Raw genomic sequence first — 115,343 nt, 5'->3', positions numbered from 1 at the left:
GCTTCTTCATAACGCCCACGGCGTGCCATCAGTCCCCTTTGGCGCGCGACAGAGCGGGTAAGACGCGACGCCGCGTCCATACTTTCACATCGAAAAAACCTCAGGCAGAGCCCCGTTGTGGGGGTACAAAACCACCAGCGGTTAACACATGAAGCGGGCCACCCCCGGAGGGATGGCCCGCTTCACTTGGTGCGAAGTATTACGCGTGCGTGTGTGCGCGGTTGCGGCGGACCTGGAGCGCCATGACGAGCGCCGTGCCAACCAGGAGTGCGCCGATGGCCCCCCAGATCACGAGTGCGGAGAGCTCCGATCCCGTGTTCACGAGCCCACCGGGGCCGGTCGTTCCGCCGGAGTCTGCCGGCGTTACCGTGATCGCGGCGCTGCCGATGTTGCCTGACACCTCACCCACGGCCGTGACCGTGTAGGTGCCCTGCGCGTTCGACGGAAGCACGAACTGCACTGCGACCGCACCGGCTGCGTCAGCCGTGCCGGTGGTCTCGAGCGTGCCCATCTGGCTGCCCAGGGCAGCGAGCGACGGTGTCGGTTCGCCGGTGATGGTGAACGTGACCGGCTCACCCGGGAAGAAGGATCCGTCGGTGAATGTAACCGTCACAACACCACCCGGTACGAACGACCCGGTGACGATGATGTTGGATTCAGGTACGTAGTCCGCATTCGCGGCTGCAGGCATTGCGAAGACTGCTGCGGTTACAAGCGCGGCAATTGCCAGAGCTTTCTTAAACATTGTTAAAACCCCCAGAACGGTTTTTTTGATTCGTCGCACCGTCGAGACGACTTAAGTACTGCTTACCCACCAACCACTATAGGCGAATTCTCAGCAAGTTAGCGAGTGTTGCTCTGTTACAGGTAGGTAAATACCGGGTGTAGGAACGATCACTATTTTGTCCCCCGCGGACGGCTTGAGCAGCATGGTGTATCGAACCGTGCGTGACTCTTGGGGCGCCAACTCGACGGACAACTGACTCACGATGTACTTGCTGTCCTTCGCCTGGTGGGCGCCAATCTCTGTGAATGAGCCATCCGCACCCCTCTCCTGGGTGCCCTGATTAATCGAGCCAGGGGGTGCGTACAACGCGAGCACTGTCTTGATATTGCCGGGTGTTGTTCCGAAGGAGCCTCCACCGGTGATGTGGGTAGGAAGCGAGCCATCCGCTGGGCTTGTATTGGTCAGGGTGACGTCTACTTGCACGGCACGTCGCCCATCGTTTCGGCAGACGGCGTCTCCCACCGAGATCGTGCGCTCGAGATACCAGTCCATCTTCGAACCGGTGCCGTCGTTGAAGTACAAGCCGAGTCTTGTCGTTTCGTCGTCGCTGTGGGGAAGCCCTCCCGCTAGCGTGGTTCCCTCGAGCGTTCTCTCCTGTGTAGCGTCGGGGAACCACATCAAGATCCGACGCTCGGCTCCGCCCCGGGCGAAGGCTTCGATCATCTGCGTCGGGTCTGCTCCACCCCCGACCACCGCTTCGAAAACGGCTGAGGTTGCCGATGCAAAAAAGGCATCTTGGTCGACGGGATCTGGATATTTCCAGTAGACGTCATTCAAGAGAGTTTGAGCCGCGTTATCCGAGTTGAGGCTTAGGCCGCCCGCAATCTCGATCGGGCCGGTGGCCTCCAGCAAATAGGACAAAGCGATGGGATCCACGGCAATTACACCGTCCACCTCAGTGCCGTACTCGTCGGCCCACATCTCGCGCGCGAGCGAGCCCGACAAAGGGAAGTGCGGCGTTAGAGTCACGTCGAGAATGTACTCACCGACGATTGCTCCGTACAAACTTCTAGTGTCCTCGGGCACTTCAATAGGGGTCGCGCCCGACTTGAAGAAGTTCGCGCCTGGCGTTTGTTGCACTAGTTCGAGGCGCCCATTGCTCGCCGATATCAGAGCTAGCGCACCAACTACGCCTCCGCCTGATCGGAGTTCTGCCGGGTTCTGAAAGAGCACTAGGTAATTCCGAGGCCCCTCCGCGCCGAGCATCGTCGGTAGGAGCTCGAGCGAGTTATCCAAGGTCGCTGCAGCTGCAGCAACCTCGTCAATAGACTTTTGGAGTAGATCGGCGGCATCGCGAAGGCTGCCGATCACGTCGTCTCGCCGGATGCCATGAGCTTTAACCTGCGCGCGCTCAATTGCATTCGCGGCTACCCGCACGGTGGGTGCGGCGTCGATCAGGGGCTGGAGAGCGATCGTGTGATCTACCGGCCTAAAGTCGCCGGGGTTGAGCTTTCCGGCGAGTTCCGTGAGAGGCCCGACCCCATCCTGTGCGAGATCATCGACCACCTCAGTGAGCTCGCGCACCACGCGAAGATTCGAGCCCGCCCAGGGAACAAATTCCGTTGCTCTCCAGACGAAGTCGCTCGTCAATGATCGGGCGGAGGCAGAATGCTGCTGGAAGGTCGCCAGCGTTGCAGCCGCTCCTTCGGTGTCGCCGTCGATGACCTGTTGCTGGATGCGACTGGCGAGAGGAACGGCGGCTTCTAGCTCGCCCTTGGCCAGGTATCCGCGTATGCCAACCCACCCACCGATTGCGACGACTACCGCCAGGACACCGACGATGATCCAGGGCCACGTCCGCTTCTTGCGCCGACCGCCGGTCGTCCTCCGCACGGTGTGGCGCGCAAGCCCGGGTTGATGAGCTGGCCCCCTGTCAGTCATCCAGTCATTCAATCAGAGTCAAGCGCAGTGAGACCTACACCACCAGCAAGAGAAGTAGCCCGGCATTGAAAGTGACGTGAGCGATGATCGGTGCACCGATTCGTCCCGTGGCAAGTGCGAGACCGCCTGCCCCGAGCCCCAACACCGTGGCACTCGTGAAAGCGACCAAGCCGTCGCGCACGTTGTTGACGCCGATCGCGTGGGGCAGCGCGAACATCAGGGCTGCAAGAAACACCGCTGCGACGGATGCTTCGGTACCTTTGCCCGGCCGTTTCAGCGCCATGAGGAGTGTTCCTCGAAAGAAGAGCTCTTCAACGATGGGCGCGATCAGGAGTGGCGCGATCACTGCGATCACGACCCAAGACACCACGATGGCAACGCTTGCTCCGGTGGGGGCGATGAAGCTCGGCGCGACGATGGTGCCGCGGATCGCGAACTCGATGAGCGCCGCCAGAGTGCGCAGCAGAAATCCCATTCCGAGGCCCAGAAGAACGTCAAGAAGGCTCACCCGCCACGCGATGGGATGACTACCGCCCCATCGTCGAACGCGAACGACGAGAACGGCCGAGAGGAGCGGGATCCAGAAGAGCAGATAGCTGACAAGTGCCGCGAATGTCGGGTCGACGTTTCCGCGCCCCGTCTCGACCCAGAGCAGAGAAAGAGCTACTGCGGCAACGATCGCTCCCACCGAAACAGGGAGGTCGACCCTGGGCCATTGAGGCTCGCGTGCATCATCACCACCGCCCGCCATGGTCAAACACTAGAGGGGTGTGAGTCCGCGGGCCACCGCCGAACTAGCTCGGCCCAGAGGTCAACGCAAGTACGACGAGCGCGACCGTGGCCAGACCTACGAGCACTACGGCAACAATTCCCACCGTGCGCATGGTTCGTTGTCGCTGCAGATATTTGTCGGCATCGCCGTGGTGTGATCGTGCCATTTTTCCCTCTTGACTGGCCGAACAAGCTACGCCGGCTGGGTGTGTGCGTGGGGTGGAGAGGTGTGCTCACTGGAAACACGGAAACGACAATTCGGGAAGTCGCCCCGTTGGGGCACTCAAACAGCCTGTCAGAACGACTTGTCTGCTTCAGGCGCCGAGAGCACCCCAGTTCGGGGGCATGGCGATGCTTGCGCATGCTTCGGTCGCTGGCTAGCGTGGCCGTATTGGCCGGGGGGACACCGTGCTTCGGGGTTGGGTGTGCCAGTCGGCTCTTCGACGGCGCCGCAGCTATCAGGGAGCACCACCATGAATTCGCCTCGTTTGGTATGCCACGAATGGACAGCGTGGCCATGCCGGTCGATATGATCGACACCAGCCGCAGCGTTGGGGCCACAGGGACGCCGGGCGAGGGGCTCGATCGCCCTGCGACTCATGAAGGCGATGCGACCGTGACGTTTGAGCCAGGCAGTACTACAGCGCGTGAATGGACGCGTCAGTACGCCGTGCAGCTCGCGCTCACCGATCTCATCGTCGTAATTGCCGTTGTACTCGGGACCCAGTTTGTCTGGTTCGGGATCGATCACCCGAGCCAGGCCTGGATGATCCAATCGTGGGTCATCTCTGGTGTGCTCGTGCTCGGCTGGGTCGCAGTGCTCGCAATGTACGGCACTCGTGACAGTCGCGTCATCGGCGCTGGTTCCAACGAATACAAGCGCATTGTCGATGCCTCGCTACTCCTCCTGGCGATCGTCGGAGTAATCACGTTCTTTGCCCAGCTGGAGCTCTCCCGCGGCTACTTCATCTTCGCGCTGCCCGTGGGCCTCCTGGCGCTCCTGCTATCGCGCCTCGCTTGGCGTAAGTGGCTTGCCGCCCAGCGGCGACGCGGACGCTACACCTCGCGGGTGTTGCTAGTCGGGTCAAGAGCGAGCGTTGTCGCGATCGCCGACGACTTAAGACGCCAGCCGCAGGCTGGCTACCTCGTTGTTGGCGCGTGCACGCCGGGCTCGGAAATTGCCGGCTACCTCCCCGATAGTGACGTCCCTGTATCGACCAACCTCGAGCAACTCCACAAGGCGCTGGCGGCGACGGGTGCGGACACAGTAGTGGTGACGAGCAGTGACGAGTTGCCACCACAGCGCATCCGCGAGCTCAGCTGGTCGCTGGAGCCCGGTCGCCAGCACCTCGTCGTGGCCCCGAGCCTCACCGATATCGGTGGCCCGCGCATCCACATGCGACCAGTTGCCGGACTCCCGCTCATTCACGTCGAGACGCCGCGATACGAAGGGCTTACTCGTTTCGGAAAGCGCGCATTCGACGTGATCTCCTCGAGCGCGCTCATCATCCTGCTATCGCCCGTGCTCATCGCGATCACGCTCATCGTGCGCCTCAGCACTCCGGGACCGGTGTTGTTCCGACAGGAGCGCGTTGGGTTGAACGGAAAGCACTTTGAGATGCTGAAGTTCCGCTCCATGGTCATCGACGCCGAAGCTCGCCTGGCGGAACTCCAAGAACAGCAGCGGACAGAAGGCAACTCCGTGCTCTTCAAAATGAAGGATGACCCGCGCGTAACCCCGATCGGGCGCGTTCTCCGTCGCTACAGCCTCGACGAACTACCTCAACTCTTCAATGTCTTCGGTGGCAGCATGTCGCTAGTGGGTCCGCGCCCGCCGCTCGAGCGCGAGGTTGCGATCTACGAGAACCACGTGCATCGCCGCTTCCTGGTGAAGCCCGGTATCACCGGACTGTGGCAGGTGAGCGGGCGGTCGAACCTCTCGTGGGAGGACAGCGTGCGCCTCGACCTGTACTACGTCGAAAACTGGTCGATTACTGGTGACTTGCTAATTCTGTGGCGCACCGCGAGAGCAGTCGTCGCAAGAGACGGCGCCTACTAGCTTTTCGGATCCGCACCTAAGCCTTCGTCCAAGGAGACTGGCCGAGGTGCGGAGAAGCGCGACTTAAGGCGAAGGATGGGGCGCTCGAAGTACCTGAACGACAGCCAAGCCACGAGGATCGCAGCGCCCAGTGCGGCGCCGCGTTGCCACCCTCGCAGCGGCTCCCCGTCGATCCTCAGGTTCAGAAACACGATGTGCCATAGGTACAGGCCGTAGGAGATCTGGCCGAACCATCTCAAAATCCTCGATTCAAGAAAACTCGTGCCCGGGGCAGCCGTCAAGAGAACGATTGCAAGACAAACCGTGATCAGAGTAATCCAGTTGCGTGCTACCCAAGAGTTTGACGTCAGAAAGCCGACGAGCACTGGTATTCCGGCAAGCGCCGCGGTGGAAGCGAGCGCAAGGATGGTGGACCCGCGACCTTGAAGCCTCCCGTACAACACCGTTGCGAGTGAGCAACCTGCCAGGAGGGCGAAGGCGTTCGTATCAGGAGCGAAATACACACGCTCCGGACCGTAGAGAAACATCGAGACGACTCGCCACGCCAATGCTAAACCGGCAACTATGGTGACGCTCGCAATCAGGGGGACCCGTCGGGCGCTAAGCGCGATCAGCGCTATAAGTGCCACCGGCCAAACTAGGTAGAACTGTTCTTCAACCGCCAGAGACCAGGTGTGATCAAACAGGAATCCGCTGGACCCCATCGCCATCATAAAATCTCGAAGGTACAGAAGAGTCGGAACGGCGTCGAGCCAGTAGTTCTCGATTTCCGCTTGGCCTGTGGCCGCGTAAAGGACCCAAGCTCCCGTGACCGCCAAGAGCAGAGCAGGATAAAGGCGGAGCGCCCGTCGGGCGTAGAAAGGCAGCAGTCGGATCTGGCCGGTTTGCGCATCTTCCATGAGAAGCAGACTCGTAATGAGATACCCGGAGAGGACGAAGAAGACCGTGACCCCTGTCGGACCGGCAAACTCCAACCTCGACGCCGAAGCGTGTGCTCCGAGGACGAAGAGAATCGCCATTCCTCGTACCCCGTCGAGCGCAGGGACGTGCTTCATCCTTTGCCCCACAGCACGACGCGCTTGCGTTCGAATTTTCCACACCGAGGGTTCGCGATGCAGCAGCTCCTGGCGCATCTACGCGGCGATCGACCAAGACACTCGGTCATCCAGAAGTGCCCCCGCGATCGATCAAGCAACTGAATGTCGCAGCCATGGCTCAAGTGCGCCGCCCCCCGTTTAGAACGGAATTGCGTCCAGGTCCGCGAGTGGACGCCAACTCCGCAGATAACTGAACTTCCCCCGGACATTCTGCAGCTTATATGAGCGGGAGGAATCAAGACCCTCATATACAGACGCGCGCCGCGAGCCGCGGACAGAGCGCGAAATCTGCGTGAATTGTTCAGTCTGGATAATGGAAAGCACACGAGATCGGAGCATGCCGCGTGTACTGTCACCAATGGGGCCGCTCCTCGTGACTGTGGGGAGCGCAACTCTGAAGGTGGGGGCTATGAGAATACTGGAGAGGCAGGCCGTTTGGTCTGAGTCCGCGGGCGATTTAGAAGACGGTGCCTTGTCCTTCACGACCGAAGACGGCACCGGCATCAGTGAGCGCTCCAATGTCTCGTGGAAAGACACTGATCGGCTCGATCTTAATAACGCAAAGAACTGGGCAAGCATGGGCGATTTGCTTATCCGCCGTCGAACCGCGGGAGCGGCGCTAGCCAGCGAGAAGGCGTATTAATTCGAATGCGGCCCCTCCCAGAAGTACGTGGTTCCACCGTCGCGGCGGAGGGCAAAGGCGACCCCGCCATCCGAAGGGTACTGCCTCGTGGGCCTCAAGAAACCCGAGGTAATTCGCGGGATCGGCGCTCCCAGATTCTCACCAATGTAAGCCTTCTCTATGTCCATTTATGGGTCCTTGAAGGCGCATTCCGCAAGTGGGTTCCTGGCCTCGACGATGTTTTTTACGTCGCTCGTGATGGCCTATTAGTTGTCTGTTTGTTGCTCGTCGCGATGCAATACCCCGCGAAAGAGGGGCGGGCCAAGGGGACTATTTTCTGGACCGCAGTCTGGGCTTTCGGCATGTTCGTTGGAGTTCAGGTGATGGTCGAGATACTCGACCCCATCGTTGCTATCGCAGGCCTACGCAACTACATCGCGCCGCTACTCTTGATTTACGTCGTTTGGAGGAACCAACTCGCGGACTTCTGGAGTCGCGCCACCTGGATTCTGATCATCTACGCGCCAATCCAAGCCGCGATCGTGGTGGTGCAGGTCTTAACTCCCACCTCCAGCTATATCAACGCTCAAGTGGGCGGTACCGAGGCCACCTTCACTACGTCCGGCGGAATCGTGCGAGCCGCAGGCACGTTCAGCTCGGCTCTCGGGCTGACTACATTTGTCACTTTAGCCCTCGCCATATCCCTCGGCGTCGTCATGTCAGGGGAACGAGGTAAGCGGCTGGCGGGTGCCGTGGTCGCCCTTTTCTCCTGTTTTCTGGCAATCGCATTGGGTGGTTCGCGCGGGGCAATCCTCAACGCTGCGATCGTCATCATAGCGATCCTCCTTCAGCAGGTGTTCGCTGGTCGACGTGCTTCTTTCAGTCGCACACTAGGAGTCGGAGCTCTACTCCTCGCTGGGTGGACGTTCGTGAACATCACTCTTACTCAAGTGCTTGTGGCCTTTGGTACTCGTTTCGAGAACGCCTCGCGATCTGAAGATCCCCTGCAGCGCATTCTGGTGCAGACTTTTGGGGCACTCGCCGAGCAGCCGCGTTTGCTCGGCGAGGGTGCTGGCGCCCACAGCGCGTTTGGCATAAACCTGGGGTCGGCTGTGCCGTGGGTTGAGGACGACTACGTGCGTTGGGTGGTAGAGCTTGGGCTGCTCGGCTACATTCTCGTTTTCGCAAGGCTCATACTCGCGATTGCAATACTTGCGACGATGATTGCTCGAGTCGGCCAGTTGCACCCCGTGCAGGTCGGCACGATGACCGTACTCCTTATGACGCTGGCTTTCGGCTCTATAACGTCCTTGCCGACTACTCAGGGACTGTTCGGGATATGCTGCGCCATTCTCATATCGATGTCGACCGACAGGAGCTCAGTCTCAACTTGGGGCGTCGACCCCGAGCCAAAGGAGCTGTCAATGGACGTCCGCCGGCACTAGCAAGGATGAGTCCAAAAACTTGTGTCGATTGGGCGCAGCGGGATTACCGGCCAGGCAGCAGATGCTGTTAGACCCGCACCTGCAATTCAACTCAACCTAGTGTCATAGCCCTCCCGCGATGCTAAGCGCGCAGTTTCCGATAGCCCGCCAAGGCGCAAGCGACCTGAGTGGTGAGGGTAGCAATCCCCTGAGTCGCCATGAAGAGAGCTGCCCCCGTAGATGTATCCAGGTCGAAGACGAAGACTCCGAGGGCTACCCATCCCACCATCAGAGGCAGAAGCAACCACGAAAGCTGCACCCACCCGCGCGAGTAGTTGAATGTGCGAAGGGCCACAGCGAGGTTTATTAGCGCCGAGCCCGCGGCGATAATCACTAGTTGCGTTTCGAGACCTGAATACTGAGGCCCGAGGAGCCAGATCAATTGGGGCGAGAGTATCCAAGCTGCGAGGACGAAGAGCGCTGCGAGCACGAGGTATGACCCCACGATTGCGGCTAGCACCCTCAGTAGCCGGTGCCGAGTTGGGGCCGCGCGGGCGGCTATGCCGGACCCGATATCGGTAACGGCTGCGTTCAACAGAACGAACACAAGAGCAAACCTGGACAGAGCTGCCACTTCGGCCAATGTGTCAGGAGTTCCGAGGATGGATAAAAGCAGGAACAGTACTTGACCCTGGGCCACCACCAGCAGTGTCGAAGGCATCGTGTGCTTCAGGTTTGCACCGATCATCGACGCCAAGTGTGGACTGTAGACGCCAGATGCGGGGACTTGCGATCGGAAGTATCGTCGCACCAACAACATCTCAATGACTGCGGCGACCACACTGACCAGTAGGTACGGCAGCAGGGTGTCGAAACCAAGAGAGCTGAGTGCAAGGACCAACACCACTCGTGCGACTGCGGCGACGAGCGAGTAGATCTGGATCCTCACCGCCGCACCTGCGAGTCGCAAGTAGTTCTGCGAGATCCCCTTTGCGACTGTGGGCCAGAATGACGCAACGGCTATCGCCGCATACACTAACGAGTCCCCGACAGTGGCTCCGTTCCTAATCAAGATGAAGATCAGGAGTGGTGCCGAGAGGAGCGAAACTCCAGCGCCAATCCAGGCGCGATACCTTCCCGCCGTCGTGAAAAGAGCGGCGATTCGATCCTTCGATCGGAAAACCCGCGAGCCTACTGAAAGTAGGGTCGACGAAACACCCCCATCGGATACCAGAATCATCGACGCGATGATTGCTGCAATAGCCGCGTACTGTGCGTAGGAGGGCTTGTCCAGGGTGCGAACCACGAGCAGGCCCGTGATGAAGCCGAGAACCTGCACGAGGATCTGGACCGAGACGAAGCGACTTAGTAGCTTCAGCCAAGCGCTCGAGCGAGGCTGCGTCATGTTCGAGCTGGACTAGAGGGGGGCATGCTCATGCGCGTACTGCCTTGGAGATCTCCTCGAAGTAGCTATCGGCCATCGTCGCGGCCGTGTGCTTCAAGAGGTGGCCGGGCGCTAGGCCACGTAGCCGACTCATTTCCTCGTCGTCGTGGACAAGCCGACGAATTGCATCCGATAAGTCGGCTTCGTCTCCGTTCCGCACAGTTACTCCCGCATCTCCGACTGCACCTCCTAGTCCGCCCCCTTCCGAAACTATGGGCACACAGCCACAGGCCATGCCCTCGAGTGCGACGATTCCGAACGGCTCATCCCACACCGAGGGAACCACCATAATGTCGTGGCGATTCAGGATTTCTACCAACTCAGGCGCTGTGCGAGGGCCGGAGAACTCGACGATACTCTCGATTCCCAAGTCCTTGGCAAGAGTGCGAAGGCTCTGCTCCTCGGGTCCTGAGCCGACGATGGTCACGGGGATGCGTAGGCCCTCAATTGCCAACCTTCCGATGGCGCGGAGGAGGACTGAGGCGCCTTTACTCGGCACAAGCCTGCCCACAAACACCAAGCTTCCTCGAGTTCGCTCGACACCTTGAGTGATCCGAAACACACCGTCGCGATAGGCGTTCGGGATCACCACGGATTGCGTGCGTAGGTGGTCTGCAATAGCTGGGCTGATTGAGATTACTCGGGCGGTCTTCAGGAGCAGGTGCTTGACGCGGTCACGAACGGAAAGGGATCCGTCGTTCCGGCGGATCCACGTTCGCACCGCGATCACCCAGGGGCGCCTATACAGCGCCAAAGGCCAAGCGAACTGGAGACAGATGTTGTTGTGAAAGACAACATCGCTATTCCGGACTGCGCGCATCAAGGCCGAGGCTGAGGGTCTTCTCAGAACTTCGTAGGTTCGCTCGCTGTCGGGCGAGGGATCGGACTCCCCAATTACCGAATGCGTGACAAGAGTTACGGAGTTTCCTCTCGCGGCAAAATCCTTCGCAAGCAACGCAGACATCGTCTCGATGCCGCCCAGATCCGGGTGGAATTTGTGGCTGAAGACTGTGATATTCAAGTCATTGTCCAATCTGGGGATCGGTATAGATCGAATCGAGCGCGGACGATGCCCGTTCCCAAGACATGGCGTTTACTGCCGCAAGTCCGTCGCGTCGCCGAGTCTCGTCATCGATGGAAGAGTCATTCGCCAGAACGGCCTCGCACCAAGCTTGCACGTCCCGCCCGACTAACACAGTCCTAAGGTGCGCTGGAATGTACTCTGTCGCGCCCATAGTGTCGCTCGCTATCAACCGAAGCCCGTGTCCGATGCCTTCCCAGGCAGCGAGACCGAAGGACTCCACTGAGGGGGATAAAAGGGCGCTGGCCGTTGAATAGAGCTCACGTAGCGCCTCTCGGCCGAGAATTCCCCGATATGCCACATTCGGAAACTGTCGCAACCACCGTTGTACTTCCGCAGAAGCGGGCCCGGCGACGACCAGTCGATAGGGCTGCCCAAGAGAGGTGATAGCTGCGACTGCGACGTCGATGCCCTTGAAAATGTTGCCCCTGCCGACGTACAGGAACAAATGGGGATCACGTCTACGCGCGGTCTGCGGTAACTGACTGCCAAGCCCGATCGGTGCGACCGAGACTTTCAATGGATCAAATCCTCGGCTTAGGAACGACTCGCGCGCCACCTCCGAGTAGACCAAGATTCGGTCTGCTCGGCTGTACTCCTCCTCGAGAATCGCCCCAATGGGATCGGGTACTGCGTTCTCTGGGAAGTCGAGATTAGGTTCGAGGGGACTCTCGTAGACAGCGTGATGGAAATTCCTCCGCTCACATATGCTGAGCGCGAAATCGGTCTGTCGTAGCGATCTGTACCCGAGGCCCTCGATAAAATGAAACACGTCGGCGCGAGGTGATATGCGCGCTACACGCCGCGCATACTGACTCGTCACGAATCGGATATCCCGCGGCCCATGACTCCAAGGCGTTCGGGCAATTGCGGGAAGTAAAAACTGTGAAAGACCGAACGAGTGCCGCCGTCCCGAAAGGCCTATCCTGTCATCCACCATTCGGCGTTTCACGAGATCCACGAAGCGCCGAGGTATTCCGAGCCGCCGCAGGGAAGACACTTGGTTGGGAGTGACCTCGAAACGTGTCACCAGGGACACCGGGTCGAAGTGCCGCGATGCCGCGGCTATCACGTGGCCATAGTGCGCGACGTTGCTTGCATGGAGGAACGATAATTGCCGGTCCGGCCTAGGTGACGTGCTTTCCTTCGCGCTCATCAACTTGTCGCTGACGCATCGAACTGCGACATCACCGATTCGATCCCATCCGAGAGTCGAGCTGATGTCGTCTGTGGGAGATAATCCCTCTTGATAGCGTCCTGCCCTGAGGACAGCCGACTCGCGTCATCGCCACTCGTGAGTACGCGTGTTAGTAGTGCGACTATCGAATCGATCTGATCGCTGTCCACCAGGTGCCCGGTTGCTTCGTTGACCAGTTCCGGAATTCCACCCACCGGGGTGACTATAACCGGAACTCTTAGCCACATAGCTTCCAAGATCGCTACTGGAAGCCCGTCTCCTTTCCACTTGCCGGTTCTCTCGTCGATCACGGTTTTTGGAAGGAGGAGAAATGCATCGGCCTTTTGAAGGGTGTCCAACGTCGATGAATGTGGGAGGGCGCCAAGGAGATGGACATCGAGATTCGGGGTGGCTTTAGCCCAAGCTGCGATATCGGGCAAGAGCGGACCACCGCCCACTATGGTCCATCGGACGCCTTGCATCTGTTCCGACACCAGGCTCATCACGCTCATCATTTCTGCGAAGCCTTTCGTGTCAATGAGGCGCGCGACCGTAACGACGTTCCGGCCAAGAGGAGGTGTGGGGGAAGACCCAGGGGCGGGGAGGTCAACTACGCACGGAACCCACAAAGTTGGTAGGTCTGGATGGTGTTCTAGTAGCGCTGCTTCGATGGCTCTGCTAGCGCAACGGAATAAAGCGAAGTGGCTCAAGAATTCGGCCGTTCGCTCGCCTTCGCTTACCTGCGCGTCTGCCGCGTGCACGGTGACCATCGCACGCCCTCGGTGGAGCGTGGCGATCCTCGCCACTTCAGCCGGACGCGCCAAAAAGTGCGCGTGAACTAGGACATCCTGTGATCCCAGCTTCTGGATCAGCCAACGGAGCCGAAGCCCGTGGGCCAGCCCAAAGAGCGTGCGGGCTGGACTAGACAACGAAACCCGGGACTTCCTGCTGAACGGATAGACGACGGCGGCGACAATCACCCAGGGTGCCAACCCCCACGTTCGAACCGGCCGACCTATGTGCGGCGCAGCGGGTTCTAGATCTACGGGGGGCACCCGAAGGGAATAGGAGTAGACGTTGTAACCGAGTCGTCGCATCTCCTTTATTTCCGAAGTAACGAATGTCTCGGAGTACGACGGATGCGAAGTGCTCACGTAAACGAGAGTCGTCATACTGCCGTCCTTTCGTAGTCTTGGCGTTGTCAAGTGTTCCGTTGGCTTCAGCGAGGAGATTGGAGGGCGTCCATCCAGCGTGAAGCCACTGCTTCCCAGCTGAAGAGCCGAATAGCGTCGTTGCGGACAGCCTGCCGGCGACCGCCATAGTCATTCGCGACTAGTTCGATCGAGTTCGCGAGGGCTGTCGCTGAAAGTGAGGAAACAAGTTCGCGACTCTCCACACTTAGCATCGATGCCGCAGCTACAGCTGCTGACGACACGACGGGAACTCCGTGGGCCGCAGCCTCCGCCACCCCGATCCCAAAGTTCTCGTCTTCGCTTGGCAGCAGAAAGACGTCCGCCTTTGTGAACGCCATTTCTTTCTCTTCGCCCGTAACGAGACCCAGAAATCGCACGTGTTCCGTGATACCCAGCTCGATGACCTGATCATGCAGCGCATCGACTACGTGAGAGTCGCCGTCGCCGGCGATGTCGAGTTGAACCCGAACGCCTCGCGATAGTAGAACGCCAGCAGCTGCGATGCAGAGATCAACTCGTTTCTTCGGAGCAAGTCGTGACATCGTCAGTAGTGAGATCGGGTCCCCAATCGGAGACAACGAAGGCGTGCTGGGTATCCGCGTCCCCACCCCCGTCACTCTCGCGCTTACGCGTGGAAATCTCTCGCGAAGCTCATGGGCTTCGATCTCTGACCCGGTAGCGAAAACCCAGACCGAGCGACGCATCCACCAACCTGCCAGCAATTCAAACGCCGCTTTCTTCCGACGCGAGAACTTCTGCTGATGGGATGTCAGAGAACCGTGTGGCATCAGCGCGACGCGGACACGAAACAAGCGCGCGATGCCCACGAAGATGGGTACCCACCACAGGAAGTACCCGTGGACAATTAGCGAATCCGCATTGCGAAGGCGACTGACCAGATGCCAGAAACTCACCGAGTCGTGGCTGGCGCCAGAAGAACCCATTCCTAGTGGTCTCGGATCCTGGATAGCGAGATTGGAGCGAATGTGGTCATGGACCAATCCCAGCTCCCCATTCATCGAGACCAGCTGGACGCTGATACCGGGTATGGCGTTGAGTGCCTGATTCAGTTCGAAGGCATTCCGGGCCGGTCCTCCGTCAGCTGCGCCAAGGCTATTCGCGAGTTGCAGGATCTTGCTGTCTCTATTCAACGCTGCGCCGCTTCTCACGAACCTTCACGCCGATCTGCCAGTAGTACATGGAAAGTGCCACCGTGTAATCAAAGCCGGCGCGACCGTCCAAAAACCCGAGTCTCCCAAAGTACGAATAGAGGAAGAAAACCAAAGGTTTGAAGGGCACCCGATCAAAGAATGCTCCCTTCGCCGTGCGCTTCGATGCGATGTCTCGTCGCGCTTCCTCGTTGAGACGGAGGTGGGCTTCCCAATCGGAATAGCGGTTGTGGCGTTCGAACCAGCTGCTCACAGGATCTTGGTCGTCGTGAAGCAGACGACCGCGAAGTGACCCAAGGGGCCCCTCAGCTACCGGCTGATAGTGGCCCTCGACCTCACGTATTCCGCTAGCGCCGAGGTCATCGACTACCGGGAAAGCGCTGCGGCCTGGATTCAAGAGTGACCTCTTGGTTACCCGATGGCCGAACTTGAGGAATTTGCCGGCGAATCGATAGCTCAGATGGATGTCGAAAGCGGCGTTTCTTGAAGCAGAAAGGTTGGGTGACAGAGTTCGAAGCTCGTCGACGAGTTCCGCGGAGGGATACTCATCCGCGTCGAGCAAGAGAATCCAATTGTGCCGAGGTTTACAGTTCTCGATAGCCCATTGCTTCTTCTTTGGGTATTCACCGTTCCAGGTGAAATTCACCACCTCTACTCCGGCCTCGTTCGCTAGCTCGACGGTGCGATCATCGCTGTTCGAATCAACGACGACAACCTGTTCAAACTCTCGAAGGTTCCCGAGGGTTTTCGCAATGCCCGCCTCTTCGTTCTTGGTCAGAACGACGACCGTGAGTGGAATTTTCTGCACGCTACATCCTTTGATTCGTGAGCTAGTCGTGGAGCTTCTCAGCGGACACTTGCTGGAGGTGCCAGTACCTTCGCGCCGGCGGGAACTGACTTGACAACCAGTGCTGTAGCTCCAACGACGGCGCCGGCTCCAATCGTGACACCGCGCAAGATGGTCGCGCGCGCAGCTATCCACGCGCCGTCTTCGACCACGATCGGAGCATTGTCAAACTCGAACGTGACAGACATGCTGTCGTGGCTGCCGGTGCAAAGAAATGCATCCTGCGAGATGCACACGTTTGAGCCGATCGAGATGGGCTCCAGGTTTAGCAACCATGCGTCCACCCCGATCCAGACGTTGTCCGAGATCTTCAGTTTCCAAGGCCAGTGCACTCTAACGTGCTGGCGAATCAAGACTCCTCGTCCTACGGTGGCGCCGAATGCTCGCAAGAGAGCGACTCGAATCACAGACGGACACCAGCTCCGTTCGAACGCCAGCGAGGAGGTAGCGACCCAAAGGGCTTGCCACAGAAATCCTCGCCCCTTGTCGTAACCGGCGCCACTGAAGCCCGCAAGATTGCGTGTCACGCTAGACCCCCCAGCCTCTTCGCAAAAGCAACATATCGCGCCTTGGCTTGCGTCGGTGCGTAACGAGACTCGTGCATGGCCCGAGCGCTTGCCGCAAATATAGCCGCACGGGGCGCGTCAGTCGAAAGAGCGAGTGCCGCCTCGGTAAGCGCGAAGGGATCGCCGGGCGCGATAACTATCGCAGCGCGATCTGAGGTAACGACTGAGTGCGTGATGCCTCCGGGTTCGGTAGCGGCGATTATGGGCCGAGTCGCGCTCGTGTAAGAAGTGAGTTTGCTTGGCAACGACATCTCCCTCACCCCAGGCCTCTCGTTGAGTAGAAGGGCGTCCGCTGCGGCGAGTGCTAGCGGGTACTCCTTCGCGCCGAGCGGATCCACGAAACGAAGGGTCGACAGATCCCCCGCCCGCGCTTCTAAGTCGGCACGCTGATTGCCATCGCCGACGAGGACGAAGGTGACACCTAGATTGTTCTTGGCAGAGATTCCAGCTGCTTCGATGACGGAGTCGAGCCCCTGTTTCATGCCCATGTTCCCCGTGTGAACAACGAGGAATTGGTCTTCAGGCCAACCGAGCTCCCGCCGAGCGCTACTTTTCGTCGAAGCGGAAGGGGTGATGTGGGTAAAGTTCGGAATCTCGACGACTCGCTCGGGTTCAATTCCGTTTGCAGCGAGGACTGAGCCGAACTGAGGGGTAATCACCCCAACTAGATCAGCGCTCCGCACCAGTGAGTACTCGTAGCCTGCAATCCATCGGGAGGCGCCCCTCCCCGTTGTGCCTGACTCGCCGGCGGCGTTTCCCGTGAGGTCCTGGACCAAGACACCGAGCGGTCTGCCTTTCTTGCCGTAAACCCCGGCCCCGAGCGCCGACATCGAGGGCGTCACTGCAATGACGACGTCCGACCTGTCGCGGCGGATAGTAGTCATGGCCCGAGCCAGGAAGCTCGCTTCCATTCGAGCGCGTCCGGCGAGATTCGATCTCGGTGGCACGTGGTGCCTGAGTCGGGTCACCTTGACGCCCTCGATCACCTCATCCCAGCGAGACCCCTTGAGGTAATGCTCGTCCTTCACCCGCCATTCCGGATAGTGGGGGATGCCAGTCACGACGTGAACGTCGGCACCCGCATCACGAAGTGCCTCGGCCATGGCGGTGTTGTACGGCGCAATTCCTGTGGAATCGGGCGCGTAATTGATGCCTGCGAGGCAGATTGACAGCCCATCCAACATTCCTGAGTTGCCCATCTGGTCTATCCCTTCGGAGCTTTCGGAAGAATTCTTGCGAGACCCTTGTCCGCGACCCATGCCAGGAGGATTGTGAGTATCGTCGCCCCGACAATGCCAAGCCCAGTTGGGCGAGTTTGAACCATCAAGGGGTAATGCATCACGTAAATTCCGTACGAAATCGAAGCGACCGCGGCTCCAGGGCCTGCTATTCGCATGCACATTCGGGATAGCCCGGACCTTATGGTCGGGACGAGTAGTACCGCTGTCAAGACGAGGGCGATGACAAAATGTCGCACCATCAGGAAAGGGAAGAAACCTAAACCGTTGTATCCGTAGAGGGCCACGCCGGCCAGCGCGGCCGCGACGAGGACCCCCTGTCCCAATAGTTCGGGCGCCAGCGACTTCATCGACAGGGTGTCGTTGAGGTACGCGTTGGCGAGCATCGCGCCGAGCCACCAGACCAAGAAATACGCGCCCACCAGAGAGAAGTGGTTTGGCGCCAGCAGGTAGGTGACATAAGCCAGCACTGCCAGCCCTGGAACCGCCATCCGCGTGGCTCTCTCGGATCGGCGCCAAGCAATCATCACAGCCGGGAATATCGCGTAGAAGAAGACTTCATAAGACAGCGACCAGAGGGGATCATTTCCTAGGAACGGATCAACGATCACGCCTGGTTTTAGGAAGCTGATGTCTTGCAATGAGGCCAGCGTGCCGACAGCCGACTCCCAAGTTGGCTCCGAGGCGATGTAGCCCAGTGCCCACAGGGCCAGCGAAACCAGCATGGCGAGAACGATTGGCGGATAGATGCGTCGAAGTCGACGCAGAAAATAGCCGGCGGGACTCGAGACCCTGCTCTTCTCGTTCGCGAATATGACGAAGCCGCTCAGCAAGAAGAATACCAGTACGGCCTCCTGACCAAACGAGAACACCACACCGATCGGGCCAGGCACATTGACGACGTGATGCGCGACCACGTAAAGAGCTGCGCTCGCCCGAGCCACATCGAGGCCGGCTCGCGCTGCGGGCGAAAGGGACCTGGGCTGCGCGGTCGCGCGGAACACATCAGACATTCATGCCGCAACTGGGCATGGCCGAACTGCTCCCCAAATCGATCCCCATGCGGGTCATTCTGCACTAAGAAGGTTTCGTTTTTGTGAACGCGGCCGACCCGCAACATGGGGGTGGTGGACAGCCGCTATGCTCTGGAAGCAGTCCATCGGTGTGCGTCCCCGATGGACGCGCTCCAAAAATCAGCTCTGGGGGGCTAGTTGACTAAGCGCGCGTTCATCACAGGCATTACTGGCCAAGATGGCTCTTACTTGGCCGAGTTGCTCTTGCTCAAGGGTTACGAAGTTCATGGGCTCGTGCGACGGGCCTCAACTTTCAACACGCACAGGCTTGACCACATCTACGTAGACGCACACGAGCCTTCTGCCAGGCTGTTTCTGCACTACGGCGACCTGAGTGATGGCGCGAGGCTTGTAACCCTGATCGACCAGATTAAGCCCGACGAGATCTATAACCTCGCGGCCCAGTCCCACGTTCGAGTCTCTTTCGACGAGCCCGAGCACACGGCGGATACGACCGGGACTGGCACAGTGCGAATTCTGGAAGCGGTTCGCGAGGCTGGCATTCACCCGAAGTTCTACCAAGCGTCCTCGTCAGAGTTGTACGGTGCGACGCCTCCTCCGCAGAGCGAGACCACCCCGTTCTATCCACGGTCCCCCTACGCGGCCGCCAAGCTCTACAGCTTCTGGATCACCAAGAACTACCGCGAGGCCTACGGCATCTTCGCCACCAATGGAATCCTCTTCAACCACGAGTCCCCGCGCCGCGGTGAGACGTTCGTCACGCGAAAGATCACGCGCGCGGTCGCGCGAATCAAAGCAGGCGTTCAGAACGATCTCTATCTAGGTAACTTGGATTCAGTGCGCGACTGGGGATACGCGCCGGAGTACGTCGAGGGCATGTGGCGCATGCTTCAGGCAGAAGAACCCGACGATTTCGTGCTCGCAACGGGCGTCGGCTACACCATCCGAGAATTCCTTGAGGCCTCCTTCGGGCACGTTGATCTCGACTGGCAGGAGTTCGTGAAGTTCGACGAGCGATACCTTCGCCCGACGGAGGTGGATGCGCTCATCGGTGATTCGACGAAGGCCCAGAGCACGCTGGGCTGGGTCCCCACGGTCGACGGCGCAGCACTTGCGAAGATCATGGTGGATGCAGACGTCAAAGAACTTGAGCACCAAGGCGCCGCATGGATCGACGCCCCTGCGCTAGAAAGCTGGAAGGCGTGAGCGTCGCGAACCTCGCCGATTACAAGACCGGTGCCCTAGATAGGGACGCCGCCGTTTACATCGCTGGCCACAGAGGACTCGTGGGCGGAGCGATCTGGCGAAAGTTTCAGGACGAGGGCTTCACCAATCTCGTCGGCCGGTCTCATGCCGAGCTCGACCTCACTGATCGACCTTCAGTCTTCGACTACATCGACGAGGTAAGGCCCAGATACCTTGTACTTGCCGCTGCGAAGGTCGGTGGAATCCTGGCCAACAACACCTACCCAGTGGACTTCATTTCGGAGAATCTTCAGGTGCAGGTTAACGTGCTCGACGCAGCGCTGAAAGCGGGCGTCGAGCGAGTGCTCTTTCTCGGTTCGTCGTGCATCTATCCCGGTGAATCGGCGCAGCCGATTAAGGAGGAGTACCTCCTTACTGGGTATCTCGAGCCGACAAACGATGCGTACGCGATCGCCAAGATTGCGGGCATTCTGCAGATCCAGGCGGTACGCCGACAGTACGGTTTGCCGTGGATATCAGCGATGCCCACGAATCTTTACGGCCCCGGAGATAACTTCTCACCGAAGGGATCGCACGTCTTGCCCGCACTGATCCGTCGTTATGACGAGGCCGTGAGTTCCGGCGCGGGAGCTGTCACGAACTGGGGTACGGGCTCGCCTCGCCGCGAGTTTCTTCACGTGGACGATATGGCCGCAGCGTGCCTTCACCTTCTAGAGAACTATGATGGGGCACCCCAGATTAATGTGGGCACGGGCAGCGACGTAACCATCAAAGACGTCGCGGACACGATTGCGCGCGTGGTTGGGTTCGAGGGCGAAACAACGTGGGATGCCACGAAGCCAGACGGCACGCACCAGAAGCGCCTTGATGTCTCGAAGCTCACCGCGGCAGGCTGGACAGCATCTATCGGGCTCGACGAGGGCATTCGGTCCACGGTCGACTGGTATCGCGAGAACATTGCGACCTTGCGCGAGTAAGTCGCGTGTGACACAAGATCGACTCTGGGGGAGTAATTGAAGTTATCCGTAATTGGGTGTGGGTACCTCGGTGCGGTCCATGCCGCGAGCATGGCGGAACTGGGTCACGAGGTCGTTGGTGTGGATGTCGACTGGCAGAAGATCGGACTCCTAGCGGAAGGCCGCGCGCCATTCTTTGAGCCGGGATTGCCAGAAGTTCTGACTTCCGCCATTGCGACCGGGAGGCTGACGTTCACCACTGATATGGCCGAGGCTCAAGGTGCCTCGGTTCACTTTATTGCGGTAGGCACGCCGCAGCGCAAGGGCGAAGCCGCTGCGGACCTGAGCTACGTCGATTCTGCGGTTAATGCACTACTGCCGTACCTCTCATCGGGGGATCTTGTAGTTGGCAAATCGACCGTCCCCGTCGGCACAGCATCGCGACTCGTCGAGAAGCTCAACGGAAGCGGGGCGGATTTGGCCTGGAACCCTGAGTTTCTTCGCGAGGGATTTGCAGTGGAAGACACGATCCGGCCGGATCGGCTCGTGTACGGCGTGCCGGAGGGCGAAGGGGGGGACCGCGCTACCGCCCTGTTGAACGAGGTTTATGCGACGGCGATTGCCAACGAGACTCCGCTTGTGGTCACCGACTACGCAACTGCCGAACTCGTCAAAGTTTCGGCGAATGCGTTCCTCGCCACCAAGATCTCATTCATCAATGCAATGGCAGAGATCGCCGAGGTCACCGGCGCGGACGTGACGAAACTTGCGGATGCAATCGGGTTCGATGCGAGGATCGGGCGTCGATTCCTAAACGCCGGCGTGGGCTTTGGCGGCGGGTGCCTGCCTAAGGACATCAGGGCTTTCGCTGCGAGAGCGGAAGAGCTGGGCCGTGGACAGTCCGTCGCATTCCTCAAGGAGGTCGATGCGATTAATCTCAGGCGGAGGGATCGGGTGGTCGAGCTCGCGCTGGATGCCTTGCATCAGGAGCCTCTGGGGAAGAAGGTCACTGTCCTTGGACTTTCGTTCAAGCCTGATTCTGATGACGTGCGAGACTCGCCAGCTCTGGACGTTGCCGTCCGGTTGAAGGGTCTCGGTGCCGACGTGATCGCGACGGATCCACAAGCGATCGAGAACTCCAGGCGGCTGCATCCACAGTTAGCTTTCGAAGAGACGACGGCTGCTGCGCTCACGGGAGCTAGCGTTGTGGTGCTCGTAACAGAGTGGAGTGAATATCGTGACCTGGACCCCTCGGAAGTTGCCCAGTTGGCTCCCGCGGCAACGGTAATCGACGGGCGGAACTGTCTGGACCCGCAGGCTTGGCGTTCGGCGGGGTTTACGTACGTGGGCCTCGGGCGCCCGTAGGGTTATGTCAACTCGGATCACAGGATTGTGCCGACAAGCGACGGTTAGTCCGCGGGACATACAGGAAGGCGACCCTTGGAACTTCGGGACTACATTCGCATAGTACGGAAAGGCTGGATCCTCATCGTCCTCCTGTCGCTCCTTGGAGTCGCGGGCGGAGCCGCATTCTCGATCATCACGACGCCTCGGTACCAAGCTACGACCGCGCTGTTCGTCTCAGTACGCACTTCGGGCGAGTCGACCACAGGAGAACTGGTTCAGGGGAGCACGTTCGCACAGCAGAAGGTCAAGTCGTACGCGATCGTGGCTCGGAGCCCCCGGGTGCTCGATCCGGTGATCGAGGAACTCGGACTAAACATAAGTGCGGCAGAGCTGGCTGGACAAATTTCCACTGCTTCGCCTTTGGACACCACCGTGATCGAAATCACGGTCAACGACGTTGATCCTGTAATGTCCGCCAACATCTCCAACGCAGTCGCAGAGAGTTTCATAGACGTTATCGTCAATCAGCTTGAGGCCCCATCGGGTGGTCAACCCAGCTTGGTGACGATCGAACCTATCCGGCCTGCAGTCGTCCCGGTGGAGCCGTACGTCCCGAACACGCGGCAGAACCTCGCATTGGGACTCCTCGTTGGACTTGTTGCTGGACTCGGAGCGGCGATTCTCCGCCACGTACTCGACACGCGGGTTCATGGCCCCCAGGACGTGCAGGCGATCACTCCAGCCCCCATCCTCGGTGGCATTGGGTTCGACCCCGACGCGAAGAAGCGGCCACTCATTGTGCACGCTGATCCGCGCAGCTCGCGGGCCGAGTCGTTCCGCGCGCTGAGGACGAACCTTCAGTTCGTGCACCTCGACAGTGGGCCTCGAGTGTTCGTCGTGACATCCTCTGTTCCTGGCGAGGGCAAGACGACGACCACCGCCAACCTCGCGATCGCGCTCGCCGAAACCGGTGCGCGTGTCGCGGTGATCGACGGCGACCTTCGGCGGCCGGCCATCGCGGACTACATGGGGCTCGAGGGTGCCGTCGGTCTGACCGACGTGCTCATCGGTCGCGCCGAGCTGGGGGACGTGCTTCAGAAGTGGGGCCGTAACGAGCTGTACGTGCTTCCGGCAGGGCGCATCCCCCCGAACCCGAGTGAGTTGCTCGGCTCGAGCGCGATGGCGAACCTGCTGACGGAACTCGGCAAGACCTTCAACTTCGTGCTCGTGGATGCTCCACCGCTGCTGCCCGTCACCGATGCAGCAGTGCTGTCCAAGTTCACGACCGGCGCGATCGTCATCGTCGCCGCCGGACGCACCAAGCGCAACGAGCTCGCCGCCGCACTTCGGTCGTTCGAGCACATCGAGAGCAAGGTGCTTGGCGCCGTGCTCACCATGCTTCCCACCAAGGGTCCCGATTCCTACGGCTACGGCAACTACTACGGCGGGTACTCCGACGTGGACCCGTTGCAGCTTCGCCTCAAGGAGTAGAGGGGCCTCCCCACCCGAAGGAGAACGACTCGCATGGCCAGGTTCCGCATCCTGACCGTCTGCACTGGGAACGTCTGCCGGTCACCCGTGGCCGAACAGGTGCTCCGCGCCAAGATGGCAGACCTGCGCGGCATCATCGATCTCGAGAGTGCCGGGTTTCGGGCACTCGTCGGCGACGGGATGCCCGACCAAGCCGCCAACCTCTCCACAAGTCTCGGCGGCAATCCGTCGGGGCACACCGCGCGGCAACTCACCGAACAGCAGATCCTCGACGCCGATCTCGTGCTCGCGATGTCGCGCGAGCACCGGCGCGAAATCGTCTCCCTTGTGCCGAAAGCAAGTCGATACACTGTCACCATCCGTGAGTTCGCACGGCTATCGGCAGACCTCGACTCCTGGGATTTCCTTGACATCACAGCCCTGCCCCAGCGCCCCGCGTCAGCACGGCTGGACGCGCTCGTGGCGTTGATCGCCTCGCGTCGAGGGCAGGTGGAGCCGGCGGCATCCCCCGAAGACGACGACGTCGTCGACCCATACATGCAGGGTGACGAGCGCTACGCACTCACCGGCAGCCAACTCGCGCCCGCGATCGACGAGGTGCACCGGGTGATCCGGCTCGCGCTGGCACCGCGAGGAGAAGTGGCGTGAGCATTCACAACGCTCGCACCGGGCAGAACCGCTGGTGGATCATCCCGATCATCGCGGTCGTGGCCGCCGCGACCGTTGTGCTGGTTGCCCTCGCGCTCACGCCCAACGATCCGCCCGAGTCGGCGCTCATCCCCTGGACGCCCACGCCCCGTGTCACCACGGCGCCGACCGAGACCCCCGAAGACGAGGTACTGCTCGCGGTGCCGCAGAAGCGGTTCATCGCTGCGGTCGACGGTGAGCTCGCCTGGCGAACGGATGCCGGCACCTGCCCCACCTCGATGATCTGGCCCGAACTGACCACAACCGGCGGCGACGCCTGGGCACGCTTCGACGCGAGCACCGGCACGAACGCCAGTGGAGTGCTCGCCTTCGGCGCGGTCGCCGAGGGCGTGGTGGGCATGGTTACGCTCAGCACGGCCGACTGCGGCTCGTACCAGTTCACGTCCCTGGTCGACGAGAGTTGGCAGGCCGTCTCCAACGAGGCGATCGCCGACGAGTGGTACTTCGTGCCCGGCCAGGGGCCCATCGTCTACCTGCTCGGAACCGCCCACACCTCACCGTGTGACCCTGCGGGCATCGCGTCGCGCGGAGCGCTCGAGGTCGCCGTGCTGTGCTCCGATGGGAGTGTGGTGCGCTCGGTGGATGGCGCGGTCACCTGGGATGACGGATTCGCGATCGCCGGGGCATCCGTGATCACGGCCACACCCGACGGCTACCTCACCGGCGGTCTCGGCCGCACTGAGTGCCAGGGTGTCGAGCTGCGCGGGCTGACTCCAGAGCCGAGCAACGCCGACGGGCTCGTCGCCGGATGCTTCGTGAGCGTTGCGACGCCGGGCAACGTGGCCATGTCGTCCGTGCCGGGTGCGCTGTGGGTGTGGGCGGGCACCTCGCTCGGCATCTCGCCCGACGGCGGGGCCACGTGGTAGTTCGGCGGGTCGCCGCTGCGCTGCTGACGCTCCTCCTGCTCACCGGGTGCACGACGGGGCCCGGCGCGACAGTGTCGTTCTACGGCGACTCGTACACGCGAGGCAAGGCGGCATCCGACCCATCCCTGCGGTGGTCGTCGATCATCAGCGAGATGCGCGGGTGGACGGAGCTCAACCACGGCATCGATGGGCTCGGGTTCATCCGTCGGCGCGACGAGTTTCCGGATGTCCCGGGCGACATCATCGCGGACGACCCCGACATCGTGATCGTCGCCCTCGGCATCAACGACAACTTCGTCTTCGAGACCCGCGGCCCCGAGATCCAGCCGCAGATCGAGGCCGACTTCTCACGGTTGGCGAAAGAGCTGCCGGATGCCCGCATCATCGTCGTCGAACCGTTCTGGTACACCAAGGTTCGCTCCGACTCGGTGGAGGCCATCATCGGGTGGGTGCGGGACGCCGCTCTCGCGGAAGGCTTCGAGTACATCGGGGGAGCGTCGCACTGGCTCGACGGGCACCAGGAGTGGATGGCGGAGGACGCGTTGCATCCGAACGATGCGGGGTACGCGGAGATCGCGCGGCGGATGGATGAGGAGCTTCGCGAGCTGGGGCTGTAGCGGGAGGAGATTGCGGCGGTGTGCTGTGGAGCGTGCGGGGCCCTGTGCTGTGGAGCCTGCGGCGCTGTGCTGTGGAGCGTGCGGCGCTGTGTCCGTCCTTGCTGGTTGAGTAGCCGCGGGCGAAGCCCCGGCGTCATCGAAACCTCACGTCCGCAACCGAATGGCCCACGAACCCCGATCACTAGTCGCCCCCCCCGCCACATCGGAACACTCGGCACAAAGTCAGGCCATTTTCCGGGCTTTTCCTGTGGATAACTCGAACATAGATTCGATCCTCAGGTAAAGTTGGGGTATGTCAATCACCCGCCGCGCAAGCATCACGAGCGCCGCTGAGCGCGCCCGCGCGGCACTCGGTGAGCTTCTCGAGCTCGTGGCTGACAGCGCCCCGGCCGAGGTGATTGAGGCTCTCGGGGCGGTCGAGTCGGTGGGGCGTCTGGCCGACGCCGTGCGGGTGCGCGTGGCGACGCCGTTGGCTGAGAACGCCACGCTTGCCGAGCAGTTCGGGTTCAGGTCGGCGGCGGATGCCGTGGCCGACGTTGCGCAGATCTCCCGCCGTGCGGCCCGAACCCGTGTGGCCGTCGCCGCGGCGGTGGGCACGTCTCGTTCGCTCACCGGGGTGGAGCTCCCACCGCAGCGTCCCGCCCTTGCCGAAGCACTCGACGCGGGCGAGGTCGGGCTCGAGGCCGCCTCCCTGATCGTGCGGGAGCTCGACGCTGTGGCATCCCACACGGAGTCCGACGTCCAAGCCGCCGCCGAACAACTTATGGTCACCCTCGCCTCCGGCATCGACCCGACAACCGGTGCGGCCGCGTCGCCCGTGTCGGTGGACTACCTCACTGCCGAGGTGCGGCAGATCGCGTCCGCAGTCGACCCAGACGGGGCTCGCCCACGCGAGGAGCGTGCCCTGCGCAGCCGCGGCCTGCGTGTGGGTGCTGCCGATGTCGACGGACTGCGGTCAGTCAACGGGCGCCTCCTGGCAGACACAGCCGCGCTGCTCGAAGGGCTCCTCGAAGCCCAGCGCCGCACCCCGAAGTTCGTTGACGTCGCCTCGGCTCCCGCAGGTGGTGACATCGACGAACTCACGGATGTCACCGGCCTCCCGATCGACCCTGCCACCAGTGACGACCGCACTCCCGACCAGCGCCGCCATGACGCGTTCGCTGAGATCCTGATCGCCGCAACCCAAGCAGAAGGTGCACCTCAGCTCAATGGTGCTCCGGTCACGGTGCTCGTGACCGTCAACGCTGACGACCTTGGTGACGACGGCTACGGTGGCACCGACGGCGAGCAGGGCGACGGTCTCGGCGGCGACCCCATCGGCACCATGGCCGGCACCGACGTGCCCGTGTCGCGTGCCGAGGTGCTGCGGTACATGGATGCCGCGGGGTACCGCACCGTCACCCTCCAGAAGGGGCGCATCGCCAGCATCAGCTCGCAACAGCGCTGCTTCACCTCGGCGCAGCGCCTCGCCATCGCCGCCCGCGACGGGCTGCGGTGTGCGACCCCGGGATGCACGGCCCCGCACTACGTGCTGCAGGTGCATCACGTCATCCCGGATCGGGACGGCGGGCCGACCCACACCAATAACGGGATACTGCTCTGCTACTGGCACCACCGACTCGTCGACAAGGGTCCGTGGCGGTACCGCATGGTGAACGGGGTGCCCCAAGCCTGGAAGCCAGGGCTGCCCGACTGGGTACCCGTCAGCGCAGCGCAGCGCCTCGCGGCGTAGAGTCCGCGGCGCTGCGGTCGCGCCTGCGGGTGGAGCCGCGGCGAAGCCCGGCCCCACCTGCTGGTCGAGTACCCGAGGCGAAGCCGGGTGTCACCTGTTGGTTGAGTAGCCGCCGCAACGCCAGGCCCCACCTGCTGGTTGAGTAGTCGCGGCGAACCCCGGCCCCGGCTGCTGGTTGAGTAGCCGCGGCGAACCCCGGCCCCACCTGTTGGTTGAGTAGCCGCGGCGAAGCCCGGCGTATCGAAACCTCACCAACGTACCCGAGGGGTCGCGGGGGGTGAGGTTTCGATACGGCCGCTTCGCGGCCTACTCAACCAACAGAGGGGACACTGCTTCGCGACCTACTCAACCAGCAGAGGGTGCACCGCTTCGCGACTTACTCAACCAGCGGGTGGGGTGCCGCTCCACGCGGCGGGGGAGCGCACAGCAACAGCGCCTAAACTGTTCGGGTGGATAAACCCGTCGACGTCGCCCTGATTGGCGGCGGAATCATGAGCGCAACCCTGGGTTCACTTCTTCAGCGGCTTCAGCCCGACTGGGACATCCGGGTGTACGAGCGCCTCGGAGACCTCGCACTCGAGAGCTCCAACCCCTGGAACAACGCCGGCACCGGCCATTCCGCCCTCTGCGAGCTCAACTACACGCCGCAGAAGGCCGACGGTTCCATCGACATCACGAGCGCGGTGAAGGTCAACGAGCAGTTCCAGGTGACCCGCCAGTTCTGGGCTCACCTCGTCGACACCGGCGCCCTGCCCAACCCCTCCGACTTCATCACGGCAACGCCGCACATGAGCTTCGTCTGGGGCGAGGAGAACGTCGAGTACCTCCGCAAGCGCTACGAGGCACTCAAAAACCACCCGCTCTTCGCCGGCATCGAGTTCTCCACGGATGCACGAACCATCCGCTCCTGGGCCCCCCTCATGATCCCCGGCCGACTGAAGTCCCAGCCGATCGCCGCGACCCACATCGCCGCCGGCACCGACGTTGACTTCGGCGCCCTCACACACCTCCTCACCCAGAACCTCGTCGCCGAGGGCGCCACCCTCACCACCGAGGTGCTCGTCACCAACATCAAGCGCCAGCGCGACGGACTCTGGCGCCTCACGATGCGCAACGACATCGGCGGCACCCCCATGGCGCCGGTGCGCGCACGCTTCGTGTTTGTCGGCGCCGGCGGGTACGCACTCGGCCTGCTGCAGAAGTCCGGCATCAAAGAGATCCGCGGGTTTGGCGGCTTCCCCGTGAGCGGCGAGTTCCTCCGCACCGACAACCCCGAGGTTGTCGCCAAGCACGCCGCCAAGGTCTACGGCAAGGCCGCCGTCGGCTCCCCGCCCATGTCGGTGCCGCACCTCGACCTGCGCGTTGTCGACGGCGCCCCGAGCCTCATGTTCGGCCCGTACGCCGGCTTCAGCCCCAAGTTCCTCAAGACCGGCTCGATCCTCGACCTGTTCGCGAGCATCCGCTGGCACAACCTGATCCCCATGGTCGCGGCAGGTCTCGGCAACCTCGGACTCGTCAAGTACCTCGTCGGCCAGCTCGCCGCGAGCGAGAAGACCAAGTTCGACGAGCTCAAGCAGTTCTACCCCGACGCCGACCCCAAGGACTGGTACCGCATCACCGCCGGCCAGCGGGTGCAGGTGATCAAGAAAGACAAGAAGAAGCTCGGCGTTCTGCAGTTCGGCACCGAGGTCGTGGCCTCAGCGGATGGCACGATCGCAGGCCTGCTCGGGGCTTCCCCCGGCGCATCCACCGCGGTCCCCATCATGCTCACCGTTCTCGAGAAGTGCTTCCCTCAGCAGCTCGAAGGCTGGCGCCCGAAACTCACCGCCATGATCCCCAGTTACGGAACGCAGCTGTCCGACGACCCGAAGAAGGCCGCGGCAACACTGAAGAGCACAGCAGCCTCGTTGGGCATTCGGGCGTAACATCCGACGCGCGGGGTACACAAGCCGTCCCCCAACGGACAGTTTGGGCTTATCCTCAGGTACGGGAATTCGCCGCCGCCGGCTCTCCCGCGATCGGAGGGTGGGGACCCGTGCAGAACAAGGTGGGGGAACGAGTACGTCTAGCCGTACTCGATGACCACGAGGTACTACTCGACACGCTGGCGTCGTGGATCAATGCCAACGCTCCGGACTTCGACCTCGTGCTCACCGCGAGCACCTGGCTCGAGCTCGTGCACAGCGACGAGTTCCCGACGGACCTGGTGATCATCGACTTCCAGCTCAAGGAGCCCGTCTCGATCGAGGCGCGCGTGCGCACGTGCCGTGCCGCGGGCGCCAAGGTGATCGTGCTCACGAGCCTCGACGCACCCGAGGTGCGCCAGCGCGCCATCGACTCCGGGGTCTCCGCGTTCCTCACCAAGGCCGTACCCATGACCGAGGTGATGGATGTGGCCCGCAAGGTGATGGGCGTGGTGCCCCGCAACCAGCCGGGCGGCTGGCGCCCGACATCCGGAGCCCTCTCGCAGTCCAAGCCGCGACTGAGCGCAGGGGAGACCCAGGCGCTCACCCTCTACGTCTCCGGGCTCAGCACCCAGGAGGTCGCCGAGCAGATGGATGTGCAGTATGAGACCGCGAAGACGTATCTTCGACGGGTGAGAGAAAAGTACGCGAAAGCCGGACGCCCGGCCAGTCGCAAAGCAGAACTGATTCGCCGCGCAGCGGAGGACGGATACCTCAAGTGAGCAAGCTCTACTTCCGCTACGGCGCCATGAACAGCGGAAAGAGCACGGCTCTTCTCCAGGCCGCCTACAACTACGAGGAGCGCGGGCAGACGGTGCTGCTCGCCAAGCCCCAAATCGACACCAAGGGCGAGTCCACCATCGTCTCCCGGCTCGGGATGACACGGGTCGTCGACTTCACGGTCGCTCCCGACGAAGACATCCTGGCCGCCTTCGTGAAGCACCGCGAGCGGGTGCGCGCGACCGGCACCGACGTGAGCTGTCTGCTCGTGGATGAGGCGCAGTTCCTCACCGAGTCGCAGGTGGACGACCTGCTGCGGATCGCGATCATTGAGGGTGTGCCCGTGCTTGCGTACGGGATTCGCACCGACTTCCAGACGGTGGCGTTCCCCGGCAGTCGCCGACTGCTCGAGGTCGCGCACTCGCTTGAGGAGCTCAAGACCATCTGCCGCTGCGGCCGCAAAGCCGTGTTCAACGCGCGCAAGGTGGGGGAGCAGTTCATCTTCGACGGCGACCAGGTCGCCATCGACGGGGTGGATGTCACGTATGAGTCGCTCTGCGGACAGTGCTACCTCGACGAGAGCGGCGGCGTGCTCAACAACGGGCGTCGCTCCGCCTCCGACTTCAGCTACGTGGCGGGCCCCGACGCGGACTTCGCGTAGGGCCCTTCCACTGTGGGTCGAGTAGCCGCGGCACCCTTTCCTGTGGGTTGAGTAGCCGCGGCGTAGCCCGGCACCCTTTCCTGTGGGTTGAGTAGCCGCGGCGTAGCCCGGCGTATCGAAACCTCACCTACGTGGTTGAGGTTGTTCGTTGGTGAGGTTTCGATGAAGGCCGCTGCGCGGGCCTACTCAACCAGCGGTGGGGTGCCGCTGCGCGGGCCTACTCAACCAGCGGGGACGTTTCTGCTGTGGGTTGAGTAGCCGCGGCGTAGCCCGGCGTATCGAAACCTCACGTCCGTGGTTGGTGTTGTTCGTTGGTGAGGTTTCGATGACGGCCGCTTCGCGGGCCTACTCAACCAGCGGCGGGGTGCCGCTGCGCGGGCCTACTCAACCAGCGGGGATGTATCTGCTGTGGGTTGAGTAGCCGCGGCGTAGCCCGGCGTATCGAAACCTCACGTCCGTGGTTGCTGTTGTGCGTGGGTGAGGTTTCGATGACGGCCGCTGCGCGGGCCTACTCAACCAGCGGCGGGATGCTGCCTCGCCTCACCACGTGGAGTCGCCTCGGATGACCGCGTCCGAGCCGCCGTCGATGAACACGACCTGGCCACAGAGGTGGCCGTTCTCCTCGCTCGTGAGCCAGGCGAGCAGGTACGCGACATCCCTCGGCCCGAAGATTCCCCCGAGCGGCATGGGCACCTGCTGCAGGATCGCCTCGCGCGCCTCCGCACTACCCGTGAACTGCGCGGTCATGGGCGTCTCGATGACCCCCGGCGCGATCGCGTTGAGCGGGATGCCCGCGCCCGCCCAGTCCGAGGCGGCCGCGTTCCGCCGAATCCACTTGGCGAGAGCCTGCTTGGTGGTGCCGTAGATCGCGCCGGCCGCCTGCTCACCGGCCGCAACCAGCTCGCCAGCGCGGTGCAGAGCCGCGGGCTCGTCGTGCGCTTCGAGCGCGGCGAGCAGCTCGGGGTCCGCCGGGAACAGCGACGCCATCGACGCGGTCGCCACGGCCCGCGGTGCATCCGACCCGGCCAGCAACGGCCGCAGACCCTCGAGCGTCGCGAGGGCACCGAAGTAGTTCACGGCGACCGTCGCGGGCGTGGATGACGCGAGCCCGGCATTCGCGATGATCGCGTCGATCGTTCCGCCACTGACCTCCGCGACCTTACCGATCAGCTCGACGCGCCCCTCCTCGGTGGACAGGTCGACGACCACCTCGGCATCGTGGATGTCGACGCCGATCACGCGGTTGCCGCGCTCCTCGAGCAGCTCCTTGGTGGCCTTTCCAATACCGCTGGCGGCGCCGGTGACGACATAGGTACGAGACATGGGGTTGTCCTTCCGTGTGTGTGGGCGGGTGCCCGGTACTCCATCGTCCCGCCGCCGCCGCGCGAGTGCTGGGGCCGAAGGTCCCGCGCGTAACACGCGCCGACGGTGCGCGAGGATGGGAGCATGAGTTCCACCGCGCAGCTTCCCGCGACCGGTGCGCCGTGGCAGGAGTGGCACCTCGTCGGCCAGGGCCTCACGGTTCCGGCTGGCGTGCACCATCCGTCGCCCTTCTCCGCGGAGCTGGCCGCCACTGTCACGAACACCCCGGGCGCGGTCGACGGACGCGTCGTGATCGACGCGGGCGCCGGAGCCGGGCTCATCACGATCGCAGCGCTCGCCGCGGGAGCCGAGCACGTGATCGCCACCGACCTCGACCTCACCGCGCTCGCCGCAACGCGTGACAACGTGCGCGCCGTCCTGGGCGACGACGCGGTCGGCCGTATCTCCCTGCTCGTGAGTGACTTCCGGATGCTGCACCTGCTCAACGCGGACGTGCTGCTCACCAACCCGCCGCAGCGCCCCACCGCCCTCCTCGAGGGAACGGATGCCGCCGACCGCCCGGTCCACGACGGTGCCGGCCCCACGGGCCTCGGGCTGATCGAGCTACTCCTCGATCACTCGTGCACCGCCGAGGTGATCACCACGACCGCCGGACTCCTCGACATCGCGAGCCTCCGCGTCCACCCGCGCTGGAACGACCCCGAGCTGCTCGCGAGCGCGCACGTTCCCATGGACCCGGTCTGGCGCATCCTCGGCGACGACGACCGCGTCAACGTATGGAAGTACACGCGCAGTGTGGAAGTACACGCGCACAGGGGCATGAACGACGAAAGCCCCCGACCCTGAGGCCGGAGGCTTTCGTACTGATGTCGGGGTAGCGGGATTTGAACCCACGACCTCTTCGTCCCGAACGAAGCGCGCTACCAAGCTGCGCCACACCCCGATCTGCCCACAATCACTGATCGTGGGCCTGTAACAGGATAGCCGATGCCAGCGCGAGTGTGAACATGGGCGACCCCCAGCCGCCTCTGGTTGAATTGGCGGGTGACCGATGACGCACTCACCCCGGCCTCGGCCACCCCGGAACCCGAACCGGCTACGGCGAAACCGCGCCGCCGCGTCGTCCGCTGGGTCGTGCTCGGCGTCGTCGGCGTCGTCGCGCTCCTCGTGCTGGCTGCCGCCTGGGTTGGCGTGCGCGGCCTCATGGCGAAGTCGGAGCTGGAGGCGGCGATTCCGCTGGTCTCCGGGTTGCAGGATGACGTGGCATCCGGTGATCTCGCGGCTGCCCAGGCGACCGTGGCCGAGGTATCCGCCCGCACGTCCAACGCTCACGCGCTCACGAGCGACCCCATCTGGATGCTCGCCGAGGGGCTGCCCGTGGCCGGGCCCAACCTCACGGGCTTCCGGGAGCTGGCGAGCATCACCGACGACCTCGTGCAGGGGGTCATGGTGCCGATCGCGAACCTCGGCGACACCCTCGACCCCGCCGCGCTCAAGCCCGTGGACGGCCGGATCGACCTTGCTCCGTTCGCGGAGGCGAGTGCTGTCGTGGACTCCGCGAAAGGGGAACTCGCGGCATCCCTCGAGCGTGTGACGGCGCTCGACACATCGGATGCCGTGAGCCAGATCCGCCAGGCGAGGGCCCAGCTCGAGGACATGCTCGGCCCCCTGCTGCCGCTGCTCGACCAGGCCAGCGACCTCGTGGGCATCGCGCCGAAGCTGCTGGGCGCAGACGGCCCGCGTGACTACCTCATCGTGTTCCAGGGCAATGCCGAGGCTCGTGCGCTGGGCGGCCAGACCGGCTCGTGGGTGCAGGTGACCGCCGACAACGGAAAGATCGAGCTCGTTCGCCAGGAGTCGATCGCGGTGCTGCGCAACCCGACCCCCGTGATCGGGCTCAGCCAGGAGCAGCTCACCCTGTGGCCGGGTGCCGGCTACGACCCGTCCAACGCGACCATGGTGCCGCGTCTCGACCTCTCCGCGCAGACCGCCGCCGCCTTCTGGAACAACCGCTTCGGTGTCGACCCGGATGCCGTGTTCTTCATCGACCCCGTCGCCATCGGTTACCTGCTCGAGGGCACCGGCCCGATCGACCTGTCGAGCGGCGACACCATCGACGCGACCACGGCAGCCGACTTCCTGCTCAACGGCATCTACCTCAAGTACAACGTGGGCACCGAGCCGGAGGTGAACGCCAGCCAGGAGGTCGTGTTCGAGTCGTTCGCGACCGAGTTCTTCGCCAAACTGATGAGCGGCGACTTCGACCCCGCGGCCGCGGCATCCGGCGCGGTGAAGAGCGGCAACGAGCACCGGCTGCTGGCGTGGTTCTTCGACGAGCCGGAGAGGCAGCTGCTGGGCATCCTGCCGTTCGGTCTCGAGACGCCCGTGCTGGATGACACGACCGCCGGTTTCGGCGTCTACATCACCGACAACCTCGGCTCGAAGATGACCTACTACCTCGATGCGAAGGTGGAGCTCGGCCAGCGCGTGTGCGGGGCCGACGGCGGGTACGAGGTGCGGGTGACCCTCACGAACACGGTCAAGCCGGGGGAGGGCGCGAGCATCCCGGACTACATCGGTCGATCGCAGGGCGGCAACTTCCGCATCCTCACGACGCTGTACGCGCCGCCCGGGTCGACGTTCGTCGGTGCGAGCGGGTGGGATGCCACGTTCACCCCCGTCACCGCCACGGACGGGCAGTACCCCGCGATGGTGCAGCGCCTCGTGCTCACGCCGGGCCAGACGCTCACGGCCACGTTCGTGCTCTCATCGCCCGACGTGCGCCTCGACCGCACCCTGGAGGCCTACGTGACCCCGCTGGCCCGCCCCACCCCGGTCACCACGTTCGACTACGCCTGCTGAGGCGTCGTACGCGGGTGAGGTTTCGATACGGCGGGCTTCGCCGCGCCTACTCAACCAGCGGGTGGAGCGCCGGTTCGCCGCGCCTACTCAACCCACAGGTGGAGCGCCGCGCAGTTCTGCCGTAACTGTGGGTTGAGTAGGCGCGGCGCAGCCCGCCGTCATCGAAACCCCACCACCGCGCAACCCCGACCCGTTCTCCACAACGCACGCGCCCACACCCGAGCTCGTGGCATCCACCCGCCATGCTCATGCCATGCCCCACATGTACATCCTCCGCTGCGGCGACGGCACGTACTACGTCGGCAGCGCGCGCGACCTCGACCATCGCATGCACCAGCATTTTCTCGGCAAGGGCTCGACGTACACGTCGAAGCGGATGCCGGTGGAACTCGTCTACGCGGAGGAGTACGAGAGCATCGGCGAGGCATTCGCCCGCGAGAAGCAGGTGCAGGGGTGGAGCCGGGCGAAGCGCGAGGCGCTGATCGCGCAGCAGTGGTCGCAGCTTCCGGGGCTGAGCCGGAAGAGGGCGCGGGAGTGACTCGGGGGTGAGGTTTCGATACGGCGGGCTTCGCCGCGCCTACTCAACCCACAGCATGGGACCGCAGCGCGCCTACTCAACCCACAGCTGAACGATGCCTCCTGCTGGTTGAGTAGGCGCGGCGCAGCCCGCCGTATCGAAACCCCGCCGACGCCCTACAGGAGGTCGTCGCCCGCCACCAGGGTGACCACCACGGCCTCCGGGGGGCACGCGAAGCGGAACGGCGCGTAGATCGACGTGCCGATGCCCGCACTCACGTTGAGGTACGCGGTCTTGCGGGCGTGACGCCACAGCGTGAGGCCCTGGGCCTGCTCCGGCGGGATGTCGCAGTTGGTGACGAGCGCCGGGCGACCCGGGATGCGCACCTGCCCACCGTGGGTGTGCCCAGCGAAAATCACCTCGGCACCGTGCGTGACGAACGAGTCGAGCACACGGCGATAGGGAGCGTGGGTCACACCGATGCGGATCGGCTCGGGCCCAGGCTCATCCTGCCAGCCGACGTTCTCGTGCATCTCCTCGATGGCGCCAGGCAGGAGGTCCAGTCGGTCCCACGAACGGTGCGCGTCGTTGACGCCGAAGAACTCGAGCCGCGAGCCGCGGAGTTCGATGGCGCGCGCCGTGTTGTTGAGGTCGAGCCAGCCGAGGCCGTCTTCGAAGTAGCGCTCCATGGCATCCACGTCGAGTGACACGGCCTTATCCGGCCGACCACTCGGCGAGATGAAGTAGTTCAACGGGTTCTTCAGCTGGGGGCCGTAGTAGTCGTTCGAGCCGTTCACGAACACCCCGGGCACGCCGGCGAACACGTCGAGCGCGCGCTTCACGCCCACGAGGCCCTCGGGGTGCCCCATGTTGTCGCCCGTGTTGACGATGAGGTCGGGCTCAACGATGGATGCGAGGGATGCCACCCACTCCTGCCGGTGCGCCTGCCACGGTGCCATGTGCAGGTCGGACAGGTGCAACACCGTGATCGGCCGCGACCCCGGCGGCAGCACCGGGAGCGTCTCGTGGCGCACCGTGAAACGGTTGCGCTCCACGAACACACCCCAGGCGAAGGCTGCCGCCCCCGCCGCGGCAGCGACCCCGAGGGATGTGCCAACGACGCGGGCGGCGGTTCCTGCCATTAGCAGGAGGTCTTCTGGACGGTCAGCGTGATGTTGTCGTTCGGCTTCATCACGGTGCCAGCCGACGGGTTCTGCGAACCGACCTTGCCGATACGCGGGTCGTCCGGCTGGGTGTTGTTCGGCAGCTTCTGGCAGCGCTCGTTGATGCTCGTGAAGCCGAGGCCCGCGAGCACACCCTGTGCTTCACCGAAGCTGTACGACTTGCCGTCAGCAACCACATCCGGCATCGTCTTGAGCTTGCCGTTGCTGGTGTAGACCGTGATGACGATCGACGGTGCGGACGACGATCCCGGGGGCGGGTCGGTCGCCGAGACCTTGCCAGCCTCGATCTCACTGTCGATGGCTCCACCGTCGGCGTAGCCGAAGCCGAGACCCTCGAGCAGGGCCTTCGCCGCTTCCGGCGTCTGGCCGCGCACGTCGGGCACCGCGAGGCTCGACCCCTTGGCCAGCGGGCCGGGCGGCGGGAACTCGCCGCCGCCGTACTTGGCGTCGATCACGGCGAGCGTCGACGCCATCACGGGGTGACGCAACTGGTTGCCGACGTAGCCAGCCCACTCGTAGTTGTAGAGGGGGTCCTGACCGATCGAGTTGCCGACCCACACGGCGGTGGCGACGCGGGTCGTCGAGGTGACGATCCACGTGTGCTCTGCCGTGTTGGTGGTACCCGTCTTACCGATCACGGGAACCCCGTCACCGGGGTTGGACGCCGAACCGGTACCGCCGGTCATCACGGCGCGCAGTGCGTAGGCGGCTGCCGAGGCAACGTCAGGCGAGATCGCCTGGCGGCACTCCTGGGTCTGCCCGGGAAGGTCCTTGCCATCGGGGCCGATCGCCCGGTCCACCACGATCGGCTTGCAGTACTTTCCGCCAGCGGCGACTGTCGCGTAAGCGCCTGCCATGCCGAGCGGCGTGATCTCGTTCGTTCCGAGAATGGCCGAGGGCTGCGTGGTCAACGGCTCACCGTCGGCTCGCTCGACTCCGAGATTCGCCGCCATCTGGGCGATCTTGCACTGGTCGAGCTGGATGGCCATCGAGATGAAGGCACCGTTGATGGAGCCGGCTGTCGCGCTCACGACGTCGACCGCACCGGGCGACTGCCCACCATCGTTCTTGAACTCGTAGTTTCCGCCGTAGGGGCCGTTGCAGGAGTCCTGGAACTTCGCCATGTTCTCGGTGCGCGCGTTACCACTTACCCGGTCGTACAGTCCCTTGCCGGCATCCAGCCAGGCGAGCAGCGTGAACAGCTTGTACGTCGAACCGCCGGGGAAGCCGGTGGATGACCCGTACTCCTCATTCACGTTGTAGTTGACCGCCGACGTGCCGGGGCCGCCACCCTCGAGTGTGTTGTCGTAGACCTTGTTCTCGGCCATCGACAGGACGCGACCCGTGCCCACCTCCACAGAGGTGCTCGCACCACCGAGGTTCATGGCGGTCTCGTTGTAGTTGACGTAGTCCCACAGGCGATCCTGCGCGTTGACAGCGATGTCGAGGTCGAGCGTCGTGTACAGCTGGTAGCCGCCGCGATCCCAGTTCTCCTGGCGCTCGTTCTCGTCAGCGCCGAGGAACTCGAAGTTCTTGACGTTCTTGACGACGTAGTCGCAGAACCACTTCGCGTAACGGTCGGCAGCGATGCATCCGTTGCTCGCCTCGGAGGGCTTCACGAAGTTGTCGTCGACGAGGGTGTCGAACGCGGCCTGGTACTCATCGGCCGTGATCATGCCGAGGCGCTGCATGGAGCCGAGGATCACGTCGCGACGTGCCTCGTTGTCCGCGTAGTTGTCGGGGGTGTCGAGGGCGCGCGAACCGGGGAACTGCACGATCGCGATGAGGCTCGCGGCCTGGGGGAGCGTAAGGTCCTTCGCGTCGACGCTGAAGTAGCGCTGCGCCGCGGCCTGGATGCCGTACGTGTTGTCGCCGAAGAAGGCGATGTTGAGGTACGCCGTGAGGATTTCCTTCTTGGTGTACTTCTTCTCGAGACCGATCGCGAGCTTCATCTCCTTGAGCTTGCGGTCGAACTCGGGAGCGGTGGCCTCGTCGTACGCGGCCTGACGCTCCTCCTCGGTGGGCTTCTCGAGAGCCTCCTGCACGTAGATCTGCTTCACGAGCTGCATCGACAGGGTGGACGAACCACCCTCGATGCCGCCCGCGGTGATGTTGTCGAGGGCGGTACGGATGACGGACTGCACATCCACTCCGCCGTGCGTGAAGAAGCGCTCGTCCTCACCCGCGACCGCGGCATCCAGCGCGTACTGGGAGATCTGGTCGTAGGGGACTTCCTGGCGGTTCTGCTTGTAGATCCGGGCGATTTCCTTGTAGCCGCCGACGTTGCCCTCGCCCGTGTACTGGGCGTAGAGGGTGTTGCGCTCGGGCTGCTGCCCGATCTCGATGTACTCGGGGAGGCTGTCGAAGATTCCGATGGTGCTGGATGCCGTGATGCCGGTGAGAGCTACTGCGGGAGTCACCATGACGGTCACCAGAAGGCCCGCGATGACGCTGAGGCTGAGCAGACCGAGTGCTCCTGAGGCCGCGCTAGATCGCGGAGGTTTTTGGGCAGACATACAATCAATGGTACGGGACACCCCCTGCCATCTACCTGAACGGATGCCCCCAATGCCCTCCTGGGAGTACATCACCACCCCGCTTCTCATCCACAACACGACCGCGATCCTCAACAACTGGGGCTCCCAGGGTTGGGAGCTCGTGCAGATCGTGACCGGCCCTGAAGGTGGCCTCGTGGCCTACATGAAGAGAGAGACGCCAGCCGAATGACCTCACAACTGGATGCCCGGCTCGCCGAGCTCGGACTCGTTGTACCCGCCACCTCCAAGCCCGTTGCGGCGTACATCCCCGCGACCGCCGCAGGCAACCTCGTCTACACGTCCGGCCAGCTGCCGCTGCTCGACGGCGCACTGCCCGCGACTGGCAAGGTCGGCGCATCTGTCACCGCTGAGGATGCCGCGGTCTATGCGCGACAGTGTGTGCTCAACGGCCTCGCCGCGGCCCGCAGCGCCATCGGGTCGCTGGACCGCATCACGCGCGTCGTGAAGGTTGTCGGGTTTGTGGCATCCGACCCGTCGTTCACCGGGCAGCCCGCCGTCATCAATGGCGCCTCGGAGCTGCTGCACGACATCTTCGGCGAGGCAGGGCAGCACGCCCGCAGCGCCGTCGGCGTCGCGGTGCTGCCGCTCGACTCCCCGGTGGAGATCGAGTTCATCTTCGAGTACGCGTAGGTCGCGGTCGCACCGTCGCACTAGCTGGCACCCTCCCCTTCCCTTCCCTTTCACTCTTTTCCGGAGGGTTCGGGGCTGGGAGCGCTCCATCGCGAAACTGCTGTGATTTCGGGGCACAAGCTCCGGAGAAGTGCAGGATTCGCCGAGTGCGCGCCCGCGCTGAACGGCGCGGCTCAGCGGATTCTACGTCGGTGATCCCCGCGGGACAGGTGCTCGAGCAGCGGCCGCTGCCACTCGTGTGGCTCGAACATCACCATGCGATAGCGAGCGCGCAGGGTGATGAACCCCCGCGCAGCCGACCGGGCGTTGCGGCGCGCATCCCTTTCTGCGTCGCGAGGAGCGTCGTGGAACTGGCCACCGTCGGTCTCCAGAATCAGCGAGGTCCCCAGGAGAAAGTCGACCTCGCCAACTCCAGGGATGACGGCGTGGAATATGAAGGGGATGCCGCGATCCATGAGCCATATCCGAACGATCGACTCCAGCCCCGAGTCGGAGCGGCCATCGATGTAGCGCTCCCACTCGGCGATCCTCCTCGGCATTGACCTGAGAAGAGCACGAACTTCCTTGTCGGTCAGAACGCCGTGCCGAACGGCGGAGTCGGCACACGCGACCGCCATCTCCTTGCTCTCGGTGCGGAGGATCTGTGCGAGCGCCTCGAGTGCAGTGACCATCAGCACGGACGTCTCAGGAGGCTCGCAACTCGGCACGTGCCAGTGATGCACGAGATCGGGCCGAGTTCCGAACATCACCCTGCCGGGCCTCGCAACGTTGCCGTGGTTGCGCCAGCTGATGTGAATGCGCTGATCGATACCAGTCCACAGGCCGTAGGCGCGGGCTGCGCTGACGGAGCCGAGAACTCCGCCGTGCTGGATGGCGATCTTCAGACCAGGATCCAGGTCGTTGAGGGCGTAGCGCGAGCGTCGGAGGCGCTGAATGTGGCCTTCCCTCACCGCGCGGGTCAGGCCGTAGGGGCTGAAGCCTTCCGCTATGAGTTGTGGCCGTGTCGCCACGCCTCCGAACGAGGCGAGTACCTCGGTGATGTCACGGGTGCGCACCGGGCAAGGATGCTCGGCCTCGCGCCGGTGCGATGCGGATGTCGCGGCATCCGTGAATCCTCGTACCGCGCGCATCCCGGTGCAGGAGTGGACGAGCGGCGCCCGACCCGCGCTGTCTTTTTGCTTTTTTCCGGAGCATCCGAACTCAGATCACACCAGTTACGCGAAAGAGCGCTCCCGGACGCGAAACCTCCGGAAAAGAGTGAAATAGATGGGGGAGGTCGGTAGCGCGCCTCGCCCCGCGGCTAGCTGGAACGGGCTAGCCGGTGACGTTTGTCGTGATGATCTGCATCACCGAGGTGTCGGCGAGGGTTGTTGTGTCTCCGATGGCGCGACCCTCCGCGACATCCTGGAGCAGACGGCGCATGATCTTGCCGGAGCGCGTCTTCGGCAGCTCTGCCACCACGAAGACCTGCCTCGGCCGCGCGATGGCACCGATGGCCGTGGCCACGTGCGCTCGCAGGGCAGCGGATGCCTCATCCGGCGTCATATCGCCCGCGAACTCCGCACGCAGGATCACGAACGCGACCACCGCCTGCCCGGTCTGCTCGTCGGCGGCACCCACGACGGCGGCCTCCGCCACCATCGGGTGCGACACGAGCGCCGACTCGATTTCGGTCGTCGAGAGCCGGTGCCCCGAGATGTTCATCACGTCGTCGACGCGTCCGAGCAGCCAGATGTCGCCGTCCTCATCGACGTGCGCGCCATCGCCCGCGAAGTAGCGTGCCTTCTCCGGGGTCGAGAACCTCGACCAGTAGGTCTCCTTAAAGCGCTCGGGGTCACCCCAGATGCCCCGCAGCATCGACGGCCACGGCTCGCTCACCACGAGCAGGCCGCCGTGGGGCGGGTCCACGCGCGTGCCGTCCTCCCCGAGGATGTCGATCGTCACACCCGGGATCGGCACCTGCGCCGAACCCGGCTTGAGAGTCGTCTGGCCGGGGAGCGCTGCGATCATGATGGCGCCGGTCTCCGTCTGCCACCAGGTGTCGACGATGGGGGCGGTGCCCGCGCCGATCACGTCGTGGTACCAGATCCAGGCCTCGGGGTTGATCGGTTCGCCGACCGACCCCAGCACGCGGATGCTCGACAGGTCGAAGCCATCCGGAATCTCCCGACCCAGCTTCATGAAGCTGCGGATCGCGGTCGGCGCGGTGTAGAAGATGGAGACCCTGTACTTCTCGATCAGCTCCCACCAGCGACCCGGATGCGGCGAATCCGGCGTTCCCTCGTAGAGCACCTGCGTCGCGCCATTGGCCAACGGGCCGTAGACCACGTAGCTGTGCCCGGTGATCCAGCCGACGTCGGCGGTGCACCAGTAGACGTCGGACTCCGGATGCAGGTCGAAGACGTTGCGGTGGGTGAAGGCAGCCTGCGTGAGGTACCCGCCCGAGGTGTGCAGGATGCCCTTCGGCTTACCGGTCGTTCCGGAGGTGTAGAGGATGAACAGCGGGTTCTCCGCCTCAAAACCCTCCGCCTCGTGCTCGGGGCTCGCGGAACCCACGGTGTCGTGCCACCAGAGGTCACGGGCATCCGCCCAGGCGACCGGGTTCTCGCCACGGCGCACGACGAGTACGTGCTCGACGCTCTCCGCGCCAGATTCGAGCGCGGCATCCACCACCGGCTTGAGCGGGAACACCTTTCCCTTGCGCCAGCCGCCGTCGGCGGTGATCACGAGCTTCGCCTGGGCATCCTCGATGCGGCTGCGCAGGCTCTCGGCGCTAAAGCCCCCGAAGACAACGGAGTGCACGGCACCGAGGCGCGCCACCGCGAGCATCGCGACGACCGCCTCCGGAACCACCGGCATGTAGATCGCGACGCGGTCGCCCTGGCCGATGCCGAGGGAGGCGAGGGCGTTCGCCGCGCGCTTCACCTCGGTCGTGAGCTCGGCATAGGTGATGGTGCGGGAGTCGCCTGGTTCACCCTCCCAGTGGAAGGCGACACGATCGCCGCGGCCCGCGAGCACGTGACGGTCGAGGCAGTTGTAGGCGACGTTGAGGGTGCCATCCGCGAACCATCTCGCGAAGGGGGCGTTCGACCAGTCGAGCACCTCGGTGAAGGGCGAGTGCCAGTCGAGGCACTCGCGGGCCTGCGTAGCCCAGAACTCGAGACGGTCCGCGCGGGCCTCGGAAGAGAGGTTCGGACTTGCCACCGACTGCGCCGCGAACTGCTCGCTCGGAGGGAAGCGACGGTGCTCCTGGAGCAGACTGTCAATGGAATTCTCAGCCATCAGATCCTCGTCGATCCCTCATAAAACCGGTGAACTACCCGATCATAAACCGCACAGCAAAAACCCATTGACTTCGCGGGCCAAACCGATACGCTGAGGGACGTTGCACGTTGAGTGCGATTAGCGGTGCCACCGATTCCCCCCAATCAGGCACTGCTGCGGCGGCGCCTGTTCCCCCCAATAGGCGCCGCCCCTCTCTGTTTAAAGCGTCGATGTCCCCGCCATCGACGCGTCGTGGGTGGTCGCGAAAGACTGCGGGTTGAGTAGCCGCGGCGAAGCCCGGCGTCATCGAAACCTCACGTCCGAAGTTGCTCGGTGGTGAGGTTTCGATGACGGCCGCTACGCGGGCCTACTCAACCCGCGGGGTTGACGGCCGCTTCGCGGGCCTACTCAAACCGCGGGTTGGGGGTTGTTGTTGGTTGAGTAGCCGCGGCGAAGCCCGGCGTATCGAAACCTCACATCCGAAGTACATCGGTGGTGAGGTTTCGATAACGGCCGCTTCGCGGGCCTACTCAACCCACGGGGTTCACGGCCGCTTCGCGGGCCTACTCAACCCACGGGGTTCACGGCCGCTTCGCGGGCCTACTCAACCCACGGGGTTCACGGCCGCTTCGCGGGCCTCTTCAGCCCACCGGGGCCGCGGCGGCGACGGGGTCCGTGCGGAAGAGGCGGTCGAAGACGTTCGCCCGGTCGAACTGCAGCGCGTACTCGCGTGCACCGCGGGCGCGGCGTGCGAGTTCCGTTGCGTCGAGGGCCAGCGCGTCCTCCATGGCTTTGGCGATGGCATCCGGATCCTCCACGGGCACGATCGTCGCGTGATCGCCGACGGCCTCGCCGATGCCGCCCGCGAGGGTCGTGACGACGGGGCCACCGCCCGCCAGCATCTTCTCCGCGAGGGCGATACCGAACGTCTCCACGAAGTCACGGCTCGGCTTGCTCGGCAGCACGTAGACGGCGCACGCCTCCATGAGGTGCGGCTTCTCGGCATCCCCCACGTCATCGAGAAAACGGATGCGGTCCGCGAGCGGGGATGCCGCGGCGATGCCGTGCAGGCGCTCTGCATCCGGTCCGCGCCCAGCGATGACCAACTCAACATCCGCGGGGAGCGCAGCACGCTCGAAGCCGGCGATGAGGTCATCGACCCCCTTCGCGGCCTGCAAGCGGGACAGGAACAGCACGTAGCGGTTGCGGGCGAGCCCGCGCTCCTCGAGCACCCGCGCGGTCTCCGCAGGGTCAAGGTCGAGGTAGGCCGAGGTGTCGATCGCGGGGTAGGAGATCTCGATGCGCTCGCGGCAGGCGTTCGCGTAGCGGGTGCCGTGGCGGGCATCCAGCTCCTCGGCCGCCGCGATGATCATGTCGCGCGTGTACTCCGAGACCGCGACCGCGCGGTCCTGGCTCAGGTAGGCGCTGAAGATCTGGGCGGCCGCGCCGAAGGCGTCCCGTTCGAGGCTCGAGCGCACGACGTTGGTGATGTCGCTTCCGACGGCCTCGGCGATGGTCGTGACATCCACCGGCAGGCCGGTCGACCGCGCAGTCGTCACCGCGTCCGCGACGGCGAGCGTGTGCGGGCTCAGGTACAGGGAGAGCACGGTGGTGGGCACGCCATCGGTGAGGAGCTCGACCAGGCGTCCCGTGATGCCCGCCGTGTAACGACCGTCCGGAACCTTGTAGTCGCCCACGGGCTCGGGGCGCTCCACCGTGATCCCCGGGCTGTAGGGGAGCACCGACTCGAGGGGCTTGAGCGGCAGGCCGCTGGACTGCAGCCGCTCGAGAGGCCACGTGACGATACGCACATCGTCGAAGCCGCGGGTGAGCGCGACCTCAGCCAGGTTGCGGCCCTCGACGGAGTGGCCACAGATCACCGGGTCGGCGCGGTTGACGATGATGAGGCGACGGGTGGGGAGTTGAGTGTCCATACACGGTTCCTTAGGACGGGCTCGGGGCGGAGCTGATCTGACAGAGGGGGACGGCGTCAGAGGACGCGGGTGGAGGGCGGGCGTTCTCGACGCCCCCACTCGCTCGGCTCGGGTCCGAGTCGCACCAGGAGGGTTCCTCCGCGGTGCAGTTCGTCCGCGCGGATCCAGCTGCGTTCGAGAGCGACCCCGTTGAGGTCGACCGACTGCACGTACTGGACGGGACCCCCGGGCACGGGATCCACAAAACCCTCGGTCTCGATCGCGAAGGTGCCGCCGGGGGCGGCGAGCTTCGCGGAGCGGAACGAGGGTGCGTTGACGAAGAACAGGTTCTGGCCGGCCGCGGGCATCAGCCCGAGCGAGGCCCAGACGTACCAGGAGCTGAGGCCGCCGGAGTCGTCGTTGCCCGGCAGGCCGCCACGGCCGGTGCCGAACTGCTGCATGACGACGTCGTGGACCACCTCGGTGGTGCGGTCGGGGCGACCCGCGTAGTGGTAGGCCCACGGGGCATCCATGTCGGGCTCGTTGTTGAGACCCTCGAAACGTCCGAGGGCGTAGCCGGCCGTGAGTTCGGCCTCACCGGGGGCGAGCCCCGGCTGCGTCACGGCGGGCGCTCCGTAGCCGAAGAAGGTATCGAGCATCCCGACGAAGGCCTCGTCGCCGCCCGCGAGTGCGATGCGGCCGGCCATGTCGTGCTGCACACGGAACGAGTAGTTGTAGCGGCTGCCTTCGTAGAACGTGGAGTCCTTGAGGAGGCCGGTTGCGGGGTCGTAGGCGTTGACCCAGCGGTCGGCGTAGGGGGCGAGCTCCTCGACGAGCGCGCGGTCACCGACGGCAGCGGCGACCTTGGCGGTGCACCAGTAGCCGAAGGCGAGGTCGAGGGTGTGGGTGATCGGATGCGCCTCCCCCCGCAGCAGGAACTCCTCGCCGTAGAGCCTCCGCAGGTCGTTGTGCATGTGCACGAGCGCCCACTCCCAGTCGATGCCGGGCATGCCGAGCTGGCAGAGGTCGGCGAGGAAGGTGTGCGCAAGGGCGCTGCCCTGGCGGGAGAAACGGTCGCTGCCGACGGCCATGCGGTAGCCGATCGGGAAGTTGCCCTCCTCCTCGGCGATGGTCAGGAGTGCGTTGGCGAGCTCGACCGCGCGTTCCGGCTGGATGGCCGTCACGAGGGGGAGCTGGGTGCGGTAGATGTCCCACATCGTGGAGATGTCGAACGCGAACGGGCCGTCGCCCGGCCAGAACGGGCTCTCGCCGGGGGCGAGCGACGGCTTGATGAGCGAGTGGTACATCGCCGTCGAGAACACGGTCGAACGCTCGGGCGATGGTGACTCGATGGCGATGTTCTGCAGCTGCTTGCGCCACGCCTTCTGGGTGCGCTCCCGGCGTCGCGTGAACTGGCCCGGCTGCGTGCCGACATCCTCGTGGAGGTTTCGTTTGGCCTGCTCGACGCCGCGCAGCGAGAAGCCCATGCGCAGCTCGACCTGCTGGCCCTCCGTGCTCGGCCCCGCCCACATGAGGCCGAACGAGCGCAGCGTCGTCGGGCGGATGTGGTCGAAATCGAGCCGCGTGCCGCCGGGCATGAGCCGCCGGTCGTACCAGAGCATCTGCCGCCAGTTGTCGGCGTCGCACTCGAGGTACACCGACAGCGGCGTGCCCTCGACGACGATCGTGCCCTGGGCGATGCCGGGAGCCACCGACTCGAGGTGGGCGCGCAGCGGGATCGTGGAGGAGTGCGGGATCGCGAGGCCGCCGAGCGAGAAGTCGATCACAACTCGGGCGTTCTTGTTCGTGGGGAACGTGTAGCGGTGCACGGCGCTCTTGGGCCCGACGGTCAGTTCGGCGCGCACCCCAGAGTCGAGCGTTGCGGCGTACCATCCGGGCTCCGCCACCTCGTCGGTGATCTCCCACTCCCTGCCGAGCACATCGAGCGGCTCGAGCATCGGCGAGACGCGGAAGTAGTTGTAGTACTTGCGGATCGCGCCCGTGCCCGACTGCTGGAAGTGCGTGAACCCGGATGCCACGGACTTCTCGAAGATCGTCGGCGGGATGCCCTCCGTGTTGAGGTCGTAGTGCCCGTAGCCGGTCGGATAAGCACCGGAGTACGCGCACGCGGACACCATGCCGAACGGATAGGTGGCCCCGGGGTGCGTGTTGCCCACCTGCGGCTTGGGCCACCACCAGGTGGCTGCGAGACCCGTGGGCGCGGGAAGCGCCGTGGCTTCCGTGCCGATGAAGGGATCGACGTGCTCGATCATGATCCGAGGCTAGGCGCTGAATGTCTCCAGCACATTACGTGGGTGTGAACTGTCGAAAGGCGCCGAGTGTTCCGAAAGTGCCGTTCTGGGGGTGCGCATTACGGCACTTTCGGAACACTCGCAAGGGTGGGGTTGCTTCGCGGCACCCCGCGTAGCGTGGCATCCGTGACCGCGTCGCCGTGGTTGTCTGAGCCGAGGGAGATGGGATGCCCATGAGTGACTGGAACGACGTTGTGCCCTATTTCAGCGGGGACGCCATCGTGCATCTCGCGACCATCAACGAGGACGGCAGCCCGCACGCCGTTCCCGTGTGGGTGGGGCCGTACGGCGATGGCCAGCTGACTTTCTTCATGGTGGCCGGATCCCGCAAGGACGACAACCTCCAGCGCGACCCGCGCGCCGCGCTCTCGACCACCGAGAACGGCAACCCGTTCAGCATGGCGACCGTGCGTGGTGAGGTCGTCGCGCGTCTCAGCGGCGAGGCGGCCGTCGAGATCGCGGATCGGCTTGCGCGCACGTACACGGGCAGTGACTATGACATCCGTTCCGGGCTTGTGGCCTACGTTCTGAAGCCGACGGTGGCCTGGGCGCGGGACTACTCGGGGGAGTAACCCCGGAGGTGTCGTCCACCGGCGACAGCGTCGCCGAACATTTTCGTTGTGACAGCAGTTTTGCGGCGAGAACCACAAAAGTTTCGCAGAATTTGAGCGCTCACATTTGCTGGTGGTCGCGCTCCCACGGGGCTCGATGTCCTCGCAGGCAGGGCATGGTTTGTTGACGTGAGCGAGAAATGATCCTGTTGTGAGGCTGGGAATGTTAGCGATAACATCTGGCCCGGCGGTGTGCCCGAGCATCCCGTTGTTGCCCCCTGTACTCACAAAGGAGTGTGTCCATGCTTTCTCGCATCCTCGCTATCGGTGCCGCGCTCGCGGTCGCTGCTGGCGTGCTCATCGCGCCCGTCCCTGCGACGGCGGCTGACGATGGCCTCGTCGCCTGGTACCCGCTGACCGAGACCAGTGGCACCGTTGCCGCCGACGCCTCGGGCAACGGGCGCGACGCCACCGTCGAAGGCTCCGCGACCTGGAACGGTGGCTCCGGCTTCACCCTGAGTGGCGGTGCGTCGAGCAGCGGCAACGCCGTGAAACTGCCGAACAACATCATTGCGGGGCTCTCGTCGATCACGGTCGCACTGGATGTCTGGGTCGACCCCGCGCTGACCGGCAACCACTTCGTGTACAACCTCGGCAACCTCGCGGTCGGGTCTCCCGCCTCCGGTTCCGGCTACCTGTTCACGACGACGACGCCGTATCGGGCGACGATCTCGAACCAGTGGTGGAACAACGAGCAGAACACGAGCAAGGGCTCCAACCTGCAGAAGGGCGTCTGGCGTCACCTCACGTACACGTTGACCGGCGGCACGGGCATCCTCTACGAGGACGGCGTCGAGGTCGCGCGCAACACAGCCGTCACCCGCACGCCCGCCGAGATCGGTAGCGGAACCACCACGCGCAACTACATCGGCCGCTCGGCGTATGCCGCCGACAACTCGTTCCGCGGCATCGTGCGCGACTTCCGCATTTACGACCACGCGCTCGCGGCGAACGAGGTCGGAGCGCTCGCGACTGCCGTGCACCAGCCCACCGTGGACTCGGATGCCACGTGGGTCGAGACCGCACTCGGCGACACCAGCGCGGTCATCACCAACCTCACGCTCCCGGCGACCGGACCCGCGAAGTCGACGATCACGTGGGCCTCGAGCAAGACCGCCGTCATCGCGAACAACGGAACCGTGACCCGCCCGGCAACCTCGACCACGGTGAACCTGACGGCGACGATCACCGCGGGCACAACGAGCACCACGAGGGTCATCGCGGTCACCGTGCCGTCCGTGGCTGACCCCGACCAGGACGCCGTGGATGTCGCGGCCGCCTCGCTCGTGGTCAACAACATCAACGACGTCCGCGGCGACCTCGTGCTGCCCACTTCCGCGAGCGGCAACGTCTCGATCTCGTGGGCCTCGGCGAACACCGCCGTCGTCGCGACCGACGGGCGAGTCAACCGGCCTGCGCACGGCCAGGCGGCCGCCTCGGTTGTCCTCACCGCCACGCTCACGCGCGGCGACGCCTCCACCGTCAAGACCTTCACGGCGGCAGTGCCGGCCCTCCCCGAAGCCGTCGACCCCGAGGCATACATGTTCGCCTACTTCACGGGCGACACGGTGGCCGGCGAGAAGATCTACTTCGGCGCCTCGAACGGCAACGACGCGCGCAACTGGGTCACCCTGAACGGCGCCGCGCCGGTGCTCACCTCCACGAAGGGGACGACCGGCCTTCGGGACCCATTCATCATTCGCTCCCCCGAGGGTGACAAGTTCTACCTCATCGCCACGGACCTCTCGATCGGTGGCGGAACGAGCTGGGACGCATCCCAGCGCAGTGGCAGCCGCTACATCGAGGTCTGGGAGTCGACCGACCTCGTGCACTGGTCCGACCAGCGCCATGCGCTCGTCTCGCCCGAGACCGCGGGCAACACCTGGGCACCCGAGGCCTACTACGACGACGAGCTCGGTGAGTACGTGGTCTTCTGGGCGTCGAAGCTCTACGCCGAGAACGACCCGAACCACACCGGTGGCCAGTACAACCGCATGCTCTACGTGACGACGCGCGACTTCCACACCTTCAGCGATGTGCAGGTCTGGCAGGACACCGGCATCTCCCGCATCGACTCGACTGTGCTGAAGGTGGGTGACACGTACCACCGCTTCACGAAGGACGAGGGTCAGCAGACCGGATGCGTCGACATCATCGAGGAGACATCCACCTCGCTGACCGCCCCGACCACAGAGACCTCCAGCACTGGCACGTGGGCGCTTCAGAAGGCCTGCATCGGCCAGACCGCCGGGACGGGCGGGGTCGAGGGCCCGACGATCTTCAAGGCCAACCCGGGAGACGTCAACGGTGAGAGGTACTACCTTCTCGTGGACGAGTACGGCGGCCGCAAGTACATCCCGCTGTTCTCCCAGCAGCTTGGCGCGAACGCGACCTGGTCGGTGCCCGCGTCGTACTCGCTGCCGTCACCGGCACCCCGCCACGGCACGGTCCTCCCCATCACAGCGGAGGAGCAGGCTCGCCTGTTCGACACCTACCTGCCGGATGCTGTCTCCGCGGACCCGGTGACCGTGCGCACGTCCATCGGCACACCAGCGGAGCTTCCCGCCCGGGTCTCCGTTAACTTTGCCGACGGCTCGAAGCAGGACCTCTCGGTCGAGTGGGACGCGGTCTCTCCCGCCAACTACTACGAGACCGAGGGCACCGTGCAGGTAACCGGTACCGTTGCGGGCTTCGCGATCATCGCGACGGCGACTATCGAGGTGCTGGATGCCAGCGGTCCGCTCATCCTCCACTACGACTTCTCGGATGTCGCGGGCACAACCGTTCCGGACTCGTCTCCGTACAAGAACAACGGAACCATTAAGGGAACGGGTGCGACCGTTACCGGTGACGTGCTCACCCTTCCGGGTGGTGCAGCCAACAGCACCGCGGGCTACGTGCAGCTGCCCACCGGCATGTTCGACGGTCAGAACACGCTGACGATCTCGGCCTGGCTCAAGAACGAGACGGCCGCAGGCAACTACGCGGCACTGTTCTTCGGGTCATCCTCGAATCCGCCGGCGCAGTACTGGCTGCTGAACCCGCGAACCGGTGGCAACCAATTCAAGACGGTCGTCACGAACGGCCTGAACACGGGATCACCCTGGAGCACCGAGTACGGCATCACGCCGACGAACTCGGCCAACGGAATCCAGGGGCCGACAACGTCGAACGCCTGGGGTCTGTACACGACGGTCATCACGTCTAACTCGATCACGGGCTACTTCAACGGCCAGAAGATCGGAACGGTCGCGACCTCACGCACCGTGAGCCAGTTCGGCAACAACCTGGTCGGCTACATCGGCCGGTCAACGTACTCCGACGTCTTCTACAAGGGCGACGTGCGTGATCTCAAGGTGTACACGAGCGCGCTCGGCGACTCCGAGGTTGCCGAGGAGTACTACACGGGCCTCGGTGACACCGCAGCCGTGGATGCAGCGCTCGCGTCCGACGCGGATTCGGTCAACCTCGGCCCCTCGAGGATCATCGGCGACATCACGCTGCCGGCCCGAGGAGCCAAGGGGTCGACGATCACGTGGGTCACGAGTGATGCCGCGTACCTCGCCGCCGACGGCACCGTGACTCGCCCGACCGAGGACGACGCCACCGTCACCCTGACGGCAACGTTCCAGCTTGCCGGTCGCACGACGACGCGTGACTTCGTGTTCACCGTGCTCGCCGACAACCCGCAGAAGGACGTCGACTTCATCGCCGACGGTTTCGATCTCGCCATCACACACGTCTTCGGCAACATCGTGCTGAAGACCGAGGTTGATGGCGCTGCGGTGTCCTGGCAGTCGTCCGATGCCGCAGTCGTGGCACCGGATGGCACGGTCACCCGTGCCGCGGACGAGCGTGCCATCACGCTCACCGCGACCTTCTCGCTGGGCGGAGCAACGGCAACGCGCGAGTACCCCATCACGGTGCTCGCAGCGGATGCCGGTCAGCTCGGCACGTACATCCAGACGGGTGACACCACCCGCACCGATGTACTGCACGTCGCGACATCCGTCGACGGCACGACGTACTCCGCACTGAACAACGGGCGCGGACTGTTCTACCCGACGCTCGGTTCGCAGAAGTTCGGTTCACCCGAGGTCTTCCGCACCCCGGACGGTGAGTTCGGACTCGTCGCCACGCAGAACTCCGCGGGCAACCGCATCTACGTGTACGACTCGACCGACCTCGTGCAGTACACGAACCAGCGCCTGGTCACGTTCGCGCCCTCGGGTGTCAGCGCGACTCGCGTCTCGGTGCGCTACGACAACGGGCGCGCGGCCTATGTGCTCACCTACGTGAACACGACCGACCAGCTCGCGTACACCGTCGAGACGCCGGACTTCGTGACCTTCTCCGCGCCCGTCGCGGCGGCTGCAGGTCCGGCATCGGCGAGCGGCACGTTCCCCGCGGGAGCGATGGAGACGGCGAGCACGGGCCTCACCGCAAGCGAACTGGCTCGCGTGACGTCCAAGCTGAGCCGGGTCGTGAACACGTCCGTCGACGCGTTCACCGACGTCGAGATCACGGAGGGCGGAACGTTCGAGCTGCCGAAGAGCGCCACCGGGCGCTACTCGAGCGGATCGACGTCGAAGCTCCCCGTGGAGTGGAACGCCGACGACCTCGCGGCCGTCGACACCTCAACACCCGGTGTCTACACCGTGTCGGGCACGGTCTCGGCGAAGACGTACTCCGACCCGCTCATCGAGCGTCGCGCCGACCCTGACGTGACCATCGGTGAGGACGGCTGGTACTACTTCACCGCGTCGTACCCTATGACGCGCGCCGACGACCCGAACGGCTACGACCGCGTCGTGCTGCGCCGCGCGCAGACGATCGAGGGCCTGAAGACCGCCGAGGAGGTCACCATCTGGCACGAGAACTCGAGTGCGGAACTCAACCGATTCATCTGGGCTCCCGAGATCGAGAAGATCGGCGACGACTGGTACGTGTTCTTCACGGCCGCTCGTGGTGGGGGAGTCTGGGACATCCGCCCGGCTGTGCTGAAGTACGTCGGTGGCGAGTTCGGTGGCGCCGCAGCCATGAACCCGGACAACTGGGTCAACCTCGGCCAGATGATCCCCCAGGCTGGAGACTCGGCGTTCACCCACTTCTCGCTCGACATGACGTACTTCGAGTCGGGTGGCAAGCACTACGCCATCTGGGCAGAGACCGGGGCGGGTTCGACGCTGCGCATGGCGGAGATCGACCCCGTCGACCCGCGTCGCCTGCTGACGCAGTCGATTCTGCTGTCGGCTCCCGAGTACGCCTGGGAGAAGGCGACCAACGGCGATGCGATCGATGAGGGCCCTGCGGTCATCGTCAACAACGGGCGCATCTATGTGTCGTTCTCGGCATCGTCGGTAGACGACAAGTACTCCGTCGGCCTGCTGTACGCCGAGGAGGGTGCCGACCTCATGGACCCGGCAACGTGGACCAAGGTGGGTTACCCCGTGCTGACGTCGGCGGATGTTCCCGGCCAGGTCGGACCCGGTCACAACTCGTTCACCGTGGACGAGCTCGGCAACCCCGTGATCGTGTTCCACTCGCGCACCGCGAACGACACGTCGCTCCCGGGTGAGGCAACGGATGCCGGACTCTTCGATCCGCGTCGCCACACCCGCGCGGCGACCATCCACTGGGATGTCGACGGGATGCCCGTCTTCACCCTCACGGAGTCCGAGCAACTCGACCCCGCCAACGCCGAGACGCAGATCCGCGTTGTGGTGACGACGGAGCCGACTGGCGAGGTGACGAAGGACCGCGTCGCCGGTGAGAACCGCTTCGCGACGGCCGTGAATATCTCGCAGGAGTCCTACCCCGACTCCGCGCCCGTGGTGTACATCGCGAACGGTCAGAACTACCCGGATGCGCTGTCGGCGGGTCCTGCGGCGGCGTTCGAGGGCGGTCCGCTGCTGCTCGTGTCACCGAGCTCGCTGCCCGCGGACGTGGCGGCCGAGATCGAGCGGTTGAACCCGGCGAAGATCGTGGTGGTCGGCGGCCTTCCGTCGGTCGGTGCCTCGGTCTACGCGGAGCTGGAGACGATGGCCGACGAGATCGTGCGTCTCGGTGGAGCCAACCGCTTCGAGACGTCGCGGATGCTGGCGGACTACGCGTTCGGTGATGCCGGGGCAACGCTTGCCTACCTGTCGACGGGAACCAAGTTCCCTGACGCGCTGGCCGCGGGCGGTGCCGCCGGAGCGAACGATGCGCCGGTGATCCTCGTGGACGGCGCCGGAACCAGCATCGGCACGGAGACAGTCGACCTCTTGGCCGCTCTCGGGGTGACCGATACGCGGGTCCTGGGTGACACCAACTCGGTCTCGGAGGCGGTCTTCGAGAGCGCTGACGCTGTCACGAACGCGGTGCGCCTCGCCGGTGCCGACCGTTATGCGACGGCGCGAGCCATCAATGCTGACGCGTTCGAGTCGGCTGACCGGGCGTTCCTCGCGACGGGGGCCACCTTCCCCGACGCGCTCGCCGGGTCTGCCTGGGCTGGCAAGGAGGGCGCCCCGATGTTCTCGGTGCGCACTGAGTGTGTGCCGCAGGGAGTGCTCGACGACCTCGAGGCGCTGGGCGTGACCCACGTGACGCTCCTCGGTGGCCTCCCCTCCCTGAGCGAGGCCGTGGAGAACCTCACACCCTGCTCGTGATCTAGGTACGGATGCAACGGGGCCAGCGGTTCACGCCGCTGGCCCCGTTCGTCGCGCCCTCCCCAGTTTGTGGTTCTGGAACGTCGTCCACGACTTCGCTGGCCGCACCTCGGGTGCCAGCGCGCGCTGTCTAGCGTCGGTCCATGAGCTTTGTGGTTCGGGCCCCAGGTGAGGCAGAACCCCCGCCGGGGAGGATGGTGGGCGCTGACTTCGGGGCGCTGGCGAGCGTTCTGCGCGACCCTGCCGTGACCGACGTATTCGTCAATGGACGCGGGGGTGTGTGGGTCGATCGCGGAGCTGGAGCAGTGCGACATCGGCCCGATCTAAGCGAGGCCGACGCGCGCGAGCTTGCGGTACGGCTGATTGCGGCGGGTGGGCGGCATGTCGACGAGGCATCCCCCATGGTCGATGTTCGCCTCGGTGACGGCGTGCGCGTCCACGCGGTCCTGCCGCCGATCGCGACGGCGGGCACCTACCTCTCGATCCGCCTGCCCAGGCTTGAGCGGCCGAGCCTCGAGCACCTCGAGGGCGCGGGGTTCTTCGCGGAAGGGGACGCGGGCGTGGTGCGGGGGCTCGTGGCATCCCGCGCGAATCTGCTGATCACGGGTGCTGGCGGATCCGGCAAGACGACATTTCTCGCGGCTCTGCTCGGGGCAGCGTCGCCGGGCGAACGCATCGTCGTGATCGAGGATGTCGCGGAGCTGCGTATCGAGCATCCGCACGTCGTGACGCTCGAGGCCCGCCAACCCAATCTCGAAGGCGCCGGGGAGGTGACGCTGCCGAGGCTCGTCCGAGAGGCGCTGCGCATGCGCCCCGACCGACTCGTGCTGGGGGAGTGCCGCGGTGCGGAGGTGCGCGACCTGCTCTCCGCCCTCAACACCGGCCACGATGGCGGGGCGGGCACCCTCCACGCGAACTCGATCTCGGACGTGCCCGCTCGCCTTGAGGCACTCGGAGCGCTCGCCGGACTCGACGCGATCGCCGTCGCGCGGCAGGCGGCCAGCGCCATCGGTGCGGTGCTGCATCTCGAACGGGACGCTGGCGGTCGACGGCTGGGAGGCGCCGGGCGGCTCGTGATCGACGAACGGGATCGCCTGGCCGTGGTGCCGCTGTGAAGGAACCGGGCGACGCGGGAATCAGCGGGGCGGCCCGGGTTGCGCAGCGGCTCGCGGTGCTGCTGGCAGCTGGAGTTGCCCCGGGTGCCGCGTGGCGGTTCGTCGCCGAGACCTCGGGCAACGCGGTGGTTGCGTCGGCCGTGGGCACCCACGACGTGGCCGAGGCGCTGGTGGCGGCATCCGCCGGTTTGCCAGCGAACGAACGCGCAGCCTGGCGTGGGCTCGCCGCAGCGTGGAGCGTGGCGACGGATGCCGGGGCTCCCCTCGCGGGAGCGCTCCGCGACTACGCCCGCTCGCTGCGGTCGCTCGCCGACGCCGCACGCGACGCACAGGTCGCGCTCGCGGGCCCGAGGGCGACCGCACGCGTGGTGCTCGTGCTGCCGTTCGTCGGGCTGGTATTCGGCTCGCTGCTCGGGTTCGGCACGATCGAGGTGCTGTTCGGCTCACCCATCGGGTGGACCCTCCTGGTGGTCGGGGTGGGGTTGATCGTGGTTGCGCGGGCGTGGAACCGGCGGCTCGTGGCATCCGCGCTCACGCGCGATGTGACGCCGGGCCTCGCCTGCGAACTCACCGCTGTTGCGGTGTCGGGTGGCGGGTCACTCGAGCGCGCGAAGGCGGCCACGGCCGAGGCGCTTCGGCGGTTCGAGTTGCCGGAGGATTCGGGCGGGATCGACGGTGTGCTCGCTCTCTCGACGCGCGCGGGCGTGCCCGCCGCCGAGCTGCTCAGGGCCGAAGCCGAGGAACAGCGCAGGGACGCCCGAGCTGAGGCCCAGGCCGCGGCCGCTGCGCTCGGGGTGCGCCTCATGCTGCCGCTCGGCCTGTGCGTGCTCCCGGCGTTCCTCGTACTCGGGGTCGCGCCGCTGCTGGTGGCCGTCCTGTCCTCCACCGTCTCATCGTTCTGACGGCAGTCCGCCGGATGCCGCAATCGCCGCCCTCGCCGAGGCGTGATCGAACAGACTGGAGGAGCTCGGGCCAGAAAGGATGCAGTGATGTTCCGAGCTCGAACGACATTCCCGACCTTCGTGCGGCGACTGTGGCAGGAGGAGGACGGCGCCGCGACCGCCGAGTACGCCATCGCCACGTTGGCCGCGGTCGGCTTCGCGGGTCTCCTCGTGGTGATCCTCCGGTCGGAGGAGGTGCGGGGCATGCTCACCGACGTGGTGCGTCATGCGCTCTCGATTCCGTGACGCGGTGCACGGCGAACGGGGCAGCATCACAGCGGAGTTCGCGATCGCACTGCCGACCGTCATGGTTGTGCTCGCGCTGTGCCTCGGGGGTATCGCGGTGGCGGGAGCGCAGATCCGCGTGCAGGATGCCGCGGCAGCGGCCGCCCGTGCTGCGGGCCGCGGCGACGGGGTCGGCATCGCGGCGCAGGTGGCACCGGGCGCGAGCGTCTCCCAATGGGCGCAGGGAGAGCTCGTGTGCGTCACCGTGAGCGCGACCGCAGCCCTCGGCCCCGCGGGTATCCCGCTCGCGGCGTCGAGCTGCGCGCTGGGTGGAGGCAAGTGATCTCGCTGGTCTCCGAGCGCGGATCCGGCACGGTGCTCGCCGTCGGTCTCACCGCCGCCGTCGCGGTCGTGGCGGCCGCCGTGCTTCCGCTCAGCCAGGTGCTCGTGGCCAGGGCCCAGGCGGCGGGAGCCGCGGATGCCGCAGCCCTTGCGGCGGCGGATGTCGCATCCGGTCGCCACGCCGGATACCCCTGCGAACTCGCGGCAGAGGTGGCCGCCACGAACGGCACCGCACTGCAGTCGTGCGAGGTCGACGGGCTCGTCGTCACGGTGGGCGTGAGCCGCGGCATCCTCGGGTTCACGGTGGGTGCGAGGGCCACCGCGGGGCCGCCGCAGGACGGGCGCCGCACCTGAGTTCCGCCCGTCGGTGCATCCCCGCCGCACCTCGGTTCTGCTGGTCGGTGCGTCCCCGCCGCACCTCTTAACTACCGACAGAATGAGGAGTCACCCGGGTGAGTGTGTGTATGGTGTCGCTGACGCCCCCATCTGGGCCCGTCATCGCTGAAAACAAGGAGTACCGTGACCACCAAGCTCGTCATCGTCGAGTCGCCGACCAAGGCGAAGACGATCGCCCAGTACCTGGGCGAGGGCTATGAGGTGCTCTCGTCGGTCGGTCACATCCGTGACCTCATCGAGCCGAAGAACCTGCCGCCGGAGCTCAAGAAGGGCCCGCTCGGCAAGTTCTCGATCGACGTCGAGAACGACTTCAAGCCCTACTACGTGGTCTCGGATGCCAAGAAGAAGACGGTCGCCGAACTCAAGCGAGCACTCAAGGGCGCCGACGAGCTCTACCTCGCCACTGATGAGGACCGCGAGGGCGAAGCCATCGCGTGGCACCTGCTCGAGGAGCTCAAGCCGAAGGTTCCCGTGCACCGCATGGTGTTCCACGAGATCACCAAGGACGCGATCCAGTACGCCCGCGACCACACCCGGCAGATCGACACCGCACTCGTCGATGCACAGGAGACCCGTCGCATCCTCGACCGCCTCTACGGCTACGAGGTCTCGCCTGTGCTCTGGCGCAAGGTCGGCCCCGGGCTCTCCGCCGGCCGTGTGCAGTCCGCCGCCACCCGCCTCGTCGTCGACCGTGAGCGCGAGCGTCTCGCCTTCGTCACCGCCGCCTACTGGGACCTGCTCGCCGGTCTCACCCCCGACACCGAGAAGAACCGCTTCGAGTCGCGACTCGTTCGCATCAACGGCAAGCGCGTCGCCGCCGGACGTGACTTCGACGACCGCGGCAAGCTCAAGGGAGACGCCGTCGCCCTCGACGAGACCGCAGCACAGGCCCTCGCCGATGCACTGCGGCAGCCGGGCATCCCGATCGTCGTCAGCAACCTCGAGTCGAAGCCCTACACGCGCCGCCCCGCAGCGCCCTTCACCACGTCGACGCTGCAGCAGGAGGCCGGCCGCAAGCTGCGTTTCTCCGCACGCCAGACGATGAGCGTCGCGCAGTCGCTCTACGAGAACGGCTACATCACCTACATGCGTACCGACTCGCCGTCGCTCAGCCAGCAGGCGATCGACGCGGCGCGCAAACAGGCCAAGGCTCTCTACGGCGCCGAGACCGTGCCAGACTCACCGCGCCTGTACACGGGCAAGTCCAAGAACGCCCAGGAGGCCCACGAGGCCATCCGCCCGTCCGGCGACACCTTCCGCACACCGAGCGAGCTCTCCAGCGTGCTCCGCGGCAACGACTTCAAGCTCTACGACCTCATCTGGAAGCGCACCGTCGCCTCCCAGATGGCGGATGCCAAGGGCTCCACCGCCTCCGTCACCATCACCGGCACCACCAAGGACTCCGTCGCGGAGTTCGTGGCCACCGGAACCGTGATCACCTTCCGCGGTTTCATGCAGGCCTACGAGGAGAGCAAGGACGAGGAGCGCAACGAGCCGGCCGAGGCCGCCGCAGAGGCCGAGGCGAAACTGCCGCCGCTCACCGTCGGCCAGGAGCTGACGGTCGTGGATATGGAGGCCAAGGGCCACGAGACATCCCCGCCCCCGCGCTACACCGAGGCGAGCCTCGTCAAGCAGCTCGAGGAACTAGGCATCGGCCGCCCGTCGACGTACGCGAGCATCATCTCCACGATCATCGACCGCGGCTACGTCACGCCCCGCGGCCAGGCACTCGTGCCCAACTGGATCGCCTTCAGTGTCGTGCGGCTGCTCGAGCAGTACTTCGCCGAACTCGTGGAGTACGGCTTCACTGCCGGCATGGAGGACGACCTCGACCGCATCGCCGGGGGAGAGGCCGACCGCGTCGAGTGGCTCACCGGCTTCTACTTCGGCAATGCCGACCACCGCGGCCTGCGCGGTGTCATCGACAACCTCGGGGAGATCGACGCGCGCGAGATCAACTCGATCCGGATCGCCGACGACATCACCCTCCGCATCGGCAAGTACGGACCGTACCTCGAGGCGCCGAGCGACGACCCGGAGACCCCGCGTCGCGTCAACATCCCGCAGGAGCTCGCCCCCGACGAGCTGACCGCCGAGAAGGCGCGCGAGCTCATCGAGGCCCCCGTCGTGACCGACCGCGTGATCGGCGTCAACCCCGACAACGGCAAGGAGATCGTCGCGAAGGACGGCCGCTTCGGCCCCTACGTGACAGAGCTCGAGCCGGAGGTTCCCGAGGAGGCGCCCGTCGAGGTCATCGACCCGAAGACCGGCGAGGTGAAGGTCAAGAAGCCCAAGAAGGTCGTGGCACCCAAGCCCCGCACCGCCTCGCTCTTCAAGACCATGGACCTCGCGAGCATCGACCTCGACACCGCCCTCAAGCTGCTCTCGCTTCCCCGCGTCGTGGGAGCCGACCCGGAGACGGGCGCCGAGATCACCGCGCAGAACGGACGATTCGGCCCGTACCTCAAGAAGGGCACCGACAGCCGGTCCCTCACGAGTGAGGACCAGATCTTCGACATCGACCTTCCTGGTGCGCTCGAGATCTTCGCGCAGCCGAAGTACGGCGGGCGCGCGGCATCCAGTGCCCTCAAGGAATTCGAGCAGCCCGACCCGGTGAGCGAGAAGGCCATCAAGATCAAGGACGGCCGCTTCGGCCCCTATGTGACGGATGGCACGACCAACGCCACCATCCCGCGTGGCGAGGTCATCGAGGAGATCGACTACGACCGCGCCGTGCAGCTGCTCGCCGACAAGCGCGCCAAGGGACCGGCCAAGCCGAAGGCGAAGCCCGCGGCCCGCAAGCCCGCCGCCAAGCGCGCACCGGCCAAGAAGAAGTAGATGCCAGGGCTCTTCATCACCTTCGAGGGCGGCGACGGGTCGGGCAAGTCCACCCAGTCCGCCCTGCTCGTCGAGTGGCTCCAGGCGTTGGGTCACGGCGTTGTCGTCTCCCGCGAACCCGGCGGAACGGATGTCGGGCTCGAACTGCGCCAGCTCGTGCTCCACTGGCGCGGCGAGATCGCACCCAGGGCCGAGGCACTCATCTACGCTGCCGACCGCGCGCACAACATCGCCACCAAGGTGCGCCCGGCGCTCGAGCGCGGCGAGATCGTCGTGCAGGATCGCTACCTCGACTCCTCGGTCGCCTATCAGGGTGCCGGCCGCGTGCTGGGAGCTCAGGAGGTGCGCGACCTGTCGCTGTGGGCCACGGACGGACTGCTGCCCGACCTCACGGTGCTCCTCGACCTGCGTGAGGGCAGCGACCGGCTTGCCGATCGCACCCTCTACGACCGGCTCGAGGCCGCGGGGGATGACTTCCACGCGCGCGTGAGCGAGGCCTACCTCGAACTCGCCGCAGCCGAGCCGGAGCGCTTCCTCGTGCTCGACGCACGCGACACCATCGAGAACATCGCCTCAGCCATCCGTTCGCGGGTGGAGACGTTGCTCCGCCCCGCTCCCTGAGGAGCGTCCGGAGGGCGCGTCTCGGAGGTCACTGCGCGGCCCCTGTGCGCTCCCAGCCGCGCCGTCAGGCGGCTCGATTAGGGTTATGCCATGGCGTTGTGGGACGAGTTGACCGGGCAGGCCGACGCCATCGCGATCGTCGAGGCCGCGGCATCCCACGACGAGAGCTCGGCCATGACCCACTCGTGGCTCATCACGGGGCCACCCGGGTCCGGCCGCTCCAACCTCGCCTACGCGTTCGCCGCCGCCCTGCTGGGTGGGGATGAAGCGACCCAGCGCCAAGTCGCAGCCCGCACGCATCCCGACCTCGGGGTGCTCAGCACCGATCGCGTGATCATCTCGATCGACGAGGTGCGCCAGCTCGTCGCGGCCTCCCAGTTCTCTCCCTCGGTGGGCCGCTTCCGCGTCATGGTCATCGAGGATGCCGACCGCATGGCCGAGCGCACCTCCAACGTTCTCCTCAAGGCCCTTGAGGAGCCCCCACCCCGCACCGTGTGGATCCTATGCGCCCCGAGCGAGGCTGACCTCATCCCCACCATCCGGTCCCGCGTGCGCAGCGTGCGCCTGCGGGTGCCGGACGTCGACGAGGTGGCCGCACTGCTCGTGCGCCGTGACGGCGTCGACCCGGATCTCGCGGCCAATGCCGCGCGTCAGGCCCAGTCCCACATCGGCATGGCCCACCGTCTCGCCACCAACGCGGAGGCGCGCGAACGCCGCGCCCGCACGCTCGAGACGGCACTCGGCATCCACCGCGTCTCGGACGCCGTCTTCGCGGCTGCCACGCTCCTCGAGCTGGCGAAGGCCGATGCCGAGGCGATCACCACGGAACGGGACGCGGAGGAGCGGGACTCCGCACTTCGCTCGCTCGGTGTGGAGCCCGGCGGCACGGTGCCGGCGAACCTCCGCGCGCAAATCAAGAACCTCGAAGACGACCAGAAGCGCCGGGCGACACGCAGCCTGCGCGACGGCATCGACCGCATCCTCGTCGACCTGCTCTCGCTCTACCGCGACATCCTGCTCGTGCAGCTCGGCGTCGACAGCGAGCCCGTCAACCGCGACATCATCGATCGGGTCAGGGAGGCCGCCGCGCTCGCCGGCCCCGAACGCACCCTCGCGACGATGGATGCCATCGCCGTTGCCCGTCGCAGGATCGACTCCAACGTTGCCCCGGCCCTCGCGCTCGAGGCCATGCTCGTGAGCGCCACCCGAACGACAGCCACCCGAACGCCGGAGCGTGGATGAAACGACTGATCCGGGTCGCGGCCGTTGCCGCTGCCCTCTCGCTGGCCCTCACCGGCTGTGTCTCGTGGTTCGAGCCGCCGCAGGTGAGCGCCACCTCCTCGCCGACCGGCGAGACCGTGCCGGCGGACCTCGAGCGCTTCTACGCGCAGCAGATCGTGTGGGACCCCTGCGGTGACGGCCTGCAGTGCGCCACCGCGATCGCACCGGTGAACTGGGATGACCCGGCAGCTGGCGACATCGAGCTTGCGCTCGTACGCCAGCCCGCGACATCCGGCAACCCCATCGGGTCGCTCCTGGTGAACCCGGGCGGCCCGGGTGGTTCGGGGTACGACTTCATCCGGGACAGCCTCGACTACGCGACCGACACGGAGCTCCAGGCGAACTTCGACGTCGTCGGGTTCGATCCCCGGGGCGTCAACCGGTCGACGCCGGTGACCTGCTACGACGACCCGTCGGAGCTCGACTCCTACCTCTACGGGATCCCGCCGGGCGAGCCGGGCAGCGACGAATGGCTGGAAGCGGCATCCACGGCGACCCGCGACCTCGGCCAGCGCTGCCTCGACCTCACCGGACCGTTGCTCGGCTACGTCGACACCCCGAGCGCCGCGCGCGACATGGATATGCTGAGGGCCGCCCTCGGCGACGAGAAGCTGAACTTCCTCGGATACTCGTACGGCACCCTCCTCGGCCAGGTGTACGCGAATCTCTTCCCCGACCGCGCCGGCCGCCTCGTGCTGGACGGTGCCGTCGATCCGAACGCGACCGAGTTCGAGAAGACGGCGACGCAGGCGAAGGGCTTCGAGAGTGCGCTCCGGGCGTTCCTGGAGGACTGCGACACGTCAGCCGACTGCCCGTTCACGGGCAGCGTCGACAGCTCGATGCAGAAGGTTCGCGACCTGCTCGACTCGCTGGATGCCAGCCCCCTGCTCGCCTCGGATGGGCGCCAGCTCGGCAGCGCGACCATGTTCACGGCGATCATCCTCCCGCTCTACAACCAGAACAACTGGGTGTACTTGCGTGAGGTCTTCACCGACGTGTTCGCGGGCGACCCGGAGTACGCGTTCCAGCTCGCCGACAACTACAACGGGCGCAACCCCGATGGCACCTACCGCGACAACCAGACCGAGGCGTTCATCAGCATCAACTGCCTCGACGAGCACGGCGATCCGACCGCCGACGAGATGCGCCAGGAGGCCGCGGAGCTGCGGGAGCTGGCTCCGGTGTTCGGCCCGCAGATGTCGTGGGGCGGAACGGGATGCCCGAACTGGCCGGTGCCGGCAACCTTCGCCCGCGGCCCCATCGTGGCACCCGGGTCGCCCGACATCCTTGTGCTGGGTACCACCAACGACCCCGCGACCCCCTACGAGTGGGCGGTGACCGTCGCTGGCACCCTCGAGAACGGGCATCTCGTGACCTACGAGGGGGAGGGGCACACCGCCTACAACAAGTCGAACGACTGCGTGAACTCGGTGGTGGATGCTTTCCTCATCGACGGCACCGTGCCCGACCGTGATCCGAAGTGTTAGCCGAAAGTCGTGAGCCGATAATTTTGCGCACTGTGCAAGAATAGGACTATGACCGCTCCCGACACGATCGAACCGGGCCTGCGCGAGCGCAAGCGCCAGGCGACGCGTCGTGCCATCCAATTGGCGGCGATCGACCTCGTGGCGGAGAACGGCCTCGAGGGCACGACGGTGGATGAGATCAGTCGCCGGGCGGATGTCTCGCCCCGCACGTTCTTCAACTACTTCCCCTCCAAGGAGGCGGCGATCATCGGGGATCACCCGGAGCTGCCCGAGGGGACGCCCGTGGAGGAGTTTGTGGCCGCGGGCCCCGCTGAGCCTCTCATGACCGGCATCGCCAAGCTCATCACGAACACGATCATCCTCGACGGCCACGACCAGGAACTCATGGTGCGTCGCAAGGGTGTGCTCGGTGAGTACCCGCACCTCTTCGCGATGCGCATGGCCAACATGCGTCGTGTGGAGGAGGAGCTCGCATCGGTCATCGCGCGCCGGCTGGCTGCGGATGACGCGACCCTCGCCGCGCGCCCCGACGAGCTCGACAGCCGTGCCCACCTCGCCGCCTATGTGGCGTTCGCTGCGATGCGGCACGCCTGGCGCCAGTGGGCGACCGGGGGTGCGCCGTCGATCGCCGACAACATCGCGGAGAGCTTCGGCCAGCTCGACACGGTACTGGTCTGAGCCGGTAGGAATCCCGCGTTCCGCGCGCGCCCGTTCTTCGGCTAAGCTTTCATGCTGTGCCTCGGCCAGTCCGCAGGTATGCCGCCCTAGCTCAGTCGGCAGAGCATCTCACTCGTAATGAGAAGGTCAAGGGTTCGATTCCCTTGGGCGGCTCCAAAGAGAAATGGTGTCGCCTCCGGCGGCACCATTTCTCTTTGCAGTCGCCCAAATGACTCCGAACCCGCGTGGGCGCGCTGGCGGCACAGTAGGGGAGTCGATCTAGAGCCGACCCCCGCGCGGGCATCGCCCGCGCGCACCAGCACCACCCTCACGTGCACACGCCCCGCGCGCACCAGCACCACCCTCGCACCAAAACGCCCCGATATATCACCCCACCCTAAACCCGCGCAACCCCCCTCCCGGCAGGTCGCGTTTTTGTACCCCAAATGTGCCCCAGTTGTCCGCATAAATGCTGACAGGCTGAGCCATTTGTACCCCCACTTCGTGGGTGAACACCCCCGTCATGGGCCCTTAGTCCCTTGCCATCCCTCGCGACCCGGCTTAGCTTGTTCGTCAGAGGGCACCACATTCGGGGTAGGTGCTCGCAGTGTATGGGGGTACACGGCATGGGACGTTTTGGCATCCTTACTGGGCTCCTCGTTTCGGGAGCCCTGACGCTGTCCCTTGTCGGTGGAGGCGGGTTCGGGAATTTCTTTGTTCCCGGTGTAGCGGGTTCGGGTCCCGCTACCCCGTCGTCCACCGCAACCTCGACATCTTCCACTGCGGCTGGTGTCGTCTCGGCCGCCAGCGTTCCGACCGTTTCGACGGTGGAGCCGGCTGAGGCACCCCTGGCCTGGACCGTCGCGGAGGCTCCCGCCGTGGCATCCGAAGACTCCTCTAGCGAGGCCCCGGTCGCGTCCGCACCTGTCGAGCCGCGCTCGGAGGGCACCGCAGACACCTCGACTGGCGAGTTCGACGCTGGCGCGGCCGCTCTCGACTTCGCCGAGGCGACGACGGCGTCCGAGGCAACGACGTCCCCGTGGGATGCCGCGGTCAAGCACATCGCGCCCAACGAGGTCTCCCCGGCCTACCTGAGCACCGACCCTGAGACCATCGCCCGCGTGCAGGCCCTCTCCGCGCAGGGCAAGTCGTGCCCCGCGCTCGGCACGTACACGACGTCGGGAGCGCCGAGCAAGCGCTCCGCCCAGGGTGTCGCCGGAACGACGACCGCCGACCTCATTTCGTTCGCCGACCAGTACAACCTCATCCGGTACCAGAACTGCCTGCCACCGGTGACCCGCTTCGTGTACGACTCCTGCATGGAGGCCCGCCTGTTCTGGATGGCGGAGTCGCCCAGCCCGGACCCGCTGGACGCCTGGGGCCACATCGGCTCGACTCGCATTGACGGTGTGCCGAGTGTCGGCTGCGACGGCAACCTCGCGGGAGGCACCGCCAACACCGGCGCCACCGTCGCGACCAAGTGGTGGCAGTCGCTCTCCCACCGCGCCTCGCTGTACCGCCCGCCGAACTCCACGGCCGGCGTGTGTGTCGCCCTCGCGATGACCCACGGCGGCATCGACGAGCCGACCTCGTTCACGCGGGCGGCCGCGAGCTGGCGCAGCTGCTGAGCGGTCGGGCACACTCCCCGGGCTTTCCCTCAGGAGCCCGCGTATCGCCCCCGGGCTGTCCCTTGGGGAGCCCGCGTATCGCCCCCGGGCTCTCCCTCGGGGAGCCCGCGTATCATTGACGAGTGACGGATTCGCAGGACTCGCAGCCGACCGAGGCCCTCAGCCGACGTGAGCTGCGCGAGGCGCGGGCGCTCGAGGAGTCGGCATCCGCAGCGGGTTCGCGCGGCGCGAAGGCCGGGGCATCCGGGGGGCTTGCCGGTCACATCCGCAGGCATCCGACGGCGTGGCTCGCGGCATCGCTGAGCGTTGCGTTCCTCCTCCTCGGCACGGGCGCGGTGTTCCTCGGTGCATCGACGGGCACCCGGGCGACGGTCGCTGCACCGGTTCCGACCCCGACGGAGACGCCCAGGCAGGTGCCGGCGAGCATTCCCGCGGCCAGCCACCTACGCACCTGCTCGGTGGCGAGCATCCTCGCCGATCCGCGCCTGTCGAACTTCTCGGGATACGTCGTCAACGCGAACACGGGCGAGGTGCTCCTCGATCGCGGGGGCACCACCCCTCAGCGCACCGGAAGTGTGCTCAAGACGCTGACCGCGGCCGCGGCACTGCAGACGCTCGGCCCTGGCGGCCAGTTCACCACCCAGGTGCTCGACGGCGACACGCCTGGCGTGATCGTGCTCAAGGGTGGCGGTGACCCGACGCTCGCGACGACGCCCGCGACGGTGTACTCGGGCGCGCCGCTGATCTCCGACCTCGCGACGAGCGCCATGGCTCGCTACCAGCAGCTGCACCCCGGCGTGCCCGTCACCCAGATCGTGCTCGACTCGACGATGTGGGACCCGAACGACAAGTGGGATGACTCGTGGCTCCGCAAGGAGCAGGCGGACGGCTACCAGGCCGAGGTGACCGCACTCATGGTCGACGGTGGCCGCGCTGACCCGTCGGCGACGGTGAGCGTGCGCTCGAGCGACCCGGTCGGGGGCGCGGGTCGGGCGTTCGCGAGTGCCGCGGGACTGCGCACCGCGACCTTCACGACCGGCACCGCCACGGGCACGACCGTACTCGCGGAGGTCTCGTCGCAGCCGATCAGTGTGCTCATCCCGCAGATGATGTCGTGGAGTGACAACGTGCTCGCCGAGAACATGGCGCGGGTGACCTCGATCGCTGCAGGCTTCGACGGCAGCTCCGGTTCGCTCGCGCAGGCCATCCCCGGCGCGCTCGTCGCCCTGGGGCTGGATGCCTCGGGCGTGACCATCCGCGATGGCTCCGGCCTGAGCGATCTCAACGCCGTGCCCGGCTCGTTCATCACGTCGCTCATGAGCAAGGCACGCACCGGCGAGCAGAACCTCGGCATCATGTTCAACGCCCTCCCGGTGTCGGGCATGAGTGGCACCCTCTCCGGGCGATTCACGGGCGCGAACGCGATAGCGGCGGGTTCCGTGATCGCCAAAACGGGCTGGATCGATACCGCGTACACCCTCGGCGGCGTGGTCAACGCTGCGGATGGCACTCCGCTCGCGTTCATGTTCGCCTCCATCCGCGACGGCATCAGCTCGGATGCGAAGGAGGCGCAGGACACCCTCGCCACCGGGCTGTACACGTGCGGCGACAACCTCTCCAACACCTGACGAGACGAGGCGATATGAGCTCGGCACTCTTCATCATCGATGTGCAGAACGACTTCACGGAGGGCGGGGCGCTCGGGGTCGACGGCGGAGCGGCAGTCGCGGCCGGGATCACCGAGATGCTCGAGCGCGAGCATCCGTACGACATCATCGTGGCTTCGCGTGACTGGCACGACGGTCACAACGACAACGGCGGGCACTTCCACCCTGAGCCTGACTACGTCGACAGCTGGCCAGAGCACTGTGTCGCCGGAACCGAGGGAGCCGAGTACCACCCCGACCTCGACACCGAGCACATCGACATTCACGTGCGGAAGGGGCAGGGCAAGCCCGCCTACTCGATCTTCGAGGGTGTGACCGATGACGGGGAGACCGTTCCGGAGGCCCTCGATCGGCTGGGCATCACCGACATTGACGTCGTGGGTATCGCGACCGACTACTGCGTTCTCGCCTCGGCGCTCGATGCGGTCGAGGCCGGCCGCCACGTGCGTGTGGTCACCGATCTCGTCGCGGGTGTCGCCGACGAATCCAGCGCCGCGGCGCTGAAGAAGCTCGAGGCCGCCGGGGTCGACCTGGTGTCCAGCGAGGATGTCGCGAAGGGACAGTCATGACGATCAGCGAAGCCGACCTGCTGGCGAAGGTGCCGGACGGCCTGTTCATCGGGGGCGAGTGGGTCGAGTCGACCTCGGGACGCAGCATCGACGTCCAGGACCCGTCAACGGGAAGCGTGATCAAGACGATCGCCGATGCATCCGTTGCCGATGGCGCCCGGGCGCTCGACGCGGCCGTCGCCGCCCAGGAGTCGTGGGCTGCGACACCGCCCCGCGTGCGCGGCGAGATCCTCCGCAGCGCGTTCGACCTGCTGCAGGAGCGTGCGGATGAGTTCGCGCTGCTCATGACCCTGGAGATGGGCAAGCCGCTCGCCGAGGCGCGCGGTGAGGTCACCTACGGTGGTGAGTTCCTGCGCTGGTTCAGCGAGGAGGCCGTGCGCATCACCGGTCGCTACGGGTCCAATCCCGAAGGAACCGGCCGGATGATCGTCACCCACCTCCCCGTGGGTCCGTCGTACCTCATCACCCCCTGGAACTTCCCGCTGGCGATGGCGACCCGCAAGATCGCGCCAGCCATCGCGGCCGGCTGCACGTCCGTCATCAAGCCGGCCGAGCTCACGCCCCTCACGACCCTCTACTTCGCGCGGCTGCTCGAGGACGCCGGGTTGCCTGCCGGCGTCGTGAACGTCATCACGACCTCGACCTCGGGCGAGGTGTCGGAGCCGATCATCGCCGACCCGCGCCTGCGCAAGCTCTCGTTCACCGGATCCACCCACGTCGGCCAGGCCCTGCTGCGGCAGGCCGCCGGGGGAGTGCTGCGCACTTCCATGGAGCTGGGCGGCAACGCGCCCTTCCTCGTGTTCGAGGATGCCGACCTGTCGGCGGCGGTGGACGGCGCGATGGCTGCCAAGTTCCGCAACATCGGCCAGGCCTGCACGGCGGCGAATCGGTTCATCGTGCACGAGTCGGTGGCCGACGAGTTCGCGCGCCTCGTCACGGAGCGGGTCTCCGGCATGAAGGTCGGTCGCGGCACCGAGGAGGGTGTGACGATCGGTCCGCTCATCAACGACGCAGCAGTCGCGAAGGCCGACGAGCTCGTCCAGGACGCGGTGTCGCGTGGTGCCTCGGTGCTCACCGGCGGCACCGTGCTCGATCGGGATGGCACCTTCTACGCGCCCACGGTGGTCTCCGGTGTTGCGGCGGGCAGTGACATCCTGCGCGAGGAGATCTTCGGACCGGTGCTGTCGATCATCACGTTCACTGACGAAGCGGATGCCGTGGCCAAGGCCAACGACACCGAGTACGGTCTCGTCTCCTACGCCTACACCCGCGATCTCGCGCGCGGGCAGCGGCTTATCGAGTCGCTGCAGACGGGGATGATGGGGCTCAATGTCGGCGTCGTCTCGAATGCTGCTGCACCGTTCGGCGGGGTCAAGTCGTCCGGGGTCGGGCGCGAGGGTGGGTTCGAGGGAATCCACGAGTACCTCGAGACGAAGTACGTGCTGACGCCGAATCCCTTCGCGTAAGTCTCGCGGGTCGGGTGGGGGCCGCCTTTGAGGGTTTCTGCCCGTAGACGCCAACCACGCCGGAAACCCTCAAAGGCGGCCCCCACCCTTCAACGTGACACCACAATTGCTTGACCATGACACCATAGTGGTGTCATAGTGGTGCACATGGAACTTTCGCCTTACGTCGCCGACCTCCAGCGGCAGCTCGTCGAGTCGGCCGAGAACGGGTCTGACGAGACGCGGGCCGTCGCCGAACGGCTCGTCGCCGGTCTGGATGCCACGGCTCGCCTCGTCCTCCTCGAGGTGCTCTCCGCTGCCGCCGGTGAGATCACGCGCGACCTCGCACCCGGTTCGGTCGACGTTCGTCTGCGCGGACGAGACGTCGAGTTCGTCGTGGCCGCTGCGCCAGCCGACGCCGAAGCTGACGAGGTGAGCGCGGCATCCGTCGACCTCGACGACACGAGCACCTCGCGCACCACCCTGCGACTGCCGGACGCTCTGAAGGCCCGCGTCGACGACGCGGCCGCGGCCGACGGACTCTCGGTGAACACCTGGCTGGTGAGGGCGGTTGCGGCCGCCCTGCAGCCGAAACAACGCCGGTCGGCGCAGCGCTCGCTGCGCACCGGCAGCGACTTCGCGGGGTGGGCCCGCTAGGCGGGCGACCCCGAAGCACCCTCGCCCCGCATCCCGCGGGGAGATCGAACACGCCCACAGAAAGGGAGGCGCCAGCATGCCCACATTCAGTACGCCCACACCGATCGACCTCGCGATCAACCTCCAGGTCGGCATCATCGAGATCGTCGCGAGCGACCGTGGCGACACCGTCGTGACGGTTTCGCCGACGAACCCGTCCAAGGCGGTCGACCGCCGCGGGGCGGAGGAGACGCGCGTCGACTTCGACGGGCAGCGCCTCACGATCGTCGGCCCCAAGCCGCGTCTCAGCATCATCGGCCCCACGGAGTCGGTCGACCTGCGGGTCGAGATTCCGACGGACTCGCGCCTCACGGTGGAGATCCCCGTGGGTGCCGTGAACGCGACGGGTCGACTCGGCGCGACGCGCATCAAGGCCTCCACGGGAGGTGTCGAGCTGGAGACCACTGGAGACCTGTGGCTGCGGGCATCCCACGGCAACGTGACCGTCGACAGCGTCGACGGCTCAGCGGAGATCACGGCCGACCACGGCCAGATCCGCCTCGGCGTCGTCACCGGCGATGCCCTGCTCAAGGCCTCGCACGGCAGCGTGACGATCCGGGAGTCCGGCGGCGACGTGGAGGCGAAGCTCTCGTACGGCGACATCGAGATCGATCGCGCGCTCGCGTCGGTGGCGGCCACGACGGCCTACGGGAGTGTACGCCTGCGTGAGGCGTCGAGCGGCAGCATCCAACTCGACAGCGGGTACGGGGCCATCACGGTCGGCGTGCGCGAGGGGGTTCCCGCGTGGCTTGACCTCTCCTCCCGCGAGGGCCGCGTGCGCAACCAGCTCGAGGGGGATGCCGCCCCCTCCGGGTCCGAGTCGACAGTGGCCGTGCGTGCGCGCACCCAGTTCGGCGACATCTCCATCCAACGCGCCCGCTGAGCGGGCCACCAGAGAAAGGCACGACGCATGACCCCAGCAATCGACGTCCGCGGGCTTCGCAAGTCGTACGGCCCCAAGCGCGTCCTCGACGGTGTCGACCTCACCGTCGAGGCCGGCACGGTCACCGCCCTGCTCGGCCCCAACGGCGCGGGCAAGACCACGACCGTCCACATCCTCTCGACCCTCCTGCGACCGGACGGGGGCACGGCCCTCGTGGGCGGCCACGACGTCGTTCGTGATGCGGAGGGGGTACGGGCATCCATCGGCCTGACCGGGCAGTTCTCGGCGGTCGACAACCTCATCACGGGCGAGGAGAACCTGCTGCTCATGGCCAGGCTGCGCCACCTCGGCGCGAAGCGATCGAAGCAGCGGGTCGCCGAGCTGCTCGAGCAGTTCGACCTCGTGGAGGCCGCGCGCAAACCGCTCGCGACCTACTCGGGCGGGATGAAACGGCGCCTCGACCTCGCGATGACGCTCGTCTCGCGCCCCGACGTGATCTTCCTCGACGAGCCGACCACGGGGCTCGACCCGCGCAGCCGGCACACGATGTGGGACATCGTGCGGGGCCTCGTCGCGGAGGGCACAACCGTGCTCCTCACGACCCAGTACCTCGACGAGGCCGACGAGCTGGCCGGCCGCATCGCCGTGCTCGACGACGGCCGCATCGTCGCGGAGGGCACCCCGGACGAGCTCAAGCGACGGGTTCCCGGTGGACACCTGACCTTGCGCTTCGACGACCTCTCGAACCTCGACGCCGCAGCGGCGCTCCTCACCGAGTCTGAGCGGGATGCCGCAGAACTCACTCTCACCGTGCCGGGCGACGGAGGCGTCGACACCCTGCGTGGTGTGCTCGACCGCCTCGCCGCCGCGGACGTCCCGGTAGCCGACCTCAGCATTCACACGCCCGACCTCGACGACGTGTTCTTCGCCCTCACCGGCCGGATCGAACAGAAGGAGACAGCATCATGACCACCATCGCCCCCTCGTACCAGACGCACGTGATCTCCGACGCGATCACGATGCTGCGCCGCAACCTCCTGCGTGCTGTGCGCTACCCCGGCCTGTCGATGTTCACCATTCTGGGTCCCGTCGTGATCCTGCTGCTCATCGTCTTCGTGTTCGGTGGCACGCTCGGCGCTGGCCTGCCCGGGGTGGACCCGGGCGCCGGGCGGGAGGCCTATCTCGCGTACGTCATGCCGGGCATCCTTCTCATCACGATCGCGGGCACGGCGAGCGGCGCCGCGATCACCGTCGCGATGGACATGACCGAGGGCATCACGGCGCGTTTCCGCACGATGTCGATCTCACGGGCGGCCGTGCTCGCGGGACACGTGCTCGGCAACACCATCCAGGCGATGATCGCGGTGGCGCTCGTGCTCGGCGTCGGGGTCCTCGTGGGCTTCCGACCCACGGCAGGGCCGCTCGAGTGGCTCGCCCTGCTCGGGATCATCGCCCTCATCTCGTTCGCGGTCAGCTGGATCGGCATCGGGATGGGGATGCAGGCGAAGACCGTCGAGACGGCGAGCAACCTGCCTCTCATCCTCACGCTCCTGCCCATGCTCGGCAGCGGGTTCGTGCCCACCGAGTCGATGCCCGTGTGGCTTCAGTGGTTCGCCCAGTACCAGCCGTTCACCCCGTTCATCGAGGCGGTGCGTGCGCTGCTTCTCGGAACCGATCCGGGCTGGAACATTCCGTTGGCCCTGGGCTGGAGCGTGGTGCTCATCGTCGTGGGCTACGTCTGGTCGATGGCGATCTACGAGCGCAAGTCGGTGCGGTAGCGCGTCCGGATCGCACCGAGAGTGCAGAAACGTCTAGTGCGGCGTGCGTCGCACTAGACGTTTCTGCGTTCTCGGCTCACGACGTGCCGATAGCATTCGGCGGTGATCATCCGCATCGACTCCCTCGACGATCCGCGCCTCGGCGACTACTCGCACCAGACGGATGTGGCGCTGAAGAAGGCGCAGGGCACCGAGCACGGGCTCTACCTGGCGGAGTCGGCGCTCGTGCTCGAGCGGGCGCTGCGGGCGGGGCACCGACCACGGTCAGTGCTGGCGCTCGGTGCCTCGGTCGACCAGGCCATTCAGCTCGTCGGTGAGGATGTTCCCGTGTTCTCGGGGCCGCCCGAGCTTCTCGAGGAGCTCACCGGCTACCTGCTCCACCGGGGCCTCATCGCCTCGATGCACCGCCCGGCCCTGCCGTCCGTCTCGTCGCTGCTCGAGGATGCCCGTCGCATCGTCATACTCGAAAACGTCGCCGACCCCACCAACGTCGGGGCGATCTTCCGCTCCGTCGCCGGCATCGGGGCGGATGCCGTGCTCGTGACGCCGCGGTGCTCAGACCCGTTCTACCGCCGTGCCATCCGCGTGTCCATGGGCACGGTGCTGCAGGTGCCGTGGACCAGGACGGGCGACTGGGGGTCTGCGCGGGAGGAGCTCGTGGCATCCGGGTTCCACGTCGCGGCGCTGGCACTCGAGCCGGGGGCCGTCGCGCTGCGTGAGTTCGCGGCATCCGCCCCGGAGCGGGTTGCGCTCATGCTGGGGGAGGAGGGCTACGGGCTCACCCGCGAGGCGCTGGACGCGGCCGACACGATCGTGCAGATCCCGATGGCCCACGGTATCGACTCGCTCAATGTGGCCGCGACCGCGGCGGTCGCGATGTACACCCTCGCGCGGTAGCAGCCGATCCACTAACGTGTAACTCCGCGCGGGGCAGAGCCCCCTCCGGCGTCGACGGACTCACCAGATGGTGGTGGGCCGGCAACCCGACGCAGCGCGCTGCGATGAACGATGCGAACCACGCCATCCGTCCGCCCCTCTCCCGCCTCGGTCTTGAGGTGACCTTTCCGCCCGACGGGCGCGATGATCCCCACCTGTCCATCAGGGTGGACGGGGTGGAACTGTCCCTCCTCTCGGGAAGTCAGATCGGATTCATCGGATTTCCGGCGGACCAGATACTGCCAGCGCCCGCGCTGTTCAGCGTCGAGGACTCGTGGATCAATGATGATTGGGACCCCAGTGACGCCTGGGCGAAACCTCCACTCCTCCAGAGCGCTGACGCCCAGCGAATCGCTCTGTACACGTGTTCGTGCGGCACGGCGGGATGCGGCGTCATCGCTCCCATCATCGCGACCGACGGCGATGTCGTCACATGGACGGACTTCCGTGATTTCACCGGCGTGTTCGTGCATCCGGATGACCCGTCGGATGGCTACGAGGGTGAACTGCTGCCGATGGATCAGGTTCGATTCGATGCATCCCAGTACCGGGAGGAGGTCATGCGGATTGCACTCGACCGCTCGTGGGAATCCCCGTCGCGGGTGACTGCCAGAATCCTTGCCATGTTGCTCGAAGAGCACCACGAGGTCATCGCGGATGCTGGGTACCGCGTCGGCTGGGTTGCGTCGGCATGGTGGAAGGAGGGTGCAGGGCGCTTCGAGTTCACGCTGGAGCGGGTGGATGCTCGTTCGAGGAACTACGTGATCGGGTTGACCGCGAAGTTCGGCACCCCGTCCGCGCGCGCGCGCTCGATGATGGATCGGCTTCTGAAGCATCCCGTCGAGGAGTGGTTCGAGCGTTTCCCCGGCCGCTAGGGAAGCGCTGGACGACGCCCCAGGCCGCGCTGAGGTTTGGTGCGCGCGCAGGCGTTTGAACCTGCGCGTCGTCACCAAACCTCAGCGCGCGGAGCGTCGCTCAGCGACGTCCAACCTCAGACGAGGAGCTGGTGCTTGGCGAGGTCCTTGTAGAGGGGGGTGGACGCGATGAGCTCGGAGTGGGTGCCGACGCCCACGACCCGGCCGTGGTCGAGAACGACGATCTGGTCGGAGTCGACGACCGTCGAGAGGCGGTGCGCGATGACGATGAGCGTGCGGTCCTGTGCCACCGCGTCGATCGCCTCACGCAGCATCTGCTCGTTGAGACCGTCGAGGGATGACGTGGACTCATCGAGCAACAGGATAGGAGGTGCCGCCAGCAGCGCACGTGCGATCGCGAGACGCTGGCGCTCGCCGCCGGAGAGCATGATGCCGGACTCGCCGACGGGCGCGTCCAGGCCGAGCGGATTGCGCTCGAGTACCTCGGTGAGGTTAACCGAGCGGAGCACCTCGACGCACTGCTCCTCCGTGGCATCCGGCGCACCGAGCAGCAGGTTCTCGCGCAGGGTGCCGGCGAGCACAGGGGCGTCCTGCTCGACGTAGCCGAGCTGCGCGCGCAGCTCGGTGCGGTCCAGGCCGCGGATGTCGACGCCGCCGAAGCGCACGACCCCGCCCGTCGGGTCGTAGAAGCGCTCGATGAGCGCGAGGATGGTGCTCTTGCCAGCGCCGGACGGGCCGACGAGGGCCGTGCGCTGCCCGCGGGGTGCCGTGAACGAGACGCCTCGGAGTACAACGCGGTCCGCGGCATCCTTCTCCGCTGCGGCCGCAAGCGAGGGATCGTCGGACGCGGCGTCTGGCACAGCACCCTCTGGATACGAGAACTCGACGTTCTCGAAGGAGATCGCGGCATCCGATTCGATCGCCGCCACCGGGGTGATGCGGGCGTCTCCGTCGGTCTCCGACGGGAGCGACACGATCTCCTGGATGCGCCCGAGAGCGCCCAGGGCCTGGTTGACGGAGTTGATCGCGCCGAAGGCCTGGCCGAGCGGCATGATCATCATGAACAGGAAGAGGATGAACGCCACGAGGCTCGCGACGGTGATAGCTCCGCTCGCAACGCGGAAGCCGCCGACACCGAGCACAACGAGCAGCGCGACTTGAAGCGCGATACCCGAGACGGGAACCACGAGCGCCGAGATGCGTGCCACCGCGAGACCCTGGCGCCAGGCGCCCTCCGCGTCCTTCTCGATGGCCGTCACCTCGCGGTCGGTCGCGTTCGCGGCCCGCACCGTGCGCACGGCCGAGAGCGAGCGCTCGACGGAGGCGGCGAGGTCGCCCACCTTCTCCTGCTGCTTGCGGCTGGCCACGCGGATGCGCGAGGACAGCGAGACCACGGTGATCACCGCGACCGCGATCACTGCCACCGTGAGCCCGAGCAGCACGGGGTCGATGACGAGCATCGCGATGAGCGCACCCACGAAGACGAGCGACCCGCCGACTGCGTCGACGAGGCCCTGCGTGATGACCGCGTAGAGCAGGGTCGTGTCGGAACCGACGCGGGAGACGAGGTCACCCGTGCGGCGGGTGTCGAACTCGCTGATCGGGAGCCGTAGCATCCGTCGCACGAGCTGTCGGCGGGCCGAGTACACGACCGAGGTGCCCGTGCGCTGGAGGAGATAGTGCTGGAAGCCGCTGAGCACGGCCGAGGCGACGACGAGCGCGATGAGGGCCCAGACGAGCATCCCGAGCGGGTCACCCGCCTGCACGACCGTGATGACCTGGGAGACGAGAAGCGGCTGGGCGAGCGAGGCGCCGGCGGCGAGGATGCTCAGGCCGATGACCACCGCGAGAACACCACGGTGCTCGGCGAGGTAGGGGAACAGCTGACGGAAACTGGCGCGGGGGCCGTCGTCCTTCTTCGGCGCACCAAAGGGCGAGCGCGACGGACGACCACTACGGGGGGAACTCATGCATCAAGTCTCGCTCGCGCGGGGCGTCTCCGTGTACGCCCGGGGGAGTGTTCGCTACCGGCGTCCGTACTTCGCGGAGAGCCTCCGGTATCGCGGCGGGGCGGCCCTACTTCACGCCCTTCACCGGGAGGATCGCGAGCCCACCCACCGCGGCCGCGACCGCGGAAACGACGAAGAGCCCCGTGAAGCCGCCGAGGTAGGCGACGATGAACGCCCCGAGCAGGGGCGAGACCGCTTGCGGCACGGTCGTGGCGATGTTCATGATGCCGAGGTCCTTGCCGCGCGTGTGCGAGTTGGGCAGCACCTGGGTGGCGAGGGCCTGGTCGACGGCCATGAAGCATCCGTACCCGATGCCGAGGAGGGCGCCGGCGATGAAGGTGATCGTCAGATCGGGCACGAAGGCGATGAGGAGGGCGGCGAGCCCCTGCAGGTACGCCGCGATGTAGACGAACGGCTTGCGCTTGCCGATGACGTCGCTGAGCTTGCCGAAACCGACCGCCGAGAGGATGAAGAACAGCAGGTAGACGACGGTGAGGCTCAGCAGGTCATCCTGCGCAGTCTCCTCACGCCCGAGGCCGAACATGATGAAGTACAGCAACAGGGTTGTACCGAGGGCGTTGCCGATGTTGACGAGGATGCGACTGACCAGGGTCCACCCGAAGTCGGGGTGCTTCGCGGGATTCACCCAGAACCCGCGCACGAGCGCCGACAGCGTGAACGGTGGGCGCAGCACCTTTGGCAGCACCTCGTCGGGCACGACCAGCAGGAACGGCAGCACGAGCACGATGAGCAGCAGCGCCATGAGCGGGTAGCCCGGGATGCTCGTGAGCACGATCGTGACGAGCAGGATGCCGAGCACCGTACCGATCGCCTGCGGGGCGGAGACCCAGCCCGAGACGATGCCGCGCTGGCCGACGGGAACCTGGTCGGAGATCGTCGCGGTGAGGGCAGCGGTGAGCATGCAGAACCCGATCAGTGCGATCGACCAGAAGATGCCGACACCGACGATGGATGTCTGGAGCCCGAGCAGCACGAGGGCAACGGCGAACACGACCGTGCCCGCGAGGATCCACGGTCGGCGGCGTCCGTAACGCGACGTGGTGCGGTCGGAGAGTGCACCCGTGAGCGGGTACGCGATGAGCGCGCAGGCCCCCGCGATCCCCGAGATGATGCCGAACGCGACCACACTCTCGGTCCAGTCGGTGGGCTTCAGCAGGAAGTCGACCTGCAGGGGGAGTAGCAGCTGGATGGGCGTGAGCTGTGCCATCCAGATGCCGAGCCACGCTGTCGCGAACAGCGCGATCCAGCCGCCGCCGACGCGACGGGTCGGTTCCGCGAACGGCGTGAACGTGCGCGCGGGGGCGGCCCGTCGTCCGCGCTTGCCCGGCTCGGGTGCCGGCGCCGGTGTGCTCGCTCCGGGTGGCGGTGGCAGATCCGTCGGGGGCCCGACCGGCGCGCCGGAGGGAAGGTTGGACGGTGGACCCGGAGGAGTGGTTGCGGTCACAGCCACAGGCTACCCGGCACACACCGCCGACCGCGGCTCATTTTCCCGTCAGGATGCGCGGAGATCCCGCAGCACGAGTGCGGTGGCGATGGCGGCCTCGGCAGCCTCCGCGCCCTTGTCCTCCTTCGAGCCGGGAAGCCCGGCGCGATCGAGTCCCTGCTGCTCGTCCTCCAGCGTCAGTACGCCGAAGCCGACGGGCTTGCCGGTCAGCAGCGACACCTGGGTGAGGCCCGAGGTCGCGGCATCCGACACGTACTCGAAGTGCGGAGTGCCGCCACGGATGATGACGCCCAGCGCCACGACAGCGTCTGCCCCGGCCTCGAGTGCCGCCTTGCTCGCCACCGGCAGCTCGAAGGAGCCGGGAACACGCACCTCGGTCACTTCTGCACCGGCCTCCGCGAGCGAGCGCCGCGCGCCCTCCAGCAGTCCGTTCGTGATCTCCTCGTGCCAGCGGCCCGCGACGATCGTGACCTTGAGGCCCGTTCCGTCGGAGTGGATAGTGGGCGAACCTGCGCCGCTCATGCGATTCCCTTCGTGGTCGGGGCCGTTGCCCCGGTGTTCTCGGTGAACGCGACCTCCGCGTCCAGCACCGCGTCGCTCGGGAGCAGATGCCCCATGCGATCGCGCTTGGTCTCGAGGTAGGCCTCGTTGAACTCGCCGACACCCACGACGAGCGGCACCTGCCCGAGCACGGTCATGCCGTGGTCGGAGAGCTGGAGCACCTTGTCGGGGTTGTTGGTGAGCAGTCGGATCTCGGTCAGCCCGAGGTCGTTCAGGATGTCGACGGCGGCGCCGTAGTCGCGGGCGTCGGCCGGGAACCCGAGTGCGATGTTGGCGTCGAGTGTGTCGAGCCCAGCTTCCTGCAGGCGATAGGCCTTGAGCTTGTTGATGAGGCCGATGCCGCGACCCTCGTGTCCGCGCATGTACACGACCACGCCGCCCTCACGCTGGATCTCGTCGAGCGCGGCGCTCAACTGCGGGCCGCACTCGCACTTCTCCGAGCCGAAGACCTCGCCGGTCAGGCACTCCGAGTGAACACGCACGAGCGCGCCGTTCGTCGGGTCGCCCGCCACGATCGCGAGGTGGTCGGCACCCGTCGTGCGGTCGCGGTACGCGCGGAACCGGAACGCGCCGTGCGTCGTCGGGATGGTCGTCTCCACCTCGAACGTCACCCGCGAGCTCTCGGGGATCTCCACGGCGATCGGCACATCGGTGTCGCAGTGGAACTCCTGCAGGTACTCGATGAGGGCCGCGATCGTGATGACGGGGAGGTCGTTGTCCGCACCCAGCTGGATGAGGCCGGGCAGGCGCATCATCTCGCCGTCCTCCGCCACGATCTCCGCGATGGCACCCACGGGCATGAGGCCCGCGAGCTTGAGAAGGTCGACCGCCGCCTCGGTGTGGCCGGGGCGCACACGCACTCCGCCGTCGCTCGCGCGCAGCGGGAGGATGTGGCCGGGGCGACGCAGGCGCGACGGGGTCGCCGTGGGGTCGGCCAGCACCCGGAGGGTGTGGGCACGGTCGGCTGCGCTGATGCCCGTGCTCAGGCGGTCCGCGGCATCCACCGAGATCGTGTACGCGGTGCCGAGGGGGTCCTGGTTGTCGGCGACCATGAGCGGGAGCTCGAGGCGGTCGGCGAGCTCGTTGGACATGGGCGCGCAGACGAACCCGGAGGTGTGCCGGATGGTCCAGGCGAGCCACTCCTGTGTCGCGAACTGGGCGGCGAGAATGACGTCGCCCTCGTTCTCGCGGCTCTCGTTGTCGACCACGATCACGGGGCGTCCGGCGCGCAGAGCGTCGAGGGCTGCGGGGATGTCGGCGAGGCTCATGATGTGGCTCCGTTCTCTCCGTCGCTGGTGGTTGAGGCTCTCGAAACCGAGAACTCGTTCATCCGCAGCACGTGGCGCGCCAGGATGTCCGTCTCGATGTTGACGCGGTCGCCCACGCCGAGCGCACCAAGGGTCGTGGCCTCGAGTGTCTCGGGGATGAGGGACACCTCGAACCAGTCCGGCCCCACCGCGCTCACCGTAAGGGAGACACCATCCACCGCGATCGACCCCTTGCGGGCGACGAGGGGTGCCTCCTCCGGGGAGAGGCTGAAGCGGATGACTCGCCACGCGCTCCCCGGAGTGATCGAGACGACCGTCGCTGTGCCGTCGATGTGACCCTGCACGATGTGCCCGCCGAGACGGTCGCCCACCTGCATGGCCCGCTCGATGTTGACGCGGCGGCCCGGGGTGAGGGCCGAGAGGGTGCTCATGTCGATGGTCATCGCCATGACGTCGGCGGTGAACCAGTCCGGTCCCTGGTCGATCACCGTGAGGCACACACCGCTCACCGAGATCGAGTCGCCGTGGCCCGCATCCGAGGCGGCGAGGGGCGCGCGAACCGTCAGGCGCGCGGCATCCCCGGCCTGGTCCCAGGCGACGACCTCGCCCAGCTCTTCGATGATTCCGGTGAACATGGTTACTCCTTTGCCGGGGTGGCGGGTCGTGCAGTGATGAGGATGTCGTCGCCGAGCGATTCGACAGCCGTGAAGGTCAGGTCGATCGCGTCGCCGATCGAGGGGAGACCGAGGTCGCCCACCGCGGTGCGGGGCCCCCCGATGAGCTTGGGCGCGATGTACACGAGGTACTCGTCGACGCGGCCGGCGGCGATGAGCGCACTCGCGAGCGTCGGCCCGCCCTCGACGTAGGCCCGACGGATGCCACGGCCGAACAGGTCGCGCAGCACGAGATCGAGGTCCCGGGTGCCGGCCGCCACGTACCCGCGCTGCCGAAGCTTCGCGTTCTCCGGCACGGGCCGCTCACCGATCACGACAGGCAGCGGCTGATGCTCCAGGAATTCGCCGGCGTCGCCCCGGGCGGTGAGGCTCGGGTCGTCGGCAATGACCGTGCCAGTGCCGACGAGTATCGCGTCGGCCTCGGCGCGCTGCTCGTGCACGCGCTGGCGTGCTGCCGTTCCGGTGATCCACTGGCTCGAGCCGTCGGCGGCGGCCGAGCGGCCGTCGAGGCTCGCGGCCCACTTCAGCGTCACCCACGGGGTGCCCCTGCGGGTTGCGGTAAGCCACTTCTCGAGGAACGTCTCGGCCTCGTCCTTGAGTACACCCTGGACCGTCTCGACGCCCGCGTTGCGGAGGTGCTCTGCACCGCCCGCGGAGGCCCGGCCCGGGTCATCCACCGCGTAGACGACGCGAGCGACGCCGGCCTCGATGAGCGCGACACTGCAGGGGCCCGTGCGGCCGTGATGGTTGCAGGGTTCGAGGGTGACGACGGCGGTGAGACCGCGGGCGTCGGCGACCTTGGAGAGCGCGTCGACCTCGGCGTGTGCCGTGCCCGCGCCGCGGTGCCAGCCCTCGGCGACGATCTCGCCCTCGGGAGAGAGGAGCACGCAGCCGACCTGCGGGTTGCCGCCCGTCACGGGACCATTGGCGGCGAGGCTCAGGGCGTGGCGCATTGCGGCCTCGTAGAGCTCTGGCTGGGGCATCCGGTGTTCCTGTCCTCGTGGAAGACGGACTCCGGGGGTTGGTCGAACGACCTGTGCCCATGGCAGGCGCCTGGGCACCCGTGCATCCTCTCATCCGGACTGAGAGGCCTTTCGACCTCATTACCGTCGGTACCGGAATTCCACCAGTTCAACCCTTGCGGGTTCGCGGACTGTCACCGCCGGTTCGGACTTTCACCGACCCCGGAGCACGTACTACTGCTGACGAGTGTAACGCGGCACCCTCCCCGGTATTCCCGGGGTTACCCCGTGAGACGCCGACGCACCCGCCCGCCCGGTGTTGTTTTTCTCCCAAGGAGCGCGCTGGTTAGCGAGGTGTGTGCATATTAGCGCGCGGAGTGTCAGTCAGCGCGCTCTTTGGGAGGAAAGGAAGAGGGGAGGTGCACGTCGTGCTACGGGCGGGGGAGGAAACCCACGGCGTCGTAGACACGGCGGAGGGTGGCATCTGCGATCTCGGCTGCACGGTCGGCGGCAGCGCCGAGGATGCGGTCCAGCTCAGCCGGGTCGGCGAGCAGCTCGAGGGCGCGCTCGCGGATGGGCCCGAATTCGGATGCCACGACCTCAGCCACTTCGCCCTTCAGGTCCCCGTACCCCTTGCCGTCGAACTGGACCTCCAACTCCTGCACCGTCCGCCCGGACAGCACCGAGTGGATCGTCAGCAGGTTGGACACGCCAGCCTTGTTCTCACGGTCGAAGCGCACCTCGCGCTGGTCGTCAGTCACGGCAGACTTGATCTTCTTCGCAAGTCGGCCAGGCTCATCGAGCAGCCAGAGCACGCCAGAGTCGGACGCCGCCGACTTGGACATCTTGGAGCCCGGCTCCTGCAGGTCGTAGACCTTCGCGGTCTCCTTGAGGATCTGCACCTTCGGCACGACGAACGTCTCGCCGAAGCGCGAGTTGAAGCGCGCAGCGAGGTCGCGTGTGAGTTCGATGTGCTGGCGCTGGTCCTCGCCCACGGGCACCACGGTCGCGTCGTAGAGCAGGATGTCGGCTGCCTGCAGGATCGGGTAGGTGAACAGGCCGACGGACGCCGAGTCGGCGCCCTGCTTCTGCGACTTGTCCTTGAACTGCGTCATACGGCTGGCCTCGCCGAACCCGGTGATCGTGTTGAGTACCCACGCGAGCTGCGGGTGCGCGGCCACCTGCGACTGCACGAAGAGGGTCGAGGTCGAAGGGTCGATGCCCGCGGCGATGTACTGGGCTGCGGTGCGACGCGTCTGTTCCCGCAGTTGCTTCGGGTCCTGCGGCACGGTGATCGCGTGCAGGTCGACGACGCAGAACACTGCGTCGTGGGTGACCTGCATGTCGCGCCACTGCAGCAGCGCCCCCATGTAATTGCCGAGGTGGAGCGAATCGGCGGAGGGCTGCATACCGGAGAAGAGGCGGGGCTTGGTCACCCGCCAAGCTTAAAGGCTGTAGTCCACCACCACGGGCGCGTGGTCGCTCCAGCGCTGGTCGTACGCCGCGGCGCGATCCACCGTGTAGTCCACGACGGTCGCAGCGAGGTCCGGGGTGGCGACGTGGTAGTCGATGCGCCACCCGGTGTCGTTGTCGAACGCCTGCCCGCGCTGCGACCACCAGGTGTACGGCCCGTCGACCTCGCCAGCCCAGCGGCGCCCGACATCCACCCAACCGAGTCCGGGTGCGACCGTGCCGTCGACACCCTCGACCGGCTCGCCAGCAGGCCCGAAGAAGCGGTCGAAGTAGGCGCGCTCACGGGGAAGGAACCCTGCGTTTTTGCGGTTGCCCTTCCAGTTGCGGATGTCGAGCTCCCGGTGCCCCACGTTGAGATCCCCGAGCACGACGGCGAGGGGCGAATGCGCCCGCAGCTCCGGCAGACGAGCGGTCATGGCATCCAGGAACTTCCACTTCTCGTCCTGCTTGGGCGTGTCCACCTCGCCGGAGTGCACGTACGTCGACACCACCGTGACGATGCGCCCGCGAACCTCGTAGTCCGCCTCGAGCCAGCGCCCGGCAGTGTCGAAGTCGTCGGCACCGAGGCTGACGCGGTGGATGCTCGCCCGGTCGCGCGACGCGATCGCCACACCCGCGCGGCCCTTCGCGGTCGCCGCGTCGTGGAGGATGCTCCACTCCGGGCCGAGCAGCGTTTCGAGGTCGCTCGTTGCGGCGCGCACCTCCTGCAGGGCGAGGATGTCGACGCCTCGGGAGTCGAGCCATTCGCCCATCCCCTTGCGGAAGGCGGCACGAACGCCGTTGGTGTTGACGGTGGCAATTCTGAGTGGTGCGGCCATGGTGTGAGCCTATCCAGCACGCCGGACATCGGTGCCGATGCCGACCCGGGGTGCGTCGAATCCCACGGCGACGTGGGAGCGCGACCACGGTGGGGACGGACAAAGCTGTCTGTCCCCCCAGAGATGGGGGGTAGCGGGCCCGGAATATCGGTGGAATACTCTCCGGAAGGTAAAAGCGAACCCGAATCCGCTTTTACCCCATCGCCTACCGACGCGACCTCGTACCCGCCGGACGTGGCTTGCGAACACTGCCCCCATAACCCGATACCCCCGAACCCGATACCCGAAGCCCCGCTTACCAACCGGCGCCCACGCCCGGTGGCGGGTCATCCGCGTCCGAGCAGACCCGACCGCCTCCGTGCGGCTGCCAGCGGGTGGCCCGCCTCCGCCCGCGCGCGCAGAAACACGGCACCACGATGCGCACGATCAGCCCCCGTTCATCCACCCCGTTCTCCGGGCACCGCAGGATCCGGATGGCACTGGCCACCGCAGCAAGTGCGGCACTCCTGGCCCTCTCGCTTCCGCTCGGTACGACGGCTGCGAGCGCGGCACCCGCAGCTCCCACGGCTGCCGCCGCGGCATCCGACCCCCAGACCATCACGGTCAAGGTGGGTGCTGTCCGCGGCTCCAGCTCGGTCGGCTCCCTTGCCGGGGTCACCCTCGAGCTGCGCACCGCAACGAACTCCAACACGGATTCGCCGGGTGCCGCCGTCGGCACGGCATGGTCGACGTGTGTGTCGGATGCCACCGGCACCTGTACCTTCTCCGTTCCCAACTCGGGTACCGGGGGTGCCAACAACGGCAAGCAGTTCTGGGTCACCCCGGTCTCGGCACCCACGGACTACTACCTCAACCCGGCCCTCGTGACCGGTGACGGCACCAACAGCGGCGGCAACCGCTTCGCCGTCACCCCCTACGCCTATCGCATGCCCGCCATGACGGGCTCCGGCACGATCACGCTGCCATCGCAGTCCGGAATGCCGTCCAACTCGTCGGTGGGTTCGCCGACGACATTCAGCGCCAGCACGGGCGAGCGCTGGAAGACCAACGGCATCCTTCCGGTCTCCCAGGCGAACAATCGTTATCAGGCGACCTGCCAGGCAGGCTTGAAGGTCGCCATCCTCTTCGACCTCTCCACCTCGATGTCCTCGAACAACAACGAGGGGATGAATGGTGCGCGGGCCGCCGGCAAGGCCTTCGTCAACTCGCTCGTGGGCACCGGTGCCCGGGTGGCGCTCTACACGTTCGGCACCAACGCGCCCAAGAACAACAGCAGCAGCGGCCAGAACTACCCGACCCTCACGACGGTGACGAGCTCGTCGGCCACGACGCTCAACGGCTACATCGACGCCTACAACGCAAGCGACATCAACTACACCAACTGGGATCGCGGGCTCTGGCAGTTGGCCCAGTCGAGCAACACCTTCGACATTGCGGTGGTCCTCACCGATGGAAACCCCACCGTCTACGGCGCGAACCCCAGCAACCCCTCGAGCCCGGTCTGGACCAACTTCCGTCACATCGAGGAGTCGATCTTCTCCGCGAATGCGCTGAAGGACAAGGGAACCCAGGTGCTGACGTTCGGCGTCGGCGACGGCATCTCCGCCGTCACCGGAGAGAACCTGCGTTCCGTGTCCGGCACCCAGGAGTGGACCGGCACCGGGTCGATCGTGAACTTCGACTACGCGAAGACGGATGACTGGGCTCTCGTGTCCAGCCAGCTCAAGGCCCTCTCCGCCGGCCTCACCTGCAAGGTCCCGATCACTGTGACCAAGACGGAACAGCTGCTGAACGGCAGCACTCAGCTCGGACAGGGCTGGACCTTCACGGCCAGCAAGACGAGCGGCTCCGGCACGCTCACCGGCACGGCAGCCCAGACCACGGGCTCCAACGGCCAGGCCAGCTGGAGCCTCGACTTCTCGTCCCCCGGCGACACCGGAACCGTGACGATCGCCGAGACGATCAAGAACTCGGCATGGCAGCTCAAGAGCGTCGTCTGCACGAACAACGGCAACGCCTTCTACAGCGGCACGAGCCTGAGCTTCGCCCTGCCCGACCTCGAAAAGGGCGACAACATCGCGTGCGCCGTCACGAACCAGCAGGTGCAGGCGAGCGTGAAGGTCGATAAGAACTGGGTGGTCAACGGCACCACCTATGCCAACGGCAGCCAGATTCCGTCGAGTCTTGCGGCCCAGCTCTCCCTCGGCGGCAGCACCCAGGCCTGGAGCACCCCGAAGGAGGGCATCCTCGTCGGCGGTACCACGTCGATCAAGGAGACCGTGACCGGCAAGCCGTCGCTCTGCACGGTGACGAGCCAGCGCCTCGACGGACCTGGAGCAACCAACGTCGATCTCTCGGGCGACAAGTCCTTCACGACCCCTGCCCTTCCCGCCGGCCTCACGACCTACACGCTCACCAATACCGTGGACTGCACGAGCGAGCTCAAGCTTGTGAAGCAGGTCATCAACGACAACGGGGGAACGGCGACGGCCGCGAACTGGACGTTGAGCTACGGGCAGAACTCCGTGGCATCCGGCACCACGAGCACCGTGGCCCCCGGCACGTATGCGCTCGCTGAGTCGACCGTCGCCGGCTACCAGCCGCGGGCCGTGAACCCGATCGTGTGCTCGGAGGGACTCTCGGGTACGTCGGTGACCGTGCCGATCGCGACGACCGTCACGTGCACCTTCTACAACGATGACGTGGCCCCGACCCTGAAGCTCGAGAAGATCGTGAGCGGTGCCGACGGCATCTCGCCCACCAACTGGACGCTCTCCGCCAAGGAGGGAGCGACCACCATCCTCTCCGGCAACGGTTCGACGGCGGTGACCACGGTGAAGGCCAACACGGACTACGTGCTCTCCGAGGCGCCCAACAACTTCCCGGCGGCCTCCGACTTCGAGGCGAGCGCGTGGAGCTGCCAGTGGAACGGCCAGGGACAGTGGGTCGCGCTGGCTTCGGGTGCGCTCCCGAAGCTCGCCCTTGACGATGACGTCGTGTGCCGCATCACGAACTCGCCCATCGCCACGAGCCCGCAGATCCTCAAGACTGTCGCGCCCGTCGTTCAGAACGCGGATGGCACGTGGACCGTGACCTACACGGTGAAGGTCACCAACCCGAGCCTGTACGCCGGCATCAGTTACGACCTCGCCGACACCCTCGCCTTCGGCGGCACCATCACCAAGACCGCGACCGCCACCGGTCCGTCCGCCCAGGCGGCGTCCTGGAACGGCGTGGGCAACACCGTGCTCGCGGACGACGTGGCGCTCGCCGCGAATTCCTCGCACACCTACACGGTCACCGCGATCGCGTCGGTGCCGAACGGGGCGCCACAGTCGGTCACCGCGTGCCCCACCGACGCGGGCGACGGCGGCTTCCTCAACCGCGCGGTGCTCACCGTGGCGGGCAAGGACTACGCGGATGACGCGTGCGCGACTCCCGTGAAGCCCAGCTTCACCAAGAGCCCCGGTACCGTGACCAGCAACCCCGACGGCACGTGGACGCTCACCTACAGCCTCACCGCAACCAACAGCACCGGCATCCCGCTGTACTACGACCTCGTCGATGACCCGCAGGCGACCCTGCCCTCCGGTGTCTCGATCGTCAGTGGAAGCGCGGACGGCGGCAGCGCCTGGAACCCGCTCTCGAACACGACGGTCGCGAGCGACGCGACCCTCGCCGCGAACAGCAGCAAGGTCTGGACCGTCAGCCTCACGCTCGCCGTCGCCCCCTCGGTCTCTGCGAGCACGCTCGACTGCACCGTGTCGGGCAGCGGCATCGTCAACAGTGCAACCCTCACCTCGGGCAACCAGGTGCTGACGGGTGCCGCGTGCCTGAGCATCCCGGTGCCGACGATCGTGCACGACAAGACCGTGACCTCCACGAAGCAGAACGCGGACGGTACCTGGACGATCGTCTACGACGTCGTCGTCAGGAACACCGGAACTGTTCCGGGGCTCTACGACCTGTCCGACGAGCTCCACGTCGCCGTGCCGGACACGATCTCCGTCGTGAGCGCCTCGGCAGAGGGCATCCCAGCCTGGAACGGCGCGAGCAACCAGACCCTCGCGACGGCCCGCCTCATCGCGCCCGGTGAGTCGAACTGGCAGCACTACACGATCACTGTCGTCGCCTCGGTCGCTGAGGGTGCGACGGGCACGGCCCCGTCGCGCTGCGCTGTCGACAACGGCACGAACGGGTTCCTCAACACGGCGACCATCACAGTGGCCGGCGTCGACACGGACGACAGCGCGTGCTCGAGCCCGACGAGGCCGAACCTCACCAAGGTGCTCGTCGACTCGGCGCCCGCCGGCGGCAACACGTGGAATGTCACGTACGCGATCACGGTGGACAATTCGGCCGCCGGAGCCAGGGACGCGTACTACACGCTCACCGATGTTCCTGGGTTCTCGTCGGAGCTCGGCATCAACTCGTACACCGTCACCGAGACCTCGGCCGACCCCGCTGCCACGCTGCCATGGAACAACGGCACCATCGTCGGCGCGCCCCGGGCGCTCGCCGGGGGATCCGTCGACACCTTCGAGGTCGTCGTGAACGTCACGGTTCCCGCCGGCGTCAGCTCCGACGTGCTCGAGTGCACAGTGGAGAAGACCCCCGGCCACGGATTCCAGAACCAGGCGGCGATCGTCGTCGGAACCGACACGATCGAGAGCGTCGACTGCGGTGACATCACCGAGAGCGCCGTACCCACGATCGCCAAGTCGATCGCGGACGGCTGGCCCCGCCAGCTCGCGGATGGCACGTGGGAGATCGTCTACGACGTGACCGTCACCTCCGACAGCGAGCTCGAGGCCGTCTACAGCCTCAGCGACGAACTCGGATACGGTTCGGGCATCACCGTCAACTCCGCATCGATCGCGAGCACGGATGCCACCCCCCAGGCCTCGTGGAACGGCCAGACCAACACCACCGTCGTCACCGACCAGACGCTCGCAGGAGGGGCGGAGCACGTCTACCGCGTGACCGTCAACGCCTCGGTCTCCTCGGACGCCTACTCGAGCGGCTCCACCGCGTGCGATCCCGACCAGGTGGAGGACGGTGGCTTCCTCAACACGGTCACCCTGACGACCGGTCAGGCAACGCCGCAGACCGCAGCTGACTGCGGCAGCCCCGCGCAGCCGACGATCACTAAGACCGTCGACCCCGCCAACCCGCCAGCACTCCAGGCGGACGGCAGCTTCCTCGTGACCTACCTCGTGACGGCGTCGAACCCGTCCGGTACGCAGGTGAGCTATGACCTCGCCGACACGCTCGGCTTCCCCTCGGGCGTGACCCTCTCCGACCCGAAGGCCACCGATCCGCAGGGTGACGTCGTGGCCGACTGGGATGGCACCGTCGATACCGCCCTGGTGAAGGGTGCGCTCCTCGCCCCGGGTGCCTCCGACGTCTACACGATCACCGTGACGGCGACGGTGACCGACGAGTTCGACCTCGACGCGGCTACCTGCACGGGTGAGCCCGGCAACGGCTTCTTCAACGCGGCGACCCTGGTCTCCGGCGGAATTGCCCAGCACGCGGAGGACTGCGCCGAGATCCCCCTCGCGCGCCTGACACTGGCGAAGGTGGTGGACAACTCGGCGTTCGAGGCGCTGGATGTTCCCGAGAGTGAGCTTGCCGTGGCATCCGACTGGGTGCTGAGCGCCGAGCACGGCCAGGAATCCGGCATCGTCGGTGCGACGGGAACTGCGGATGTCACGAGCGTGCTCGTGCCCGCCGGCTCCTACGAGCTCGGCGAGGGCGTCGACCTCGACGTGGCGAAGCCCCTCCTCGACTACTACGTCGCGGGGGAGTGGGACTGCACCACCGAGGCCGTGAGCGGCGCGAGCCTTCAACTGGCCACGGGCGACGACGTGACGTGCACGATCACCAACACGGCGACCCCCGTTGACCTGTCGATCGTCAAGACCGACGGCGGTGAGGTCGACGGCGTGCCCCTCGTGCCGACGGACGAGGGAGGAACCTACGAGTACACGTTCGTGGTGACCAACCAGGGGACCATCGCGGCAACCAACGCGGTCGTCGCGGATGAGATCCCCGGCACGCTCAAGGTCGACCTCGCGTCGGTCACGAAGCCTGCTGGCTGGTCTGTCTCGCTGACGGATGCCGATGCCGACAGCTTCGGCGGCACCCTCGTCTTCACGGCCGACGAGACCTTCCCGGTCGGGGCGGTCGCGACGTTCACCTTCGACGTCACCACGGCCAGCGCACTGCCCCGGACTCCGGAGAACCCGACGGGCGCGATCCTCGACATCGTCAACACCGCAACCGTCGACAGCGACGGGGTCGAGGCCACCCCGGAGGACAACACCTCCACGGAGGAGACTCCGGTCAAGTCGATCGTCACCGCGATCGAGTCGAGCTGCCTCAAGGACGCCGCGTACGCCGACTGGAGCGTCACGCCGACGAACACCGAGACCGTCGGCGACACCCCGGTCGTGCTCATCTGGTGGACGGAGGACGCCTACCTCGCGCGTGACCGGAGCATCCCGGCATCCGACACCGCAGCCATCCTCGCCGACGGTGCCTCCTGGGTCGACACCCTGCCGGCTCCCGCCGAGGGCTGGAAGAGCGGTGTGACCGTCACGGGAACGCAGCTGTGGCCCGGTACCGAGGTGAACGCGGACGGCCAGGGCATCGCCTGGCCCGGCTGGACCAAGCAGTCGGATGGCGCGTGGAAGCTCGACCCGGCCGCGCCGTTCTACGACATCCACGAGCACGCCATCGTCGAGGTGCGGATGAATCCCGCCACGGGTTCCGCCGAGGCCTACCCGCCGGCGACGCCCGAGTGCTCCGCCCTGCCGCCGTTCGAGCCGCCGACGCTGCCGGAGCCCCCGGACAAGCCGACGCCTCCGACGCCCCCGACGACGCCGATCCCCCCGGCAGCGATCCCGCTCCTCGCCAGCACGGGTCTCAACCTCGTGGCGGGCCTGGCGGTAGGTGCAGCCCTCCTGGCCACGGGAGCCCTAACCCGCCGCCGCAAGGCGCACTAGCACCGCAGCACTAGCACTGAGCCGCATCGCGGGAGGGCGTCGCCCACAGGGCGGCACCATCCCGCGTGCAACCAGCGCCTAGGTGGGAGGGCGGCGCCGCAAAGCGGCACCACCCGACCCACCCCAAACACAAGAACATCGGTGCACACCGGAAGGGCGGGGCCGCGTCCGCGGGTCTCCGGCGTGGTGGGCGTCTACGGGCAGAGACCCGCGGACGCGGCCCCGCCCGACCCCACGATGATCCAGCACGAGCCCCCACGAGGAACCAGCACAAGACCTCACGAGCAAGTAGCACGGAGGCGAGGTTTCGAGACGCGCTCCAAGAAGGAGCGCTCCTCAACCAGCAGGGACAACAAAAGAGACGGCCGCCGCAACCGCCAGGAGCACTGCTCCCGACGCCGCGACGGCCGCCTCTACTTAGCTAGGACCTACCCACAGGGAGTCAGGCTGAACACCGATGCGCTCAGCGACGGCTCTCCACCGAGGAGCGTGATCTTCGTCACTCCCAGGGTCTTGAGGTCGGCGAGTACGCCCGCGGGCACGCAGTTCGGGGTCGACGCGTAGAGCGGCGATCCTTCGGCGCCGGCCCAGGCCGATCCAGCGAGCGCATCCGGGAAGTTCTCTCCCGTGATGAGGAACGCGTGGTCGGCGGAGGCGAAGGCGTCCGCGTTGATGACCTGCGAGGTCGCGTAGCGGTTCGGTCCCGCGAGGCGGGTGGCGATCGCAAGGTCGTCGATGTCGGCGAAGATGCCGTCCGACACTGTCGAGTTGCTTCCGAGTACCCGCGCGTCGACGGCTCCGAGGTCGCCCAGCAGGGCGGCGGTGTCGGGGTCGAGGTCGGCGAGCCCACCGTTGACGAGGATGACCGGCGCATCGTTCGCACCGGCGGCTCCACCTGCGGAGAGGGCGTCCGGGAACTTCTGGCCGGTCGCGATGTACACCACGTCCGAGCCATCCGCGCCGAAGGCGTAGTCCGTCAGCATGCGCGACGTCTCGAAGCGGTCGCGGCCGGCGACACGGTCGACCGTGTCTGCGTAGCCGTTGATCGCAACGAACACGCTCGTGTTCACCGACGGCAGGCCGCCGACGACCACGATGCGCTCGGGGTCGAGTCGGTCCAGTTCCGCGGCGACGACCGACGGCAGCTCGTGCGGGTTGACGAGGAGCAGCGGACCGCCCTCGTGTGCCGCAGCGGGCCCTGCCGACAGGGCGTCGGGGTAGTTCTGGCCGTTCGCGATGTAGACGACGTCGGCTCCGTCCGGGTACGACGCCTTCGAGATCTCGACTGCTGTCGCGAAGCGGTTCGGTCCGAAGACACGCTCGACGGAGGGGTCGTCCACGGTGGGCGTCACGGTCAGAACCGCGGCGGCGGAGTTGAGCGAGTTGCTGCCGCTCGTGATCCGCACGCGGTACTGACTGCCGTCCTGGCTCGACGTCGGGGTCACCGACAGGGTCGAGCTGGTCGCACCGGAGATGTCAGCCCACGTGCCGTACTTGTCGGCGCGGCTCTGCCACTGGTACTGCAGCTCGTTGCCGGTGGCCGCAGCGCTGAACGTCGTCTCGACGCCCGTCAGGGTCGTGGCATCGGCCGGTTCGCTCTGGAAGCCGAACGTGACCTGGCCGTCAGCCAGTAGCCCCATCCACTCGACCAGCTCGTCGGCACGCTTCTCGAGGAGCGCACGCAGCTCGCCGGTCGCGGTCGACGCGTCGACGGCGGTGACGAGGTTCTCGGCCTCGTCCTGCGCACCGGCGTAGTCCTTCGCGATGTAGTCGGCGAAGGATGCGTCGAGCGCCGTGTTCAGCGCCGTGACATCCTCACTGCTCAGCCCCGCACCCGCACCGTCAACAATCGTGCCGATCTCGTTGTGCGAGACACAGTTGGCTTCGGTCTGGCCAGCGGTCCACAGGATGGCCTCGTGGATCTGGTCGATGAAGTTCGGGTCACGGTTGAGCTCCCAGTTGTGCATGAGGGCCTGCGTGAACGAACGACCGCCGTCGAAGTTCTGGCACCAGGAGATCGGGTGATCTGCGCCTTCCTTCGAGTTGCCGATGTTGTTGACGCCGTAGAGGTTCTGCGGGTAGGCCGCGTTCGTCTCCGGGTTCGTGTAGACGGTCGTGTCGTAGCTCGACTCGGTGATCGTCTGCAGCACGTGCACCAGCTGGCGCGGAACCGGCATGAGGTTGCTGTTCCAGTTGTAGAGCTCGTCGAGCACGGGGCGACTGCGGGCGAACTGGTCGGTTGCCGCGTTCGATCCGTCCTCGGTGACGAGCTCCGTCAGGACACAGCCACCACAGGTGCTCTGGATGCCACCCTGGTTGCTTCCGTGGTTGTGGAAGTAACCACCGGTGAGCTGTCCGTACCAGGCCCAGCTGTTCATCGAGTCGGTCGCACCGTGGATGGCGACGAAGCCGCCGCCCGCCTGGATGTACTGCTGGAGGATGGCCTGCTCGTTGACGGTGACCTGCGGGTCGGCGATCGACGGGCGGTTGGTGATGAAGGTTGCCGTACCCACCGAGGAAACTCCGATGATGGCGTCGTACTGGCTGAGTCGCTCGATCGAGTCGAACGGGTTGGGCACCGAGTCATCCGGGCTCACGTAGTCGAACAGGTCCGCGTCGAAGTTGTTCTCCTGCGCGAGGTCCATGATGAGCTTCTCCGTGTAGGGGATGTGCTCGTGACGGAAGCCGCCTGCGCGGTTCGCGAAGACCAGTACCTTGAAGTCAGGGTCAGCATGCTCGACGGGTGCTGCGGTGGGCAGCTGAAGGTCGTAGCGCGGTGCGCCCGTCCCGGGGGTCACAACGACGCCGCCGGTCACGCTCGGCACGGGGATGCCGAGGAGATCGTTGCGCAGGCGCTCGGCGTCTCCGACGAGGGCATCTCGTGCGTATCCCTGCGGCGTCTCGGCTGCGGCGAGGGTGATGAAGTCCTCGAGCGCAGAGATTGCGGTCGCGGTGTCACTCGCGCCGGCAGCGGTCTGTGCTGCGGTCATGAGAGCGGTCAGTTGGTCCCGCACCTCGACCGAGTACTTACCCTGGCGCTCGAAGTCGCCGATGATGTTGAGCACGTCGGCGTACGAGGTCGTGACCTCGAACGTCAGCGAGTAGGTCGCGCCGTTGCCGGCCGAGTCGCCGAGGTCGACCTCGAGCGTGTGTGATCCGAGCGACAGGCTCGCCGGCTCGATCGGCACGAAGTAGCGGTCGACGCCGTCGAGGCGCAGTCCGCGTACCGCTGCTCCACCGGAGCCGGGGGACGCGTCGGAGCGGGTGGGTGCGAGAGCGGTCGCCGCCCAGGCGCGGGAGACCTTCCACGAGTTGCCCGAGATCGTGGGCCAGGTTGCGACGGGGGCGACGCTGTCCTGGCGGATCGACACCGTGCGGGTCGGGGAGGCCTGAGCCGTCTCATCCGCGTCCCATGCCGCGTAGACCACGTTGGTTGCTGTGCGGTTGCCGACGAGGTTGTACGAGCCGACGTATTTGCCCGACTCGGCGTCGAAGGTGGCGTCGACGTCCACTGCCGGGGAGCTGCCCACGGTCACGCGGAAGAAGTCGACTGCGACATCGTCGGTGGCGGAGAAGTTGAGGGTGATCTCGTTCTCGAGCCACCAACCCTGGTTGCCCGTTGACACCGTGGGGGTGTACGCGGCTGGGTTGCCGCCGACCCCGTTGTATCCGGGTGGTCCGGAGGGCGAGATCACCACGGGGTCGAGAACCGGTGGGGTGGCTGCGGCGGCCGGGATCGCCGGTACCAGGGCGAACGCCAGGGCGGCGGTACCCGCGCAGGCCAGGGCCGAGAGGCCCCGCCTCGCGCGCGTGGGGGGTGAGGTGGACATAACTCTCCTTTGAGTCGGGTGCACAGCTTCGGGGAGGCCAAAGATCGGCAAAACGAAGCCAATTTCACTGATTAAACCCACAAACCTCTCCGTGCGTCAACGGAAGTCCGCAACTCCGCGATTTCTAGCCGAAGTGTTATCGGTAACAAGATGGTGTCGATCGCCACATGGGAGCGCTCCCGTCCATTTCGCTGGGTCTCCCAACGAATCGAAGACGCCCGGGGAACAGATGCGGATCGCGGTCCGGGATGGCATGGTGGAGTGCGTGGCGTGCTCGACGCGCGCCAACCCCACACCCCAGGAGTCCCGACGCCGTGATCCGAATCGCCCTACCGACGCTTGCCCTGATCGCCCTTCTGACGGGCTGTGTTGCCGCCCCGGAGGTGGTCTCCGAGTCGCCTGCCGCCTCGAATCCCACCTCGGACGTCTCGTGCGAACGCGCCGAGCCCGAAGTCATCGACATGACGGGCGCGACCTGGCAGCACCCACAGAGCTCCTTCTACGACGGCACGGAGGAGGTGATCCCGGGGGAGTACGACCTCGAGCATCTCCTTCGGAGCGACAACGCGATCGTCGTGATCTACGACAGGGAGAACCTCCCGGATGCCGCGATCGCCCCGTTGCAGGGCTGGATCACCTACGAGACGGCAGCCGTCGCGCTCCCCTCAACGGACGAACCCCGCGCGCCCATCGAGGTGCGCCTGCCCGGTTCCCTCGTCACACTCTGTGACGGCGTCGACATCATCCAGCTCGATGCGCTCTCGCAGTCCCGCACCTTCGGCGAGGTCGAGGAGCACGGGGAGAGCAGCGAAGAGGAGTAGGCGGCCACTGCGGCCGATCCTGGCGGGAAAGCCCTTAGGGGCGCAGGTAGTACGAGGTCCTCGTGGCCGCCTTGTGAGGCGGCCACTGCGGCCGATCCTCGCGGGAAAGCCCCTAGGGCTTTCCCGCGAGGATCGCCTGCTTGACCTCGGCGATCGCCTGCGTCACCTGGATGCCACGGGGGCACGCCTCGGAGCAGTTGAAGGTCGTGCGGCAGCGCCACACGCCCTCCTTGTCGTTGAGGATGTCGAGACGCACCTGCGCGCCCTCGTCACGGCTGTCGAAGATGAAGCGGTGGGCGTTGACGATCGCGGCGGGGCCGAAGTACTGCCCGTCGGTCCAGAAGACCGGGCAGCTCGACGTGCACGCGGCGCAGAGGATGCACTTGGTCGTGTCGTCGAAGCGCGCGCGCTCCGCGACGGACTGCACGCGCTCCTTGCCCTTCTCGGGTGCGGCGGTCGCCATGAGGAACGGGTTCACCGAGCGGAACGACTCGAAGAACGGCTCCATGTCGACGATGAGGTCCTTCTCGAGCGGAAGGCCCTTGATCGCCTCGATGTAAATCGGCTGGCTCAGGTCGAGATCCTTGATGAGCGTCTTGCAGGCGAGACGGTTGCGTCCGTTGATGCGCATCGCGTCGGAGCCGCAGATGCCGTGGGCGCACGAGCGGCGGAACGTGAGCGAGCCGTCCTGCTCCCACTTGATCTTGTGGAGGGCGTCGAGCACGCGGTCGGTGGAGTACACCTCGACGTCGAAGTCCTGCCAGCGCGGCTCGGCATCCGTCTCCGGGTCGAAGCGGCGGATGATGAGGGTTGCCGTGAAGGCCTGGACTGCGCCAACCTCGGCGGCAGGCTGCTGTGCGGTGACCGTGCTCATTAGTACTTACGCTCCATCGGCTGGTAACGGGTGATGGTGACCGGCTTCCAGTCGAGCCGGATGTGGTCCGAGGCATCCGCGGAGTGCGGGTCTCCCGTGAGGTAGGCCATCGTGTGCTTCATGTAGTTCTCGTCATCGCGCTTCGGGTAGTCGTCGCGCATGTGACCACCGCGGCTCTCCTTGCGGTTGCGGGCCGAGAAGACGACGACCTCCGCGAGGTCGAGCAGGAACCCGAGCTCGATCGCCTCGAGCAGGTCGGTGTTGAACCGCTTGCCCTTGTCCTGGATCGCGATGTTCTTGTAGCGCTCGCGCAGGTCGTGGATGATCTTGGTCACCTCGGTGAGCGACTCCTCGGTGCGGAACACCTGGGCGTTGCGGTCCATGGTGTCCTGCAGTTCCTTGCGGATCGCGGCGATCCGCTCGGTGCCGGTCGAGTTGCGGAGCTGCTCGACGAGCGTGCGGATGGCGCCAGCCGGGTCATCCGGCAGGGGTGTGAAGTCGACAGTGTTCGCGTACTCCACCGCGTAGTTGCCCGCGCGCTTGCCGAACACGTTGATGTCGAGCAGCGAGTTGGTCCCGAGGCGGTTGGAGCCGTGCACGGAGACGCACGCGCACTCGCCGGCGGCGTAGAGGCCGGGTACGACGGTGTCGTTGTCGCTCAGCACCTCGGCACGAACGTTGGTGGGGATGCCACCCATCGCGTAGTGCGCCGTCGGCATGACGGGCACGGGCTCGACGACGGGGTCGACACCCAGGTACGTGCGAGCGAACTCGGTGATGTCGGGCAGCTTGGTCTCGAGGATCTCGGCTCCGAGGTGCGTGCAGTCGAGCAGCACGTAGTCCTTGTGGGGACCCGCGCCGCGACCTTCCGCGACCTCCTGAACCATGCACCGCGAGACGATGTCTCGGGGTGCCAGGTCCTTGATGGTGGGGGCGTAGCGCTCCATGAAGCGCTCACCCGAGGCGTTGCGAAGGATCGCACCCTCGCCTCGAGCGCCCTCCGTCAGAAGGATGCCAAGGCCGGCCAATCCCGTCGGGTGGAACTGGAAGAACTCCATGTCCTCGAGGGGCAGACCCTTGCGCCAGATGATGCCGACGCCATCGCCCGTCAGCGTGTGCGCGTTGGACGTCGTCTTGTAGATCTTGCCGAAGCCGCCGGTCGCGAAGACGATCGACTTCGCCTGGAAGACGTGCAGGTCTCCCGTGGCGAGTTCGTACGCGACAACACCGCTCGGCTTGCCGTCGGTCATGACGAGGTCGAGAACGTAGAACTCGTTGAAGAAGTTGATACCCAGCCGCACGCAGTTCTGGTACAGGGTCTGGAGGATCATGTGGCCCGTGCGGTCTGCGGCGTAGCAGGCCCGGCGAACCGGGGCCTTGCCGTGATCACGGGTGTGGCCGCCGAAACGACGCTGGTCGATCTTGCCGTCGGGCGTGCGGTTGAACGGGAGGCCCATGTTCTCGAGGTCGATGACCGCGTCGATGGCCTCCTTCGCGAGGATCTCGGCGGCATCCTGGTCGACCAGGTAGTCACCGCCCTTGACGGTGTCGAAGGTGTGCCACTCCCAGTTGTCCTCCTCGACGTTCGCGAGGGCAGCGGCCATGCCGCCCTGCGCGGCGCCCGTGTGGGAGCGCGTCGGGTAGAGCTTGGAGATGACGGCGGTGCGGGCCTTGGGGCCGGCCTCGATGGCTGCTCGCATTCCCGCGCCACCGGCTCCAACGATCACAACATCGAACTGGTGGTAGTGAACGCCGTCCACTGTGCTCGTCTCAAGCGGTGTGCTCTCAGCGATCGCCTCGCCTGCTACGTCGCTCACTGGACGTCCGCGCAGAAGCTCGGGAGCAGGGCGAGCTGGTCGGCGGGCACGGCCGGGCAGGGGTCGAAGGTGTAGATCACGAGTGTTCCCAGGGTGATGAGGATGACGGTCGACGCAAGAAGCGCGCCGAGCAGGATGCGGCGGAGTTTCGGGTTGGAGGCGTAGTCGTTCACGATCGTGCGCATGCCGTTGGCACCGTGGATGAGCGCGAGCCACAGCAGCAGCGTGTCCCAGACGACCCAGAACGGGTCGGCGAGCTTGCCGGCGACGAAGGCGAAGTCGATGGCCTTGACGCCCTCGCCAGCAACGAGGTTCACGAAGAGGTGACCGAAGATGAGCACGACAAGCACGACTCCACTGGCGCGCATGTAGATCCAGCCCCACTTCTCCCAGTTCACGCCGCGACGGCGTGCTGGTGTGGCTTCCGGTGTGCGGGGAGCATCGATGACAGTCATCACTCGCCTCCGAAGATGTGCATGAGCTGGCGGGGGATGAAGCCCGCGAGGAGAACCAGCCAGAGGCCGATGACGATCCAGAACATCAGGCGCTGGTGCTTGGTGCCGACGCTCCAGAAGTCGATGAGGATGATGCGCAGTCCGTTGAGCGCGTGCAGGCCGATCGCCGCGACAAGCCCGATTTCACCGAGGCCCATGATGGGCGTCTTGTAGGTGTTGATCACCGCGTTGTACGCCTCGGGGCTCAACCGCACCAGTGCGGTGTCGAGGATGTGCACGAGAAGGAAGAAGTAGATGGCGACACCGGTGATCCGGTGCAACACCCACGACCACATTCCCTCGCGGCCCCGGTACAGGGTTCCCGCGGGGCGCTTTGGCGCCTTGATGGTGGGCTTGGCGGCAGTGCCAGTCGCCAGGGTACCCGCCGGCTTCTGTGGCACGAGCAACCCTCCTTGTAGGAGTTCGGGCCGCGGTCCTGCGGCCGACGATCGTCTGTAGTCCAGACCGTTCCAGTGTATTCGGCAGTTCCTGATCATGCGCCTTAGGAGGGCCTAAGTAGCTCGATTTCAAGACATTTTTCTGAAATGTCCCGTCCCTACACTGTGTCCGTGAAAACCCTTCTCGTCCCAGGCCTTGCGGTGCTCGTTCTCGCTGCGGCGACGATCACTCCGGCGGCCATCCACATCGTCGACTGGCATGCCGCGGGCGCGACCTTCGAACAGGCCGTCGCCCGAGCGAGTGAGGTGGCGGACGAGGCTGCACAGTCGCAGGCCTCGGCCGAGGAAGCCCGGGATGCCGCGACCATCGCACTCGCGGATGGCTCCGGCGTGGCATCCGCCGGCGCCGGCTACCTCGCGGCCGGAGCCCTGTCGGAGCTCGTCACCGCGAACACTGAGCTCACCGAGGCACTCGCCATCGAGTCGGTGGATGCCGCAGCGATGCCCGGCACCGAACGGCCCGACTCGATCGCAGGCCTGAGGGAGTCAACCGAGCGCCTGCGCGCCTGGGCCGAGGGGGAGTCCGCTCGCGCGGGGGCGCTGTCTGAGGAGTCGGAGAGTCTTGCTGTATTGACGACGACAGCGGAGCAGATGTCGCAAGCGGCCGCTCAGACCGTCTCCACCGAATCGGCCGCGGCGCTCGCCGTTTCGCCGATCGCCAGCGCCGATTCGAAGGCTGCGTTCGAAAGCGCTCGGGATGCGCTCGTCGCTGCCGTAGGGAAGGGGGCGCTCGCCGAGCCCCTCAAGAACTACACGGCAGCGGTGGAGGCGATGTTCGCATCGCAGCGTGCCGAGGAGGCAGCGGCGGCCGAGCGGGCAGCTGCAGAGGCGGAGGCTGACAACGACAGCGGAAGGAGCGTCGACCGTGATGCCTTGAGGAACCGGCTCTTCGACCTCCTCACCGAGCAAAGCGGCTACGACCCCTCCGAATGCGTCGATGTCGGCGAGACGCGGTACTGCGGGGGTATGCCCTAAGCGTCGTGGTCCTCGAGGAGGAACGCCTCGAGCGTGTCCGCTACTCCGGCCGCGTCATCCCCGTCGACCGTGAGCACGACCTCGTCGCCTTTCTCGATGCCGAGGGAGAGCACTGAGAGGATGCTGGCCGCGTTCGCGGGCTTCTTCTCGCCCTTGGTGATCGTCGCCTTGTGACCTGACTTCGTCACGGCCTCGACGAAGAGCGCGGCAGGTCGGGCGTGGAGGCCCGAGCTCGATGCGACGGTGACGGTGCGTTCTTCGGTGGCCATGGGTGCTCCTTGTTGGTGGTGAGTATCGCTGTCAGAAGGATTTGGCGCGACCAGGCCAGAGCACCTGGGTGCCAGCGGCCTCGATGTCGAGCACGAGGTCGATGTTGACGCCGTCGTCGGTGATCACCGTATCGACTGCCGCGAGGGGGGCCACGCGGCCGAACTCCTCGCGACCGAACTTGGTGTGGTCGGCGAGCACGACGGTGCGGCGTGCCGCCTTGATGAGCGCGGTCTTGACGGCTGCCTCGGCCATGTTGGTGGTGGTGAGGCCGCGCTCGGGGGTGAGTCCGTTGACGCTGATGAACGCGACATCCACGTTGACCATGCCGAGGAGCTGGTGGGTCCAGGTGCCGACGGAGGCGAGGGAGGTCGTGCGCACGGAACCCCCGAGCATGTAGAGCTCGATGTTGGGGCGCGGTGCCACCGTCGAGGCCACGGCGAGGGAGTGCGTGACGACGGTGAGCGGGCGGTCAGTCGGGAGGAGCTCCGCCAGCCGGATGGTCGTGGTTCCCGCGTCGATGATGAACGAACCGTTCTCGGGGAGCTCGTCAAGGGCGAGAGTCGCGATGGCGAGCTTCTCCGATGAATGCAGTCCCTCGCGGTCCGTGACGGGGCTGACGAGGGCCGCGCGCTCGACGGCGATCGCACCACCGTGCGCTCGGCGCACAAGCCCGCGCCGTTCGAGGCTTGTGAGGTCGCGGCGGATGGTCTCCGGTGTGACGTTGAGGAGCTCCGCAAGCTCACGGACGTCCACCCGGCCCTGGGAGCGTGCCTGCTCCAGGATCTTCTGGTGTCGTTCGGGCGCGTACATCGGTCTCCATTGTCCTTGTGGAGGGAACCAAACACAAACAAAAGTCTGTTTGGCTAGTTTTATCTTTGAAACTGTTTGTTTGTCAATCGATTTCGTTGTACGGTGTTGGCCTAACAGGACCTTCTGAGCTGATATGCAGCTCGACCGAGGAGTAGCAATGTCGCAGATCCAGGGCATCGGAGTGGGCCGAGGCATCGCCACGGGCCCCGTGCTGACCATGCCCGAGCCGCTGGCGGAGCCCGCCAGCATCCCCCGCACAACCGACGCCGACGTCGAGAAGTCCGCCGTCGCCGAGGCCCTCGAGGCCGTGGCCGTCGAGCTGGACGACCGCGGCGCGCGCGCGGGCGGAGATGCGCAGCACGTGCTCGAGGCGCAGGCCATGATGGCCCGCGACCCGGGTCTCGTCGACGACGTGAACCAGCGGATCGACGACGGCAGCACGGGTGAACGCGCCGTGTTCGAGGCCTTCGAGGCCTTCCGCGAGATGCTCATCGGCCTTGGCGGATACATGGCCGAGCGCGCGTCCGACCTCTCCGATGTGTCGCAGCGTGTTGTTGCCCACCTGCGCGGGGTCGCCGCCCCTGGCGTGCCGGACTCCGATACCCCGTTCATCCTCGTCGCCCGCGATCTCGCGCCCGCCGATACCGCCCTGCTCGATCTTGAGAAGGTCCTCGCGCTCGTCACCTCAGAGGGCGGACCCACCTCTCACACGGCGATCCTCGCCCGCTCGCGTTCGATCCCCGCGATCGTCGGCGTAGTTGACGCCGACCAACTCACCGCGGGGACGGTCGTCATCGTGGATGCCGGTGCCGGAACGATCACGATCGAACCGAGCTCGAGCGACATCGAGTCGGCCGAGCTCCGCACCGCCGAGCTGAAGAAGATCGCGAGCGCCCCCATCACTCCCGGCGCCCTCGCCGACGGGCACGAGGTGCCGCTCATGGCCAACCTGGGCAGGCCGTCCGAGGCAGCGGATGCGCTCGCCCTCGGCGCGGAGGGTGTCGGGTTGTTCCGCACCGAGTTCCTCTTCCTCGACTCCACGAGTGCTCCGACCGTTCGGCAGCAGCGCGAGGCGTACACCGCGCTGCTCACCGCCTTCGCAGGCAAGAAGGTCGTCGTGCGAGCCCTCGACGCCGGCTCCGACAAGCCGCTCGCGTTCCTCAATGACTCCGAGGAGGAGAACCCGGCACTCGGGCTCCGCGGACTGCGTGCTCTTCGCGCCAAGGAGGACATCCTGCGGGAACAGCTCACGGCGCTCGCCGAGGCGCAGGCGGCCACCACCGCCGATCTCTGGGTGATGGCACCCATGGTCGCCGACCCCGCCGAGGCCGAGTACTTCGTAACGCTCGCCAAGGAACTCGGTATCAAGGTCGCCGGCGTCATGGCCGAGGTGCCGTCTCTGGCGCTCATGGCCAGGGAGGTCGCCGGCGTGAGTGACTTCGTGAGCATCGGTACCAACGACCTCACCCAGTACACGCTCGCGGCTGACCGCCTGCTCGGCTCGGTTGCGCACTACCAGGACCCGTGGCATCCCGCCGTGCTCCGGCTGATCGCCATGCTCGGCGAAGCCGGACGAGAGGCCGGCAAGCCGGTCGGCGTCTGCGGCGAGGCAGCAGCCGACCCGGATCTCGCCGTCGTGCTCGTGGGCCTCGGCGTCACGAGTCTCTCCATGACCCCCGCCGCCCTGGCGGACGTCCGAGCCGAACTGGCTCGGACAACCCTTGAGCAGGCGAAGGCCCGTGCCGCCGCCGCGCTCGCGGCCCCCTCAGCTGCCGAGGCGCGAAGCGCCGCTGCCGCTGTCGGATAGACCACCCCCACAACAACCCAACACCTACCCATCTACAAGGAGAACCTGACCATGACAACGACGTCCGCAGAGCCCGTCGCCCAGCGCGGCGGTGCCAGGGTCGCAGTCCAGCGATTCGGCACCTTCCTTTCGGGCATGATCATGCCCAACATCGCGGCCTTCATCGCGTGGGGCATCATCACCGCCCTGTTCATCCCCACCGGGTGGCTGCCGAACGAGACCCTCGCAGCGCTCGTCGGCCCGATACTCACCTACCTGATCCCGCTCCTCATTGCCTTCACGGGTGGCCGCATGGTCTACGGCCACCGCGGTGGTGTGATCGGAACGATCGCGGCCATGGGTATCATCGTGGGCGGCGAGGGTAGCGTCATGATCCTTGGCGCCATGGTGGCCGGTCCGCTGGCCGCGTGGATCCTGAAGACCATCGAGAAGCTCTGGGTCGGAAAGATCCGCCCCGGCTTCGAGATGCTCGTCGACAACTTCTCGGCAGGCATCATCGGATTCTTCCTCGCCCTCGCCGCGTTCTTCGGTCTCACCCCGGTCATCCAGTGGATCACCAACGTGCTGGGTGGCGGAGTCGGATTCCTGATCGACAACGGCCTGCTCCCGCTGGCCTCGATCATCGTCGAGCCGGCCAAGGTGCTCTTCCTCAACAACGCCATCAACCACGGCGTCTTCACGCCGCTGGGTGTCGAGCAGGTCGCCGAGACCGGCAAGAGCATCCTGTTCCTCATCGAGGCGAACCCCGGCCCCGGTGCCGGACTCCTCCTCGCGATCACGTTCTTTGGTGTCGGTGTGGCTCGCGCCACGGCCCCTGGTGCGTTCATCATCCAGTTCTTCGGCGGTATCCACGAGGTCTACTTCCCCTACGTGCTCGCCAAGCCCATCCTCATCCTCGGCCTCATCGCCGGTGGTGCCTCGGGTGTGCTCGTGAACGTGATCGGCAACGGTGGTCTCATCGCGCCCGCGTCGCCTGGATCCATCCTCGCGATCATGGGTGGCGCGATCGCAGCACAGACCGCGCTCACGGTTGCGCTCTCGGTGATCGTGTCGGCCGCAGTCACCTTCGTCGTGACGATGCTGCTGCTACTCGCGAGCCGCAAGCGCGACCTCGCCGCGTCCGACGCGGCGTTCGGCGCCGCGATCTCGCAGACCGAGGCCAACAAGGGCAAGTCGTCTGCTGTGCTCGACGCGATGGCTGCCCAGGGCAAGGCCAACAAGAGCCTCCAGAACATCGTCTTCGCCTGTGACGCGGGCATGGGCTCGAGCGCGATGGGCGCGTCGGTCTTGCGCAAGAAGCTCTCGAAGGCTGGGGTAGAGGGAGTGACGGTGACCAACAAGGCCATCGCGAACCTCGATGGCACGGAGGATCTGATCATCACGCACCAGGACCTCACCGACCGTGCCCGGCAGCAGAATCCCTGGGCCGTTCACGTCTCCGTGGACAACTTCATGGGGTCGCCGAAGTACGACGAGGTTGTCGAGCAGCTGGCTGCCCAGTCCGCACCAGCAAGTAAGTAGACGGGAACACCATGGCTGACCAGGTACTGACCGAGAAGCAGATCAAGATCGAGGGCACCGCAACGACCAAGCTCGAGGCGATGCGTGAGGCAGCAGACATCCTCGTCGCCGCCGGCGCGGTGACGAGTGCCTACCTCCCCGCAATGCTCGAACGCGAGGAGTCGGTCTCGACCTACATGGGCAACTACCTGGCCATTCCACACGGCACGAACGAGAGCAAGGACGCGATCCTTGCATCCGCGCTCTCGTTCGTGCGGTACTCCACCCCGATCGACTGGGACGGCAACCCCGTGCGGTTCGTCGTCGGTATCGCCGGCGTCGGCAACGAGCACCTCGACATTCTGTCGAGCATTGCGATCGTGTTCTCCGACGAGGACGAGGTCGACGCGCTCATCGCAGCGACGAGCGCCGAGGAGATCCTCGACATCCTCTCCGAGGTCAACACCTGATGAAGGCTGTGCACTTCGGCGCGGGGAACATCGGGCGGGGCTTCGTCGGCCTGCTCCTCCACCGCGCGGGCTACGAGGTCGTCTTCGCGGATGTCGCGGCTCCCCTCATCGATGCCCTCAACTCTGCACAGAGCTACACCGTGCATGAGGTGGGGGAGGGGGCCCAGGACCACGTCGTCACGGGCTTCCGCGGTATCAACAGCGCCACGGACGAAGAGGCGCTCATCGACGAGATCGCCACGGCCGACGTCGTCACGACGGCCGTGGGGCCCAACGTCCTCAAGTTCATCGCACCGGTCATCGCCGCAGCGCTGAAGAAGCGCCGCGCGGAGCGACCGCTCGCCGTCATGGCGTGCGAGAACGCGATCAATGCGACGGACATCCTCGAGGGCTTCGTCGTCGACGCCCTCGGTTCTGACACGGCGGCGCTCGACCGCGCCACCTTCGCCAACACCGCGGTGGACCGTATCGTGCCGATCCAGCCTGCCGAGGCAGCGCTGGATGTCACGGTCGAGACCTATTTCGAGTGGGCGATCGATCGCCGGCCCTTCGCCGACGCACCGCCGCCCATCGTCGACGCCCACTGGGTGGACGACCTGGCGCCGTACATCGAGCGCAAGCTGTTCACGGTCAACACCGGCCACGCGACGATCGCGTACTTCGGCTTCCTCGCCGGTGCGGAGCTCATCTCGGAGGCCCTCGCCCTCCCCGAGGTCGCCACATCGGTGCGCGCGGTGCTCGCTGAGACCAAGGAGCTCCTCGTTCGTCGCCACCTTCTCGATCCCGAGGAGCAGCAGGCCTACATCGAGCGCATCCTCGTGCGCTTCGCGAATCCTGAACTGCCCGACCGCGTCGATCGAGTGGGCCGCCAGCCGCTGCGCAAACTCAGCCGCGGCGAGCGGTTCATCGCCCCAGCGGCCGACCTCGCGGAGGCTGGCACGGAGCCCGTCGCTTTGCTGTCGGCCATCGGTGCGGCCCTCAGGTTCGACGTGCCGGACGATCCGCAGAGCGTGGAGCTGCTCGAGCGGCTGGCGCGTGAGTCGGCAGAGGAGTTCGTGACATCCGTCACCGGCATAGAGAAGGGGCACCCGCTGTTCGCGGGTCTCCTGCGCGAGGTCGAGGCGGCGCGACCGTAGCGTGACCTGCCGGGGTCGCTCCTAGACGGGAATCGCCTGGCGTTCGAGCACGCTCTCGTAGTGGCCGATCAGGTCGTCGCACACGTGCTCCCACGTGCGCCCGAGCACGGTGCGTCGCCCGGCCTCTCCCATGCGGAGACGCAGCGCCTCGTCGTTCGCGAGGGTGGCGACGTGGCCGCGGAGCTGGGCATCGAAGCGCGGGTCGAAGAGGTATCCGTTGACGCCCGGTTCGACGAGGTCGATGGGTCCGCCTGCGCGCGGCGCGATGACCGGCAGGCCGGTCGCGTGCGCCTCCTGCACGGTCTGCCCGAAGGTCTCCTCGGCTCCCGTGTGCGCGAAGATGTCGAACGACGCGTAGGCGAGGGCGAGCTCCCTGCCCGAGAGCGACCCGAGGAACGTCGTCGGGATGCCCTTCAACTGCTTGCGCACGAGGGGGAGCGACGGGCCGTCCCCGACGATCGCGAGACGGATGCCACCGAGCCCCCGCAGCGACTCGAAGCGCTCCAGCTGCTTCTCCGGGGCCACCCTGCCGACGTAGCCGACGATCGTCTCTCCGTCCGGCGCGATCCGGTCGCGCAGCAACTGCACGAGGGGATCGTGTCGATTGCGCGGGTGGTAGCTGGAGAGGTCGACTCCGCGGCCCCATCGGGCGAGGCGGGGAACCCCGGCAGTCTCCAGGTCGTTCATGGATGCCGACGACGGCACGAGGGTCAGTTCGGCGCCCTCGTGGATCCAGCGCACCACTCGCCACGCGAAGCGGGTCGCGGCACCCAGGCGATTGCGGCGCGCGTAGCCCGCGACATCCGTCTGGAAGATGGCCACGGAGGGGATGCCCAGGCGGCGGCCGGCGGCGATGGCCTGTGCTCCGAGCAGGAAGGGGGATGCCGCGTGGATGACGTCGGGGCGGAACTCGGCGATGATCCCCTGCAGGTGCGGGCTCGGAAGGCCGACGGGGAACTGCCGGTACGCGATGGCGGGAACCTCGCGTACGGGGAAGCCCGCGTACTCGCGGGGGGCGCCGGCGGCGGGGACCACGACCATCGCCTCGTGGCCCCGGAGCGCGAGGTGTTCGAGCACCTTGCGCACGCTCGTGGTGACGCCGTTCGTGGTGGGGAGGAAACTCTCGCTGACGACGAGTACTCGCATGTCCTCAGGCTCGACGCGGGCGGTTGACGCCCGGTAAACCCTGTCTGTCGTGTCGATGGCGGGTGCATGTCGGGCGTCGCACCGAGGGCAGCACCCTAGAATCGGGTGCCATGAGTGCATCCGGGGGACCGATCGACGATTTCTACAGCGTGATACCGGCCGGGGGCATCGGGTCTCGGCTGTGGCCGCTGTCGCGCGCTGACGCGCCGAAGTTCCTGCACGACCTCACGGGCTCCGGCCAGACCCTCCTCAAGGACACCTGGGACCGCCTCGTTCCCCTCTCGGGCGCCGACCGCATCATGGTCGTCACCGGGCGCGCCCACCGCGCCGCCGTCGAGGGCCAGCTTCCGGCTCTCGAGGACCCCAACGTGGTTCTCGAGAGCGAACCGCGCGACTCCTCCGCGGCCATCGGCCTTGCCGCCGCCGTGCTGCTGCGCCGTGAACCCGACGTCATCATCGGGTCGTTCGCCGCAGACCACGTGATCCGTGACACCCGCGGCTTCCGTCGCGCGGTGCAGGAGGGTGTCGCCGCCGCTCGTGCCGGCTACATCGCCACGATCGGCATCACGCCGACGGAACCGGCGATCGGTTTCGGTTACATCCACTGCGCTGGCCCGCTCGCGATCGACGGGGCTCCCAACGCGGTCGTCGCGAGCTCGTTCGTGGAGAAGCCGGACCTGGCGACCGCGGAACGGTACCTCGAGGATGGCGGGTACCTCTGGAACGGCGGGATGTTCATCGCCCGCGCCGACGTGCTGCTCAAGCAGCTCGGCGAATCCGACCCGGAGCTGCTCGCGGGAATCAATGAGCTCGCGGACGCCTGGGACACCCCGCGCCGTGGCGCCGTGGTGGACAAGGTCTGGCCGACGCTCACGAAGATCGCCATCGACTACACCGTCGCGGAGCCCGCCGCTGCCGTGGGTCGGCTCGTGGTGGTCCCCGGTGACTTCGACTGGGATGACGTCGGCGACTTCGCCTCGATCGCCAAGCTCCACTCGGGCGGGCGCAAGTCCGATCTCGCGATCCTCGGCGAGAACGCCCGAGTGCTCGCCGACGCCTCGACGGGAATCGTGGTCAGCCAGAGCAAGCGCATGATCTCGCTCATCGGCGTCACCGACATCGTCGTCGTGGACACCCCCGACGCCCTTCTCGTGACCACCACTGCGAACGCCCAGCGGGTGAAGTCGGTGGTGGACGCCCTGCGGCTGTCTGGCAGCAACGACGTACTCTAGGAGTGGCATCCCCGGGGCGAAGAATGTGCCGGTCAGGGCCGAAAATGTGTCCGGCGCGTTACAGTCCGGTCGCTACTGTGTAACCATTCGGCCACGTCCTGCTCCCAGCCGTTTCGCGGGTCGTAACTTTAGGTAACGTGTACTCCACTAAGTCCCAGCTGTCCCGCTGGGCTGCATCTTGGAGGACACCTTGAGAATCACTCGCGGCCGCGTCATCAGCGGCATCGCACTGGTCGGAACGGGCGCACTGCTGCTCGCCGGCTGCGCAGCAGCACCAGAAGAGGGCGGCGACGACACCGCCGCCGTTGACTTCCTTCCCTGCATGGTTTCCGACGCTGGCGGCTTCGACGACAAGTCGTTCAACCAGCTCGGCTACGAGGGCCTCCTCGAGGCCGCCGCTGAGATCGGCGTTGAGCCGATCACCGTCGAGTCCGCCTCGGAGACCGACTACGCACCCAACATCGAGAGCCTTCTCGGCCAGGGCTGCGACCTCATCGTCACGGTCGGCTTCGCGCTCTCCGCTGCGACCCTCGAGGCCGCTGAGGCGAACCCCGACGTCGAGTTCGCGCTGATCGACGACGCGGCAGACGCCGACTTCGATGGTGCGGTCGACTTCGACAACACCAAGCCGATCATCTTCGACACCGCCCAGGCCGCGTTCCTCGCCGGCTACGCAGCGGCGAGCTACACGAAGACCGGAACGGTCGCGACGTGGGGTGGCATGAACTTCCCGACCGTCACGATCTTCATGGACGGCTTCGCCCAGGGTGTCACCTACTACAACGAGCAGAACGGCAAGGACGTCAAGGTCCTCGGCTGGACCGGCGACGGCGAGACGTCCACCTTCACGGGTGGCTTCGAGGCCAACGACGTTGCGAAGACGACCGCGCAGAACTTCATCGACCAGGGTGCGGACATCCTCCTGCCCGTCGGTGGACCGATCTACCAGAGCGCCGTTGCCGCCATCGCGGACTCCGGCAAGGAGATCGCGCTCGTTGGTGTTGACGCTGACCTGTTCGAGACCGACCCCTCGACGGCCGACATCATCCTGACGTCGATCCTCAAGGGCATCAAGACGGCCACGGCCGCCGTGGTCTCCGACGCAGCAGCCGGCAACTTCTCGAACGAGGCGTACGTCGGAACCCTCGCGAACGACGGAGTCGGCCTCGCGCCGTTCCACAACTTCGAGGACCTTGTGTCGCCCGACCTCTCGGGCCAGCTCGACGAGATCGCTGCGGGAATCATCGACGGCAGCATCCCTGTCACGTCGTACCTCAACCCGTAACACGGAGTGAGACCCGGTCGGGGAGGCCAGCCACGCTGGTCTCCCCGGCCTTCTTTAACTGCGCCTTTCCCTGCGCGGAGATTAGATTGGACAGCATGAAACTGGAGCTTCGCGGGATCACCAAGAGGTTCGGTTCGCTGGTCGCCAACGACCACATTGACCTCACGGTCGAGCCGGGCGAGATCCACTGCCTCCTGGGCGAGAACGGCGCAGGAAAGTCAACACTCATGAACGTGCTCTACGGCCTGTACCAGGCCGATGAGGGCGAGATCCTCCTGGACGACGAGGTCCAGCACTTCTCAGGCCCGGGCGATGCGATGAACGCAGGCATCGGCATGGTGCACCAGCACTTCATGCTCATCCCTGTCTTCACGGTCGCCGAGAACGTCATGCTCGGGCACGAGGAGACGAAGTTCGGCGGCCGCCTCGATCTCGAGGGAGCGCGCGCGAAGGTTCGAGAGATCTCGGCCCGCTTCGGCTTCGATGTCGATCCCGATGCCCTTGTAGACGACCTCCCCGTCGGCGTCCAGCAGCGCGTCGAGATCATCAAGGCCCTCTCGCGGGATGCCCGTGTGCTCGTGTTCGACGAGCCCACCGCCGTGCTCACCCCCCAGGAGACCGACGAGCTCATCGGCATCATGCGCCAGCTCAAGGAGTCCGGCACCTCCATCGTCTTCATCACGCACAAGTTGCGCGAGGTTCGCGAGGTCGCGGATCGCATCACCGTCATCCGCCTGGGCAAGGTCGTTGGCGAGGCGTCCCCGACCGACACCAACGAGGAACTCGCCTCGCTCATGGTCGGCCGTGCCGTTGACCTCATGATCGACAAGGGCCCGGCCAAGCCGGGGCCCGTGGCCCTCACCGTCACTAACCTCTCCGTCATCGACCCGCGTAACCAGCTCGTCGTCAACAACGTGAGCTTCGACGTTCACGAGGGCGAGATACTCGCGATCGCTGGCGTCCAGGGCAACGGTCAGACCGAACTCACTGAGGCCATCCTCGGACTCCAACCCCGGGTCACCGGCGAGATCAGGCTCGGTGGCGTGCAGCTCACCGGACTCGGCGTCCGGAGGGTACTGAACGCGGGCGTTGGCTTCGTGCCGGAGGATCGCAAGGAGGACGGGCTTGTCGCGGAGTTCACGATCGCCGAGAACCTCATGCTCGACCGGTCGGACGGCCCGCCCTTCGTGAAGGCCGGCACCCTCCAGTTGCGCTACCTCTCCGAGTTCGCCGAGGAGAAGATCACCGAGTTCGACATCCGTGCCCAGGGAATCGAGACCCACGTCGGCAGGCTCTCCGGTGGCAACCAGCAGAAGGTCGTCCTGGCCCGCGAGCTGAGCCGTGACCTCAAGCTCTTCGTCGCCGCGCAGCCCACGCGCGGTCTCGACGTCGGCTCGATCGAGTTCGTGCATACCCGCATCGTTCAGGCGAGGGATGCCGGTGTGCCCGTCATCGTGGTCTCGACCGAGCTCGACGAGGTTGCCGCTCTCGCGGACCGCATCGCGGTCATGTACCGGGGTGGCATCGTCGGGATCGTGCCCGGCGATACCCCCCGCGAAGTGCTCGGTCTCATGATGGCCGGCGAACACCCCGATCATCCCGCAGACCCGAGTGCGGGGGAGGCAGCATGACCGACCCGAAGATCACCAGCACCACACCAACACCGGGCAGCGCGGACACCACCCTCGAGGCGGGTCAGCAGCCCAATGAGGTGGCACCGCCGTCGCGTGCGCAGCAGGTGCTCAGGGACATCCTGGGCGGCAGCGCGATGATCTCGGTGCTCGCCGTCGTGCTTGCCCTCCTCGCCGGGGGAATCCTGATCGCCCTCACCGACAAAGACGTGCAGACGGCCTCCGGGTACTTCTTCTCCCGGCCCGCTGACACGTTCTCCGCGATCTGGGATGCCATCTCCGGCGCCTATGTCGCCATGTTCCAGGGTTCGATCTACAACTTCAGAGCCGACGACTTCGTTCGTGGCATCCGTCCGTTCACAGAGACGCTCAAGTTCGCCACTCCGCTCATCACCGCGGGCCTCGGTGTCGCACTCGCGTTCCGCGCGGGTCTGTTCAACATCGGTGGCCGCGGCCAGATGCTGGTGGCGGCGGGAGCCGCGGGCTACGTCGGATTCGCGTGGCCGCTGCCTGCGGGCATCCACGTCATTGTCGCGGTGCTCGCCGGCGTTCTTGCTGGCGCGATCTGGGGAGCCATCGTTGGGCTTCTCAAAGCCCGCACTGGGGCGCACGAGGTGATCGTGACGATCATGCTCAACTACGTCGCGTTCTACCTCATCTCCTACCTGCTGACCCAGCAGTGGGCACTGCAGGCACCCGGATCCACCAACCCGAAGTCGGCGGCAATGCTGCCGACCGCCGTGTTCCCGAAGATCCTCGGTGACCAGTTCAACCTGCATTTCGGCTTCATCCTCGCGATCGCCGTGACGATCTGGTTCTGGTACTTCATCAACCGATCGAGCATGGGGTTCCGTTTCAGGGCGGTCGGTGAGAACCCGAATGCCGCGAAGATCGCGGGAATCAACGTCAAGAACGTCTACGTCTGGGCGATGGTGATGTCGGGTGCCCTTGTGGGACTCGCGGGCGTCAACCAGGTGCTCGGTACCGTCACAACAGGGTTCACGGCCGGAATCGATGCGAGCATCGGCTTCGATGCCATCACGGTTGCACTGCTCGGCCGGTCGAAGCCGGTCGGTGTGTTCGTCGCTGGCGTTCTCTTCGGTGCGCTCAAGGCCGGCGGCTACTCGATGCAGGCAGCTCAGGGCGTGCCAATCGACATCGTTCTGGTCGTCCAGTCCCTCATCGTGCTCTTCATCGCGGCCCCGCCGCTCGTTCGGTCGATCTTCCGACTTCCGATACCCGGGTCCGCGCCGCGGTCCCGCACGAAAGTGGAGGTGGCCAAGTGAGCACAGTATCGCCAGCAGCGTCCCTGTCGACGATGCAGCTCGAGACGGCGGTGACCCGCAGCTGGAAGCCGCCGATCGGCCTGGGGATCTTCGCCGCGATCAGCATCCTGTTTGTGGTGTTCTCTCGGCCCGGCACCACAGGGTTCAGTTTCTCCACGACCGCTGATGCAATTCAGCTCCCCGTGGTCAGGGTGGATGCCCCGCTCGCAGGCTCGATCGCGGCCCTCCTGCTCGTCCTCCTGACAGCCGTGTCGATCTACCTCTCGTGGAGTGCGCGACGCACACCCGTGTGGCTCATCGCGATCTTCGCCGTCATCTTCATGTTCGGATTCCTGACGTGGGTCGCGGCGGGATCGTCGCTGGACGTTCTTGTGACCAGCCTCCTCGTCGGCGCCGTCGGTCTGAGCGTCCCGTTAATCTTCGGTGCGCTGGGCGGGGTCATCTCCGAACGCGTCGGCGTGGTGAATGTGGCCATCGAGGGGCAGCTTCTCGCGGGAGCATTCGTGTCGGCGCTCGTCGCCTCAGCGACTGGTCAGCCCCTTCTCGGACTCGCTGCCGCCATGGTGGCTGGCGTACTCGTTTCCTTCGTTCTGGCCGCGTTCTCCATCAAGTACTTCGTCGACCAGGTGATCGTCGGTGTGGTGCTGAACGTGCTCGTGGTGGGTCTGACGAGCTTCCTGTTCTCGACGGTGCTGGCCCCGAACGCCTCGGTGCTCAACAGCCCTCCGAGGTTCGACCGCATCAATATCCCTCTCCTCAGTGAGATCCCCATCCTCGGACCCGTTCTGTTCCGGCAGACGATCATCGTCTACATCATGTACATCGCGGTCTTCCTCGTGTGGTTCGCCCTCTTCAAGACTCGCTGGGGCCTGCGGTTGCGCTCCGTCGGTGAGCATCCGCAAGCAGCAGATACGGTGGGCATCAACGTCACGGGAACGCGTTTCTGGAACGTCCTGCTCGCTGGCGCGATCGCAGGGCTCGGTGGCGCCTACTTCACCCTGGGTTCCGTGGGCGCGTTCAACAAGGAAATGACCGCTGGCGCTGGCTTCATCGCGCTTGCCGCGGTCATCTTCGGACGGTGGGATCCGATCCGTGCAACGCTCGCTGCCCTCCTCTTCGGGTTCGCCAGCAACCTCCAGTCAGCGCTCTCGATCATTGGGTCACCTGTGCCGAGCGAGTTCATGCTGATGCTCCCGTACCTCGTGACGATCTTCGCCGTCGCGGGCCTGGTAGGACGAGTGCGCGGCCCCGCTGCCGCGGGAAAGCCGTACGTGAAGTCATGACCCTTTCAGAGCCTCAGGGCACCGGCAGTTTCCTTCCGCAGACCGACGCCGACTGGGACGCCCTGCGGGGCGTCGCCAAGGAGGCTCTGGCGCACGCCTACGTTCCGTACTCGAACTTCCCGGTCGGTGTCGCAGCGATCGTCGACGACGGCCGCGTGATCTCCGGCGCGAATGTCGAGAACGCGTCGTACGGCCTGACACTGTGCGCGGAGTGCGCGCTCGTGTCATCCCTGCACATGACCGGCGGCGGCAAGCTCGTCGCGTTCACGTGCGTGGACGGGCACGGCAACGCGCTCATGCCGTGCGGTCGGTGCCGCCAGCTGCTGTTCGAGCACTCGGCCGAGGGGATGCTCCTCGAGACAGTCTCCGGAATCAAGACGATCGACGAGGTGATCCCGGATGCGTTCGGGCCGCGCACTCTCGAGGCCTACCGCGCGACCCCTGCTGATTGAGCAACCACCCTGCTGATTGAGCTTGTCGAAATCTCACCAACGAAGGACACCATGCCAGTAGAACCCTTCGACGTTGTCGACCTGATCCACGCCAAGCGCGACCACGGAACGCTCTCGACCGAGCAGATCAGCTGGCTCGTCGACGCCTACACGCGCGGGTACGTGGGTGACGAGCAGATGGCCGCGATGGCGATGGCGATCTTCCTCAACGGCATGGGCCGCGAGGAGGTGCGTGATCTCACGCTCGCGATGATCGCCTCGGGCGAGACCCTGTCGTTCGACGGGCTCGCCAAGCCGACCACCGACAAGCACTCCACTGGCGGTGTGGGGGACAAGATCACGCTGCCGCTGGCTCCACTCGTGGCATCCTTCGGGGTCGCCGTTCCGCAGCTCTCGGGCCGCGGGCTCGGCCACACGGGCGGCACCCTCGACAAGCTCGAGAGCATCCCGGGATGGCGCGCGAAGCTGTCGAACGACGAGTTCTACGCCCAACTCGAGGCTGTTGGTGCGGTCATCTGCGCTGCGGGCTCCGGTCTAGCGCCAGCCGACGGCAAGCTGTACGCACTGCGCGACATCACGGGCACGGTGGAGTCGATCCCACTGATCGCCTCCTCGATCATGTCGAAGAAGATCGCGGAGGGCACGGCATCGCTCGTGCTCGACG

General features: G+C 66.1%; 91 protein-coding genes, 2 tRNA genes and 1 pseudogene (1 of these 94 only partly in view). 57 read left to right on the top strand and 37 right to left on the bottom strand.

Translation table 11 applies throughout. The features are described from left to right. Positions 1-199: 199 nt before the first annotated feature. From HDC94_RS14275 to HDC94_RS14265, 3 genes are all read right to left on the bottom strand, one after another. Positions 200-691, bottom strand: coding sequence for a hypothetical protein (locus HDC94_RS14275; protein WP_179498677.1), 492 nt, complete (start codon positions 689-691; stop codon positions 200-202). A 144-nt stretch (positions 692-835) separates the two neighbouring features. Then, the gene (locus HDC94_RS14270) at positions 836-2,668 is read right to left on the bottom strand and encodes a DUF4012 domain-containing protein (protein WP_179498675.1); all 1,833 of its coding nucleotides are present in this window, start codon (positions 2,666-2,668) and stop codon (positions 836-838) included. A gap of 34 nt (positions 2,669-2,702) precedes the next feature. After that, complete coding sequence (locus HDC94_RS14265) at positions 2,703-3,356, bottom strand: CPBP family intramembrane glutamic endopeptidase (RefSeq protein ID WP_179498673.1); 654 nt, start codon at positions 3,354-3,356, stop codon at positions 2,703-2,705. Between the two features lie 699 nt (positions 3,357-4,055). Here HDC94_RS14265 and HDC94_RS14945 point away from each other — a divergent pair. Then, a complete protein-coding gene (locus HDC94_RS14945; protein WP_308495740.1) occupies positions 4,056-5,498 on the top strand; it encodes a sugar transferase in 1,443 nt (480 codons plus the stop codon). Here the strand turns inward: HDC94_RS14945 and HDC94_RS14255 are convergent. Further along, positions 5,495-6,553: an acyltransferase gene (locus HDC94_RS14255; RefSeq protein WP_257021674.1), complete on the bottom strand. Its 1,059-nt coding sequence runs from the start codon at positions 6,551-6,553 to the stop codon at positions 5,495-5,497. The two genes, HDC94_RS14945 and HDC94_RS14255, sit on opposite strands and share 4 nt — an antisense overlap. A gap of 451 nt (positions 6,554-7,004) precedes the next feature. Here HDC94_RS14255 and HDC94_RS14250 point away from each other — a divergent pair, with 451 nt between their 5' ends. Both HDC94_RS14250 and HDC94_RS14245 read left to right on the top strand, forming a co-directional pair. Continuing rightward, positions 7,005-7,238 (top strand): hypothetical protein, encoded by a 234-nt coding sequence (locus HDC94_RS14250; RefSeq protein WP_179498667.1) that lies wholly within the window; start codon positions 7,005-7,007, stop codon positions 7,236-7,238. Positions 7,239-7,243: 5 nt separating this feature from the next. Continuing rightward, positions 7,244-8,662: an O-antigen ligase gene (locus HDC94_RS14245; protein ID WP_179498665.1), complete on the top strand. Its 1,419-nt coding sequence runs from the start codon at positions 7,244-7,246 to the stop codon at positions 8,660-8,662. 121 nt (positions 8,663-8,783) lie between these two features. On the opposite strand, the gene HDC94_RS14240 is transcribed toward HDC94_RS14245, so the two are convergent. From HDC94_RS14240 to HDC94_RS14200, 9 genes are all read right to left on the bottom strand, one after another. After that, positions 8,784-10,046, bottom strand: coding sequence for a hypothetical protein (locus HDC94_RS14240; protein WP_179498663.1), 1,263 nt, complete (start codon positions 10,044-10,046; stop codon positions 8,784-8,786). Between the two features lie 28 nt (positions 10,047-10,074). Beyond that, a complete protein-coding gene (locus tag HDC94_RS14235) occupies positions 10,075-11,106 on the bottom strand; it encodes a glycosyltransferase family 4 protein (protein ID WP_179498661.1) in 1,032 nt (343 codons plus the stop codon). Between the two features lies 1 nt (position 11,107). Continuing rightward, complete coding sequence (locus HDC94_RS14975) at positions 11,108-12,106, bottom strand: glycosyltransferase (protein WP_374757284.1); 999 nt, start codon at positions 12,104-12,106, stop codon at positions 11,108-11,110. Between the two features lie 215 nt (positions 12,107-12,321). Beyond that, positions 12,322-13,113 (bottom strand): glycosyltransferase family 4 protein, encoded by a 792-nt coding sequence (locus HDC94_RS14225; RefSeq protein WP_257021898.1) that lies wholly within the window; start codon positions 13,111-13,113, stop codon positions 12,322-12,324. Positions 13,114-13,562: 449 nt separating this feature from the next. Next, entirely contained in the window at positions 13,563-14,705 is a 1,143-nt protein-coding gene (locus HDC94_RS14940; protein WP_179498655.1) for a glycosyltransferase, read from the bottom strand. Further along, positions 14,680-15,513 (bottom strand): glycosyltransferase family 2 protein, encoded by an 834-nt coding sequence (locus HDC94_RS14215; RefSeq protein WP_179498653.1) that lies wholly within the window; start codon positions 15,511-15,513, stop codon positions 14,680-14,682. Before HDC94_RS14215 ends, HDC94_RS14940 begins: the two co-directional genes overlap by 26 nt. A gap of 38 nt (positions 15,514-15,551) precedes the next feature. Continuing rightward, entirely contained in the window at positions 15,552-15,740 is a 189-nt protein-coding gene (locus tag HDC94_RS14970) for a hypothetical protein (protein WP_257021895.1), read from the bottom strand. A 335-nt stretch (positions 15,741-16,075) separates the two neighbouring features. Then, positions 16,076-17,302 (bottom strand): glycosyltransferase, encoded by a 1,227-nt coding sequence (locus HDC94_RS14205; RefSeq protein WP_257021894.1) that lies wholly within the window; start codon positions 17,300-17,302, stop codon positions 16,076-16,078. 20 nt (positions 17,303-17,322) lie between these two features. Continuing rightward, on the bottom strand, positions 17,323-18,369 hold the full coding sequence (locus tag HDC94_RS14200) for an acyltransferase (protein ID WP_179498648.1): 1,047 nt from the start codon (positions 18,367-18,369) through the stop codon (positions 17,323-17,325). A 198-nt stretch (positions 18,370-18,567) separates the two neighbouring features. Here HDC94_RS14200 and gmd point away from each other — a divergent pair, with 198 nt between their 5' ends. The 12 genes and pseudogenes from gmd (at position 18,568) to HDC94_RS14145 (ending at position 30,658) form a co-directional block, all read left to right on the top strand. Continuing rightward, positions 18,568-19,596, top strand: a complete 1,029-nt coding sequence (gmd, locus tag HDC94_RS14195) for a GDP-mannose 4,6-dehydratase (protein WP_179498646.1) — start codon at positions 18,568-18,570, stop codon at positions 19,594-19,596. Further along, positions 19,593-20,573, top strand: a complete 981-nt coding sequence (locus HDC94_RS14190; RefSeq protein ID WP_308495739.1) for a GDP-L-fucose synthase — start codon at positions 19,593-19,595, stop codon at positions 20,571-20,573. The genes gmd and HDC94_RS14190 overlap by 4 nt, the downstream gene beginning before the upstream one ends. A 36-nt stretch (positions 20,574-20,609) precedes the next feature. Further along, positions 20,610-21,917 (top strand): UDP-glucose/GDP-mannose dehydrogenase family protein, encoded by a 1,308-nt coding sequence (locus HDC94_RS14185; RefSeq protein WP_179498642.1) that lies wholly within the window; start codon positions 20,610-20,612, stop codon positions 21,915-21,917. 75 nt (positions 21,918-21,992) lie between these two features. Beyond that, a pseudogene (locus HDC94_RS14935) lies at positions 21,993-22,253 on the top strand (YveK family protein); the annotation flags it as partial. A 207-nt stretch (positions 22,254-22,460) separates the two neighbouring features. Continuing rightward, on the top strand, positions 22,461-23,390 hold the full coding sequence (locus HDC94_RS14180) for a CpsD/CapB family tyrosine-protein kinase (protein WP_308495753.1): 930 nt from the start codon (positions 22,461-22,463) through the stop codon (positions 23,388-23,390). A gap of 33 nt (positions 23,391-23,423) precedes the next feature. Next, positions 23,424-24,038, top strand: a complete 615-nt coding sequence (locus tag HDC94_RS14175; RefSeq protein WP_179498638.1) for a low molecular weight phosphatase family protein — start codon at positions 23,424-23,426, stop codon at positions 24,036-24,038. Beyond that, positions 24,035-24,964 carry a hypothetical protein gene (locus HDC94_RS14170; protein WP_179498636.1) on the top strand — a complete coding sequence of 310 codons (930 nt, stop codon included), beginning with the start codon at positions 24,035-24,037 and terminating at the stop codon, positions 24,962-24,964. Before HDC94_RS14175 ends, HDC94_RS14170 begins: the two co-directional genes overlap by 4 nt. After that, positions 24,958-25,581: an SGNH/GDSL hydrolase family protein gene (locus HDC94_RS14165; RefSeq protein ID WP_218870597.1), complete on the top strand. Its 624-nt coding sequence runs from the start codon at positions 24,958-24,960 to the stop codon at positions 25,579-25,581. The genes HDC94_RS14170 and HDC94_RS14165 overlap by 7 nt, the downstream gene beginning before the upstream one ends. A gap of 292 nt (positions 25,582-25,873) precedes the next feature. Continuing rightward, positions 25,874-27,313, top strand: coding sequence for an HNH endonuclease signature motif containing protein (locus tag HDC94_RS14160; protein ID WP_179498632.1), 1,440 nt, complete (start codon positions 25,874-25,876; stop codon positions 27,311-27,313). A gap of 449 nt (positions 27,314-27,762) precedes the next feature. Further along, positions 27,763-29,238 carry a malate:quinone oxidoreductase gene (locus HDC94_RS14155; protein ID WP_179498631.1) on the top strand — a complete coding sequence of 492 codons (1,476 nt, stop codon included), beginning with the start codon at positions 27,763-27,765 and terminating at the stop codon, positions 29,236-29,238. 110 nt (positions 29,239-29,348) lie between these two features. Further along, positions 29,349-29,999: a response regulator gene (locus tag HDC94_RS14150; RefSeq protein WP_308495738.1), complete on the top strand. Its 651-nt coding sequence runs from the start codon at positions 29,349-29,351 to the stop codon at positions 29,997-29,999. Next, positions 29,996-30,658, top strand: coding sequence for a thymidine kinase (locus tag HDC94_RS14145; protein ID WP_179498630.1), 663 nt, complete (start codon positions 29,996-29,998; stop codon positions 30,656-30,658). Before HDC94_RS14150 ends, HDC94_RS14145 begins: the two co-directional genes overlap by 4 nt. Positions 30,659-31,198: 540 nt before the next feature. Here HDC94_RS14145 and HDC94_RS14140 read toward each other — a convergent pair. Next, on the bottom strand, positions 31,199-31,981 hold the full coding sequence (locus HDC94_RS14140; RefSeq protein WP_179498629.1) for an SDR family oxidoreductase: 783 nt from the start codon (positions 31,979-31,981) through the stop codon (positions 31,199-31,201). 123 nt (positions 31,982-32,104) lie between these two features. On the opposite strand from HDC94_RS14140, the gene HDC94_RS14135 reads away from it, so the two are divergent. After that, positions 32,105-32,827, top strand: a complete 723-nt coding sequence (locus HDC94_RS14135) for a 50S ribosomal protein L11 methyltransferase (protein WP_179498628.1) — start codon at positions 32,105-32,107, stop codon at positions 32,825-32,827. 23 nt (positions 32,828-32,850) lie between these two features. On the opposite strand, the gene HDC94_RS14130 is transcribed toward HDC94_RS14135, so the two are convergent. After that, a tRNA-Pro gene (locus HDC94_RS14130) sits at positions 32,851-32,924 on the bottom strand. A gap of 101 nt (positions 32,925-33,025) precedes the next feature. Between HDC94_RS14130 and HDC94_RS14125 the strand changes: the two genes are divergently transcribed. Next, positions 33,026-34,843: a DUF4012 domain-containing protein gene (locus HDC94_RS14125; RefSeq protein WP_179498627.1), complete on the top strand. Its 1,818-nt coding sequence runs from the start codon at positions 33,026-33,028 to the stop codon at positions 34,841-34,843. A 253-nt stretch (positions 34,844-35,096) separates the two neighbouring features. After that, entirely contained in the window at positions 35,097-35,381 is a 285-nt protein-coding gene (locus HDC94_RS14120; protein ID WP_179498626.1) for a GIY-YIG nuclease family protein, read from the top strand. 155 nt (positions 35,382-35,536) lie between these two features. Here the strand turns inward: HDC94_RS14120 and HDC94_RS14115 are convergent, their stop codons facing one another. Together HDC94_RS14115 and HDC94_RS14110 are read right to left on the bottom strand one after the other, a co-directional pair. Beyond that, positions 35,537-36,502 carry a metallophosphoesterase gene (locus HDC94_RS14115; RefSeq protein WP_179498625.1) on the bottom strand — a complete coding sequence of 322 codons (966 nt, stop codon included), beginning with the start codon at positions 36,500-36,502 and terminating at the stop codon, positions 35,537-35,539. After that, positions 36,502-39,060, bottom strand: a complete 2,559-nt coding sequence (locus HDC94_RS14110; RefSeq protein WP_179498624.1) for a transglycosylase domain-containing protein — start codon at positions 39,058-39,060, stop codon at positions 36,502-36,504. Before HDC94_RS14110 ends, HDC94_RS14115 begins: the two co-directional genes overlap by 1 nt. 52 nt (positions 39,061-39,112) lie before the next feature. On the opposite strand from HDC94_RS14110, the gene HDC94_RS14105 reads away from it, so the two are divergent. Both HDC94_RS14105 and HDC94_RS14100 read left to right on the top strand, forming a co-directional pair. Then, the gene (locus HDC94_RS14105; protein WP_179498623.1) at positions 39,113-39,271 is read left to right on the top strand and encodes a DUF4177 domain-containing protein; all 159 of its coding nucleotides are present in this window, start codon (positions 39,113-39,115) and stop codon (positions 39,269-39,271) included. Next, positions 39,268-39,732: a RidA family protein gene (locus HDC94_RS14100; RefSeq protein ID WP_179498622.1), complete on the top strand. Its 465-nt coding sequence runs from the start codon at positions 39,268-39,270 to the stop codon at positions 39,730-39,732. Before HDC94_RS14105 ends, HDC94_RS14100 begins: the two co-directional genes overlap by 4 nt. Positions 39,733-39,905: 173 nt before the next feature. Here the strand turns inward: HDC94_RS14100 and HDC94_RS14095 are convergent, their stop codons facing one another. The 4 genes from HDC94_RS14095 to HDC94_RS14080 form a co-directional block, all read right to left on the bottom strand. Continuing rightward, entirely contained in the window at positions 39,906-40,862 is a 957-nt protein-coding gene (locus tag HDC94_RS14095) for a type IV toxin-antitoxin system AbiEi family antitoxin domain-containing protein (RefSeq protein WP_179498621.1), read from the bottom strand. Between the two features lie 184 nt (positions 40,863-41,046). After that, positions 41,047-43,014, bottom strand: coding sequence for an acetate--CoA ligase (gene acs, locus HDC94_RS14090; protein WP_179498620.1), 1,968 nt, complete (start codon positions 43,012-43,014; stop codon positions 41,047-41,049). 623 nt (positions 43,015-43,637) lie between these two features. Continuing rightward, the gene (locus HDC94_RS14085) at positions 43,638-44,930 is read right to left on the bottom strand and encodes a glycosyltransferase (RefSeq protein ID WP_179498619.1); all 1,293 of its coding nucleotides are present in this window, start codon (positions 44,928-44,930) and stop codon (positions 43,638-43,640) included. A gap of 56 nt (positions 44,931-44,986) precedes the next feature. Next, entirely contained in the window at positions 44,987-47,182 is a 2,196-nt protein-coding gene (locus tag HDC94_RS14080; protein WP_179498618.1) for a glycoside hydrolase domain-containing protein, read from the bottom strand. A gap of 212 nt (positions 47,183-47,394) precedes the next feature. On the opposite strand from HDC94_RS14080, the gene HDC94_RS14075 reads away from it, so the two are divergent. The 23 genes from HDC94_RS14075 to HDC94_RS13965 all read left to right on the top strand — a co-directional run bounded on the left by HDC94_RS14075 (position 47,395) and on the right by HDC94_RS13965 (position 74,862). After that, complete coding sequence (locus HDC94_RS14075) at positions 47,395-47,793, top strand: pyridoxamine 5'-phosphate oxidase family protein (RefSeq protein ID WP_179498617.1); 399 nt, start codon at positions 47,395-47,397, stop codon at positions 47,791-47,793. A 281-nt stretch (positions 47,794-48,074) separates the two neighbouring features. Then, a complete protein-coding gene (locus tag HDC94_RS14070) occupies positions 48,075-54,482 on the top strand; it encodes an immunoglobulin-like domain-containing protein (RefSeq protein ID WP_179498615.1) in 6,408 nt (2,135 codons plus the stop codon). Between the two features lie 143 nt (positions 54,483-54,625). Further along, positions 54,626-55,597, top strand: coding sequence for a TadA family conjugal transfer-associated ATPase (locus HDC94_RS14065; RefSeq protein ID WP_179498613.1), 972 nt, complete (start codon positions 54,626-54,628; stop codon positions 55,595-55,597). Further along, complete coding sequence (locus HDC94_RS14060; RefSeq protein WP_179498611.1) at positions 55,594-56,499, top strand: type II secretion system F family protein; 906 nt, start codon at positions 55,594-55,596, stop codon at positions 56,497-56,499. The genes HDC94_RS14065 and HDC94_RS14060 overlap by 4 nt, the downstream gene beginning before the upstream one ends. Positions 56,500-56,586: 87 nt before the next feature. Next, positions 56,587-56,784 carry a DUF4244 domain-containing protein gene (locus tag HDC94_RS14055; RefSeq protein WP_179498609.1) on the top strand — a complete coding sequence of 66 codons (198 nt, stop codon included), beginning with the start codon at positions 56,587-56,589 and terminating at the stop codon, positions 56,782-56,784. After that, positions 56,765-57,106, top strand: a complete 342-nt coding sequence (locus HDC94_RS14050) for a TadE family type IV pilus minor pilin (protein WP_179498607.1) — start codon at positions 56,765-56,767, stop codon at positions 57,104-57,106. Before HDC94_RS14055 ends, HDC94_RS14050 begins: the two co-directional genes overlap by 20 nt. Further along, entirely contained in the window at positions 57,103-57,459 is a 357-nt protein-coding gene (locus tag HDC94_RS14045; protein WP_308495737.1) for an Rv3654c family TadE-like protein, read from the top strand. The genes HDC94_RS14050 and HDC94_RS14045 overlap by 4 nt, the downstream gene beginning before the upstream one ends. A gap of 165 nt (positions 57,460-57,624) precedes the next feature. Beyond that, complete coding sequence (gene topA, locus HDC94_RS14040; protein WP_179498603.1) at positions 57,625-60,339, top strand: type I DNA topoisomerase; 2,715 nt, start codon at positions 57,625-57,627, stop codon at positions 60,337-60,339. Further along, a complete protein-coding gene (tmk, locus tag HDC94_RS14035) occupies positions 60,340-60,960 on the top strand; it encodes a dTMP kinase (RefSeq protein WP_179498601.1) in 621 nt (206 codons plus the stop codon). It abuts the gene before it with no gap. Between the two features lie 90 nt (positions 60,961-61,050). Next, the gene (locus HDC94_RS14030) at positions 61,051-62,202 is read left to right on the top strand and encodes a DNA polymerase III subunit delta' (RefSeq protein WP_179498599.1); all 1,152 of its coding nucleotides are present in this window, start codon (positions 61,051-61,053) and stop codon (positions 62,200-62,202) included. After that, a complete protein-coding gene (locus HDC94_RS14025) occupies positions 62,199-63,728 on the top strand; it encodes an alpha/beta hydrolase (RefSeq protein WP_179498597.1) in 1,530 nt (509 codons plus the stop codon). Before HDC94_RS14030 ends, HDC94_RS14025 begins: the two co-directional genes overlap by 4 nt. A 48-nt stretch (positions 63,729-63,776) precedes the next feature. Next, positions 63,777-64,406: a TetR family transcriptional regulator gene (locus HDC94_RS14020; protein ID WP_179498595.1), complete on the top strand. Its 630-nt coding sequence runs from the start codon at positions 63,777-63,779 to the stop codon at positions 64,404-64,406. Between the two features lie 80 nt (positions 64,407-64,486). Beyond that, a tRNA-Thr gene (locus HDC94_RS14015) sits at positions 64,487-64,562 on the top strand. Between the two features lie 701 nt (positions 64,563-65,263). After that, positions 65,264-66,013: a hypothetical protein gene (locus HDC94_RS14010; RefSeq protein ID WP_179498593.1), complete on the top strand. Its 750-nt coding sequence runs from the start codon at positions 65,264-65,266 to the stop codon at positions 66,011-66,013. Positions 66,014-66,135: 122 nt separating this feature from the next. Further along, positions 66,136-67,641, top strand: a complete 1,506-nt coding sequence (locus tag HDC94_RS14005; protein ID WP_308495736.1) for a D-alanyl-D-alanine carboxypeptidase — start codon at positions 66,136-66,138, stop codon at positions 67,639-67,641. Positions 67,642-67,655: 14 nt separating this feature from the next. Beyond that, positions 67,656-68,249 (top strand): isochorismatase family protein, encoded by a 594-nt coding sequence (locus tag HDC94_RS14000; RefSeq protein ID WP_179498591.1) that lies wholly within the window; start codon positions 67,656-67,658, stop codon positions 68,247-68,249. Next, on the top strand, positions 68,246-69,715 hold the full coding sequence (locus HDC94_RS13995) for an NAD-dependent succinate-semialdehyde dehydrogenase (protein WP_179498589.1): 1,470 nt from the start codon (positions 68,246-68,248) through the stop codon (positions 69,713-69,715). Before HDC94_RS14000 ends, HDC94_RS13995 begins: the two co-directional genes overlap by 4 nt. A 147-nt stretch (positions 69,716-69,862) precedes the next feature. After that, on the top strand, positions 69,863-70,351 hold the full coding sequence (locus tag HDC94_RS13990; protein ID WP_179498587.1) for a histidine kinase: 489 nt from the start codon (positions 69,863-69,865) through the stop codon (positions 70,349-70,351). A 76-nt stretch (positions 70,352-70,427) separates the two neighbouring features. Continuing rightward, positions 70,428-71,273, top strand: coding sequence for a DUF4097 family beta strand repeat-containing protein (locus HDC94_RS13985; protein ID WP_179498585.1), 846 nt, complete (start codon positions 70,428-70,430; stop codon positions 71,271-71,273). Between the two features lie 27 nt (positions 71,274-71,300). Further along, positions 71,301-72,242 (top strand): ATP-binding cassette domain-containing protein, encoded by a 942-nt coding sequence (locus tag HDC94_RS13980; protein ID WP_179498583.1) that lies wholly within the window; start codon positions 71,301-71,303, stop codon positions 72,240-72,242. Continuing rightward, complete coding sequence (locus HDC94_RS13975) at positions 72,239-73,051, top strand: ABC transporter permease (RefSeq protein WP_179498581.1); 813 nt, start codon at positions 72,239-72,241, stop codon at positions 73,049-73,051. The genes HDC94_RS13980 and HDC94_RS13975 overlap by 4 nt, the downstream gene beginning before the upstream one ends. A 102-nt stretch (positions 73,052-73,153) precedes the next feature. Continuing rightward, complete coding sequence (locus tag HDC94_RS13970; protein WP_179498579.1) at positions 73,154-73,948, top strand: RNA methyltransferase; 795 nt, start codon at positions 73,154-73,156, stop codon at positions 73,946-73,948. A 104-nt stretch (positions 73,949-74,052) separates the two neighbouring features. Continuing rightward, positions 74,053-74,862 carry a hypothetical protein gene (locus HDC94_RS13965; protein WP_179498577.1) on the top strand — a complete coding sequence of 270 codons (810 nt, stop codon included), beginning with the start codon at positions 74,053-74,055 and terminating at the stop codon, positions 74,860-74,862. 116 nt (positions 74,863-74,978) lie between these two features. On the opposite strand, the gene HDC94_RS13960 is transcribed toward HDC94_RS13965, so the two are convergent. The 8 genes from HDC94_RS13960 to HDC94_RS13925 all read right to left on the bottom strand — a co-directional run bounded on the left by HDC94_RS13960 (position 74,979) and on the right by HDC94_RS13925 (position 84,092). After that, positions 74,979-76,832: an ABC transporter ATP-binding protein gene (locus HDC94_RS13960; protein ID WP_179498575.1), complete on the bottom strand. Its 1,854-nt coding sequence runs from the start codon at positions 76,830-76,832 to the stop codon at positions 74,979-74,981. Positions 76,833-76,938: 106 nt separating this feature from the next. Beyond that, complete coding sequence (locus tag HDC94_RS13955; RefSeq protein WP_308495735.1) at positions 76,939-78,336, bottom strand: MFS transporter; 1,398 nt, start codon at positions 78,334-78,336, stop codon at positions 76,939-76,941. Between the two features lie 48 nt (positions 78,337-78,384). Continuing rightward, positions 78,385-78,858, bottom strand: a complete 474-nt coding sequence (ribH, locus tag HDC94_RS13950; RefSeq protein WP_179498573.1) for a 6,7-dimethyl-8-ribityllumazine synthase — start codon at positions 78,856-78,858, stop codon at positions 78,385-78,387. Further along, positions 78,855-80,165, bottom strand: a complete 1,311-nt coding sequence (gene ribA, locus HDC94_RS13945; RefSeq protein WP_179498571.1) for a GTP cyclohydrolase II — start codon at positions 80,163-80,165, stop codon at positions 78,855-78,857. Before ribA ends, ribH begins: the two co-directional genes overlap by 4 nt. Beyond that, on the bottom strand, positions 80,162-80,800 hold the full coding sequence (locus HDC94_RS13940; protein WP_179498569.1) for a riboflavin synthase: 639 nt from the start codon (positions 80,798-80,800) through the stop codon (positions 80,162-80,164). Before HDC94_RS13940 ends, ribA begins: the two co-directional genes overlap by 4 nt. Before the next feature lie 2 nt (positions 80,801-80,802). Next, entirely contained in the window at positions 80,803-81,822 is a 1,020-nt protein-coding gene (ribD, locus tag HDC94_RS13935) for a bifunctional diaminohydroxyphosphoribosylaminopyrimidine deaminase/5-amino-6-(5-phosphoribosylamino)uracil reductase RibD (RefSeq protein WP_179498567.1), read from the bottom strand. 410 nt (positions 81,823-82,232) lie between these two features. After that, positions 82,233-83,237, bottom strand: a complete 1,005-nt coding sequence (trpS, locus tag HDC94_RS13930; RefSeq protein WP_179498565.1) for a tryptophan--tRNA ligase — start codon at positions 83,235-83,237, stop codon at positions 82,233-82,235. Between the two features lie 9 nt (positions 83,238-83,246). Next, positions 83,247-84,092, bottom strand: a complete 846-nt coding sequence (locus HDC94_RS13925; protein WP_179498563.1) for an exodeoxyribonuclease III — start codon at positions 84,090-84,092, stop codon at positions 83,247-83,249. 473 nt (positions 84,093-84,565) lie between these two features. Between HDC94_RS13925 and HDC94_RS13920 the strand changes: the two genes are divergently transcribed. Beyond that, on the top strand, positions 84,566-91,102 hold the full coding sequence (locus tag HDC94_RS13920) for a DUF11 domain-containing protein (RefSeq protein WP_179498561.1): 6,537 nt from the start codon (positions 84,566-84,568) through the stop codon (positions 91,100-91,102). 428 nt (positions 91,103-91,530) lie between these two features. On the opposite strand, the gene HDC94_RS13915 is transcribed toward HDC94_RS13920, so the two are convergent. Then, a complete protein-coding gene (locus HDC94_RS13915) occupies positions 91,531-94,932 on the bottom strand; it encodes a cell wall-binding repeat-containing protein (RefSeq protein WP_179498559.1) in 3,402 nt (1,133 codons plus the stop codon). Between the two features lie 314 nt (positions 94,933-95,246). Between HDC94_RS13915 and HDC94_RS13910 the strand changes: the two genes are divergently transcribed. Further along, positions 95,247-95,753 carry a hypothetical protein gene (locus HDC94_RS13910; protein ID WP_179498557.1) on the top strand — a complete coding sequence of 169 codons (507 nt, stop codon included), beginning with the start codon at positions 95,247-95,249 and terminating at the stop codon, positions 95,751-95,753. A gap of 112 nt (positions 95,754-95,865) precedes the next feature. Here the strand turns inward: HDC94_RS13910 and HDC94_RS13905 are convergent, their stop codons facing one another. The 4 genes from HDC94_RS13905 to sdhC are packed head-to-tail and all read right to left on the bottom strand — an operon-like array spanning position 95,866 to position 99,339. Next, positions 95,866-96,627 carry a succinate dehydrogenase iron-sulfur subunit gene (locus HDC94_RS13905; protein WP_179498555.1) on the bottom strand — a complete coding sequence of 254 codons (762 nt, stop codon included), beginning with the start codon at positions 96,625-96,627 and terminating at the stop codon, positions 95,866-95,868. Then, the gene (gene sdhA / locus HDC94_RS13900; RefSeq protein ID WP_374757278.1) at positions 96,627-98,444 is read right to left on the bottom strand and encodes a succinate dehydrogenase flavoprotein subunit; all 1,818 of its coding nucleotides are present in this window, start codon (positions 98,442-98,444) and stop codon (positions 96,627-96,629) included. The genes HDC94_RS13905 and sdhA overlap by 1 nt, the downstream gene beginning before the upstream one ends. Next, positions 98,441-98,899, bottom strand: a complete 459-nt coding sequence (locus HDC94_RS13895; protein WP_179498553.1) for a succinate dehydrogenase hydrophobic membrane anchor subunit — start codon at positions 98,897-98,899, stop codon at positions 98,441-98,443. Before HDC94_RS13895 ends, sdhA begins: the two co-directional genes overlap by 4 nt. Beyond that, on the bottom strand, positions 98,899-99,339 hold the full coding sequence (gene sdhC / locus HDC94_RS13890; protein WP_374757277.1) for a succinate dehydrogenase, cytochrome b556 subunit: 441 nt from the start codon (positions 99,337-99,339) through the stop codon (positions 98,899-98,901). The genes HDC94_RS13895 and sdhC overlap by 1 nt, the downstream gene beginning before the upstream one ends. A 168-nt stretch (positions 99,340-99,507) precedes the next feature. Between sdhC and HDC94_RS13885 the strand changes: the two genes are divergently transcribed. Further along, positions 99,508-100,371 (top strand): hypothetical protein, encoded by an 864-nt coding sequence (locus HDC94_RS13885; RefSeq protein WP_179498549.1) that lies wholly within the window; start codon positions 99,508-99,510, stop codon positions 100,369-100,371. On the opposite strand, the gene HDC94_RS13880 is transcribed toward HDC94_RS13885, so the two are convergent. After that, a complete protein-coding gene (locus HDC94_RS13880) occupies positions 100,368-100,640 on the bottom strand; it encodes an HPr family phosphocarrier protein (RefSeq protein ID WP_179498547.1) in 273 nt (90 codons plus the stop codon). The genes HDC94_RS13885 and HDC94_RS13880 overlap by 4 nt on opposite strands. A 31-nt stretch (positions 100,641-100,671) precedes the next feature. Next, positions 100,672-101,451: a DeoR/GlpR family DNA-binding transcription regulator gene (locus tag HDC94_RS13875; protein WP_179498545.1), complete on the bottom strand. Its 780-nt coding sequence runs from the start codon at positions 101,449-101,451 to the stop codon at positions 100,672-100,674. 157 nt (positions 101,452-101,608) lie between these two features. Here HDC94_RS13875 and ptsP point away from each other — a divergent pair, with 157 nt between their 5' ends. Genes ptsP through HDC94_RS13855 form a run of 4 tightly spaced genes read left to right on the top strand, consistent with a single transcriptional unit; the run spans position 101,609 to position 106,364 of the window. Then, on the top strand, positions 101,609-103,258 hold the full coding sequence (ptsP, locus tag HDC94_RS13870; RefSeq protein ID WP_179498543.1) for a phosphoenolpyruvate--protein phosphotransferase: 1,650 nt from the start codon (positions 101,609-101,611) through the stop codon (positions 103,256-103,258). A 51-nt stretch (positions 103,259-103,309) separates the two neighbouring features. Continuing rightward, positions 103,310-104,779 carry a PTS mannitol transporter subunit IICB gene (locus HDC94_RS13865; RefSeq protein WP_179498541.1) on the top strand — a complete coding sequence of 490 codons (1,470 nt, stop codon included), beginning with the start codon at positions 103,310-103,312 and terminating at the stop codon, positions 104,777-104,779. 11 nt (positions 104,780-104,790) lie between these two features. Then, a complete protein-coding gene (locus HDC94_RS13860; RefSeq protein ID WP_179498539.1) occupies positions 104,791-105,228 on the top strand; it encodes a PTS sugar transporter subunit IIA in 438 nt (145 codons plus the stop codon). After that, on the top strand, positions 105,228-106,364 hold the full coding sequence (locus HDC94_RS13855; RefSeq protein WP_179498537.1) for a mannitol-1-phosphate 5-dehydrogenase: 1,137 nt from the start codon (positions 105,228-105,230) through the stop codon (positions 106,362-106,364). Before HDC94_RS13860 ends, HDC94_RS13855 begins: the two co-directional genes overlap by 1 nt. Positions 106,365-106,385: 21 nt before the next feature. Here HDC94_RS13855 and HDC94_RS13850 read toward each other — a convergent pair whose 3' ends face one another. Continuing rightward, the gene (locus tag HDC94_RS13850; RefSeq protein WP_179498535.1) at positions 106,386-107,510 is read right to left on the bottom strand and encodes a glycosyltransferase family 1 protein; all 1,125 of its coding nucleotides are present in this window, start codon (positions 107,508-107,510) and stop codon (positions 106,386-106,388) included. 110 nt (positions 107,511-107,620) lie between these two features. Here HDC94_RS13850 and HDC94_RS13845 point away from each other — a divergent pair, with 110 nt between their 5' ends. The 7 genes from HDC94_RS13845 to HDC94_RS13815 all read left to right on the top strand — a co-directional run. Then, positions 107,621-108,742 carry a mannose-1-phosphate guanylyltransferase gene (locus HDC94_RS13845; protein ID WP_179498533.1) on the top strand — a complete coding sequence of 374 codons (1,122 nt, stop codon included), beginning with the start codon at positions 107,621-107,623 and terminating at the stop codon, positions 108,740-108,742. 190 nt (positions 108,743-108,932) lie between these two features. Beyond that, entirely contained in the window at positions 108,933-110,027 is a 1,095-nt protein-coding gene (locus HDC94_RS13840) for a BMP family protein (protein ID WP_179498532.1), read from the top strand. A gap of 95 nt (positions 110,028-110,122) precedes the next feature. Beyond that, the gene (locus HDC94_RS13835; protein ID WP_179498531.1) at positions 110,123-111,658 is read left to right on the top strand and encodes an ABC transporter ATP-binding protein; all 1,536 of its coding nucleotides are present in this window, start codon (positions 110,123-110,125) and stop codon (positions 111,656-111,658) included. Further along, positions 111,655-112,944 (top strand): ABC transporter permease, encoded by a 1,290-nt coding sequence (locus tag HDC94_RS13830; protein WP_179498530.1) that lies wholly within the window; start codon positions 111,655-111,657, stop codon positions 112,942-112,944. Before HDC94_RS13835 ends, HDC94_RS13830 begins: the two co-directional genes overlap by 4 nt. Further along, positions 112,941-114,227: an ABC transporter permease gene (locus HDC94_RS13825; RefSeq protein ID WP_374757276.1), complete on the top strand. Its 1,287-nt coding sequence runs from the start codon at positions 112,941-112,943 to the stop codon at positions 114,225-114,227. Before HDC94_RS13830 ends, HDC94_RS13825 begins: the two co-directional genes overlap by 4 nt. After that, entirely contained in the window at positions 114,224-114,679 is a 456-nt protein-coding gene (locus HDC94_RS13820; RefSeq protein WP_179498529.1) for a cytidine deaminase, read from the top strand. Before HDC94_RS13825 ends, HDC94_RS13820 begins: the two co-directional genes overlap by 4 nt. Positions 114,680-114,730: 51 nt before the next feature. Beyond that, a protein-coding gene (locus HDC94_RS13815) for a thymidine phosphorylase (RefSeq protein WP_179498528.1) crosses the window boundary here: on the top strand, positions 114,731-115,343 show its 5' portion. 674 nt of this gene lie beyond the right edge of the window; the window shows 613 of its 1,287 coding nt (coding positions 1-613); the start codon lies at positions 114,731-114,733; its stop codon lies beyond the right edge, outside the window.

It is taken from the genome of Leifsonia sp. AK011, from assembly GCF_013410945.1.
Classification (GTDB): domain Bacteria; phylum Actinomycetota; class Actinomycetes; order Actinomycetales; family Microbacteriaceae; genus Rhodoglobus.
This window is presented reverse-complemented; position numbering and strand designations above follow the sequence as displayed.

Bases quoted from the DNA above. Each gene is read 5' to 3' on its own strand.
- HDC94_RS14275 (WP_179498677.1), bottom strand. From the start codon at position 691: ATGCCTGCAGCCGCGAATGCGGACTACGTACCTGAATCCAACATCATC.
- HDC94_RS14270 (WP_179498675.1), bottom strand. From the start codon at position 2,668: ATGACTGACAGGGGGCCAGCTCATCAACCCGGGCTTGCGCGCCACACC.
- HDC94_RS14255 (WP_257021674.1), bottom strand. From the start codon at position 6,553: ATGAAGCACGTCCCTGCGCTCGACGGGGTACGAGGAATGGCGATTCTC.
- HDC94_RS14250 (WP_179498667.1), top strand. From the start codon at position 7,005: ATGAGAATACTGGAGAGGCAGGCCGTTTGGTCTGAGTCCGCGGGCGAT.
- HDC94_RS14245 (WP_179498665.1), top strand. From the start codon at position 7,244: ATGCGGCCCCTCCCAGAAGTACGTGGTTCCACCGTCGCGGCGGAGGGC.
- HDC94_RS14240 (WP_179498663.1), bottom strand. From the start codon at position 10,046: ATGACGCAGCCTCGCTCGAGCGCTTGGCTGAAGCTACTAAGTCGCTTC.
- HDC94_RS14975 (WP_374757284.1), bottom strand. From the start codon at position 12,106: ATGGTGGATGACAGGATAGGCCTTTCGGGACGGCGGCACTCGTTCGGT.
- HDC94_RS14225 (WP_257021898.1), bottom strand. From the start codon at position 13,113: ATGGTCACCGTGCACGCGGCAGACGCGCAGGTAAGCGAAGGCGAGCGA.
- HDC94_RS14970 (WP_257021895.1), bottom strand. From the start codon at position 15,740: ATGTCTGTCACGTTCGAGTTTGACAATGCTCCGATCGTGGTCGAAGAC.
- HDC94_RS14205 (WP_257021894.1), bottom strand. From the start codon at position 17,302: ATGTTGGATGGGCTGTCAATCTGCCTCGCAGGCATCAATTACGCGCCC.
- HDC94_RS14200 (WP_179498648.1), bottom strand. From the start codon at position 18,369: ATGTCTGATGTGTTCCGCGCGACCGCGCAGCCCAGGTCCCTTTCGCCC.
- HDC94_RS14175 (WP_179498638.1), top strand. From the start codon at position 23,424: ATGGCCAGGTTCCGCATCCTGACCGTCTGCACTGGGAACGTCTGCCGG.
- HDC94_RS14160 (WP_179498632.1), top strand. From the start codon at position 25,874: ATGTCAATCACCCGCCGCGCAAGCATCACGAGCGCCGCTGAGCGCGCC.
- HDC94_RS14140 (WP_179498629.1), bottom strand. From the start codon at position 31,981: ATGTCTCGTACCTATGTCGTCACCGGCGCCGCCAGCGGTATTGGAAAG.
- HDC94_RS14135 (WP_179498628.1), top strand. From the start codon at position 32,105: ATGAGTTCCACCGCGCAGCTTCCCGCGACCGGTGCGCCGTGGCAGGAG.
- HDC94_RS14120 (WP_179498626.1), top strand. From the start codon at position 35,097: ATGCCCCACATGTACATCCTCCGCTGCGGCGACGGCACGTACTACGTC.
- HDC94_RS14115 (WP_179498625.1), bottom strand. From the start codon at position 36,502: ATGGCAGGAACCGCCGCCCGCGTCGTTGGCACATCCCTCGGGGTCGCT.
- HDC94_RS14110 (WP_179498624.1), bottom strand. From the start codon at position 39,060: ATGTCTGCCCAAAAACCTCCGCGATCTAGCGCGGCCTCAGGAGCACTC.
- HDC94_RS14105 (WP_179498623.1), top strand. From the start codon at position 39,113: ATGCCCTCCTGGGAGTACATCACCACCCCGCTTCTCATCCACAACACG.
- HDC94_RS14100 (WP_179498622.1), top strand. From the start codon at position 39,268: ATGACCTCACAACTGGATGCCCGGCTCGCCGAGCTCGGACTCGTTGTA.
- HDC94_RS14095 (WP_179498621.1), bottom strand. From the start codon at position 40,862: ATGCGCGCGGTACGAGGATTCACGGATGCCGCGACATCCGCATCGCAC.
- acs (WP_179498620.1), bottom strand. From the start codon at position 43,014: ATGGCTGAGAATTCCATTGACAGTCTGCTCCAGGAGCACCGTCGCTTC.
- HDC94_RS14085 (WP_179498619.1), bottom strand. From the start codon at position 44,930: ATGGACACTCAACTCCCCACCCGTCGCCTCATCATCGTCAACCGCGCC.
- HDC94_RS14080 (WP_179498618.1), bottom strand. From the start codon at position 47,182: ATGATCGAGCACGTCGATCCCTTCATCGGCACGGAAGCCACGGCGCTT.
- HDC94_RS14075 (WP_179498617.1), top strand. From the start codon at position 47,395: ATGAGTGACTGGAACGACGTTGTGCCCTATTTCAGCGGGGACGCCATC.
- HDC94_RS14070 (WP_179498615.1), top strand. From the start codon at position 48,075: ATGCTTTCTCGCATCCTCGCTATCGGTGCCGCGCTCGCGGTCGCTGCT.
- HDC94_RS14065 (WP_179498613.1), top strand. From the start codon at position 54,626: ATGAGCTTTGTGGTTCGGGCCCCAGGTGAGGCAGAACCCCCGCCGGGG.
- HDC94_RS14055 (WP_179498609.1), top strand. From the start codon at position 56,587: ATGTTCCGAGCTCGAACGACATTCCCGACCTTCGTGCGGCGACTGTGG.
- HDC94_RS14050 (WP_179498607.1), top strand. From the start codon at position 56,765: ATGCGCTCTCGATTCCGTGACGCGGTGCACGGCGAACGGGGCAGCATC.
- tmk (WP_179498601.1), top strand. From the start codon at position 60,340: ATGCCAGGGCTCTTCATCACCTTCGAGGGCGGCGACGGGTCGGGCAAG.
- HDC94_RS14030 (WP_179498599.1), top strand. From the start codon at position 61,051: ATGGCGTTGTGGGACGAGTTGACCGGGCAGGCCGACGCCATCGCGATC.
- HDC94_RS14025 (WP_179498597.1), top strand. From the start codon at position 62,199: ATGAAACGACTGATCCGGGTCGCGGCCGTTGCCGCTGCCCTCTCGCTG.
- HDC94_RS14020 (WP_179498595.1), top strand. From the start codon at position 63,777: ATGACCGCTCCCGACACGATCGAACCGGGCCTGCGCGAGCGCAAGCGC.
- HDC94_RS14000 (WP_179498591.1), top strand. From the start codon at position 67,656: ATGAGCTCGGCACTCTTCATCATCGATGTGCAGAACGACTTCACGGAG.
- HDC94_RS13995 (WP_179498589.1), top strand. From the start codon at position 68,246: ATGACGATCAGCGAAGCCGACCTGCTGGCGAAGGTGCCGGACGGCCTG.
- HDC94_RS13990 (WP_179498587.1), top strand. From the start codon at position 69,863: ATGGAACTTTCGCCTTACGTCGCCGACCTCCAGCGGCAGCTCGTCGAG.
- HDC94_RS13985 (WP_179498585.1), top strand. From the start codon at position 70,428: ATGCCCACATTCAGTACGCCCACACCGATCGACCTCGCGATCAACCTC.
- HDC94_RS13980 (WP_179498583.1), top strand. From the start codon at position 71,301: ATGACCCCAGCAATCGACGTCCGCGGGCTTCGCAAGTCGTACGGCCCC.
- HDC94_RS13975 (WP_179498581.1), top strand. From the start codon at position 72,239: ATGACCACCATCGCCCCCTCGTACCAGACGCACGTGATCTCCGACGCG.
- HDC94_RS13965 (WP_179498577.1), top strand. From the start codon at position 74,053: ATGAACGATGCGAACCACGCCATCCGTCCGCCCCTCTCCCGCCTCGGT.
- HDC94_RS13960 (WP_179498575.1), bottom strand. From the start codon at position 76,832: ATGAGTTCCCCCCGTAGTGGTCGTCCGTCGCGCTCGCCCTTTGGTGCG.
- ribH (WP_179498573.1), bottom strand. From the start codon at position 78,858: ATGAGCGGCGCAGGTTCGCCCACTATCCACTCCGACGGAACGGGCCTC.
- ribA (WP_179498571.1), bottom strand. From the start codon at position 80,165: ATGAGCCTCGCCGACATCCCCGCAGCCCTCGACGCTCTGCGCGCCGGA.
- HDC94_RS13940 (WP_179498569.1), bottom strand. From the start codon at position 80,800: ATGTTCACCGGAATCATCGAAGAGCTGGGCGAGGTCGTCGCCTGGGAC.
- ribD (WP_179498567.1), bottom strand. From the start codon at position 81,822: ATGCCCCAGCCAGAGCTCTACGAGGCCGCAATGCGCCACGCCCTGAGC.
- HDC94_RS13925 (WP_179498563.1), bottom strand. From the start codon at position 84,092: ATGGCCGCACCACTCAGAATTGCCACCGTCAACACCAACGGCGTTCGT.
- HDC94_RS13920 (WP_179498561.1), top strand. From the start codon at position 84,566: ATGGCACTGGCCACCGCAGCAAGTGCGGCACTCCTGGCCCTCTCGCTT.
- HDC94_RS13915 (WP_179498559.1), bottom strand. From the start codon at position 94,932: ATGTCCACCTCACCCCCCACGCGCGCGAGGCGGGGCCTCTCGGCCCTG.
- HDC94_RS13905 (WP_179498555.1), bottom strand. From the start codon at position 96,627: ATGAGCACGGTCACCGCACAGCAGCCTGCCGCCGAGGTTGGCGCAGTC.
- HDC94_RS13895 (WP_179498553.1), bottom strand. From the start codon at position 98,899: ATGACTGTCATCGATGCTCCCCGCACACCGGAAGCCACACCAGCACGC.
- HDC94_RS13880 (WP_179498547.1), bottom strand. From the start codon at position 100,640: ATGGCCACCGAAGAACGCACCGTCACCGTCGCATCGAGCTCGGGCCTC.
- HDC94_RS13875 (WP_179498545.1), bottom strand. From the start codon at position 101,451: ATGTACGCGCCCGAACGACACCAGAAGATCCTGGAGCAGGCACGCTCC.
- ptsP (WP_179498543.1), top strand. From the start codon at position 101,609: ATGTCGCAGATCCAGGGCATCGGAGTGGGCCGAGGCATCGCCACGGGC.
- HDC94_RS13865 (WP_179498541.1), top strand. From the start codon at position 103,310: ATGACAACGACGTCCGCAGAGCCCGTCGCCCAGCGCGGCGGTGCCAGG.
- HDC94_RS13860 (WP_179498539.1), top strand. From the start codon at position 104,791: ATGGCTGACCAGGTACTGACCGAGAAGCAGATCAAGATCGAGGGCACC.
- HDC94_RS13855 (WP_179498537.1), top strand. From the start codon at position 105,228: ATGAAGGCTGTGCACTTCGGCGCGGGGAACATCGGGCGGGGCTTCGTC.
- HDC94_RS13850 (WP_179498535.1), bottom strand. From the start codon at position 107,510: ATGCGAGTACTCGTCGTCAGCGAGAGTTTCCTCCCCACCACGAACGGC.
- HDC94_RS13845 (WP_179498533.1), top strand. From the start codon at position 107,621: ATGAGTGCATCCGGGGGACCGATCGACGATTTCTACAGCGTGATACCG.
- HDC94_RS13835 (WP_179498531.1), top strand. From the start codon at position 110,123: ATGAAACTGGAGCTTCGCGGGATCACCAAGAGGTTCGGTTCGCTGGTC.
- HDC94_RS13830 (WP_179498530.1), top strand. From the start codon at position 111,655: ATGACCGACCCGAAGATCACCAGCACCACACCAACACCGGGCAGCGCG.
- HDC94_RS13820 (WP_179498529.1), top strand. From the start codon at position 114,224: ATGACCCTTTCAGAGCCTCAGGGCACCGGCAGTTTCCTTCCGCAGACC.